The sequence below is a fragment of the Arthrobacter globiformis genome, from assembly GCF_030815865.1.
GTDB classification, from domain to species: Bacteria; Actinomycetota; Actinomycetes; order Actinomycetales; family Micrococcaceae; genus Arthrobacter; species Arthrobacter globiformis_B.
In genome coordinates, this window is the sequence record NZ_JAUSXI010000001.1 from 3,646,167 (window position 1) to 3,759,372 (window position 113,206).

The 113,206-nt window shown below is 66.5% G+C and carries 103 protein-coding genes, 1 tRNA gene and 1 riboswitch (2 of these 105 only partly in view); of the genes, 40 read left to right on the forward strand and 64 right to left on the reverse strand.

The window, feature by feature from the left end:
* The 6 genes from QFZ33_RS16940 to QFZ33_RS16965 all read left to right on the forward strand — a co-directional run.
* Positions 1-921, forward strand: the 3' portion of a protein-coding gene (locus tag QFZ33_RS16940; protein WP_307031868.1) for a malate:quinone oxidoreductase. The gene continues 585 nt to the left of window position 1, outside the view; the window shows 921 of its 1,506 coding nt (coding positions 586-1,506); its start codon lies off the left edge, out of view; its stop codon occupies positions 919-921.
* Between the two features lie 77 nt (positions 922-998).
* Complete coding sequence (locus QFZ33_RS16945; protein ID WP_307029338.1) at positions 999-4,217, forward strand: efflux RND transporter permease subunit; 3,219 nt, start codon at positions 999-1,001, stop codon at positions 4,215-4,217.
* A gap of 157 nt (positions 4,218-4,374) precedes the next feature.
* Positions 4,375-5,325, forward strand: a complete 951-nt coding sequence (locus QFZ33_RS16950; RefSeq protein WP_307029340.1) for an endonuclease domain-containing protein — start codon at positions 4,375-4,377, stop codon at positions 5,323-5,325.
* A gap of 133 nt (positions 5,326-5,458) precedes the next feature.
* Positions 5,459-6,739 (forward strand): DDE-type integrase/transposase/recombinase, encoded by a 1,281-nt coding sequence (locus tag QFZ33_RS16955; protein WP_307029342.1) that lies wholly within the window; start codon positions 5,459-5,461, stop codon positions 6,737-6,739.
* 217 nt (positions 6,740-6,956) lie between these two features.
* Complete coding sequence (locus tag QFZ33_RS16960; RefSeq protein WP_307029344.1) at positions 6,957-8,123, forward strand: LLM class flavin-dependent oxidoreductase; 1,167 nt, start codon at positions 6,957-6,959, stop codon at positions 8,121-8,123.
* Positions 8,120-8,587 (forward strand): MarR family winged helix-turn-helix transcriptional regulator, encoded by a 468-nt coding sequence (locus QFZ33_RS16965; RefSeq protein WP_307029346.1) that lies wholly within the window; start codon positions 8,120-8,122, stop codon positions 8,585-8,587. The genes QFZ33_RS16960 and QFZ33_RS16965 overlap by 4 nt, the downstream gene beginning before the upstream one ends.
* Before the next feature lie 81 nt (positions 8,588-8,668).
* Here the strand turns inward: QFZ33_RS16965 and QFZ33_RS16970 are convergent, their stop codons facing one another.
* Positions 8,669-9,475, reverse strand: coding sequence for a transglutaminase-like domain-containing protein (locus QFZ33_RS16970; RefSeq protein ID WP_307029348.1), 807 nt, complete (start codon positions 9,473-9,475; stop codon positions 8,669-8,671).
* Positions 9,476-9,548: 73 nt separating this feature from the next.
* Complete coding sequence (locus QFZ33_RS16975) at positions 9,549-10,337, reverse strand: hypothetical protein (protein WP_307029350.1); 789 nt, start codon at positions 10,335-10,337, stop codon at positions 9,549-9,551.
* Between the two features lie 84 nt (positions 10,338-10,421).
* Here QFZ33_RS16975 and QFZ33_RS16980 point away from each other — a divergent pair, with 84 nt between their 5' ends.
* The gene (locus tag QFZ33_RS16980) at positions 10,422-11,084 is read left to right on the forward strand and encodes a DUF1684 domain-containing protein (RefSeq protein WP_307029352.1); all 663 of its coding nucleotides are present in this window, start codon (positions 10,422-10,424) and stop codon (positions 11,082-11,084) included.
* Between the two features lie 45 nt (positions 11,085-11,129).
* Positions 11,130-12,008, forward strand: a complete 879-nt coding sequence (locus QFZ33_RS16985) for a fumarylacetoacetate hydrolase family protein (protein WP_307029354.1) — start codon at positions 11,130-11,132, stop codon at positions 12,006-12,008.
* Here the strand turns inward: QFZ33_RS16985 and QFZ33_RS16990 are convergent.
* Genes QFZ33_RS16990 through QFZ33_RS17010 form a run of 5 tightly spaced genes read right to left on the reverse strand, consistent with a single transcriptional unit; the run spans position 12,001 to position 17,954 of the window.
* Positions 12,001-13,167 carry a cysteine desulfurase family protein gene (locus tag QFZ33_RS16990; protein ID WP_307029355.1) on the reverse strand — a complete coding sequence of 389 codons (1,167 nt, stop codon included), beginning with the start codon at positions 13,165-13,167 and terminating at the stop codon, positions 12,001-12,003. The two genes, QFZ33_RS16985 and QFZ33_RS16990, sit on opposite strands and share 8 nt — an antisense overlap.
* Before the next feature lie 7 nt (positions 13,168-13,174).
* Positions 13,175-14,047, reverse strand: coding sequence for a carboxylating nicotinate-nucleotide diphosphorylase (gene nadC, locus QFZ33_RS16995; RefSeq protein ID WP_307029357.1), 873 nt, complete (start codon positions 14,045-14,047; stop codon positions 13,175-13,177).
* The gene (gene nadB, locus QFZ33_RS17000; protein ID WP_307029360.1) at positions 14,040-15,926 is read right to left on the reverse strand and encodes an L-aspartate oxidase; all 1,887 of its coding nucleotides are present in this window, start codon (positions 15,924-15,926) and stop codon (positions 14,040-14,042) included. Before nadB ends, nadC begins: the two co-directional genes overlap by 8 nt.
* Before the next feature lie 10 nt (positions 15,927-15,936).
* A complete protein-coding gene (gene nadA, locus QFZ33_RS17005; protein WP_307029361.1) occupies positions 15,937-17,247 on the reverse strand; it encodes a quinolinate synthase NadA in 1,311 nt (436 codons plus the stop codon).
* Positions 17,244-17,954: an NUDIX hydrolase gene (locus tag QFZ33_RS17010; RefSeq protein ID WP_307031870.1), complete on the reverse strand. Its 711-nt coding sequence runs from the start codon at positions 17,952-17,954 to the stop codon at positions 17,244-17,246. Before QFZ33_RS17010 ends, nadA begins: the two co-directional genes overlap by 4 nt.
* Positions 17,955-18,140: 186 nt before the next feature.
* Here QFZ33_RS17010 and QFZ33_RS17015 point away from each other — a divergent pair, with 186 nt between their 5' ends.
* The 3 genes from QFZ33_RS17015 to QFZ33_RS17025 all read left to right on the forward strand — a co-directional run bounded on the left by QFZ33_RS17015 (position 18,141) and on the right by QFZ33_RS17025 (position 21,444).
* On the forward strand, positions 18,141-19,532 hold the full coding sequence (locus QFZ33_RS17015) for an amino acid permease (protein WP_307029363.1): 1,392 nt from the start codon (positions 18,141-18,143) through the stop codon (positions 19,530-19,532).
* A 228-nt stretch (positions 19,533-19,760) separates the two neighbouring features.
* On the forward strand, positions 19,761-20,588 hold the full coding sequence (locus QFZ33_RS17020) for an alpha/beta fold hydrolase (protein WP_307029365.1): 828 nt from the start codon (positions 19,761-19,763) through the stop codon (positions 20,586-20,588).
* Between the two features lie 202 nt (positions 20,589-20,790).
* Entirely contained in the window at positions 20,791-21,444 is a 654-nt protein-coding gene (locus QFZ33_RS17025; protein WP_307029367.1) for a phosphoribosyltransferase, read from the forward strand.
* On the opposite strand, the gene QFZ33_RS17030 is transcribed toward QFZ33_RS17025, so the two are convergent.
* Positions 21,441-22,772, reverse strand: a complete 1,332-nt coding sequence (locus tag QFZ33_RS17030; protein ID WP_307029369.1) for an MFS transporter — start codon at positions 22,770-22,772, stop codon at positions 21,441-21,443. The genes QFZ33_RS17025 and QFZ33_RS17030 overlap by 4 nt on opposite strands.
* Positions 22,773-23,164: 392 nt before the next feature.
* On the opposite strand from QFZ33_RS17030, the gene QFZ33_RS17035 reads away from it, so the two are divergent.
* Positions 23,165-23,896, forward strand: a complete 732-nt coding sequence (locus QFZ33_RS17035; RefSeq protein ID WP_307029371.1) for an IclR family transcriptional regulator — start codon at positions 23,165-23,167, stop codon at positions 23,894-23,896.
* Here the strand turns inward: QFZ33_RS17035 and QFZ33_RS17040 are convergent.
* From QFZ33_RS17040 to QFZ33_RS17055, 4 genes are all read right to left on the reverse strand, one after another.
* Positions 23,884-25,263, reverse strand: coding sequence for an MFS transporter (locus tag QFZ33_RS17040; RefSeq protein WP_307029373.1), 1,380 nt, complete (start codon positions 25,261-25,263; stop codon positions 23,884-23,886). The two genes, QFZ33_RS17035 and QFZ33_RS17040, sit on opposite strands and share 13 nt — an antisense overlap.
* A gap of 185 nt (positions 25,264-25,448) precedes the next feature.
* Positions 25,449-28,541, reverse strand: a complete 3,093-nt coding sequence (locus QFZ33_RS17045; RefSeq protein ID WP_307029374.1) for an AAA family ATPase — start codon at positions 28,539-28,541, stop codon at positions 25,449-25,451.
* The gene (locus tag QFZ33_RS17050) at positions 28,538-29,710 is read right to left on the reverse strand and encodes an exonuclease SbcCD subunit D (RefSeq protein WP_307029376.1); all 1,173 of its coding nucleotides are present in this window, start codon (positions 29,708-29,710) and stop codon (positions 28,538-28,540) included. Before QFZ33_RS17050 ends, QFZ33_RS17045 begins: the two co-directional genes overlap by 4 nt.
* 55 nt (positions 29,711-29,765) lie before the next feature.
* Positions 29,766-30,785: an MIP/aquaporin family protein gene (locus tag QFZ33_RS17055; RefSeq protein ID WP_307029379.1), complete on the reverse strand. Its 1,020-nt coding sequence runs from the start codon at positions 30,783-30,785 to the stop codon at positions 29,766-29,768.
* 234 nt (positions 30,786-31,019) lie between these two features.
* Here QFZ33_RS17055 and QFZ33_RS17060 point away from each other — a divergent pair, with 234 nt between their 5' ends.
* Positions 31,020-32,138 carry an ADP-ribosylglycohydrolase family protein gene (locus QFZ33_RS17060; RefSeq protein ID WP_307029381.1) on the forward strand — a complete coding sequence of 373 codons (1,119 nt, stop codon included), beginning with the start codon at positions 31,020-31,022 and terminating at the stop codon, positions 32,136-32,138.
* Here the strand turns inward: QFZ33_RS17060 and QFZ33_RS17065 are convergent.
* On the reverse strand, positions 32,125-32,604 hold the full coding sequence (locus QFZ33_RS17065; RefSeq protein WP_307031872.1) for a DUF4395 domain-containing protein: 480 nt from the start codon (positions 32,602-32,604) through the stop codon (positions 32,125-32,127). The two genes, QFZ33_RS17060 and QFZ33_RS17065, sit on opposite strands and share 14 nt — an antisense overlap.
* Before the next feature lie 119 nt (positions 32,605-32,723).
* On the reverse strand, positions 32,724-33,737 hold the full coding sequence (locus QFZ33_RS17070) for an exonuclease domain-containing protein (RefSeq protein ID WP_307029383.1): 1,014 nt from the start codon (positions 33,735-33,737) through the stop codon (positions 32,724-32,726).
* 68 nt (positions 33,738-33,805) lie between these two features.
* Here QFZ33_RS17070 and QFZ33_RS17075 point away from each other — a divergent pair, with 68 nt between their 5' ends.
* Complete coding sequence (locus QFZ33_RS17075) at positions 33,806-34,579, forward strand: VTT domain-containing protein (protein WP_307031874.1); 774 nt, start codon at positions 33,806-33,808, stop codon at positions 34,577-34,579.
* 103 nt (positions 34,580-34,682) lie between these two features.
* Here QFZ33_RS17075 and rdgB read toward each other — a convergent pair whose 3' ends face one another.
* The 6 genes from rdgB to clpS all read right to left on the reverse strand — a co-directional run bounded on the left by rdgB (position 34,683) and on the right by clpS (position 39,056).
* Positions 34,683-35,348, reverse strand: a complete 666-nt coding sequence (rdgB, locus tag QFZ33_RS17080; protein ID WP_307029385.1) for an RdgB/HAM1 family non-canonical purine NTP pyrophosphatase — start codon at positions 35,346-35,348, stop codon at positions 34,683-34,685.
* The gene (rph, locus tag QFZ33_RS17085; RefSeq protein ID WP_078026682.1) at positions 35,345-36,103 is read right to left on the reverse strand and encodes a ribonuclease PH; all 759 of its coding nucleotides are present in this window, start codon (positions 36,101-36,103) and stop codon (positions 35,345-35,347) included. Before rph ends, rdgB begins: the two co-directional genes overlap by 4 nt.
* 52 nt (positions 36,104-36,155) lie before the next feature.
* Positions 36,156-36,953: an MBL fold metallo-hydrolase gene (locus QFZ33_RS17090; RefSeq protein ID WP_307029387.1), complete on the reverse strand. Its 798-nt coding sequence runs from the start codon at positions 36,951-36,953 to the stop codon at positions 36,156-36,158.
* The gene (gene murI / locus QFZ33_RS17095) at positions 36,950-37,975 is read right to left on the reverse strand and encodes a glutamate racemase (RefSeq protein ID WP_373427290.1); all 1,026 of its coding nucleotides are present in this window, start codon (positions 37,973-37,975) and stop codon (positions 36,950-36,952) included. Before murI ends, QFZ33_RS17090 begins: the two co-directional genes overlap by 4 nt.
* 141 nt (positions 37,976-38,116) lie before the next feature.
* On the reverse strand, positions 38,117-38,683 hold the full coding sequence (locus QFZ33_RS17100; RefSeq protein ID WP_307029389.1) for a DUF2017 domain-containing protein: 567 nt from the start codon (positions 38,681-38,683) through the stop codon (positions 38,117-38,119).
* Entirely contained in the window at positions 38,676-39,056 is a 381-nt protein-coding gene (clpS, locus tag QFZ33_RS17105) for an ATP-dependent Clp protease adapter ClpS (RefSeq protein WP_214848029.1), read from the reverse strand. Before clpS ends, QFZ33_RS17100 begins: the two co-directional genes overlap by 8 nt.
* Positions 39,057-39,152: 96 nt before the next feature.
* Between clpS and QFZ33_RS17110 the strand changes: the two genes are divergently transcribed.
* Positions 39,153-40,481 carry a nicotinate phosphoribosyltransferase gene (locus QFZ33_RS17110; protein ID WP_307029391.1) on the forward strand — a complete coding sequence of 443 codons (1,329 nt, stop codon included), beginning with the start codon at positions 39,153-39,155 and terminating at the stop codon, positions 40,479-40,481.
* Between the two features lie 19 nt (positions 40,482-40,500).
* Positions 40,501-41,136, forward strand: a complete 636-nt coding sequence (locus QFZ33_RS17115) for an isochorismatase family protein (protein ID WP_307029393.1) — start codon at positions 40,501-40,503, stop codon at positions 41,134-41,136.
* 23 nt (positions 41,137-41,159) lie between these two features.
* Here QFZ33_RS17115 and QFZ33_RS17120 read toward each other — a convergent pair whose 3' ends face one another.
* From QFZ33_RS17120 to QFZ33_RS17155, 8 genes are all read right to left on the reverse strand, one after another.
* A complete protein-coding gene (locus tag QFZ33_RS17120) occupies positions 41,160-42,938 on the reverse strand; it encodes a DEAD/DEAH box helicase (RefSeq protein ID WP_307029395.1) in 1,779 nt (592 codons plus the stop codon).
* On the reverse strand, positions 42,938-43,279 hold the full coding sequence (locus QFZ33_RS17125; RefSeq protein ID WP_102972082.1) for a DUF3039 domain-containing protein: 342 nt from the start codon (positions 43,277-43,279) through the stop codon (positions 42,938-42,940). The genes QFZ33_RS17120 and QFZ33_RS17125 overlap by 1 nt, the downstream gene beginning before the upstream one ends.
* 51 nt (positions 43,280-43,330) lie before the next feature.
* A complete protein-coding gene (gene nagB, locus QFZ33_RS17130) occupies positions 43,331-44,113 on the reverse strand; it encodes a glucosamine-6-phosphate deaminase (protein ID WP_307029397.1) in 783 nt (260 codons plus the stop codon).
* A gap of 97 nt (positions 44,114-44,210) precedes the next feature.
* Positions 44,211-45,782 carry a transporter gene (locus QFZ33_RS17135; RefSeq protein WP_307029399.1) on the reverse strand — a complete coding sequence of 524 codons (1,572 nt, stop codon included), beginning with the start codon at positions 45,780-45,782 and terminating at the stop codon, positions 44,211-44,213.
* Positions 45,764-46,528: an ABC transporter ATP-binding protein gene (locus tag QFZ33_RS17140; protein WP_307029401.1), complete on the reverse strand. Its 765-nt coding sequence runs from the start codon at positions 46,526-46,528 to the stop codon at positions 45,764-45,766. The genes QFZ33_RS17135 and QFZ33_RS17140 overlap by 19 nt, the downstream gene beginning before the upstream one ends.
* Before the next feature lie 100 nt (positions 46,529-46,628).
* Complete coding sequence (locus QFZ33_RS17145; RefSeq protein ID WP_307031879.1) at positions 46,629-47,726, reverse strand: NADH:flavin oxidoreductase/NADH oxidase; 1,098 nt, start codon at positions 47,724-47,726, stop codon at positions 46,629-46,631.
* 5 nt (positions 47,727-47,731) lie between these two features.
* Positions 47,732-48,721 (reverse strand): tetratricopeptide repeat protein, encoded by a 990-nt coding sequence (locus tag QFZ33_RS17150; protein WP_307029403.1) that lies wholly within the window; start codon positions 48,719-48,721, stop codon positions 47,732-47,734.
* Positions 48,722-48,802: 81 nt separating this feature from the next.
* Positions 48,803-50,575, reverse strand: a complete 1,773-nt coding sequence (locus QFZ33_RS17155) for a hypothetical protein (RefSeq protein WP_307029404.1) — start codon at positions 50,573-50,575, stop codon at positions 48,803-48,805.
* 192 nt (positions 50,576-50,767) lie between these two features.
* Here QFZ33_RS17155 and QFZ33_RS17160 point away from each other — a divergent pair, with 192 nt between their 5' ends.
* A complete protein-coding gene (locus QFZ33_RS17160) occupies positions 50,768-52,135 on the forward strand; it encodes an AI-2E family transporter (RefSeq protein WP_307029406.1) in 1,368 nt (455 codons plus the stop codon).
* A gap of 13 nt (positions 52,136-52,148) precedes the next feature.
* On the opposite strand, the gene QFZ33_RS17165 is transcribed toward QFZ33_RS17160, so the two are convergent.
* Positions 52,149-52,949 (reverse strand): alpha/beta hydrolase, encoded by an 801-nt coding sequence (locus QFZ33_RS17165; RefSeq protein WP_307029408.1) that lies wholly within the window; start codon positions 52,947-52,949, stop codon positions 52,149-52,151.
* 54 nt (positions 52,950-53,003) lie between these two features.
* A complete protein-coding gene (locus QFZ33_RS17170) occupies positions 53,004-53,360 on the reverse strand; it encodes an ATP/GTP-binding protein (RefSeq protein WP_307029410.1) in 357 nt (118 codons plus the stop codon).
* 143 nt (positions 53,361-53,503) lie between these two features.
* Between QFZ33_RS17170 and nucS the strand changes: the two genes are divergently transcribed.
* Entirely contained in the window at positions 53,504-54,199 is a 696-nt protein-coding gene (gene nucS, locus QFZ33_RS17175) for an endonuclease NucS (RefSeq protein WP_307029412.1), read from the forward strand.
* Positions 54,200-54,482: 283 nt separating this feature from the next.
* Positions 54,483-54,686 carry a cold-shock protein gene (locus QFZ33_RS17180; RefSeq protein ID WP_003804766.1) on the forward strand — a complete coding sequence of 68 codons (204 nt, stop codon included), beginning with the start codon at positions 54,483-54,485 and terminating at the stop codon, positions 54,684-54,686.
* 132 nt (positions 54,687-54,818) lie between these two features.
* Here QFZ33_RS17180 and QFZ33_RS17185 read toward each other — a convergent pair whose 3' ends face one another.
* From QFZ33_RS17185 to QFZ33_RS17240, 12 genes are all read right to left on the reverse strand, one after another.
* On the reverse strand, positions 54,819-55,250 hold the full coding sequence (locus QFZ33_RS17185; protein ID WP_076801988.1) for a DUF2550 domain-containing protein: 432 nt from the start codon (positions 55,248-55,250) through the stop codon (positions 54,819-54,821).
* 10 nt (positions 55,251-55,260) lie between these two features.
* Entirely contained in the window at positions 55,261-55,545 is a 285-nt protein-coding gene (locus tag QFZ33_RS17190; protein ID WP_111905897.1) for a F0F1 ATP synthase subunit epsilon, read from the reverse strand.
* A 1-nt stretch (position 55,546) separates the two neighbouring features.
* Complete coding sequence (atpD, locus tag QFZ33_RS17195; protein WP_111905896.1) at positions 55,547-57,001, reverse strand: F0F1 ATP synthase subunit beta; 1,455 nt, start codon at positions 56,999-57,001, stop codon at positions 55,547-55,549.
* A gap of 72 nt (positions 57,002-57,073) precedes the next feature.
* Positions 57,074-57,964, reverse strand: a complete 891-nt coding sequence (locus tag QFZ33_RS17200; RefSeq protein WP_307029414.1) for a F0F1 ATP synthase subunit gamma — start codon at positions 57,962-57,964, stop codon at positions 57,074-57,076.
* Positions 57,965-58,040: 76 nt separating this feature from the next.
* Positions 58,041-59,678, reverse strand: a complete 1,638-nt coding sequence (gene atpA, locus QFZ33_RS17205; protein WP_307031881.1) for a F0F1 ATP synthase subunit alpha — start codon at positions 59,676-59,678, stop codon at positions 58,041-58,043.
* 83 nt (positions 59,679-59,761) lie between these two features.
* Positions 59,762-60,589 carry a F0F1 ATP synthase subunit delta gene (locus tag QFZ33_RS17210; protein WP_307029416.1) on the reverse strand — a complete coding sequence of 276 codons (828 nt, stop codon included), beginning with the start codon at positions 60,587-60,589 and terminating at the stop codon, positions 59,762-59,764.
* The gene (locus QFZ33_RS17215; protein ID WP_190602100.1) at positions 60,589-61,146 is read right to left on the reverse strand and encodes a F0F1 ATP synthase subunit B; all 558 of its coding nucleotides are present in this window, start codon (positions 61,144-61,146) and stop codon (positions 60,589-60,591) included. Before QFZ33_RS17215 ends, QFZ33_RS17210 begins: the two co-directional genes overlap by 1 nt.
* A gap of 53 nt (positions 61,147-61,199) precedes the next feature.
* Positions 61,200-61,418, reverse strand: coding sequence for an ATP synthase F0 subunit C (gene atpE / locus QFZ33_RS17220; RefSeq protein WP_003804776.1), 219 nt, complete (start codon positions 61,416-61,418; stop codon positions 61,200-61,202).
* Between the two features lie 78 nt (positions 61,419-61,496).
* Complete coding sequence (atpB, locus tag QFZ33_RS17225; RefSeq protein WP_102972065.1) at positions 61,497-62,297, reverse strand: F0F1 ATP synthase subunit A; 801 nt, start codon at positions 62,295-62,297, stop codon at positions 61,497-61,499.
* Between the two features lie 81 nt (positions 62,298-62,378).
* A complete protein-coding gene (locus QFZ33_RS17230) occupies positions 62,379-62,717 on the reverse strand; it encodes an AtpZ/AtpI family protein (protein ID WP_214847992.1) in 339 nt (112 codons plus the stop codon).
* Positions 62,717-63,214, reverse strand: coding sequence for a hypothetical protein (locus tag QFZ33_RS17235; protein WP_307029420.1), 498 nt, complete (start codon positions 63,212-63,214; stop codon positions 62,717-62,719). The genes QFZ33_RS17230 and QFZ33_RS17235 overlap by 1 nt, the downstream gene beginning before the upstream one ends.
* Before the next feature lie 90 nt (positions 63,215-63,304).
* Positions 63,305-64,432, reverse strand: coding sequence for an MraY family glycosyltransferase (locus QFZ33_RS17240; protein ID WP_307029422.1), 1,128 nt, complete (start codon positions 64,430-64,432; stop codon positions 63,305-63,307).
* A 327-nt stretch (positions 64,433-64,759) separates the two neighbouring features.
* On the opposite strand from QFZ33_RS17240, the gene QFZ33_RS17245 reads away from it, so the two are divergent.
* Positions 64,760-65,656, forward strand: coding sequence for a glycosyltransferase (locus QFZ33_RS17245; RefSeq protein WP_307029424.1), 897 nt, complete (start codon positions 64,760-64,762; stop codon positions 65,654-65,656).
* Between the two features lie 56 nt (positions 65,657-65,712).
* On the opposite strand, the gene QFZ33_RS17250 is transcribed toward QFZ33_RS17245, so the two are convergent.
* The 10 genes from QFZ33_RS17250 to argS form a co-directional block, all read right to left on the reverse strand.
* A complete protein-coding gene (locus QFZ33_RS17250; RefSeq protein WP_307029426.1) occupies positions 65,713-66,477 on the reverse strand; it encodes a WecB/TagA/CpsF family glycosyltransferase in 765 nt (254 codons plus the stop codon).
* Positions 66,474-67,262 (reverse strand): L-threonylcarbamoyladenylate synthase, encoded by a 789-nt coding sequence (locus QFZ33_RS17255; RefSeq protein ID WP_307029428.1) that lies wholly within the window; start codon positions 67,260-67,262, stop codon positions 66,474-66,476. Before QFZ33_RS17255 ends, QFZ33_RS17250 begins: the two co-directional genes overlap by 4 nt.
* Before the next feature lie 15 nt (positions 67,263-67,277).
* Positions 67,278-68,192 carry a peptide chain release factor N(5)-glutamine methyltransferase gene (gene prmC / locus QFZ33_RS17260; protein WP_307029430.1) on the reverse strand — a complete coding sequence of 305 codons (915 nt, stop codon included), beginning with the start codon at positions 68,190-68,192 and terminating at the stop codon, positions 67,278-67,280.
* A gap of 15 nt (positions 68,193-68,207) precedes the next feature.
* The gene (gene prfA / locus QFZ33_RS17265; RefSeq protein WP_307029432.1) at positions 68,208-69,281 is read right to left on the reverse strand and encodes a peptide chain release factor 1; all 1,074 of its coding nucleotides are present in this window, start codon (positions 69,279-69,281) and stop codon (positions 68,208-68,210) included.
* 230 nt (positions 69,282-69,511) lie between these two features.
* Positions 69,512-71,689, reverse strand: a complete 2,178-nt coding sequence (rho, locus tag QFZ33_RS17270) for a transcription termination factor Rho (protein ID WP_307029434.1) — start codon at positions 71,687-71,689, stop codon at positions 69,512-69,514.
* 448 nt (positions 71,690-72,137) lie between these two features.
* The gene (gene thrB / locus QFZ33_RS17275; RefSeq protein ID WP_307029436.1) at positions 72,138-73,103 is read right to left on the reverse strand and encodes a homoserine kinase; all 966 of its coding nucleotides are present in this window, start codon (positions 73,101-73,103) and stop codon (positions 72,138-72,140) included.
* Positions 73,104-73,114: 11 nt separating this feature from the next.
* On the reverse strand, positions 73,115-74,221 hold the full coding sequence (gene thrC / locus QFZ33_RS17280; protein ID WP_307029438.1) for a threonine synthase: 1,107 nt from the start codon (positions 74,219-74,221) through the stop codon (positions 73,115-73,117).
* Positions 74,222-75,538, reverse strand: coding sequence for a homoserine dehydrogenase (locus QFZ33_RS17285; RefSeq protein ID WP_307029440.1), 1,317 nt, complete (start codon positions 75,536-75,538; stop codon positions 74,222-74,224).
* A complete protein-coding gene (lysA, locus tag QFZ33_RS17290) occupies positions 75,539-77,050 on the reverse strand; it encodes a diaminopimelate decarboxylase (protein ID WP_307029442.1) in 1,512 nt (503 codons plus the stop codon).
* Complete coding sequence (argS, locus tag QFZ33_RS17295; protein WP_307029444.1) at positions 77,050-78,699, reverse strand: arginine--tRNA ligase; 1,650 nt, start codon at positions 78,697-78,699, stop codon at positions 77,050-77,052. The genes lysA and argS overlap by 1 nt, the downstream gene beginning before the upstream one ends.
* A 207-nt stretch (positions 78,700-78,906) precedes the next feature.
* Here argS and QFZ33_RS17300 point away from each other — a divergent pair, with 207 nt between their 5' ends.
* From QFZ33_RS17300 to QFZ33_RS17325, 6 genes are all read left to right on the forward strand, one after another.
* Entirely contained in the window at positions 78,907-79,374 is a 468-nt protein-coding gene (locus QFZ33_RS17300) for an FMN-binding protein (RefSeq protein ID WP_307029446.1), read from the forward strand.
* Between the two features lie 9 nt (positions 79,375-79,383).
* On the forward strand, positions 79,384-80,256 hold the full coding sequence (locus tag QFZ33_RS17305) for an FAD:protein FMN transferase (protein WP_307029448.1): 873 nt from the start codon (positions 79,384-79,386) through the stop codon (positions 80,254-80,256).
* Positions 80,253-81,809: a ferredoxin--NADP reductase gene (locus QFZ33_RS17310; protein WP_307029450.1), complete on the forward strand. Its 1,557-nt coding sequence runs from the start codon at positions 80,253-80,255 to the stop codon at positions 81,807-81,809. Before QFZ33_RS17305 ends, QFZ33_RS17310 begins: the two co-directional genes overlap by 4 nt.
* Before the next feature lie 92 nt (positions 81,810-81,901).
* Positions 81,902-81,974, forward strand: a tRNA-Arg gene (locus QFZ33_RS17315).
* Between the two features lie 99 nt (positions 81,975-82,073).
* Positions 82,074-83,114, forward strand: coding sequence for a M4 family metallopeptidase (locus tag QFZ33_RS17320; RefSeq protein ID WP_307029452.1), 1,041 nt, complete (start codon positions 82,074-82,076; stop codon positions 83,112-83,114).
* Positions 83,115-83,174: 60 nt separating this feature from the next.
* Positions 83,175-83,459 carry a protealysin inhibitor emfourin gene (locus QFZ33_RS17325; protein WP_111905874.1) on the forward strand — a complete coding sequence of 95 codons (285 nt, stop codon included), beginning with the start codon at positions 83,175-83,177 and terminating at the stop codon, positions 83,457-83,459.
* On the opposite strand, the gene QFZ33_RS17330 is transcribed toward QFZ33_RS17325, so the two are convergent.
* Positions 83,456-84,424 (reverse strand): GlxA family transcriptional regulator, encoded by a 969-nt coding sequence (locus tag QFZ33_RS17330; RefSeq protein ID WP_307029454.1) that lies wholly within the window; start codon positions 84,422-84,424, stop codon positions 83,456-83,458. The genes QFZ33_RS17325 and QFZ33_RS17330 overlap by 4 nt on opposite strands.
* Positions 84,425-84,505: 81 nt before the next feature.
* Between QFZ33_RS17330 and QFZ33_RS17335 the strand changes: the two genes are divergently transcribed.
* Complete coding sequence (locus QFZ33_RS17335; protein ID WP_214857093.1) at positions 84,506-84,673, forward strand: hypothetical protein; 168 nt, start codon at positions 84,506-84,508, stop codon at positions 84,671-84,673.
* A 150-nt stretch (positions 84,674-84,823) separates the two neighbouring features.
* Complete coding sequence (gene hrpA / locus QFZ33_RS17340) at positions 84,824-88,807, forward strand: ATP-dependent RNA helicase HrpA (protein WP_307029457.1); 3,984 nt, start codon at positions 84,824-84,826, stop codon at positions 88,805-88,807.
* A gap of 520 nt (positions 88,808-89,327) precedes the next feature.
* On the opposite strand, the gene QFZ33_RS17345 is transcribed toward hrpA, so the two are convergent.
* The 3 genes from QFZ33_RS17345 to QFZ33_RS17355 all read right to left on the reverse strand — a co-directional run bounded on the left by QFZ33_RS17345 (position 89,328) and on the right by QFZ33_RS17355 (position 91,844).
* Positions 89,328-89,756: an HIT family protein gene (locus QFZ33_RS17345; protein ID WP_307029459.1), complete on the reverse strand. Its 429-nt coding sequence runs from the start codon at positions 89,754-89,756 to the stop codon at positions 89,328-89,330.
* A complete protein-coding gene (locus tag QFZ33_RS17350; RefSeq protein WP_307029461.1) occupies positions 89,753-90,907 on the reverse strand; it encodes an NAD(P)-dependent alcohol dehydrogenase in 1,155 nt (384 codons plus the stop codon). The genes QFZ33_RS17345 and QFZ33_RS17350 overlap by 4 nt, the downstream gene beginning before the upstream one ends.
* 97 nt (positions 90,908-91,004) lie before the next feature.
* Positions 91,005-91,844 carry a sulfurtransferase gene (locus QFZ33_RS17355; protein ID WP_307029463.1) on the reverse strand — a complete coding sequence of 280 codons (840 nt, stop codon included), beginning with the start codon at positions 91,842-91,844 and terminating at the stop codon, positions 91,005-91,007.
* A gap of 93 nt (positions 91,845-91,937) precedes the next feature.
* Here QFZ33_RS17355 and QFZ33_RS17360 point away from each other — a divergent pair, with 93 nt between their 5' ends.
* Entirely contained in the window at positions 91,938-93,020 is a 1,083-nt protein-coding gene (locus tag QFZ33_RS17360) for a PLP-dependent cysteine synthase family protein (protein ID WP_307029465.1), read from the forward strand.
* On the opposite strand, the gene QFZ33_RS17365 is transcribed toward QFZ33_RS17360, so the two are convergent.
* Positions 93,017-93,673 (reverse strand): MBL fold metallo-hydrolase, encoded by a 657-nt coding sequence (locus tag QFZ33_RS17365; protein ID WP_307029466.1) that lies wholly within the window; start codon positions 93,671-93,673, stop codon positions 93,017-93,019. The genes QFZ33_RS17360 and QFZ33_RS17365 overlap by 4 nt on opposite strands.
* A 95-nt stretch (positions 93,674-93,768) precedes the next feature.
* Here QFZ33_RS17365 and QFZ33_RS17370 point away from each other — a divergent pair, with 95 nt between their 5' ends.
* A complete protein-coding gene (locus QFZ33_RS17370; protein ID WP_102972039.1) occupies positions 93,769-94,233 on the forward strand; it encodes a Fur family transcriptional regulator in 465 nt (154 codons plus the stop codon).
* 60 nt (positions 94,234-94,293) lie between these two features.
* Here the strand turns inward: QFZ33_RS17370 and QFZ33_RS17375 are convergent, their stop codons facing one another.
* From QFZ33_RS17375 to QFZ33_RS17395, 5 genes are all read right to left on the reverse strand, one after another.
* A complete protein-coding gene (locus tag QFZ33_RS17375; RefSeq protein WP_307029468.1) occupies positions 94,294-95,169 on the reverse strand; it encodes a metal ABC transporter permease in 876 nt (291 codons plus the stop codon).
* A complete protein-coding gene (locus QFZ33_RS17380; protein WP_307029470.1) occupies positions 95,169-95,984 on the reverse strand; it encodes a metal ABC transporter ATP-binding protein in 816 nt (271 codons plus the stop codon). Before QFZ33_RS17380 ends, QFZ33_RS17375 begins: the two co-directional genes overlap by 1 nt.
* Positions 95,981-96,952 (reverse strand): metal ABC transporter solute-binding protein, Zn/Mn family, encoded by a 972-nt coding sequence (locus QFZ33_RS17385; RefSeq protein ID WP_307029472.1) that lies wholly within the window; start codon positions 96,950-96,952, stop codon positions 95,981-95,983. Before QFZ33_RS17385 ends, QFZ33_RS17380 begins: the two co-directional genes overlap by 4 nt.
* Before the next feature lie 128 nt (positions 96,953-97,080).
* Entirely contained in the window at positions 97,081-98,151 is a 1,071-nt protein-coding gene (locus QFZ33_RS17390) for a hemolysin family protein (RefSeq protein WP_307029474.1), read from the reverse strand.
* Entirely contained in the window at positions 98,148-99,569 is a 1,422-nt protein-coding gene (locus tag QFZ33_RS17395) for a hemolysin family protein (protein WP_307031882.1), read from the reverse strand. Before QFZ33_RS17395 ends, QFZ33_RS17390 begins: the two co-directional genes overlap by 4 nt.
* A 453-nt stretch (positions 99,570-100,022) precedes the next feature.
* Here QFZ33_RS17395 and QFZ33_RS17400 point away from each other — a divergent pair, with 453 nt between their 5' ends.
* The 5 genes from QFZ33_RS17400 (at position 100,023) to QFZ33_RS24020 (ending at position 106,320) form a co-directional block, all read left to right on the forward strand.
* The gene (locus tag QFZ33_RS17400; RefSeq protein WP_307029476.1) at positions 100,023-103,910 is read left to right on the forward strand and encodes a multifunctional oxoglutarate decarboxylase/oxoglutarate dehydrogenase thiamine pyrophosphate-binding subunit/dihydrolipoyllysine-residue succinyltransferase subunit; all 3,888 of its coding nucleotides are present in this window, start codon (positions 100,023-100,025) and stop codon (positions 103,908-103,910) included.
* Between the two features lie 83 nt (positions 103,911-103,993).
* A complete protein-coding gene (locus QFZ33_RS17405) occupies positions 103,994-104,593 on the forward strand; it encodes a GDSL-type esterase/lipase family protein (RefSeq protein ID WP_307029478.1) in 600 nt (199 codons plus the stop codon).
* 90 nt (positions 104,594-104,683) lie between these two features.
* Positions 104,684-105,511 carry a DUF4097 family beta strand repeat-containing protein gene (locus tag QFZ33_RS17410; RefSeq protein ID WP_307029479.1) on the forward strand — a complete coding sequence of 276 codons (828 nt, stop codon included), beginning with the start codon at positions 104,684-104,686 and terminating at the stop codon, positions 105,509-105,511.
* Positions 105,511-106,116 carry a PadR family transcriptional regulator gene (locus QFZ33_RS17415; RefSeq protein ID WP_307029481.1) on the forward strand — a complete coding sequence of 202 codons (606 nt, stop codon included), beginning with the start codon at positions 105,511-105,513 and terminating at the stop codon, positions 106,114-106,116. Before QFZ33_RS17410 ends, QFZ33_RS17415 begins: the two co-directional genes overlap by 1 nt.
* A gap of 129 nt (positions 106,117-106,245) precedes the next feature.
* Entirely contained in the window at positions 106,246-106,320 is a 75-nt protein-coding gene (locus QFZ33_RS24020; RefSeq protein ID WP_369299106.1) for a 50S ribosomal protein bL37, read from the forward strand.
* Between the two features lie 84 nt (positions 106,321-106,404).
* Here QFZ33_RS24020 and rsrA read toward each other — a convergent pair whose 3' ends face one another.
* Together rsrA and QFZ33_RS17425 are read right to left on the reverse strand one after the other, a co-directional pair.
* Positions 106,405-106,665, reverse strand: a complete 261-nt coding sequence (gene rsrA, locus QFZ33_RS17420; protein ID WP_307029483.1) for a mycothiol system anti-sigma-R factor — start codon at positions 106,663-106,665, stop codon at positions 106,405-106,407.
* Positions 106,662-107,390: a sigma-70 family RNA polymerase sigma factor gene (locus tag QFZ33_RS17425; protein WP_251024420.1), complete on the reverse strand. Its 729-nt coding sequence runs from the start codon at positions 107,388-107,390 to the stop codon at positions 106,662-106,664. The genes rsrA and QFZ33_RS17425 overlap by 4 nt, the downstream gene beginning before the upstream one ends.
* A 418-nt stretch (positions 107,391-107,808) precedes the next feature.
* On the opposite strand from QFZ33_RS17425, the gene QFZ33_RS17430 reads away from it, so the two are divergent.
* The 5 genes from QFZ33_RS17430 to QFZ33_RS17450 form a co-directional block, all read left to right on the forward strand.
* The gene (locus QFZ33_RS17430; protein WP_214853413.1) at positions 107,809-108,357 is read left to right on the forward strand and encodes a DoxX family protein; all 549 of its coding nucleotides are present in this window, start codon (positions 107,809-107,811) and stop codon (positions 108,355-108,357) included.
* Positions 108,358-108,378: 21 nt separating this feature from the next.
* On the forward strand, positions 108,379-109,755 hold the full coding sequence (gene aroA, locus QFZ33_RS17435; protein ID WP_373427359.1) for a 3-phosphoshikimate 1-carboxyvinyltransferase: 1,377 nt from the start codon (positions 108,379-108,381) through the stop codon (positions 109,753-109,755).
* A complete protein-coding gene (rsgA, locus tag QFZ33_RS17440) occupies positions 109,739-110,854 on the forward strand; it encodes a ribosome small subunit-dependent GTPase A (protein ID WP_307029486.1) in 1,116 nt (371 codons plus the stop codon). The genes aroA and rsgA overlap by 17 nt, the downstream gene beginning before the upstream one ends.
* Positions 110,855-110,920: 66 nt before the next feature.
* Positions 110,921-111,733, forward strand: coding sequence for a histidinol-phosphatase (gene hisN / locus QFZ33_RS17445; RefSeq protein ID WP_102972027.1), 813 nt, complete (start codon positions 110,921-110,923; stop codon positions 111,731-111,733).
* A gap of 181 nt (positions 111,734-111,914) precedes the next feature.
* A riboswitch (SAM riboswitch) is annotated at positions 111,915-112,028 on the forward strand.
* Positions 112,029-112,062: 34 nt separating this feature from the next.
* Positions 112,063-113,206, forward strand: partial view of an aminotransferase class V-fold PLP-dependent enzyme gene (locus tag QFZ33_RS17450; protein WP_307029489.1) — the 5' portion only. 263 nt of this gene lie beyond the right edge of the window; only the first 1,144 of its 1,407 coding nucleotides appear in the window; it begins with the start codon at positions 112,063-112,065; the stop codon falls past the right edge of the window.

A 113,206-nucleotide genomic window follows, 5' to 3' on the forward strand; every position in this document is an offset into this window, starting at 1 on the left:
TACCTTGCCAACAACGGCGTCGAAATCAACTACGGCCACAACGTCACCGATCTCCGCAGGGCGTCCGACGGCGGCTGGGACCTTTCGCTCAAGCACCCCGCTTCCGGTGAGCGCGGAAGCATCCGGGCCAAGTTCGTCTTCGTCGGCGCGGGCGGCGGAGCGCTGCACCTGCTGCAGGCTTCCGGCATCCCGGAAAGCAAGGGCTTTGGCGGGTTCCCGGTCTCCGGCCAGTTCTTCCGCTGCACGGACCCGTCCCTCGCGTCCCAGCACAACGCCAAGGTCTACGGCCAGGCTTCCGTCGGCGCGCCGCCCATGTCCGTGCCGCACCTGGATACGCGCTACGTCAACGGCAAGCGCTCCCTCCTGTTCGGCCCGTACGCCGGCTTCTCTACGAACTTCCTGAAGAACGGCAGCTACCTCGATCTCCCGCTGTCCATCCGGCCGAGCAACATCATCCCGATGCTCGCCGTGGCCAAGGACAACATGGACCTGACCGCCTACCTGGTCAAAGAGGTGGCCAAGCGCCACGGTGACAAAGTGGAGGCGCTGCGCGAGTACTACCCGGAGGCCCAGGACGGCGACTGGGAACTCATCACCGCCGGCCAGCGCGTGCAGATCATCAAGAAGGATCCGAAGAAGGGCGGTGTGCTGCAGTTCGGCACCGAGGTGATTGCCGCCCGCGACGGTTCCGTCGGCGCCCTCCTCGGCGCTTCACCTGGAGCCTCCACGGCCGTGCCCATCATGATCGAGCTCCTGCAGAAGTCCTTCCCCAAGAACTTCAAGGGCTGGCAGTCCAAGCTCAAGGAAATGATGCCGGGCTACGGCGTCAAGCTCGACGAAAACCCGGAGCTGGCGGCGGAGCTCGAGAAGGCCACCGCCAAGAGCCTCCAGCTGGAAGCATCGCCCGCAGTCCAGCGGTGACCGTCCAGCGCTGACCGGCGCGGGTTGCGGCAGGCACCACCGAAGGCAAACAGTCCGTCGACTCAGGAGATCATGCGATGTTCCGGCTGGCCCAACTATCCCTCGGGAACCGCGCACTCATCGCGCTGATCACCATCTTCGCCTCGGTGTTCGGCGTGATCACCATGTCCTCGCTGAAGCAGGAACTCATTCCCTCGGTGGAGTTCCCGCGGATCACGGTGATCACGTCGATGCCCGGGGCGTCGCCTGAGGTGGTGGACAAGCAGATCAGCCGGCCGCTGGAGACGGCGCTGAACGGCGTCGAAGGCCTGGAGTCGACGTCGTCCACCTCCCGCAAAGGCGTCTCGCAGATCAGCCTGGTGTTCACCTACGGTTCCAACCTGGACCGGGCCCGGAACCAGATCGACCGGGCAATTTCCAACGCGAAGCGCACGCTGCCGGACGACGTCCAGCCCCAGGCCATCGCCGGCAGCATCAGCGACTTCCCCATCGTCTTCCTCGCCGTCTCCTCCGACAAGCCGCTGAGCGAGCTGAATACGGACCTTCAGCGGCTGTCGGTACCGAGGCTGCAGAAGCTCGACGGCGTCCGAGGCGCCGACGTGACGGGCGGCGCCAACCGGCACATCCTGATCCAGCCGAACGCGGCCAGCATGGCCGCCGGCGGTGCCAGCATCCAGTCGGTCCGGAATGCCCTGACCAACAACGGCGATCTTGTTCCGGCAGGCACGATTGAGGAGAAGGGCCAAAGCCTCTCCCTGCAGATCGGCAGCCCGGTCGACTCGGTGGCCGCGGTGAAGTCCCTGCCGCTCAGCGGGGCCAAAGCCGGCACCACCATCGGTTCTGTGGCCGACGTCAGCATCAAGGATGACCCGCGCACATCCATCACCCGGACGAATGGCCTCGAGACGCTGGCCATTTCCGTGACGAAGAAACCCGAGGGCGACACCGTGGCGCTCTCGCACGCGGTGAAGGATTTGCTGCCACAGCTCGAGGCGGAGCTTGGCTCGAACGCCAAGTTCACCCCCGTCTTCGACCAGGCACCTTTTATCGAGAAGTCCATCAAGGACCTCACCACGGAGGGCCTCCTGGGCCTCGGTTTCGCGGTGGCCGTCATCCTCGTCTTCCTCATGTCCGTCCGCTCCACCCTGGTCACCGCCGTCTCCATTCCGCTGTCCCTGCTGATCACCTTCATCGGCCTGTCCGGCACGGGGTATTCGCTGAACATCCTCACGCTCGGCGCGCTGACCATCGCCATCGGCCGGGTCGTGGATGACTCGATCGTGGTGATCGAGAACATCAAGCGGCACCTGAGCTACGGCGAAGCCAAGCTCACCGCGATCCTCACCTCCATCCGTGAGGTGGCCGGCGCCATCACCGCCTCCACGTTGACGACAGTGGCCGTCTTCCTCCCGATCGCCTTTGTCGGCGAACTCACGGGCGAACTGTTCCGTCCGTTCGCCCTGACGGTCACCATTGCGCTGCTCTCCTCGCTCCTGGTGTCCCTGACCATCGTTCCCGTGCTCGCGTACTGGTTCCTGAAGAGTCCCGCCAACGGAGACGCCGGCTACGCCCCCCGCTCCGCCCGGGAAGTCCAGGCGCAGGCAAACGAGGCCGAGCAGCGCAGCCTCCTGCAGCGCGGATACCTTCCCGTCCTGAACAAGACCCAGAAGCACCCCGTGCTCACCCTGATCGCCGCGGTCCTGGTCCTCGGCGGGACCGCTGCCATGACGCCGCTGCTCGCCACCGACCTGCTGGGACGCTCAGGGGAGAACAGCATGACGGTCAAGCAGGAACTGCCCGCCGGCACGAGCCTCGAAGACACCAGCGCCGCGGCCCGGAAGATCGAGGACGTGATCCTGGCCATCGACGGCGTCAAGGACGTCCAGGTGACCTCCGGCAATTCGCAGGCGGGCTTCACCGCGCTGACGTCCTCGGGCGCCTCCAACTCCTCATTCACCGTTGTCACCGACGAAAAAGCGAACCAGGGCAGGCTGCAGGACGCAGTCCGCAGCCAGCTTGCGGCTGCCGGTGCTGCCGGCAAGATCTCCGTCGGTTCCCAGCAGGGAGGCTTCGGAACGTCCTCCACCGTGGACATCACCCTGAAGGCGGCCACCTCCGAAGACCTGGGGAAGGCCAGCGACGCGATGGTCAAGGCGATGACCGGAGTTCCCGGAAGCAGTGAGGTGACCACCAACCTGGCTGCCAGCCAGCCCGTGGTGCAGGTGAAGGTAGACCGGGCCAAGGCCGTTGCCGCCGGCCTGACCGAAGAGCAGGTTGCGGGCGTCCTCGCCTCCACCATCAGCCCCGTCCCAGCAGGCACCGTGCGCATCGACACGGACGACTTCCCCGTCCAGATCGGCGAAGGAAAACGCTTCACCAGCATCGGCGCCGTCCGCAGCATCCCGCTCCCGACAGCGTCCGGCGCCATCCCGCTCAGCCGGATTGCCGCCGTCGAACAGGTGGAGGTCCCCGTCTCCATCACCTCCAGCAACGGCCAGCGGACAGCGCGGGTGTCCGTCACGCCGTCGGGATCCAACCTGGGCGCCGTTAGCGCGGAGGTGCAGCAGCGCCTCAAGGCCGTGGACCTTCCCGCCGGTGTGACCGCGGAGATCGGCGGCGCCACCACCCAGCAGGCAGAATCCTTCCGGCAGCTCGGCCTCGCGCTGCTGGCCGCCATCGCCATCGTCTACGTGATCATGGTGGCAACGTTCAAGTCGCTGGTGCAGCCGCTGATCCTCCTCGTTTCGGTGCCTTTCGCCGCCACCGGAGCGGTTGCCCTGCTCCTCGTCACGCGGGTGCCGCTGGGGCTGCCGTCGTTGATCGGCATGCTGATGCTCGTGGGCATCGTGGTGACGAACGCGATTGTGTTGATCGACCTGATCAACCAGTACCGGAACCCGCGTGGCGGCAATCCGGGGATGAGTGTTGCCGACGCCATCACCCACGGCGCCCGGCAGCGGCTCCGGCCCATCCTGATGACCGCGCTGGCCACAGTCTTCGCGCTGACCCCCATGGCCCTGGGCATGACGGGCGGCGGCGGGTTCATTTCGCAGCCGCTGGCCATCGTGGTGATCGGCGGCCTGGTGTCCTCCACCGCGCTGACGCTGGTGCTCGTCCCTGTGCTGTACCGGCTGGTGGAGGGGCGGAGGGAGAAAAAGGAGCTCAAGCGCCAGCTCAAGCAGCGTCCCGGCTTCTCCTCCGCCGATGACGACGTCGATGCCGAGTTCGCGGACTGGACCACCGGCATGGTGCCCAAGCTCAGCGGACGACGTGCCGCCCCCGACTCCCCCGAATGACCCCGCCGCGTCACCACTTCTCCTCCCCACCCAACTAGGTCGCAGTTCAGGGCGTTCCCAGCGCTGGGAACGCCCTGAGCTGCTACCTACATGGGTGTCCGTCAGGGAACCTGTGGATAACCCAATTCCGGGCTCCGGTTTTTGGAACGATGGGGCCATGAAGTATCCGAGCCCATTGCCCGACCATCTGTCGGACGTTCCCTTCACCGTGGATGAAGCGCTCAACGCCGGGGTTGCCCGGGACCGGTTGAAGATCGGCCTCGTGACTCCCAGCCGGGGCATCCGGACACCTTACGACGCCGGAACCCGCCCGGAGTGCACGCAGCAGCTTGCGCAGCTGGCCAGGCCCCACACACACGTCACCGGCCTTTCGGCGGCGTCGCACGCCACCGCATTCCTGCTGTGGGAGTTTCCCGGCTTTCTGCCTGGCGCTGACGTCCCGGCCATCCACGTTTCCCGCCCGGATGCGGTTGCCATCGCCCGGCGGCGGGGTGTGGTGGGGCACCGCGGGCAGTTCTTTCCTGACGAGATCGTGGAGCTTGATGGGGTGTTCGTTACCAGCAGGACCCGGACCTGGCTGGACATCGCCCGGCGAATGAGCGTCGATGAGCTGACGGTGGTGGCTGACCATCTCCTGCGTCATCCCCGCCCCGAGTTCGAGGGGAGGTCCGCAGCCCATGCCACCCGGGACGAACTCGCCGACATGCTGGACCGGCACAAGGGAACGCCCGGAATCCGGAAGGCGCGCCTGGCTCTTGAACAGGCGCGCGTCGGCGCGGATTCTGCCCCAGAAACACGGCTCCGGCTTGCCCTCACCCGCCGCGGCCTTCCCGATGCCGACGTCAACGTGCCGGTGGCGTTGGGCGGCGGCGCCGTGCGCCAACCCGATCTTTCCTATCCGGAGTTCCGTGTGGCCGTGGAATACGACGGCGAGGGCCATTCGGATCCGGCACAGGTACTGAGGGACATCCGCCGCGATGAGGATTTTGCCGCCGGGGATTGGATCCTGCTGCGGATCGGCAAGTCGCATATGGAGAACGACGCGCGGGCGGCCGTCCGCAAGGTCCGCTTGGCGCTTCTGGCGCGTGGCTGGTCCCCATCTGAGTAGCAGCACAGGGCGTTCCCAGCGCTGGGAACGCCTGTGGAGTCTCATGACTTAATGGACAGTTCTGTCTCATGACTTCGTAGACACTCTGTCTCAGGACCTCGTGGACACTTGGGCTGCGGGTTTGCTGCTGTTCATGAGTAAATCCCAGCCGGACATCAGGATTCGGCATGCTGTTGCGACATGGTCCGAGGATTCGCCCAGGGGTGCGGTGAGCGCATTCTGCAGGAAGCACAATGTTTCCCGGGCCTGGTTCTACCGGGTCCGGGCGGCGGCCGCTGAGGTCGGGCCGGTGAAAGCGCTGGAGAAGAGGCCCACGCTTCCCTCGACGACGCCGACCGCGACTGCACCGGGCATGGTGGATCTGCTGCTCGGTGCCCGGGCGGAGCTCAAGAAACTGGGCTTGGACCACGGCCCGCTCTCTGTCATCGCAAAGCTCTCCAGGCAGGGCTTTAGGCCGCCGTCCCGGGCCACGGTCGCCAGAATCTTTGCCCGGGCCGGGGTCGTGGTGCCGGAGCCGAGAAAGAAGCCGCGAAGCGCTTACAAAAGGTTCGTCTATCCCCAGCCCAATGCGTGCTGGCAGATCGACTCGACCGAGTGGCAGCTCGCCGACGGGAGGAAGGTGGCGATCTTCCAGCTCATTGATGACCATTCACGTCTGGCACTGGCGTCCCTGGTGGCCACCGGGGAAACCAGGGACGCCGCGATCGCGGTCGTCACGCTGGCCATCGAATGCCACGGTGCACCGCAGAAATTCCTCTCCGACAACGGCTCGGCCCTGAACCCCACCCGCCGCGGACGCACCGGCGCGCTGGTCGAATTCCTCAAAGCCAGGGGCATCGAGCCGATCACGGGCAAACCCTATAAGCCCACCACCCAGGGCAAGAACGAACGCTTCCATCAGACCCTGCACAGATACCTGCACCGGCAGCCGCCGGCGCCATCAATGCCCGTCCTGCAATTACAGGTCGATGCCTTCGATCTCTACTACAACAACGAACGTGAACATCAGGGCCTGCCTCCCGGCCTGACTCCCCGGGAAGCCTGGGACGCCACCCCGAAGACACCCCCGCCCGCCCCGCCGGAACCGGCCGTGGCCGGACCGGGCCGGCGAAGCGCGCAACGGACAGTGGACCGGAACGGGTGCGCGACGATCCTGGGAACCCATTTCAAACTGGGCAATGAACACATCGGAACGACTGTCCATATCCTCTACGACGATGCCGTCATCATGTTCTTCGGAGCGCAAGGGACCGAAATCATCAGCCACCGCCGGCCGGCCCAAGGCACTCCCTACGTCGGCAACGGCAAACCCTCAGGGGTCGCAGCCAACCCCCGGGGAGCCCGCAAGAAACGGAGCATCTACCCGACGCTCAAAGCCCGCCAGCCAACGCCAGAGAACGAAGTGTCCACATAGCCATGAGACATCAAATGTCTACGAAGTCCTGAGACAGGAAGTGTCCACGAGGTCCTGAGACATGACAAGCGCTGGGAACACCCTGAAGTGCTACTCAGTTGGGAGGGGCGGGAATAACCTGGGGCTGACGACGTTGAGGGCAGTACATGCAAACGCATGTAAATCGGGTATACTGGTCGCACAGGCCCGAACAACTTCGGCGAACGGAAGGCTCATCATGCAGATCGGCGTATTCAGCGTCAGCGACATCACCCAGGACCCCACAACGGGCCGGACCCCTACCGAGCACGAGCGCATCAAGGCGTCAGTGGCGATCGCCAAAAAGGTCGAAGAAATCGGCATGGACGTCTACGCCATCGGTGAGCACCACAACCGGCCGTTCTTCTCCTCCTCTCCCACCACCACGCTCGCGTACATCGCCGCCCAGACCGAGCGGATTACACTGTCCACGGCCACCACGCTGATCACCACGAACGATCCGGTCAAGATCGCCGAGGACTTCGCCATGCTGCAGCACCTCGCCGACGGCCGGGTGGACCTGGTGCTGGGCCGCGGCAACACGGCCCCGGTCTACCCCTGGTTCGGCAAGAACATCCAGGACGGGATCGAGCTCGCCATCGAGAACTACAGCCTGCTGCGCAAGCTGTGGGACGAGGACACCGTCAACTGGTCCGGAAAGTTCCGCACACCGCTGCAGAACTTCACCTCCACCCCGCGCCCGCTCGACGGCGTGTCCCCCTTTGTGTGGCACGGCTCCATCCGCAGCCCGCAGATCGCGGAGGTGGCGGCGTACTACGGCGACGGCTTCTTCGCCAACAACATTTTCTGGCCCAAGGAGCACTACCAGCAGCTGATCAGCCTCTACCGCGAGCGCTACGAGCACTACGGCCACGGCAAGGCTGACCAGGCCATCGTGGGGCTGGGCGGGCAGTTCTTCATGCGGAAGAACTCCCAGGACGCCGTCAGGGAATTCCGGCCGTACTTCGACAACGCCCCCGTCTACGGCCACGGCCCGTCCCTGGAGGACTTCACGTCCCAGACCCCGCTGACCGTCGGCAGCCCGCAGGAAGTCATCGAGAAGACCCTCACCTTCCGCGAGTTCTTCGGTGACTACCAGCGCCAGCTGTTCCTGATCGACCACGCAGGCCTGCCGCTGAAGACCGTCCTGGAGCAGCTGGACCTTTTCGGCGAGGAAGTCCTGCCGGTCCTGCGCAAGGAGTACGCCGAGCGCACGCCCGCTCACATCCCGGCTCCCCCCACGCACGCCGGACGCGTTGCCGCACGGATCGCAGCTGAGGGCGCTACAGGCGAGGGCGCTGCCCCGGGCACAGGGATCGGCCAGGACACGGCTGCCGCCGCTGCCTCCCCAACGGAGTCACGATGACACCCCGGGCAGTTTCGGGGACGTCCGCCGTCCGGCTGGCCTCAGAAACCTGGGAGTCGCTGTTCCGCGCGCAGGTGGCCGTGATGCGCCGGCTGCAGTCGGGCCCCGCTTTCCGGGACCTGGCGGTGAACGAGTACGACGTGCTGTTCACACTGTCGCGGTGCCCGTCGGGCTGGCTGCGCCTGAACGAACTTAACGACAACGTGCTCCTGAGCCAGTCCAGCCTGAGCAGGCTGGTGGACCGGCTGGAGAAACGCGGCTTGGTGGAGCGCCAGCCGGCCCCGAACGACGGCCGGGGCGTGCTGCTGAAGCTGACGGAGGAGGGCGCGGCGCTGCAGAAGGAAATTGGCCGGGAGCACGTGCGGGACATCGCCGAGCTCGTTGCCCCGGCGCTGACGGCGGCGGAGCAACGGGAGCTGCTCCGCCTCACGGAGAAGCTGCGCGCGTCACTGCCGTCCCGTTAGCTGGACAGCCAGTGGCCCCGTTAGCAGACGGCCGACGGCGGGACGCCAGGCCCGCCGTCGGCCGCCTCCGGCGCGCTGCCGTCAGCTGATGATGACGAGTTTGTCCGGATCCTCCGCCGGCAGCTCGCCGTTCACCGTGGCCAAGACGCGGATCTCCCGGAGGGAGAGGCTTCCGCCTACGGTGGACAGGAAGGCCGTGTCCGAGGAGTCGCGTCCCGCGGAGATGCGCAGCATGGCCTCCCTGGGAGCGAGCCCGGTGGGGTCGAGCACGTGCCAGGCCCCGTTGACGTGGGCCTCGGCCACGGCATGGAAGTCCATCGGGGAAAGGCCCGGCGCATACACGGCCGCCAACCGGGCAGGCACGTTCTTGGCGCGCAGCAGCGAGATGGCCAGGTGCGCATAGTCCCGGCAGACGCCCCGCCGGTTCAGAAGGGTCTCCACAGCTCCGTCGGTTCCCCGGGAGGAGCCGCTGACGTAGCGCAGTTCGTTGAACACCCAGTTGCGGACGGCGTGCAGGAGTTCCTCGCCCTGGAGTCCGCCGAACTCCGCGTACGACGTGGGGAGCAGCCGGTCGGACTCCGCGTAACGGCTGGGCCGGACGTAGCGGATCAGATCCATCAGCGCCGCCTCCTCAGGTTCGGCACGGCCCCCGACGGTCGCCGAGTAATCCACGGTGACCTCCGTGGGGTCGGCGAACTCCATGTAGTGGAACCTGCCGCCATGGTGGTCCGAAAGCTCAGTCAGCGGAACCTGTTCCCCGCCCGCCGTCACGCTGAGGTTCTCCTCAAAGGACGTGTAGCCGGCGTTCCTCGCCACGGAGAGGGCCATCGCCACCTTGGTGTCGGCCACGGTCTTGAATACCAGGTGGGCAGCAACAGTTCGTTCCATGGGTCTCCGGGGTGTGAGGCGGCGTCAGCCAGTCGCGGCTGCGGACGGGGGATGTGCCGGAGGCGCAGCGGGACTAGTTTTTGATCTTCAGAGACATTAGCATCCGCTGGACATTGGCGAATTCGGAGCCCTCATTGACGTAGCCAGCGGCCTGGTCAAGCGTGTCGAAGGCCTTGGCCGGGGCCACCTTTTCGTCCGGTGCAAACGCCTTAAGGGAGCGCACGTCGCTGAACGAGTAGTTCCCCTTGCCTGCCAGGCCCTGCACCACGTTCTGCAGCTGGCAGGCCTTGGAATCGGCGCCGCCCACCAGGTTGGTGATGCCGAAGGAGCCGAAGTAGCGGTAGCCCTGGATCACCCTGAACACCACGTGCGGGTCGATGGTCCCCTGCCCGCCGCTGTGCGGCAACTCGACGGGGACACTGCTGACCACGACGTAGGATTTGCGGGCGGAGACGGCACACTTGACTGCCGCTGTATCCGGAAGGCCCGTCTGCAGGGTGGCCAGATAGCTGCCTTCCGCGTCCTTGACCTCGATCTTCACAGCGCCGGGAAGGGTTCCCTTGTCAGGTTCAACCGACTGGGCAATCCAGTCCTGCGGAAGCTCAAAGCTCGCGGTCTTGGCAGGGTCTGTGAAGACCTTCCACGCCGCTGCCGTGGCCCCGGCTGTCGCAGAGGCACCGGCCGACGCGCTTGCGGAGGGACTCGCGGACCCCGAGGCCGCACTGGTCCCCGGGCTGGTGCCCGGCTCCGCCGTCCAGGCGGGCGCGCCCTTGCCGTCGCTGCTGCAGCCGGCCATCAGTCCCGCCGTCAACAGCACGACGGCGGCGATCCCGATACGTCCAGAGGCCGTGATCCCTGTCATGGCTCCAGCCTAGCCGGGACGCCGGGTCCGTCGGGGCGTTGCCGGGCAGCGTTTCGACCATGAATTAGCAACTAGGCTGAGGTCATGGACGAACACGACCTGGACGAAGCAGAGCAGACCCTGGCGAACATGTCCGACCTCGACATTGCCGACTGGCGGCTGCGGACCTTCGCCCTCTACGACACCGTGCGCAAGATCGCGGCGGACAGCCCCGAGGAAGCCCACGCCTACTGGCGCCAGGAGCGCGACCGCATGTTCGGCACTCATGCTGCCTCGGCCCTGACGGCCGAGGCCAAGGCGTCCTTCTACGGGCTCAGGACCGCCGACTACGACCCCATCTACCGTTTCTACGTGCCCCTGACCAAGGAGGGCGCCGGGCGGGAAATGACCGTCGAAACAGGGACGGACGGGCTGGTCAGGTTTGTCCGGCTGGGAACGTTCGACCTTCCGGAGATGGGACAGTTGGCCGTGTGGAAGCTGATGGGCTACGGCGGCGGGATCTTCGTTCCGTTCCGCGACGCCACCGCCGGAAAGCCCGGCGGAAGCTACGGTGCCGGCCGCTACCTCCTGGACACCATCAAGGGCGCGTTCCATGGCGTCCGCGGCTCCGGATCCGACGCCCAGTACGTGCTGGACTTCAACTTCGCCTACAACCCCTCGTGCGCCTACAACGAGGCCTGGGCCTGCCCGCTCGCCGGCCCCGCCAACCGGCTGGCCGTGGAGATCCCCGTTGGCGAGCTGTACTGACGTCACGCAGTTCGGGCCGCTCCGCCCCGCACTTACGATGGCTGAATGACCCCAGCTCCCCCGCGGCGGATCGCCCGCGTCCGCCCCCTCGCCCCTGCCCCGTCGTCGTCCCCGTCCCCAGGCCCCTCCCCAGACTCGGACAAAGCACAGCTTCCCGAACAGTTCTTCGTGGCCAACGACGCCGCAGACTTCGCGGGCACTGCGGGACGGATATGGACGGTGGTGGAGTCCCCGTTCCCCGGTTCGCGCGCCAACGCCGGCAGCGCCCACCGCAAGGGGTGGGAGCCCGGGGCTGAGGTCCTCGAGGACAGCTTCACGTTCCTGGCACCGAGCGTGCCGGCCAACGTCCTCGGGATGGCCCACAACACCGGGCAGGCCGGCCGGGACGTTCCCGCACAGGCCTTCCACAAGGCAGCCACCAGCGTGATCGGCCCGGGCGAGGCGATTGAACTGCCGGCGGGAATTGGACTGGTGGAGCCGGAGGCGGAACTGGCCGTCGTCGTCGGCCGGACAGCGAAAAACCTGACCCTCGGCAACGCGCGGACGGCGGTTCTGGGCTACACCATCGGCAACGACGTCACCGCACGCAAGCTGCAAAAGTCCGATGAACTCTGGCTGAGCGCCAAAAGCCAGGACACGTTCACACCGGCAGGTCCCTGGGTCGTCACCGGGCTGGACCATGCGGACCTGCCTGTCGGCGTCGTCCACAATGGCACCGAACTGCCCACGGCAAGCACCGCCGACCTGGGCTGGAAGGTGGACGAGATCCTCGTTTACCTGACGTCCTTCATGACCCTGCACCCCGGCGACCTGGTGCTCACCGGCTTTCCGGCGGCCAGCACCGGCATCCAGCCGGGCGACACCGTGACCTGCCGGGTGGGCGGGATCGGGGAGCTCTCCAACCCCGTCACGGCCGCTAGCTGACCGATACGCCGCCCAGGTTCCGGACGCTTCCGACGGCGGCTGTCACCGCCGCCGCTGCTGCCTCCAGGTCGGCGGCGGCCACCGACGAATCACAGCTGAACCTCACGGCGGTCTGCGCCACCTCCGCTTCGATACCGAGTGCCACCAGCACCGGTGACGGCGCGTCCGATCCGGCCGCGCACGCCGAGCCGCTGGAGCAGACCACGCCCTGGCGCTCGAGTTCCAGGAGCACGGACTCGCCGCTGGTGCCCGGGAAGCAGAACGACGCCACGGAGGGCAGCCGTTCGGACGGATGGCCGGTCAGCAGCGCACCGGGAACACTGCCCAACACGGCGGCGATAAAATGATCACGCAGGCCCGAGACGCGGGCCGCGAGCGCGGGCTGGTCGGCGTGCGCCAGGGTGAGGGCGGTGGCCAAGGCCACGGCGCCCGCAACATTTTCGGTGCCGGAGCGCCGGCCGCGTTCCTGCCCGCCGCCATGCACCAGGGGCTCGATCCGGGTCCGGCCCCGAACGAACAGGACCCCGTTGCCCTTGGGCGCCCCGAGCTTGTGCCCGGAGATGCTCAGGGCGTCCACGCCGAGCGCCCTCGCATCCAGCGGCAGCCAGCCGGCGGCCTGCACGGCGTCGGTGTGGAAGGGGATTCCTCGCCCCCGCGCCAGGTCCGCCAACTTAGCGACCGGCTGGACGGTCCCCACCTCGTTGTTGGCGTACATGATGCTGACCAGCGCGGTTTCATCCCGCAGCACCGCGGCGAGTGCCTCCGGGGTCACGGTTCCGTTCCGGTCGACAGGCACGACGTCCACGGTGAAGCCGTGGAAGCGTTCCAGGTACCATGCGGACTCCTCCACGGCAGGATGCTCGACGGCGCTGATCACCACCCGGTTCAGCACCGGGTCCGCGGCCTGCCGCGCCAGGGCAATCCCCTTGACCGCGAGGTTGTCCGCCTCCGTGCCGCCCGAGGTGAAGGTGATCTCCCCGGGCCTGCAGCCCAGCACCGCGGCCACGGTCTTGCGGGCGTCCGCGAGCGCCCGCGCGGCGGAGTCACCGAGCGAGTGGTGGCTTGACGGGTTGCCGAATTCGCCGGTCAGGTAGGGCCACATGGCCTCCAGCACCTCCCGGCGGACGGGTGTTGTGGCTGCTGCGTCCAGGAAGATCATGGTGTGCTCATTCCACTGTCAGTTCGACGTCCAGGCCGAGGTCCAGTGCCGTGACGCTGTGCGTCAGGGCGCCGACGGAGATGACGTCCACTCCGGCGGCGGCGATGTCCGCCACGGTGCGGAGGTTGACGTTGCCGCTGGCCTCCACCACGGCCCGCCCGGCGATCTGGCGGACACCGGCACGGAGTTCCTCAAGGCTGAAGTTGTCCAGCATGATGGTGTCCACCCCCGCGGCCAGGACGGGTTCGATCTGGTCGGCGCTGTCCACCTCCACCTCGAAATGCGTCGTATGGCCCAGCTGGGCTTTGGCGTCGGCGAGGAGGGCGGTCAGCCGCGCCGGGTCTCCCCCGGTCATGACGGCTAGGTGGTTGTCCTTGGCCAGCACGGCGTCGGAAAGACTGTAGCGGTGGTTGGCGCCACCGCCGCAGCGGACGGCGTACCGTTCCAGGACCCGCAGGCCGGGCGTGGTCTTGCGGGTGTCGGTGATGCGGGCCCTGGTGCCGGCGGCCAGTGCCACGAATTCGGCGGTCTTGGTGGCGATGGCGCTCATCCGCTGTGCCAGGTTCAGGCCGACCCGCTCGGCTAGCAGCACGCTGCGCGCCCGGCCGGTGACCCGTGCGAGCTTTGTTCCGGCGGCGAAGGCCTCGCCGTCGGCCACGAGCAGCTCCACCTGCGTGTCTGGATCGACCATCAGCATGGCGTCGCGGAACACGCTGCCGCCGCTGAAGACGCCCGGGACGCGGGCGTTGAGCACCGCGGTGGCGCTGGCCTCGGCCGGGATCAGCAGCTGCGAGGTGATGTCGCCGCTGGGCGCATCCTCCGCGAAGGCCCGCTCCAGGATCTCACGGACGGGTGCTGCGGGGAGGGTCAGGCTAGTCATGGACAAGGCTCGCTTTCGGGCTCATTCTGAATTCTTCGTCTAGGTCGTGCGCCTGGTCGTTCAGGCTGATGACCGGCTCCGGCGGGCCGTCGTCGCGGTAGTGCGCGCCGAGCGACGCCCGCCGCTCTTCCGCCGCGTGGACCAGCAGCTGCGCGGCGAGGAGCAGGTTGGCGTCCTCATGGGTCCGCGGGTCCGCCGACTGCGGCACGGCTTCAGGACGGACGACGGCGGCCCACTCGGCCAGCGCAGCCCCCGCCTCCCGCAGCAGCCCCCCACTGCGCAACACCCCGGCATTAGCAGTCATCAGCCGCCGCAAAGCCCCCCGAGAAAACTCCCGGGGTTCGGCGCGGGCCTCATCGGAAGGTTCGGTTCGGGGCAGCCGGTCGAGCTCGCGTGCCCGGAGTTCAGGAACAGCGGCCAATATCTCCTCGGGGTAAGGCACAGCGGTTTGGGCATCCGTCCCCAAGTCGCGAGAGAGGGCCACGGAAGCGTCGGCTGACGGTGCCCCGGAAGCGTGCGTAAAAGGGAGGCCGCTAGCGGCCGAGCTAGCACGCGGAGGGGTGCCGTTAGTCGACGCCCCCAGCGGAGTAGTGCTGTCTTGCGACGTCCCAGACGAGAAATCGCCAAGGAACGCTTCGACAGCCCGCCGCCCGAAAACCAAGCCTTCGAGGAGGGAATTGCTTGCAAGCCGGTTGGCGCCCTGGACTCCGGTGCAGGCGACTTCACCGGCCGCGAAGAGTCCGGGGACGGTGGTGCGGCCGTGCAGGTCTGTGGAGACGCCGCCCATCCAGTAGTGCGCGGCTGGCGCGACGGGGACGAGTTCCCGGGTCCAGTCAATGCCGGCTTCGCGGGTACGCCGCGTGATGGTTGGGAAGCGTTTCGCCAGGAACCCCGCGCCCCTGGCGTCCTCGATGACCCGGGCGTCGAGATAGACGTGGCCGTTGGGGTCGCCGAGCGCGGCCAGGTGCAGGGCAATGCTGCGGGAGACGACGTCGCGCGGGGCGAGTTCGGCGTCGGGGTGGTAGCCGCGCAGGAAGCGGCGGCCCTGGGCGTCAACGAGGATGGCACCCTCGCCGCGGACAGCCTCGGAGATCAGCAGCGGGTCCTGGCCGTCGTCGGGCTTCGCTCCCCCGTCCGGCCTGACCAGGCAGCTGGGGTGGAACTGGAAGAACTCCAGGTCCGCGACGGCAGCACCGGCTCGCCAGGCGAGGGCCAGGCCGTCCGCGGTGGCAACGGAAGGGTTGGTGGTCTTTTCGAACAGCTGCCCTGCCCCGCCGGTGGCCAGCAGCACAGCGTCGGTCTGGATGCTTCCTGGCCGGCCGTCCTGCAGGAACTCAACGCCCGTGACCGGCCGGCCCTGCTGGAGGAGTGCAGTGACACTGGCATGGCCCAGCAGCCGGATCCTGCCCGTGGCCTGCCCGGCCAGCACCGCGCAGATCAGGGCGTTGGCGATGCCAGCGCCGGTGGCGTCGCCGCCGGCGTGCAGGATCCGCGGCGCGGAGTGGGCGGCTTCGAGACCCAAGGCGGGGTCGCCGCCGTCGTCAAGGTCAAAACGGACGCCAAAACGGCCGAGCCCGGCGATGTCCCGCCGCGCCTCGGTGCAGAGCACCCGGACAGCCGCCGGGTTGCAGTGCCCGGCGCCGGCCTTCAGGGTGTCGGCGATGTGGGCGGCCACGGTGTCTCCGGGCGACGGCTCGTCCAGGACGGCGGAAATGCCGCCCTGGGCGAAGTACGTGTTGCTGTCCGCGAGCGCGCCCTTGGTCAGCAGCACCACGTCGGCGCCTGATTCCGCCGCGAGCAGCGCGGCGTAGAGGCCGGCGATGCCGCTGCCTACGACGGCGAGCCGCCGGTGTCCGGCAGTTCCGTTTTCGCTGGTCATTGCGGGCTCTCTATTGGGGCTTGGCGGCGAGCATGCGCTCGAGTGCTGTCCTGGCGTCCTGCTGCACGTCGTCGTCCACGGTGATGCGGTTTACCACCCGGCCGGCGACGAGTTCTTCGAGCACCCAGGCCAGGTAGCCGGGGTGGATCCGGTACATGGTGCTGCAGGGGCAGATGACCGGGTCCAGGCAGAAGATGGTGTGCTGCGGGTACTGGGCCGCCAGCCGGTTCACCATGTTGATTTCGGTGCCGATCGCGAAGACGGTGGGCTCGGTGGCGGCCGCGATGGCTTTCTGGATGAAATCCGTCGACCCGGCGGAGTCGGCTGCGTCCACCACTTCCATGGGGCACTCGGGGTGCACAATGACGTTGACGCCCGGGAAGTCTGCGCGTGCCTTCTCGATCTGGGCCACGCTGAAGCGCTTGTGGACCGAGCAGAATCCGTGCCAGAGGATCACGCGGGAGGCCAGCAGGGCCTGTTCGTCGTTGCCGCCAAGTTCCTTGTGCGGGTTCCACATGGGCATCTGCTCGAGCGGGACACCCAGCGCCTTGGCCGTGTTCCGGCCGAGGTGCTGGTCCGGGAAGAAGAGGACGCGCTGGCCGCGCTCGAAGGCCCATTCAAGGACCGTCTTGGCGTTGGAGGACGTGCAGACGATGCCGCCGTTCCGGCCGCAGAACGCTTTCAACGCCGCGGAGGAATTCATGTAGGTGACCGGGATGACCGGAACGCGGCCTTCGGCGTCGGGCTCAGTGCCGAAAATCTCCTCAAGCTGCTCCCAGCAGTCCTCCACGGAATCGGCGTCGGCCATGTCCGCCATCGAGCATCCGGCAGCGAGGTTGGGCAGGATGACAGCCTGCTCCGGCATGGAGAGGGTGTCCGCGGTTTCGGCCATGAAGTGGACGCCACAGAACACGATCGCTTCGGCGTCGGGCCGGGTCAGCGCGGCGTTGGCCAGCTGGAATGAATCGCCAACAAAGTCGGCGTACTGGACAACCTCGTCGCGCTGGTAGAAGTGGCCCAGGATGACGGCGCGGTCACCCAGTGCCGCCTTGGCAGCACGGATCCGGGCGTCGAGTTCAGCTTCGCCTGCAAGCTTGTACTCCTCGGGAAGTTGCCCCTGGCGCGGCGTGGAGGCAGGAGCGACGTCCGCGCTGGAGGCGCCGGGACCGTAGGCGGGAACGCCGGCGAGCGTTTCCGCGAGGTCGTATTCCCAGGGGCCCTTGGCGAGCGCCGGGCTGCAGGTGCCGCCGGTGCCGGCTGCAGTGGCCAGCTCGGCCTGTTCACGCGTGATCAGCTGGATGGCAGTATTGACGCTGCTCATGGGGTGCTCCTGTTATCTGGGTCGAGGCCGGGGCGGCCTGTAAATCGGTAAAGACGCGGCGGGCGGTGCTTGCCGCCCTGGAGGTATTCACCGGTTTCTTCGATTTCCGGCGTCGACTTTATCTGCCGGCGGAAGTTGGCGGGGTCCAGCTGCGTGTCCAAAACGGCTTCGTAGACCTCGCGGACCTGGGCGAGGGTGAAGTATTCCCCCAGGAAGTGGTAGGCGATGGAGCCGTAGGCCAGCTTGTTCCGCAGGCGCCAGAGGGCGTAGTCCACAATCCCGTTGTGGTCGAAGGCCAGGCTGCCGAGCTTGTCGGCGCGGAACCACCGGACGTTCTCGGATTCGTCCGCGAGGGCAGCTTCGGTGGGCTGGACCAGCGCCCAGTAGACGATGGACACCACGCGCTGCGTGGGCGAGCGGTGCATGCCGCCGAAGGCGTAGAGCTGCTCAAGGTAGCTGGGTGCCAGCCCTGTTGTTTCCCTCAGGTTCCGCGAGGCAGCGTCCTGCAGGGATTCAGCGTGGGTCAGCGGACCGCCGGGCAGGGCCCAGAGCCCCTTGAACGGCTCCCGGATCCGGCGGACCAACGGCAGCCAGAGCGTGGGCCGGCCAGAGGACTCGCTGGGGCGGAGCGCGAAAATCACCGTGGAAATGGCGAGCGACGGCGGCGCGGACTGCCGCTCGGCCACGTTGGCTGAGGTGGTGTACACGGTAATCACCCGCTCCGCTGCGATCGGCCGGCCCGGCTGGGGGCCGCCTCGGTTAGTTATAGTCAATTTGACTCAAACTGATTCTACGGCCGGTTGCCCGGGATGCAAAATGTTTCGCCGGAAGTTGGGTGTAAATTCGAAAGGTCCCAAAAGGACCTGTTCCCCAACCCCAAGAAGGTACGCAGCATGACGATGAAGTCCACGGCAGAGCGACCCGCAGTACAGCTCCGCCACAGCATGAAACCCCGCCAACTCACCATGATGGGTCTGGGCAGCGCCATAGGCGCCGGGCTCTTCCTGGGTTCCGGCGCCGGTGTCCAGGCGGCCGGCCCGGCAGTTTTGGTTTCCTACCTTGTGGCCGGCACGCTCATCATCCTGGTCATGTGGGCGCTGGGCGAAATGGCGGCAGCCAACCCCAACAGCGGCGCCTTCTCCGTTTACGCCGAACGCGCCATGGGCAGGACCGCCGGGGCAACCGTGGGCTGGCTCTGGTGGCTGCAGTTGGTGGTGGTCATTGCCGCCGAGGCGCTCGGCGCCGCGGGGCTGCTGTTTTCGGTCTGGCCGGTGGTTCCGGTGTGGGCGCTCTCCCTGGTGTTCATGGTGCTGTTCACCGGCATCAACCTCGCCGGCGTGAAGAACTTCGGTGAGTTCGAGTTCTGGTTTGCCATCCTCAAGGTGACCGCCATAGTCCTGTTCCTCGCCATTGGCGCCGCACTGCTCCTGGGGCTCCTGCCGGACGCGGCATCCCCCGGCGTGGCCAACATCACCGGAGACTTCGCGCCCTCGGGCCTTGCCGGCATTGCCACCGCACTGTTTGTGGTGATCTTCGCGTTCGGCGGCACGGAAATCGTCAGCGTCGCAGCGGCTGAGACCGAAAACCCCGAGCACAGCGTCACCAAGGCCATCCGGACGGTCGTGTGGCGGATCCTCGTCTTCTACATCGGCTCCGTCTTCGTAATCGCAGCCGTCCTTCCCGCCACCTCGGAGGCCCTGTCCTCGCCCTTCGCGGGCGTCCTGGATGCCGCCCGCATCCCGGGTGCCGCCACCGCCATCACCCTGGTGGCCGTCGTCGCCCTGCTGTCCGCCCTGAACGCCAACCTGTACGGCGCCTCGCGCATGGTGTTCTCGCTGGCAGAGCGCGGCGAGGCTCCCGGCTTCCTGTCCCGGCTCAGCGGCGCGGGCGTGCCGATGGTCGCCGTCGGAGTCTCCGTCGCATTCGGCTTCATCGCCACTGTCCTGGAACTGCTGTTCCCCGAGCGCATCCTGCCGGCCCTGTTCCAACTGGTCGGGTCCACTTGCCTCGTGGTCTGGGGTTCGGCACTGGTCTCTCAGCTCATCCTGCGCCGGCGCGCAGACCGCGACGGCACTCCCCTGCCGCTGCGGATGAAGGGTTTCCCCGGGCTCACAGTGTTCGGCCTGGTTCTGCTGGGGCTGGTGTTTGCTGTGGGCTTCAGCGCCGAGAGCAGCCGCATCCAGCTGATCAGCACGCTGCTGCTGATTGCCGGCATTGCCGCCGCCTGCTGGGCAGGCGCGCGGTTCGCGGCAGCCCGGCGCGCCCGCGCCCGGTCACACAGGTAGCCGGCACCTGCCGAGCCCCGGGATTCCGGCCCCCCACCGCCCAACCAGGTAGCAGCACAGGGGGTTCCCAAGGCTGGGAACCCCCTGTGCTGCCACCCAGTTGGGAAGCCGTGGATTTCCCCGGTCGGCCGACAGGTAGAGTGGTGCCCATCCACGGCGGACCGGCGACGAAGCAGTCCGGGCGAGCCTGTACATGAAGAGGACTGAGACTTGACGAGGACTGAGGCGATGAGCGGCAGACACACCGGTGAACAGCACTCCCACACGGTCGAGGGCACCGACCCGCAGCTATACGTCGGGGTGCACGACCCCAAGAACGACGCCGGACTCCGCCCCATCCTCCTCATCCACGGCTTCTCCGCGTCCAGCAAGCTGAACTGGGAGGACACCGGCTGGATCCCGGCTCTCCTGGAGGCCGGCCGCCGCGTCATCGCCGTCGATCTTCCCGGCCACGGCCGCAGCGGCGCGCCGGAGGACATGGACTCCTACTCGCCCAGCCGGATCAGGGCGGACCTGCTGCAGATCGCGTTCGACGCCGGCGCCCGGCCTTTGCGCGACGGTGACCCCGCCAGCGGGCTGGACGTGATCGGCTATTCCCTCGGTTCCCGGCTCGGCTGGGAGTTCGGCGCCACCCAGCCGGAGCTGGTCCACCGGCTGGTCCTGGGCGGCCCGAACATGGCCGACCCGCTGGCGGCCTTCGACCTCGTGGCCGCCCAGCGCTACCTGGCCGACGGCACGCCCATCGCGGACGCGTCCACGGCCAGGCTCCTCAGCATGGCGCAGGCGCTGCCGAGCAACAACATCTTCGCCCTGCTGTCCCTGGTGGAGGCCATCAAGGGTGAACCGTACGACCCGGCCGAGGCCGTGCCGCACATGCCCATGCTGCTGGTGGCCGGCGAAAACGATGAACGCGCCACGTCCATGCCGCAGCTTGCCGAACTGGCAGTGAAGGCCGGTTCCGCGGCCGAGCAGCTGGTGCTGCCCGGCCGCACGCACACCAACGCCATCACCAGCCGCGCCTTCAAGCAGGCGGCCATCGCGTTCCTCGGCAACTAGGGGACCTCGGCAGTCAGGGGACCTGCCAGCTGGGGGTCCGGCAGCTGTCGCGTCGGTCGGCTGTCGCGTCCCTCAGCCCGCGGATCGGCCGGGGGTTTCCCTGCCCTGAATCCCCCGCCGGAACGCCGTCGAATACCCCGGCTCCCGCCGGAGCCGGCGGGCGTAGGCTGGACTTTGGGGGGAGACACCGGAAGAGGAACCCATGGGCATGGTTTTTGAGGACCGGGAAGACGCAGGACGGCAGCTTGCGGCCGCCCTTCCGCAATTCCGCGAGCGCCCGGACACCCTGGTGCTTGGCCTGGCCCGGGGCGGCATCCCGGTGGCCGCCGCCGCGGCCGGGGTCCTGCACCTGCCCTTCGGTGCCCTGCTGGTCCGCAAGCTTGGCATCCCGGGCCATGACGAGACTGCATACGGCGCGCTCGCATACTCAGGCGGAAGGATCGTCCGCCTTCTCAACAGGCCCCTCGTGGAGCGGATTTTGGACGACGGCGTGCGGCAGGAGTGGCTCGACCAGGTGGAGCACCGGGAGCGGACCGAACTGATGCGCCGCGCCGACAGCTATCCGGCTGTGCACCCCGACGTGAACGGCAAGACGGCCCTGCTCGTGGACGACGGCCTGGCGACAGGGGCCACCATGCGGGCGGCCGTCGAGGCGGTACGGATGGCCGGCGCTGCATCGGTAGTGGCCGCCGCGCCCGTCGGTTCAATCGAGGCGGAAAAGTCGTTGTCCCGGGTCTGCAATGTCCTGTGTCTCCACCTGCCCGGAAGATTCCGGGCAGTGGGAGCCTTTTACCGGCACTTTGAGCAACTGAGGGACGAGGACGCCATTGCCCTGCTGCACGGCGCCCGCATCTAGTGCCGGCTCACACCGAGGGGCCGGCCCCTCGTTTCCTTCGCCAGTATCACGCCGATGGCTGAGATGACGCACAGAACCATGATGTAAATGCCGATGGAGCCAGTCCACTTGGTGCTCTGCAGGAGCGACTCGGCGATGGTGGCGGCAAACGCGCCGCCCAGGATGGCGCCGAATGCGTAGCCGATCGAGATCCCCGAGTACCGCACGTTGGCGGGGAACATCTCCGCGTACATGGCCGACATGGGGCCATAGGACAGGCCAAGGCCCACCGTAAGGACAAACAGCGCCACGCCGTAGAGCACGATGTCCTTCGTGTCGATGAGGGCGAACATCGGGATCATCCAGGCGAAGACGATCGCGTAGCCGGTCAGGAAGGTCTTGACCCGGCCGATCCTGTCCGAGAGCCAGCCGCCCACCAGGGTGAAGATCAGCCAGCCGAAGGATGCCAGCGTGGTGGCCAGCAGAATCTGCGGCGTGGGCATTTTCAGTGTCCTGGTGGCGTAGGCGATGAAGAAGGCAATCAGGAGGTAGCCTGCCGCGTTGTTGCCGATGAAGATCAGGGTGGAGTGCAGTACCGCCTTCTTGTGATGGCGGATGAGCTCGCCGAGGGGCGCCTTGCTTTCGGCCTTGCGCGCGGCCATTTCCTTGAAGACCGGGCTTTCGCCTACTGCACGGCGGATCAGGTAGCCCACCACGATCAGCACAATGGAGAGCAGGAAGGGAACGCGCCAGCCCCAGGAGGCGAAGTCTTCCCTCGACATTCCGGTGTTCAGGAAGAACAGCAGCCCCGTGGCCAGAATCATGCCGACGGGAACACCGATCTGCGGGTAGGCGCCGAACAGCCCCCTCTTGTGCAGCGGCGCGTGCTCCACAGCCATGAGGGCGGCCCCGCCCCATTCTCCGCCGGCGGAGAAGCCCTGCAGCACACGGAGGAAGATCAGCAGGATTGGAGCCCAGGCGCCGATTTGGGCGTACGTCGGCAGCATGCCAATCAGTGCCGTTGCGGCACCCATCATGATGAGGGTGAACACCAGCATTGCCTTGCGGCCCAGGCGGTCGCCCAGGTGTCCGGCAACGATAGCGCCGAGCGGGCGGAACAGGAAGCTAATGCCGATCAGGGCGAAGGAAAGGATTTGCGCCAGTCCCGGGTTGGATTCGTTGAGCGGGGCGAGGAACAGCGGGGACAGCAGCGTTGCCGTCAGCTGGGCGAAGATGAAGAAGTCGTACCACTCGATTGTGGTGCCCACCAGCGTGCCGGCGAGGACTTTGCGTTCCTCACGCTTGCTGCTGGGGCCAACCTCTGAATCTACGGGTGAAGTTGCGGTCATTGAAACTCCGTGGCCGGGGGCAGTGCTACTGCCAAAGTTGATGTGAAGCTATTCGATTTACTGATCGAACGGTCAGTTAGTGTGAGGATACTACGAAGTGTGATCTGGCGCACCCCTCAGCCGGTCCGGCCAGAAACTAGCGCAGTCGCGCCCTGGCTGGTCCGCCAGCAGCTCGTCGGCGGGGCCCGCTGCTGGATTGACCATCATCATTGATCCCCAAAAGCGCATCCTTTTTGTCTCTGGCGCACCGTGCCGCAGTCACTCTAAAACTGTCTGCAGCCAAGCTGTTCTATAGTTGAACCGGCAATTCCTATGTAGAACGGTTGCTAAGGTGACAGGCTGCATTAGCTCCCTTGGCTAGCCGCCCCGCTTACATGCCTAGGATGGACAGCATGACTCCCAACGCCGGTGCCGCAGCGCAGGTTGCGCCCGCCCAGACCTCCCCATCGCAGACCCTCTCCCGGGGCATCCGCGCATTGGAGATCCTTGCCGAAGCCGACCGCCCGCTGACCATCGCCGAGCTTGCGGAGGCCATGGGCGTACACCGCTCCGTGGCCTACCGGATTCTGCGGACCCTTGAGGACCACTCCCTGCTGGTGCGCGACGACGCCGGCCGGGTCCAGCCGGGCCCCGGCCTCGCGGTGCTGGCCCGCGGGGTTTCGCGGAACCTCCAGACCGCCGCCCTGCCGGAACTGACCCAGCTGGCCAATACGCTCAACATGACGGCCTTCGTGGCGGTGTGGGACCACCAGGACTGTGTGACGCTTGTGACGGTGGAACCCCGACATTCAGCGGCTACGGTGCTCCTCCCGGGATCGCGCCATCCAATCAGTACGGGCGCGCCCGGCATCGCCATCCAGTCTGCGCTGTCCGAACACGAGTGGAACCGCCTCGCTCCCGGGACGCCCTACCGCCCCGAGGCTGCCGAAGCGCGCCGCCGCGGTTACTCGGCCAGCCATGACGAAGTCATCGCCGGGGTTTCCTCGCTTGCTGCGCCGGTCCGTGTGCCCGGCGGACGCCCGGCGGCTGTCGCCGTCGTCTACATCCGCTCATCGCAGGATCCGGCCGAGGTGGCCGCTGCCCTGACCGCCAGCGCGGCCCGAATCGAAGGTCAGCTCGCCTGAGCTGACCGCTTCCGGGAACGGACGACGACGGCGGCCGCCGCCCCGAGAGCGAACAGCGCCGCCGCGGCGGCTGCCGAGACGAGGAAGGCGGCGTGGTGGCCCCCGTCCTGTGCCAACTGGCCGCCGATGGACGAACCTAGCGCGGTGCCGGCGACGATGCCGCTGGCGAGCGCCGTCATCACAGTGGCCAGCCGGCCCGCCGGCGCCACGAGCCCGCCAATGGCAAACACTGTAACCATGACCGGACCCACCGGCAGGCCCAGTGCAAGCAGTACCAGCACCATGCCCCAGCCGTCGGCTGGAAGGAACAACAGGGCAGACAGCCCGGCCATGGCTGCCGCCCCGGTCACCCAGCGGGCAGTCACGGGGAATCCGGCCGGCCAGTATGCCACCGAGATCGCGGCCGCGGCCGAGCTGATCCCCATGACGGCGTACAGGAGCCCGGCCGCCTCTGACGTTGCGAAACCGGCGGCAAACGCGCTCAAGGCTGCCTGCGTGGAGCCGAAAAACGTGCCCATACAGACCATGGCCAGGACGGGAAGTGCCACGGCGGCCAGACCGGCAAGACGGGCGCCGGACCGGGTTTCGGCATTTCCCCTCGCGGCATTTCCCCTAACTGGGCGGCTGCCGGCGTGGGTACTGACGGCAGCCCGCCGCGGAACGGCCGTATGGGTACGGTGGACGGCGAAGGCCGGAACGAGCGTGAGGGTGAGCGCGGCGGCCAGGGCCAGCGGCAGCCACGGTGCTACCAGGCTGGCGAGGACGCCCACGAGGGCCGGACCCAGCACGAACGTCAGTTCGTCGGCTGTGCTCTCATAGGACAGCGCGACGTCCAGATCGGTGCTGTCCCCCGCCCGCCGGGTTTCGGCTGTGAGCGCCATCCACCGGACGCGGGCCAGCGGGCCGACCTGGGGGCAGCTGAGGCCTGCCGCCAACGCGGCCGCGATGACGCCCCGCGCGGCGCCGACGTCGTGCATCCCGGGAATCAGATACGCGGTGGCAATGACGGCAAGTACGGCCACGACGTTCAGGATGGCCGAGATCAGCAGTACCGGGCGCTGGCCGAGCCGGTCGGCCAGCCAGCCGAGGATCGGCGCGCCCACGGCCGAGCCGATACCGACGGCGCCGGCAGCGGTTCCGCCCACCGCGTACGAGCCGGTGACCGATGTGGCAAGGGTGAGGGTTCCCAGGGTCAGCATCGCGAGGGGCAGGCGGGCAAACAGGCCCACGGGCAGGAATCCCCTGCCCGCCAGAGCCGGCAGGCGCGCAAAACGGCCGCCGAACTGCGGGGCGGGCGCCTTGGTGTTGGCGGTCGGGGCGATGGGACGGGGGTCGGCGGGTGGTTGGGGCGCCGTTGAAGTGCTCATGTATGCGGGCTCGTTCAGTCGTGCGCATCGTCCCTCCTCCCGTGCGCTGAACCCGGTAACAGTCCTATGGTACTGGACACGTAATACGGCACGCGGAGGTCCCACGGCGGGACGCCCGGTGGGCGGAAACCCGGCCCGAAGTGATACCGCCCGTGATGCCCGTCTGGCGGCGTGCATCGCCGGGTTCAGGCCGTTACGAGCGCATCAACGATGTGCACCGTGGAGCCGTTGCGCTGCTTCACCACCTGGAGCTGGCTGCCGATGCGCTGCTTCATCTCCCCCACGTGGCTCACCAGGCCGACCACGCGGCCGCCGTCACGCAGGCCCTCCAGTGCATCCATAACCTGCTCCAGTGCCTGCTCGTCGAGGCTGCCGAAGCCCTCGTCAACGAACAGGGTTTCAATGTCGACACCGCCGGCCTCCTGCTGCACCACGTCCGCTAGGCCCAGGGCAAGCGACAGCGAGGCCATGAAGGATTCCCCGCCGGAGAGCGTCGAGGTGTCGCGGCGGCGGCCGGTCCATTCGTCCACCACTTCCAGCCCCAGCCCGGATTTGGCGTTCCGGGCCGCCCTCGCGTCCGAGTGCTGCAGCGTGTAGCGGCCGTCGCTCATGGCGACAAGCCTTTCCGATGCGGCAATGGCAACCTGCTCGAGCCGTGCCGCCAGGACATACGCGTTCAGGCTCATGCGGTAGCTGTTGTCGCCGGAACCGCGGGCCGCTTCGGCGAGGCCTTTCAGGACTTCGGCGCGTTCCCGGGGCTCCCGGCCGGATTCAGCGAGTTCCCCATACTCCGCACGGAGGCGTCCCAGGGTCTTGGCGCCCTGCCGCGCCATGCCCGCCGCCAATTCGATGTCCCTTGCTGCTTGGGCGGCCTGTTCGGCTTCGGTGCGCAGCAGGTCCAGGTCCGCTGGCGTGGTCGCGGACCCACTTTCGTGTTCCCTGGCTGTTTGTTCCTTTGCTGCGACAACGAGCTCTTCACTGGCGAACAGTTCCTCCAGCCGCGCTTCCTCGTCCCGCCCGGCCTGGACGGCCGACTCCAGCCTCGCCGCCTCCGGGGCCGGCAGGAGAGCCAGGCGTGCGTCAGCGGCGGACTCAAATCCGGCCTCGGGAAGTGCGTGGTCCAGCTGGGTCCGCGCCTCAGCAAGGCGGGCCGCGGCGTGATCCAGCTGCGCGCGGGCAGCATCAGCCTGTTCCAGGATGTCGACAACCTGCCCGATGGCGTCGCTGCGGAGGCCGAGGCTGGCGTGGCCGGCACGAAGCGCTTCGAGCGACGATTCCAGGGCGGCGGACTGCCGTTCGATTTCGGTCAGGGCGGATTCTGTTTGCGCCAACTGCGACAGCATGTCCACCCGCACCTGCTCCGTGGTGTCGATGCGCTCAGCAAGTTCCTCCTGCCGGCTCCTGCTGGCTGCCAGTTCCGCTACGGCCGCTGCCGCCTCGGCAGCAGCTTCCCGGGCGGCCTGGGCGGCTTCCTCCGCTTCGGCGGGATCGGTGTCACCGCCTTGGCCGGCGAGAACGGCGACCAGCTGCCTGGCCTCGGAGAGCTCCGCGTCCAGTGCAGACAGCGCCCTCTCGGCCGCCTCGCTGCGCTCCTTGGCTCGTTCCTCTTTCTCGGCAAGCCCCAGGACGGAGTCCCCGGCGGGAACCGGCTCGGGGTGCTCCGGGCTGCCGCAGACGGGACAGGGCGCGCCGCGTTCCAGGTGCGAAGCCAATTCGGCCGCCGCATTGGACAGGCGTTCCTCGCGGACGTCCAGCCATTGCCGGCGCAGTTCCTGGTGGTGTTCCCGGCCTTTGAGGTGCCGCTCGGTGACGGCAGCGCACCCGGCCGCAGCAATTCCGTAACGCCTGACAACGTCCACCAGCTCGTCGGCGGCGGCCGCTTCCTTGGTGCGCAGCACGGATTCCCCTGCCAGCTGTTCAAGCGGCTGAAGGGCTGCACGCAGGGCCTCCATCTCGGTGCGGAGGGAAAGCAGCCGGACGGCGTGGTCATCTCCGGCACGGGTGAGTTCCTGCCGCCGCTTCGCAAGCCCGGCGGCCCGTGCGTGCAGGCCACCCAGCCGGTCCTCATCGGCAAGGCGTTCGCCGATCACAGCGGCCAGCGCCCGCAGCCGCGAAAGCTCCCTGGCCACGTCGACGGCGCTGTGTTCAATTACGGCGCCGTGTTCTGCAGTGCCGTGTTCTGCAGTGCTGTGTTCCATAACTGCCAGTTCGGAGCTGGAGCTCGCTGCCTCCCGCACGCCGGCAGAGGCGAGGTCGAAGGCTCTTTCCGCCCGGGCAAACAAGGACTCGGCGGCGGTCACGGCCTTCAGCTGGCCGCCTAGGAGCTCGGCCTTCCGGTGCAGGTCAAGCGCGGCTCCGGCGCTGGTCAGTCCAGGGGCGGCGGCCTCTGCATCTGCCCTCCGGCGCAGGGCAGCAGCAAGCTTCAGGCGCCTTCCCTCCCTTGCCAGCTCCGCTTCGAGCCGCTCCGTGCACCCGCGGCGCTGCTCCTCGGCGGATTCTGCCTCCCCGGCCAGGGCCGAGGCACGCTCCGAGGCTGCAGACTCCAGCCATGACAGGAGTTCGCGACCGCCGGCAGATTCCGGCGACGCATCGGGGTCGACTTCGAGAGCCGTGGCCTCCGCCCTGGCCCTCGCCACCAGCAGGCCCAGCCTGCCCTCAAGATCGGCTACTTCACTTACGGCCCCGGCGGCCTGTAACGCAAGCTCCCGCTCCACTGCCTCGAACCGTTCGGTCCCGAAGAGCTTCTGCAGCAGTTCGAGGCGGTCAGAAGCCTTGGACCGGAGGAACGCGGCGAAGTCCCCCTGGGGGAGCAAAACCACGCGGGTAAACTGCTCCCGGTCCATGCCGAGGAGCGCGGTGATCTCCGCCCCGGCTTCGTCGTTCCGGCCGGACTTTTCCACCCACGCACCTGCCACCCGTTCGCGCAGCAGCGTCTTGGCCTGCTGGGTGGTGAACCCGTTCCGTCCGCGGGCGCTGGGCTTGTCCCAGGCCGGCGAGCGGGAAACCTCAAAACGCCTGCCCCGGGCCGTGAATTCGCAGGTCACGCGGGGTTCGGCAGCCGAGTCCGCGTGGTCGCTGCGCAGCCTCTTGCCGTCCTGCCGCGCGCCCGGCACGGACCCGTAGAGGGCGTAGCAAATGGCATCCAGCACGCTGGTCTTGCCGGCGCCGGTGGGCCCGTTAAGCAGGAACAGCCCGTGGGCGCTCAGCCGGTCAAAATCGATTTCCTCGGTTCCGGCAAACGGCCCGAACGCAGTGATTTCCAGACGGTGGATCCTCACAGTGATGCCTCCTGCAGACGCACGTTCTCCAAAGCTTCGGTGAGGGCGGCCTGTTCCGCCGTCTCCGGCTCCCGGCCGCGGACGTGTTCGAGGAATCCGCAGCAGACTGCGAGGTCATCCTCCGCCTCCGCCAGCCGGCTGCTGTAGCTCGCCTGGGAGGCGGCGGGTGCCCCCTCCGGCTCGAAACCGAGGACGAGCGTGTCCGGGAACCTGGCCCGCAGCCGCTCCATGGCCTGGGCCGGCCGCTGGGCGTCCGTCAGGGTCACCTGGCAGTAGGCTTGCTCGGCCCAGGCGTGCCCAGGGGACTCCAGCAGCCCGTCGAGTGTCCCCCGGAGGACGGCAAGTTTCCGCGGCGCCTCCCAGAGGATCTCCTCCACGGCGGTGACCCCGGACTCGTCAACGTCAACGAGCCAGCCGCCCTTTTGGTGCTTCGCTTCGGAGAACGAGTAGGCCAGCGGAGAGCCCGAATACCGCACCTCGGCAGAGAGGGACTGCCGACCGTGCAGATGGCCAAGTGCTGTGTAGCTGAAGCCGCCAAACAGGTCCAGCGGCACGGCGCCCACTCCCCCGATGCTCAGGTCGCGTTCGCTGTCCGAGCTGATGCCCCCGCTGGCGAAGGTGTGTGCCAGCACCACGGAATGGACCGTCCGGGATTCGCTGCGGGTGGCGACGTCGGCCCTGATGCGTTCCGTGGCGGCGCGGGTGACTTCGAAGTGGCTGGCGGTGTCCACTCCAAGTTGCTCGGCGACCAGCCGGGGTTCGAGCCAAGGGATGCCGTAAATGGCCAGTACACAATCAGTCCCCGTGCCGCCGAGTGGCAGCAGGACGGGGACGTCCAGCTCCTGCAGGCGGGTGCGCAGATGAACGCCGCCCTTCTCCAGAAGCCGGGAGGCGAAGCCGAGCCGGATGGCGGAGTCGTGGTTTCCGCTGGTCAGCACCACCTGTGCGCCTGCCCCGGTCAACCGGACCAGGGCATCGTCCAAGAGGTTGACGACATCGACGCCGGGCAGTGCCCTGTCGTAGACGTCGCCGGCGATCAGCACGACGTCGACGGAGAGTTCCCTGACCCGGGCAACCAGCTGGTCGACGAAGGCGCGCTGGGCGTCCAGCATGCCGACGCCGTGGAAGGACCGGCCCAGATGCCAGTCGGAAGTGTGCAATAACCGCATATTCATAAGCTAGACGCGGGCACCGACAAAATAGCCGACCCCGCGCCTCGGCGCGTCAGGACTCCTTGCTGCGCGGCCCGTCGAAGAAGTCGCGCGCCTCGTCGCCGCCTGCACCGGGCGCTGCGGCCGTGCGGCCCGCATCGGTCCCGTGACCGTCAACCACATGCCGCTCTGCCGCCCGGCTTTCCGCGGCCGCCGCGGTTTTTTCGGCTGTTTCCTGGACTGAGGCGCCGTCGAAGTCGTCCCCGAGCTCAGACTCGGGATCCGCCTCGACGTCGGCGTGGTCAGCCCCGCCCGCGTCGGCGGCGCTGCGGTCCCGGGCGTCGGCGAACCCACGGAATACAAGGCCAGCGATGCCGGCACCGACGATCGGGGCCACCCAGAAAAGCCACAGCTGCTCCAGCGCCCAGCTGCTGCTGAACAGCGCCGAGGCGGTGGCCCGGGCCGGGTTGAAGGGCGCGTTGCCAAGGGCCTGGCCCAGCTGCAGCAGCACGGCAAATGCCAGCCCGACGGCGAAGGGGGCAGCGGCCGCGTGGTTGTTGCGGCGGGCCGTCATGCCAAGGAACACAGCGACCAGGAGGGCTGCTCCCAGCACTTCCACGAGCAGCACGCCGGCCATCGACGTCTGGATCACGGAGTGCTCACCGAAGCCGGCGGTGACGGTATCAAATGCCGTGCGGGCGTCGGAGATGTTGGGCACGGTGCGGAGGATGCCGAACAAAGCGAGCGCGCCCGCTACCGCGCCGACCAGCTGCGCACCGATGTACGCTGCTGCAGCGGCGATGCCGATCCTGCCCGCCACGAGGTTGCCCAGGGTGATCGCCGGGTTGAAATGCCCGCCGGAGATGTACGCGAAGGCCAGCATCGCCGCCGTCACGGCAAGGCCTCCGGCGAGGGCCCCGGGCAGCGGATTGGACTGCGGCAGGGTGAAGAGCGGCACACCCAGCCCGGCGACCACCAGAAAGAGCGTTCCGAACGCCTCCGCTCCGAGCCTGGACAGGAGCCCAGGCCGGAATTCGTTGTCACCGGCGGAATGCCGGTCATCGGTCGGGGGGACGGACACAGGGGTGCTCATGGGGGAATCCTTTTGTTTCTGTCTGCGGGGAATGCCGCTCGCTTCGGGAGCCGGCCCCAGCAGTCTGGCAGCAAAGTCTGGACGGTTGCTGAATCCGAGCTTATCGTCCGGCGCCCGCACCCCCGGCATTGGGAGTGCGACATCACAGCACGGTCCGGGGTCACAGCGGTCAGCACCACAGGATCCAGAATCACAGAGTCGGGACAGCTCCGGCGGGCAGGTAAATTTGCCTGCATGAGCAACGTTCCCCGCACCGTTCCGTCCCCCGAGTCCCGCATCCATGGCTGCCTGCTCGGCGGCGCCCTCGGCGACTCGCTCGGCTACGCCGTCGAGTTCGATCCCATAGACGAGATCCGGCGCCGTTTCGGCGCCGCCGGACTCCGGGATTTTTCCGCGCTCGACGGCGGGACCCACTTCTCGGACGACACCCAGATGACGCTGTACACAGTCGACGGGATCGTCGAAGCCCTGGAGTGGGCCAACTCGGGTGTTGGTGCTGACGCCAATGCCTGCGTGTGGCTTGCGTACCTGCGCTGGCTGGACACGCAGGGAGTGGCCGTTCCCGAATCCGCGCCGCGGCCGCAGTCGCGTTGGATTGACGGCCAGGAGGTGCTGCGGCACCGGCGGGCACCCGGCAACGCCTGCCTGAGCGGGCTGGCCACCGGCGAAATGGGGACCATTGTCCGGCCGGTCAATCCCGATTCGAAGGGCTGCGGAACCGTCATGCGATCCGCGCCGTTCGGCCTGGTGCCGCACATTCCGGCGGAGTCCGTGTACAAGTTGAGCTCGGACGCAGCATCGCTCACCCATGGGCATCCCTCCGCCCGGCAGAGCGCCGGCGCTTTCAGCCTGCTCATCCATTCCCTGGTCCAGGGCAGCAACCTGGCCGAGGCATCACAGGCCGCACTCGCCCGTGTGCTCGCCGATGACGGGGCAGCGCCCGAACTCCGCGAGCGGCTGGATGCCGCAATCCGCCTCGCCGGCCAGGCCGGCGCGGACCCGGTGTCCAGTTCGGTGCCCGGTTCGGTGCTCAGCCCCGAGGAATTGGTCCGTGCACTCGGTGAGGGCTGGGTGGCGGAGGAGGCCCTCGCCGTCGGACTTTATGCGGTCCTGGCGACTGCCACCCAATCAGAGGTAAATGGCGAGCCCGACCCGGTGGCCCACTTCAAGGCCGCCATCGCCCTGGCCATCAACCACAGCGGCGACAGCGATTCCACCGGCTCCATCGCGGGCAACATCCTGGGTGCGTACTACGGCACGGACTGCCTGCCCGCGGACTGGCTGGAAGCGCTGGAGGCCCCCGAGGTGATCCGCGGCATGGCCGGGCAGTTGGTTGCCGTTACGTCTGCCTAAGCGAAATGTTGTTGCAGGCCTCGCAGATGTCCTCCGGTATGAGGCCGCGGCGCTGCAGCAGGCTGAAGATGGCACAGCCGAGGCAGAACCCGGCGAAGGCCTCCAGTGAGGCGGCAACAATCAGCACAGCCAGCAAAATCCACGCGGCAGGCGCCAAGCCGGCGGCCAGCAGGACGGCGGCGGCAGTGGACATGGCGGCGCCGATGCCCTGGGCGAAACGTTTGGGTGGGCCCGGCACGAGTTTGACCCGTCCCAGCCGCGGAGCGAGGACCCTCACAGAAAGCAGGGCGAGCGGGGAGATCCTCGGGCCGAACAGCACGCGCAGCCAAAAACCGGCGGCAATAACCGCCAGGCCCCAGCCGAAACCGGTGAGCAGCGTCGCGGCGGCCAGCAGGACCACCAGCCCGGCGGTGATGCGGGCCGCGTATTCGTTGACCGGATTGGGAAAGGCGAAGACGGAACCCAGCCCGCCCTGACTGCGCAGTTTGCCCCGACTGCCCAGCTTGCCCAGTTCGCCCAGTGTGCCCAATTTGCGTAGTTTGCCCATGAGGCAAGGCTAGGAGAGGGGCCGTGGCGGAGGAAGCTTTATTGCGCCATGTGTACGGGCGCCCCGCCCACCATCTGCAGGAACTCCCCTTCGGAGATCACCTCGATGGCCTGGCCGCGGTCGTGCAGCTCCAGCACTCGTTTGGCCTTGCCGGTGAGCCGGCCGGAGCGCAGGTCGCCGGCCACGAAGCCGTCGCCCACCACCAGGACGCTGGTCCGCGCCGTGACCCGGCTTTCCGGGCGCGCCCCCAGTTCCGCGGACCGGGTCTTCGCTTCGGGCCGCGGCATCGCGAGCTGGCCGGTGAACACGACGGTCTGGCCGAACAGCGGGTTCCCGGGTTCAGCGTCGGAATTGGGCTCGGGATTGGGCCCTTCCTCGGGCCACCCGCTGCGGAACGGCCGGACCGCCCGGCCGGCACTGGCGCCGCCAGTGACGGCGAGGGCTGAGACGGTCGCCTTGGAAAGCTCGCCGCTGGACGGATCGAACGCGGGCTGCTGAGGTAGGGACAGCCCCAGCGAAAGGTAAAGCTCGGCGATGCTGTTGGCCCGGTTTCGCCCCGCGATGTCGATGAGGATGCCGGCGCACGCCCGGGCATCCTCGGCGGCGTCGTGGTGGTTCACGAGCGGCACGCCTGCCTCCTCGGCGGCAAAGGGCAGGGAATTGGACACCAGGGAGTAGCAGCGCCGGGACAGCATCACAGTGCATACGTAGTCGTAGGCGGGACCGGGAAGCCCCGAGACCTCAAGCCCGGAGCGGATCACGCCGAGGTCGAAGGCGGCATTGTGGGCCGCGAGGATGTCACCGCCGATGAACGCGCCGATCTCCGGGAACAGCTCCCCGAAGCGGGGCCGGCCGGCCACCTGTTCGGGCCTGATGCCGTGGACGCGGACGTTGTGGTAGTCGAACGAGTCGTGGTTTTCGGGCGGCCGCATCAGCCAAGAGGCCTCCTCGACGATGACGCCGCCGCGGACCTTGGTGAGGCCAACGGCGCACGGCGAACCGCGGAAGCCGTTGGCGGTCTCGAAGTCGATCGCCGTAAAGTCCAAACTCACGGGGACAACTGTAGCCCGGCGGGGGCGCGGAGCCCGTCAAGTACCCTTGAAACGTGAACTTTAATGCATTGAGCGACTTTGCCGTGCCCGCGCTGGGTGGCGCCGGCCCCGTCCAGCCGCATCTGGCATCATTCCTGCCCGATTGGCTCAACCCCCAGGTCTTCCTCGCCGACCCGGCCCTTGCCCCGTGGGTTGTTCTCCTGGTGTGCGGGATTATCTTCGCCGAAACCGGGCTGCTGATCGGATTCTTCCTGCCCGGGGATTCCATGCTGTTTACGGCGGGCCTGCTCGTGGCCACGGACACCATCAAATTCAACATCTGGCTCTTCGCCGCGCTGATCATTGTGTCCGCTATCATCGGCAACCAGACGGGCTACCTCATCGGGTCCAAGGCGGGTCCCGCCATCTTCAACAAGCCGGACTCCAGGCTGTTCAAGCGTGAGAACGTTGACAGTGCGCACAAGTTCTTCGAAAAGCACGGCGGCAAGGCCCTGATCCTGGCACGCTTTGTGCCCATTATCCGCACCTTTGTCCCGGTCATCGTGGGTGTTGCCCAGATGGACAAGCGGAAGTTCTTCCTCTTTAACGTCATCGGCGCCTTCCTCTGGGGCGGCGGCGTGACGCTTCTCGGCTACGTGCTGGGCGACAAGATTCCGTGGGTGCGGGAAAACCTGGACATCATCTTCATCGTCATTGTCCTGCTCTCGGTGATTCCTGTCGGCATTGAAGTTGTGCGCGGCATGACCGCCAAGCGCGAGGCCGCGCACTTCGGGACGGACCCGGTGGAAGAGTTCATCGAGGAGCACGAGCCCGAGGCCGAGCGCAAAACCAACCTGGACTGACGGGCGTTCCGGCACGCTTTCATGGCGAGCCGGAACCCTGAAACGCGGAAGGGCACCTCAGAACTGAGGTGCCCTTCTTTTCAAAAACCAACTGTTCGCGGAATTACCGCAGGGCCTCGACGATCGAGGGAAGCAGCGCACGGAACGCCATGCCACGGTGGCTGATGGCGTTTTTCTCCTCCGGGCTGAGCTCGGCGCAGCTCCGGTCCAGGCCCAGGGGTTCCAGGACGGGGTCGTAGCCGAACCCGCCTGCGCCGCGCGGTTCGCGCAGCAGCGTGCCGGCCAGCTGCCCGTACTCCACCACTTCGCGGGCCCCGTCCGCGGAGGCCGACTCCGGTACGGCGAGGGCCGCCGCGCACACGAAGGCGGCACCGCGGTGGCCGTCCGGCACGTCCGCCAGCTGGGCCAGCAGCAGGTGCAGGTTGGCGTCGTCGTCACCGTGCCGGCCGGCCCAGCGCGCGGAGAAGATCCCCGGCGCGCCGCCGAGGACATCCACTGACAGCCCGGAGTCGTCGGCGATGGCCACCAGCCCCGTAGCCTCGGCGACCGCCCGCGCCTTCAGCAGTGAATTTTCCGCAAAGGTCACCCCGGTTTCCGCCACGTCCGGGGCTCCGACGGCGGCCGCGTCCACCACCTGCGTGTCGACGTCGAGCCCTGGGATCTGCCCGCGCAGCAGCTCCCGCAGCTCCCGCAGTTTCCCGGCGTTGCGCGTGGCCAGCACCAGCCGGGGTGCCGCTCCCGTCGCGGGCACGCCGCTGTCGCCACTCACGGCGCCTCGGCCAGGGTTTCGCGCTGGATCGCGGCCAGCTGTTCCGTCCCCAGCAGTGCCAGGTCCAGCAGCTTGTTGAGCTCGTCCCGGTCAAAGGGGGCGCCCTCGGCCGTGCCCTGGACCTCCACGAACTTGCCGGAGCCGGTCACCACGACGTTCATGTCGGTTTCGGCCCGCACATCCTCAATGTACGGCAGGTCCAGCATCGGGATACCGTCGATGATCCCCACGGACACGGCGGCGATGGTGTCGACCAGCGGCTGGGCGTTGCGGGCGATCATCTTGTTCTCGCGGGCAAAGCGGATGGCCTCGGCGAGCGCCACGTAGGCGCCGGTGATGGCCGCCGTCCGCGTACCGCCGTCGGCCTGCAGGACATCACAGTCCAGGACGATGGTGTTCTCCCCCAGGGCTTTGGTGTCGATGATCGACCGCAGCGAGCGCCCGATCAGGCGGGAGATCTCGTGGGTGCGGCCGCCGATCTTGCCTTTGACGGACTCGCGGTCCGAGCGGGTGTTCGTGGCACGCGGGAGCATGGCGTACTCGGCGGTCACCCAGCCGCGGCCTTCGCCCTTGAGCCAGCGCGGAACACCTTCGGTGAGGGAAGCGGTGCACAGGACCCGGGTGTTGCCGAACTCGATGAGGGCCGATCCTTCGGCCTGCTTGGACCAGCCGCGGGTGATGCTGATGGGCCGGAGCTGGTCCGGGGTGCGGCCGTCGGCACGGATGACGGGGGCAGTGGTTGCTTCGGAAGTCATGCCTTTAGCTTATCGATTTATCGGGCTGCACCCGGCCGGCCCAGGAAGCTGCTCAGACCGTGTAGTGCACGCCCGCCACGGCCACGGCCACGTCACCGGCGAAGGCGGGACGCGCCTCGGCCATGACCTTGGTCTGCGACGTCCACACCGGAATGTGAGTAAGGAGAAGGCGGCGGGCGCCTGCGGCAGTAGCGGCTTCAGCGGCCCGTTTTCCGGTGAGATGGACGTCTTTGATGCCGTCGTCACGGCCCTCCTCGAAGGCCGCCTCGCAAAGGAAGAGGTCGGCGTCCTTGGCCGCCTCCTCCAGCCCGCGGCACGAATCCGTGTCGCCTGAATAGGTCAGCACGCGGGTCACGCCATTCCCGGCGGCGTCCGGCTCATTCACCTCCACGCGCAGCGCATAGGCCTCCTCCACCGGGTGGTTCACTGTGAAGGGCGTGACAGTGAAGGGGCCGACGGTGACGGACTGGCGCTCGGTCCAGTTCGTGAAGTCGAACTCCTCGTGCATCCCCGGATCCAGGTCCAGCCCGTAGGCAGTTGCCATCCTGTCGGCGGTGGCGGCGGGGCCCCAGACGGGGATCCTTCCCCGGTCCCAGCCGCCGGGCTTCCAGCGCACCGCCACGTGCAGGCCGCAGAGGTCCATGCAGTGATCGGGGTGCAGGTGAGTGAGGAAAATCGCGTCGATGTCCTCGAGGTCGGTGTACCGCTGGATGGCGCCCAGGGCCCCGCTGCCGAGGTCCATGACCACCTTCCACACCCGTTCGCCGTCATTGGCGGTCAGCAGGTAGCAGGAGGCGGGCGATCCGGGTCCGGGAAATGAGCCCGTGCAGCCGACGATGGTGAGCTTCACAGGAACGGCCCCCCGAGGGATGCTCCGCTGCCCGCAGCCTGCCCGACGAAGTTGGAGATGCGCGGGCGGGCGGCCGCGTTCCGCGCGGCGGCGATCATTTCGGGGGTGATCCGTGCCAGGCTGCCCGTGGGGTACTGCGCTGCGACATGGTCCACGTGCTTCACGCTGAGCACCTCCGGCCCCAGGAACCTGCGGGCCAGCGCTTCGAACTGACCGGGATCGCCGGTGGCGATGAAGCTGTGCTCCGGCGGGGCCGGGTCCGTCCGTTCGAGGCCGTTGCTGGCCAGCGCCCGGTAGACGTCCTTGGCGGTTTCCTCGGCGCTGGAGACCAGCGTGACGTCCTCGCCCATGACGTAGGAGATCACGCCGGTCAGGAGCGGATAGTGCGTGCAGCCCAGCACCACGGTGTCCACGCCCGCGGCTTTCAGCGGCTCAAGGTACTCGCGGGCGATGTCGAGCAGTTCCGGCCCCGTGGTGATGCCGGCCTCCACGTACGGCACGAATGCAGGGCAGGCCACGGAGGTGATAACCAGGTCAGGCGCCGCGGCGAACGTGTCCTCGTAGGCCCGGGAGCCCACGGTGGCGGAGGTGCCGATCACACCCACCCGGCCGGTGCGGGTGGCCGCGACGGCGCGGCGCACGGCCGGCTGGATCACCTCGATGACAGGAATTCCGTAACGCGCCGTGTAGCGCTCACGGGCGTCACGGAGCACCGCGGCCGACGCCGAGTTGCAGGCGATGGTAAGCAGCTTGACGCCGGAGTCCACGAGTTCGTCCATGACGCCGAGGGCGTTGGCGCGCACCTCCGCGATGGGCAGCGGCCCGTACGGGCCGTGGGCGGTGTCGCCGACGTAGAGGATGGATTCGTTCGGCAGCTGGTCGATGATCGACCGTGCCACCGTGAGGCCGCCGACCCCGGAGTCGAAGACGCCGATCGGCAGCGATCCCACATTTACGCCGTCGGCCGTTGCGGACTCCGCTGCAGCTCCCGCTGCCGGATCCATGCTCGATGCTGAAGTCATGATTATTTGAGGATAGGTCTTCCCGTGAGGTGCGGCCATCACTTGTGGCCAGCGACTCATGTCGAATTTGTCACATCCGGCGGCCGAAACGGCTCGCTACTGGAACCGCCCAGTGGCGGCACCGGTCACCGCCCGAACGGCTCAGGGCCGCGTGTCCAGTGACTGCAGCATCGCCTGCACGAGGGACTCCTGCAGCCACGTGGTGAAGTTGTAGACCAGGGCGAGGTAGCTTTCCACGTCCTCGGCCTGGGACCAGTCCTGCATCTGGTGGACGTGGTCCGCATCCGCCTCGTCCCGGATGTCGAGCCGCTCGGCGAGCACCAGCCGCACGTCGTTCAGCGCCGTGGACCAGTGCCGGGCATCAGACGGGGTCAGGACGAGCTCATCCTTGTCCAGGCCCAGCGCGGCGGCGCGCAGCGCGCCGATCTTGCTTTCCCGCAGTGAGCGTTCGGTGAGCTGGCGGAACTCAAGCGAGGCCCCGGCGTCGTCCTTCACTGCGTTGGGCAGCAGCCGGCGGAGGGCACGGTCCGACGGTTCCCGGACCTCCATGTCCAGTCCGATCATCGCGGCGAGCGGGTCCTCGGAGCCGCGATCCGCCGGCTCCAGCATGGAGATGACGTCGGCGAACAGGCTGCGCAGCAGTTCCCTCTCGGCCGGTTCCAGGAAACCGGTGATGCCTTTGAGTCCGTGTTTGAAAGCCTTAGCCACGTTTTCCCTTGCCCTTGCCCGGGCCGCCGCGTTTGCCGCCCCCGCTGTCTCCGCCGGTGGCCTTCTCCACAGTGGCCCACAGGCCGAACCCGTGCATCGCGACCGCGTGCTGCTCCACCTGTTCCTTGCTGCCGTGGGCAACGATGGACCGGCCCTTCCTGTGGACCTCAAGCATCAGCTTGTTGGCTTTTGTTTCCGAGTAACCGAAATAGCTCTGGAACACGTAGCTGACGTAGCTCATGAGATTAACGGGGTCATTCCAGATGACAAGGTTCCAAGGGACGTCCGGGGCGGTCAGGGTGTCGGTGGACACCGCCGTTCCGGTCTGGATGCTCTCCTGGGTGTCAGGGCCGAGCGCAACGCTTAAGGTCATCTGTCCATTCTATGGCGATGCTGGGCCCACGCCGGCGAGGGCCCCGCGGCGAAGCGAAGCGAGACGTGGGAGCCGGTGGGGACTAGAGTGATTTTTGTGAGTAACTCCGCTGGCTGGGAGCAGCCCCGCACGTCCCTGTTCACCGACCATTACGAGCTGACCATGCTGCAGGGGGCCCTCCATTCCGGCGCCGCGCACCGCAAGGCCGTGTTCGAGGCGTTCGCGCGCCGGCTCCCGGACGGGCGCCGCTACGGAATTGTGGGCGGCACGGGCAGGCTGCTGGAGGGCATCATGGCGTTCCGGTTCGGCGACGCGGAGCTCGAATTCCTGGCGCGCACCGGCGTGGTTAACAAGGAGACGCTGGACTACCTGGCCGACTTCCGCTTCACCGGCGACATCTGGGGTTATGCCGAGGGCGAGGCGTACTTCCCCAACTCCCCCATCCTGATCGTCGAATCGACGTTCGCGGAGGCGTGCGTCCTGGAGACGTACGTCCTGTCCGTCCTCAACCACGACAGCGCCATCGCCTCGGCCGCGTCGCGCATGGTGATGGCGGCCGGCCAGCGGCCCTGCATCGAGATGGGGTCCCGGCGGACCCAGGAGGAATCAGCCACGGCTGCCGCCCGCGCCGCCGTCATCGCCGGGTTCGACAGCACCTCAAACCTCGAGGCTGGGCTCCGGTACGGACTCAAGACGGTGGGCACCGCCGCCCACTCCTTCACGCTTCTCCATGACACCGAGCGTGACGCCTTTGAGGCGCAGGTCGCCTCCCTGGGGGCCGGCACCTCGCTGCTGGTGGACACGTACGACGTCGAGACCGCCGTCCGTACGGCCGTTGACATCGCCGGGGACAAGTTGGGCGCCGTGCGGCTGGACTCCGGCGACCTGGTGGAGCAGGCGCAGTGGGTCCGGCAGCTACTGGACGAGCTGGGCAACGAACGCACCCGCATCACCGTAACGTCGGACCTGGACGAGTACGCGATTGCAGCACTGCAGTCCGCCCCCGTCGACTCCTACGGGGTGGGCACCTCCCTCGTGACCGGCTCCGGGGCACCCACCGCCAGCATGGTCTACAAGCTGGTCAGCCGGACCGACGACGCCGGGGAGTTCGTTTCGGTGGCCAAGGCCGCCAAGAACAAGACGAGCAAGGGCGGGCGCAAGTACGCCCTCCGCCGGCTCAACGACAACGGCACGGCCACGCAGGAGCTCATTGGAGTGGGCCACCGGCCGGCGGACGACGGCAATGACCGTGCGCTGCTCCAGCAGTTCATCAAGAACGGCGAGCTCCTGCCCGGCTGGACCGGCCACGAAGGCGTCCTGCGCGCCCGGCAGCGCCACGCCGATTCCATGGCCGAGCTGCCCTCGGTAGTCCACCGTCTGCACCGCGGCGAGCCGGCTATCCCGACTCTCTATGAGGACAACTGATGAGAACTGAGGAGAACTGATGGCACGGGCACTCATCATCGTCGACGTCCAGAACGACTTCTGCGAGGGCGGCGCGCTGCCGGTAGAGGGCGGGGCCTCCGTGGCGGGGGCCATCAGCGAGTACGTCGAGAACCACCACGGCCAGTTCGACCACATCGTGGCCACGCAGGACTGGCACATCGATCCGGGCGCCCATTTCTCGGAAGCCCCGGACTTCAAGGACACCTGGCCCCCGCACTGCGTGGCCGGGACCCAGGGTGCCGAGCTTCACCCGGAACTCGACACCGAGCACATCCAGGCCTACTTCCACAAGGGCCTGTATACCGCGGCCTATTCCGGGTTCGAAGGCCTGCTGGCACCGGAGGACGCCGTCCCCACAGGAGAACGGCAGCCCGGTTCCCTGCCCGGAGCAGCCGACCCCGGTTACGCCCCTGAGGAAGACGCAATCGGCCTCGACGACTGGCTCCAGAGCCACGACGTGGAGGACGTCGTGGTGGTGGGCCTCGCCACCGACCACTGCGTCATGGCGACGTCACTGGATGCCGTCCAGGCCGGCTACGCCGTCACCGTGATTAAGAGGCTGACGGCCGGTATCGCCGATGACCTCGACGACACCTACGCCGAAATGGAGCTGGGCGGCGTGGACCTCGAGTAGGTTCCCGCCTACTTCCTGCCGGGCTATGTCCTGCCGATGAACCAGTCCTGGAGCTTCTTCAGCCTGGACTGGAGCTGCTCCTCGTTCGCCTGTGCCACCGGAGGGCCGCCGCAGACGGTCCGCAGCTTCGTGTGCACCACGCCATGCGGGGTGCCCGTCCGCGCAGACCAGGCCGCCACGTTCTTCGCCAGCTCGTTCCGCAGGTCCATCAGCATCCGGTGGTCGGGTACCGCGGGGGCGGCGGGCGCTGCCGCAGGGCCCTGGCGTTTCTTGCGGCCCTGCTGCTCGTGCTGGCGCTGGCGCAACAGCATGCCCACCTGCTCCGCGTCCAGCAGGCCCGGGATGCCAAGGAAGTCGAGTTCATCCTCGGAGCCGATGTCGCCTCCGGTGCCGAACTCGCCGCCGTCGAACAGCACGCGGTCGAACGACGCCTGCGAGTCCAGCGCCTCAAACTTGCCCTTGGTCAGGCTGTCCGACGCCTTCTCCTCGCGGTTCGCCTCGTCCATCAGCGACTCTTCGAGGTCCATCAGGCCGTCCGCATCATCGTTCTGCGGCCGGTCCAGGGCATGGTCACGTTCGGCTTCCATGCTGTTGGCCAGCGCCATCAGCTGGGGAACGGACGGCAGGAAGACCGAGGCCGTCTCGCCCCGCTTCCGGGAACGCACAAAGCGACCCACTGCCTGGGCGAAGAACAAGGGGGTTGACGTTGACGTGGCGTAGACGCCCACCGAAAGGCGCGGCACGTCAACGCCTTCGGACACCATGCGCACGGCAACCATCCAGCGCTGGTTGCCCGCGCTGAATTCCTCAATCTTGTTGGAGGCCTTCGCGTCATCGGACAGAATCACGGTCGGCGACTCGCCCGTGATCTTCTTGAGCTGGCCGGCGTACGCCCGGGCGTCCTCGTGGTCAGTGGCGATCACCAGGCCGCCGGCGTCGGGAACTGACCGCCGGACCTCGCTGAGCCGCTTGTCCGCTCCGGCCAAGACGGCGGGAATCCATTCCCCCGCAGGGTTCAGGGCGGTCCGCCAGGCCTGCGACGTGATGTCCTTGGTGACCGCGGCCTCGCCGAGGGAGGCGGCCATCTCGTCGCCGGCGCTGGTGCGCCAGCGCATCTGCCCGGAATAAGCCATGAAGATGACCGGCCGCACCACGTGGTCACGCAGCGCATTGCCGTAGCCGTAGGTGTAGTCCGACTTGGAGCGCCGGATGCCCTCGCGGTCCTCGGAGTACTCCACGAAGGGAATGGGCGAGGTGTCCGACCGGAATGGCGTACCGGTCAGGGACAGCCGCCGGGCGGCGGGGTCGAAGGCCTCGCGGAGACCGTCGCCCCAGGACAGCGCCTCGCCGCCGTGGTGGATTTCATCAAGGATCACCAGGGTGCGGGCGGCTTCGGTCTTGGCCCGGTGCAGCATGGGCTTGCTGGCCACCTGAGCATAGGTCACGGCCACACCGATGAACCCGCGGCCGTGCTGACCGTCCGAATTCTTGAAGTTCGGGTCAATGGCGATGCCGACGCGCGCCGCAGCGTCAGCCCACTGCCGCTTCAGGTGGTCTGTGGGCGCCACGATGGTCACACGGTTCACCGTGCCGGCCTCGATGAGCATGGAGGCCACCCTGAGCGCAAAGGTGGTTTTGCCGGCGCCGGGGGTGGCCACTGCCATGAAGTCGCGAGGAGCCTTGCTGAAGTAAAGGTCCAGGGCTTCCTGTTGCCAGGCACGGAGCTTCTGGGCGGTTCCCCAGGCTGCACGCTCCGGATAAGCCGGAGGCAGGGTGGGGCCGCCGAAGAGTGTCTCCGTCACTACTTGTTGTTGCCTGAGTCTCCGCCGGACCCCTTGCCGCCGTCGTTGCCCGGGCGGAGGCCGTCATAGACCTCTTTGCACTCCGGGCAGACCGGGAACTTCTGCGGATCCCGTCCGGGCGTCCAGACCTTGCCGCACAGCGCGATGACCGGTTCGCCCGTCAAAGCGGACTCCATGATCTTTTCCTTGCGCACGTAGTGCGAGAAGCGCTCACGGTCGCCGGGCTCCACTTCCTGGCGCAGTTCCTCGCGCTCAATGGTTGCGGTGGACGATCCGGCTCCGGAAAGCTCACGCATGGGGTCGTTGTCGAGAGGATCCGTCATGCTACTCATGGCATCCATCTTAGCCGTTCCGGACGTGCGGCCGCGGGAGGACCCGGGCGCAGGTTCCTGTCAGAGCCCCTGCCACGCCGGTTTGTGGTCAAAGGTGTGCCGGTAGTAGTCGGCGAGCTTCAGTGACGACGCGGCGGCCTCGTCCACCACGATGGAGGCATGGGGGTGCAACTGAAGGACAGAGGCAGGACAGATCGCGGCAAGGGGCCCCTCCACGAGGTCGTGGACGGCCTGCGCCTTCTGGGCTCCGGTGGCCAGCAGGATCGCGTGCCGCGACTCAAGGATGGTGCCCAGCCCCTGGGTCACCACGTGGTGCGGAACCTCTTCAAGGCTGTGGAAGAAGCGGGCGTTGTCGCGCCGGGTCTGCTCGATGAGCGACTTGATGCGGGTGCGGGATGCCAGCGACGAACCCGGCTCGTTGAAGCCGATGTGCCCGTCGGTGCCCAAGCCCAGAAGCTGCAGGTCGATGCCGCCGCGCTCCCTGATCCGGTCCTCGTAACCACGGCAGGCCGCCGGGATGTCCGCGGCACTTCCGTCCGGTCCGAGGACGTTCCCGGGGTCGATGTTGACCCGGTTCGCGAAGTCGCGGCGAATCACCTCCCGGTAGGACTCGGGGTGTCCGGGTTCCAGCCCCACGTACTCATCCAGCGTGAACCCGGAGGCGCGGCTGAAGTCCAGGCCGGCCTGTTCGTGGCGCCGGGCGAGTTCGTCGTAGACCGGCAGCGGCGATGATCCCGTGGCAAGCCCCAGCACGGCGTCGGGCTTGCCCTGCAGCAGGCTTTCCACCGCGTCCGCCACGAGGGAGGCAATCTGCTTGCCGCCCGGAAGTATGACGACTTCCATTTCCGGCCTTTCTCTCAGCTGTCCTGCTAGTCAACCACGGCGGCTCCCCGCCCGGCAGATGTATTCGCCGGTCAGGGCGCTCAGCGGTTGGGTGTTTTCAGCGGTTGACCGTGACCTGGGCCAGGAGCTCCGGGCCGCGGGCATCGAGCCAGCGCCCGCCCACCCGGACCCCCACAATGAACAGGGCCGCGCCGAGGACAGGGCCAAGCGCCAGGTTGATCCAGCCGAACAGCGGTTCACCGGTGAGCACCTGCGCCAGGACCAGGCCGGCCTCCGGGAGGACCAGCACCAGGAGGACACCCATCCCGCCAAACTGGACGGCAAGGGTCTGCCCCACGTTGCCCGGCGGCTTCTTGAACGGGCTGTCGCCCGGAAGAGGCACGGCAATCGTGTAGCGGGCGGACACCACGGAGGACAGGCCCAGCCCGGTCAGCAGCACCCCCACGGATAGCCCCAGGATGGAGGGCCACCACGCCCAGTCCCGCATTACGAAGAACGGCACAATGGCGAGGACCAGCACCGTTGGCAGCGCGAACGCCAAACAGGCCAGCGCGCGCCCGAGCCGGTCGTGGACACCCCGCACGCCGGCGGCCAGGTGCAGGGCAAATGCGGTGTTGTCGTACGACACATCCCCCGAGATGGACCACGCCAGGAGGAACGCGGTAAGCGGCCCGGTAATCATCAGGACGCCGTAGTCGTTGGCCTGGCTGCCCTGGAAAGCCAGGACGACCGGCAGCAGCGGGATGACCACCAGCGAGCCTGAATACCGGGGATCACGGAACCAGTAGGTCAGCGCCCGTGCCGTGATGGCACCGGCCGGCGTGCCGGGCAGGAGCGCGAAGAGCCCCAGGCGCCCGCCCTTCCGGCGGCTGCTTCCGGCATAGGGCGGCGTGACCAGCGCACGTTCGAGCAGCAGCTTCCAGCACCAGGAAAGCCCGGCGAGCGTGGCCACGGCGATGAGCAGTTTGAGTCCAGCCGGGCCCGCCTGTCCCCTTTCGAGGTCGCCGCCCAGTGACCAGGCGGCCCCCAGCGGCGTCCAGGAAATCCTGCCGGCCAGCTCGGACAGGAAGGCTCCTGAACCCGCCATCCCCTGGAAGATGCCGGCGGTGATGGGGCCGAGGAGGACCAACGGAACCATGAAGGCAATCCCGCTGATGTCTTTGAAGCGCCGTGAGGCAGCCAGGCTCGCGGTGGCCGTTGTGACGACGCGGGAGAACACCACACAGGTGAGCACGGCCAGGAGGGCTCCGACCAGCGCGCCCACGGCTGGCAGCACACCGCGGGACCAGGTGACCACGGTGCCCAGGGCGACGAGCAAAGTGGCCAGCCCGGGGAGCCCGATGAGGCCGCCGAGTGCCAGGCCGGCCAGCAGTTGCGGCATGGGCACGGCCGACGTCGTGAACCGGGCCGGGTCCAGCGTCATGTCCACGGCCGAGGCGATGACGGGCACAGTCCCCCAGCCCAGCAGGGCGGCCGAGCCGCCGAGCACCACCACGGTCTGGGCCAGGCCCGGATCCTCCTGCCGGAGGAGGACCAGCAGCACCACACACATGCCCACGATGCCCAGCGCATACAGTCCGCCGAAGGCCAGCCCCACCAGCTGCCACGGGCTGCGCTTCAGACCGTTTCGCAGCAGCGTGAGCTTCAGCCTCAGAAGGTGCGCAACCATTCGAGCCCCTCCGTCCGGCTCCTGCCGCCCACGAGCTGCACGAACCGCTCCTCCAGGCTTGCTCCGGCACGCACCTGGTCGACCGTTCCGGCGGCCAGGATCCGGCCACCGGCGATCACGGCGACGTGGTCGCACATCCGCTGCACGAGGTCCATCACGTGGCTGGACACGATCACGGTGCCGCCCGTGGCCACGTACCTGTCCAGGATGTCCCTGATGTTGGCGGCGGAGACGGGATCCACGGATTCGAAGGGCTCATCCAGCACGAGGACCTTCGGCGCATGGATCAGCGCGGAGGCCAGCGCGATCTTCTTGGTCATGCCGGCTGAGTAATCCACCACGAGCGTGCCCGCGTCCTGGCTGAGGTCCATGGCTGCGAGCAACTCCCCCACCCGGGCGGCCACCACCTCCCTTTCCATGCCACGGAGCAGCCCGGCGTAGGTGACCAGCTGCTCACCGCTGAGCCGGTCAAAGAGCCGCACCCCGTCGGGCAGGATGCCCATCAGCTTTTTGGCTTCCAGCGGCTGCGCCCAGACGTCCACCCCGTGGACCACCGCCGTTCCGAAGTCCGGGCGGAGAAGGCCCGTGGCCATGGACAGGGTAGTGGTCTTGCCGGCACCGTTGGGCCCGACAATGCCGAAGAACGAACCGGCGGGAACGTCAAGGCTGATGCCGTCCACGGCGATCTTGGTGCCGAAGCGCTTGGCAAGCCCCCTGATCGAGAGGGCTGTTAAGGGAGTGCTCATGCACTTACCCTAGCCGCGCACTTACCCTAGCCGCGGCCCGCAGCCAGGGGGATCCTCCGGAAGGAGTAGAAACTAACCGGCGCGGAACGCCCAAAAGCTGTCAGAACGTGCGGCGCGGCACGGCCCGTTCATACTGCGGCGCCCAGCGCAGGTCGTGGCCGAGTTCAAAGGCGGCCCGCAGCCACCAGTGCGGATCCCGCAGTGCCGCCCGGGCGATGAAGACGCCGTCGGCCTGTCCGGTGGCCACCACATGTTCGGCCTGCCCGGGGGACGTCAGCAGCCCGACGGCGCCGGTGGCGACTCCTGTTTCGCGGCGGATCCGGGCTGCAAATTCGGTCTGGTACCCCGGTCCCGGGTGGATCTGCTGGTGCGCCACGGCCCCGCCGCTGGACACGTCGATCAGGTCCACGCCCCGCTCGGCGGCCTGCGCGGCCAGCCGGACCGAGTCCTCGACTCCGATTCCGCCCTCCGCCCAGTCGGTTGCCGAAATGCGCAGCAGCAGCGGCATGGACTCCGGGATGACATTGCGGACAGCGTCGATGACAGCCAGCGTCAGCCGGTTCCGTCCCTCAGCATTGCCGCCCCAGGAGTCAGCGCGGTCGTTGATCAACGGGCTTTGGAACTGGTGCAGGAGATAGCCGTGGGCGCCGTGCAGCTCGATGGTGTCGAAGCCGATGTCGACGGCGCGGGTCGCTGCGGCGGCAAAATCCGCGATGACGCGCTGGATGTCATCCTCCGTCATGGCCGCGGGCGGCGCGTAGCCGTTGAACGCCTGGGCTCCCGGTCCCACTGTCTCCCAGCCGCCGTCGGACGCCGGAACCGATCCGCTCCGGCCGGAAAACGGCCAGTACGTGGAGGCTTTGCGTCCGGCATGGGCGAGCTGGGCACCGATCTTGGTCCCGGCGACTCCGTGGCGGTGCACGAAGTGGACGATCCGCTCCCAGCCTTCCGCCTGCTCGTCGTTGTACAGCCCCGCGTCGCGCGGGCTGATGCGCCCTTCGGCGTTGACTGCCGCAGCCTCGGTCAGGATGAGGGCCGCTCCCCCGGAGGCAAACGATCCGAGGTGCATGAGGTGCCAGTCGTTGGGCACTCCGGGGGCCTCGTCAGGTTCGCAGCTGTACTGGCACATCGGCGAAACCCAGCCGCGGTGCTGCAGTTCCAGGGAGCGCAGCGTCAGGGGCTGGAACAGCGCGGGCACGGCCACTAAAACAGCACCCGTGCCAGAGCCTGGCGGGCCTTGCCCACCCGTTCGTCCGTGGTTCCAACAACTTCGAACAGCTCGAGCAGGCGCACGCGGGCGGACTCGCGTTCCGGGCCGAAGTTCCTGCCGATGAACGCGACCACGCGGTTCAGGGCATCCTCCACGTGGCCGCCGGCGAGATCAAGGTCAGCAAGGCCCAGCTGGGCCGTGAGGTTGTCGGGTTCATCCGCGGCGAGCTGGCGCAGTGCCTCGCCCTCGGGTCCGGAAAGGCTCTGCAGGCGTTCCATGAGTTCCACCTGCGCCAGGCCAGCCTTGGCCTCCGCATCAGCCGGCATCTCGGCGAGCGCCTGCCGGTAGGCAGCGGCCGCAGCGGCATAGTCACCCTCTTCGATGGCGTCGAAGGCTTTCTGGTGAAGCGGCGGCAGAGCGGCAGGGGCGGGGTCTTCGGATGTACCTGCGCCGCCTCCAACGTTGCCGGTCACCCCGTTGGCGGCGGCAACCGTGAGAAGTTCGTCCAGCAGTGGGCGGATCTGCTCCTCGTCGGCGCCACCCTGGAAGAGCGGAACCGGCTGGCCTTTGAGCACGGCGACGGCAGTGGGAACGGCCTGCACTTGGAACGCCTGGGCCAGCTGCGGGAATGCTTCGATGTCTGCAGCGGCGAGGACCAGCCGGCCGCCGTAGCTCTGGATAATCCGGTCAAGGGCATCCAGCACGCCGGTGGATTCGGGCGAATAGGCGGCCCAGAGGGCAAATACCACGGGCACCTGGGCGGACAGCTCAATAAGGCTCTGGAAGTTCGCCTCGGTGACGTCCACCCGGAGGGCGGGTCCGCCGCCGGCCACACCGGCGGCCTGCTGGGAATCACCGGCGGCAGCGTTGCTCGGAGGCGCGGGCGGCGCCGGGCGCTGCTTGAGGGAGGAGAGATCGACGGCGCCGCGAAGGTTAAGCTGGCTCGCGGCTGAAGGGACAGGGCGGGAAGCTGGCGAACTCATAGCTCCCACTTTAGCCACAAGAACGGCCGCGGTAAGCACCGCGGCCGCTCCAGTGACGGCAGGTTTACGGAGAGCCGTTCCCTACTTGAAGCTGGCGCCAACCAGTCCGCGCGTGGCAGCGACGAGCTTCATCGGATCCTTCGAGGCGGCCGGCGGCACGTACACGGCCACGGATTCGGCGAACTTCAGCACCATGCCGGTGGTGGTCTCCTTGCCGCCGGCGAGGACGGCCGCATCGTTGCCGATGGACAGCTTGTCGCCTTCCGCCTTGGGGGTGCCGTCGAAGTTGAAGGTCAGGCGGCCAAGGACCAGGGCCCCGCCGTCCTCCGTCCGGAACACGACAGTGCTCTCCGGAACAACCTTGTGCGTGAACGCGAACTTGCCGTCGACGCCGTCCTTCACGATGTCAGCCTGGTAGGACAGCGTGTCCGCGATGTACGGGGAGGATTCCCCTTCGACCAGCTTGCTCTTGAACGTGGAGTTGGACGTGGTCAGCCGGTCGGCCAGGCCGGCGAGCGCTTCCTGCCCGCTGTAGAGCAGGCCGGACTTGTCGCCCGCGGCAAGCGACTCGGTGCCGCCGCGCACGATCGCGGGGAAGGTGGTGCCGGGCTGCAGCGGAGACGTGCCCACGAGCTTGTAGTTTTCCCGCGGGGAGTTCTGCACGAGCGTCAGCAACTGCGGCACTACGTTGCCTTCACCCTGCGTGACGGCCATGACGGAGCGCGGCCATTCGCGCTTGTCCGTGACCACCGTCGTCAGGAGCTTGGTGGAACGCACGGGCATGCGCGCGTCATAGGAGGCCACACGCGACCTGATCTTGTAGTTCTGGGTGCGGACCTCGAGTTCCGTTCCGGCAACGCGGGCGGCAAGCTTCTTGGCGTCCTTGGCGGCGTCGCCGGCGTCGGTGGCGCTGGCCACCTGCTCCAGGATGCGGCGGAACTGGGCGTCCAGGACCACCGGTGTTCCGCTCGCTGCAGCGGATGCTGACGCGCCCGTCGTGGGTGCTGCGGATTCGCTTGTAGTAGAGGCCGGGGCCGACGAGTTGCTGGCCTGCGCGGCAGCTGCTCCGCCGGCGAGGACAACGGCGGTGGTGGCCGCGACCACCACGCTGAGCCGCGCGGAAGAGGACCGTTCACCGGCCTTGGCCGCCGCCTTGGCGCGGGCACGCCGGGCAAACAGGCTGCCCTGCTTGTCGCTGGCCTTGCCAGCGGATCCGTTGTCGGGGGACCCGCCGTCGCGGGGCGCCCCGCCCCTGGGCTTGAGGACCAGCAGTGCCCCGCCGGCAAGAATCAGGAGTACGCCAAGGACCATGAGCGGCACGGCCCACGGCATGGAGGTGTCATTGGGGAACGTCATGGAAATGGACGACGGCGCGGGCTTCTTTCCGTCTGCTGCGAGCAGCAGGGACCAATCGCCGTCGGCCGGGGCGGACCACGTGTAGTCCATCTCGCCGCTGGCGTTCTCGGTACTGACCCAGAGGTCGGAGCCGGCGGGCGTCGGCGCGCTGGCTTCGCCGTCGGTGTGCTTTACCTGCAGCGTCTTTTTGTCGTCGGAGAGTCCGGTGACGGTGTTGTGGGCGGTCTTGCCCACCCAGGCGTCGACGTCATCCGGGCGTCCGGCCGCGAGCAGGAAGCTGCCCTCACCCTTGACCTTGATGGTGACCGTTCCGCCCTCGAGGGTGCGGAGCTTCTGGTCGATAACGGTCAGGGGCGCGGCTTCGCCGGCGGAAGCCGTTGCCGTGACCGTCTCGGCGGGGGCCCAGAAGGTCTTCTGCCCGATGCCGGCCAGCAGTGTCAGGAGGCCGAGCAGCACAAGTGCAACTGCAGTCTTGAAACGCAAAGGAATACCTATCATCAGCGGGGGTTTACCTCCAATAGTAACCGTTTTGTTACCAATAGGCCGGATCGGGGGCAACAGGGCCCCGGTTGCCGGCCCAGCGAAACGCCGCCCGCCCGGCTATTCACAAGGCTGCTGATAGTGTTTGCGATGATCATCACATCCGGCCCGCAGCCGCGGCGCCACGCACGGTAAAGGCATCAAAAAGCAGTGACTGAACACACGGATCCGTCCATGCGCGGCGCCGAAGATCTGCCCGACGCCGACTCCCCCCAGAGCCTGCCGGCACCACAGGACACTGCGGCACGCCGTGCGGCAGAACGCAGCGCAGCGCCACAGCCCACGCCGCCGCAGAAACCGGTCAGGACGAAGGGCCGTCCCGCAGCCCTGGGCGCCGTGTTGAGGCGCCTGCGCCAGCCGATCCCCGGCGCCCAGCCGCGGCTCCGGTTTGAATTCCCGCCGGAGCATCCCGACAACCTTGAGACAGAAGATGCGGGCGAACCCGGGGACACCGAGCGTTTCGGTTCCCCCGGGCCCCGCATCTCGGCCCAGCACCCGCTGTACCTGGGGTTCATGGGCACCGTGGGCGTGGGCCTGGCCCTCCTGGTTTACTGGATCGGCTCCCACACCACCCAGCTCCTGCTCTGGATCGTGGCTGCCCTGTTCATCGCCCTCGGCCTGGATCCGGTGGTGCGCTGGCTGGAGGGCCGGAAGATTCCCCGGCCCGCCGGCATCCTCGTGTCGGTGTCCGTGCTGATGCTCGCTGTCGTCGGCTTCTTTGCCACCCTCATCCCCACGATCGTGGAGCAGGTAACCGAGCTCGTGCAGCAGGCCCCGGTGTGGGTGCGCGACTTCATCAACTCGGATTTCTTCCGGACGGTGGACAACCAGTTCGGCGTGCGCGACCGCATCACGGAGGAGCTGGACAAGTTTGTCAAGAACCCGGAGGCCATAAGCGGCATCTTCGGCGGCGTCGTCGGCTTCGGTTCAACGGTGGCCAACGGCCTCTTCGGTACCCTGATCGTGCTGGTGCTCAGCCTTTACTTCCTCGCCGCCCTGCCCGCGATGAAAAAGTGGGGCTACCGGCTGGCACCGCGGTCCCGGCGGGGACGCGTCGAGGCGCTGTCCGAGGAAATCAGCCGCTCGGTGGGCAACTACGTCATCGGCCAGGCTGTCGTCGCCCTCCTGAACGCCACCTTCGCCTTCATCGTCATGTCCATCATCGGCGTGCCGTTCGCCGTGCTGCTGACGTTCGTCGTGGCGCTCCTGGCCTTCATCCCCCTGGTGGGCGGGATGATCGCCGGCGTGGTTGTCATCCTCATCACGCTCACATTGGGCTGGCAGTCCGCCGTGGCCTACGCCATCTGCTACTTCGCCTACCTGCAGTTCGAGGCATACTTCATCTCGCCGCGCATCATGCAGAAAGCCGTGGCGGTGCCCGGCGCCGTCGCTGTCATCTCGGTGATCGCTGGAGGCAGCCTGCTCGGCGTCCTGGGGGCACTCATTGCCATCCCGACGGCGGCCGCCACCCTGCTGCTCATCAAGGAGATTTACATCGTGCGCCAGGACAAGCACTAGGCGCAGGCAATCACTAAACGGCGGCGGTGGCCACCGGACCTTCCCATTCCTGCGGCAGGCCCTCGGCTCCCCCGCCGTCGCGAGTAACGTCGTCCACGATCTCATTCAGTACCCGGGCGGCCTGCTTCTCCCCCACCCAGAGGTGCTTGGCGCCGTCGACCCCCACCACCCTGGCCTGGGGCACAAGCCCAAACCGGGCCTCTGCGGCGGCGGGCCGGAGGTAATCGTCGTGCTCGGGCACCAGGACGGTCAGCGGCTTGCCGGCGGCCGCCCAGAGCAGCAGGTGCTCGTCGGTGGCGCGGTGCAGCGGCGGGGACAGCAGCACTGCGCCCTCCACCTGGGAGGCCACCGGTTCCACGGCGCCGTACATGAGGGCGAGTTCCGTCCCGAAGGACCAGCCCACGAGCCAGCGGTTGGGCAGACCCCGTTCGACGGCGAAGCGCACCGCCGCCTCCACGTCGTACCGCTCGCCGATGCCCTGTTCAAACGTTCCATCGCTGGTTCCGCGCGGCGAGGACGTACCCCGGGTGTTGAAGCGCAGTACGGCCACCCCGGCCAGCGCCGGCAGCCGATAGGAGGCCTTGCGGTACACGTGCGAATCCATGAAGCCGCCGTGCGTGGGCAGCGGGTGGAGCGTGATCAGCGTGGCCGTGACCGGACCCGATTCCGGCAGGGCGAGTTCGCCCACCAGCGTGTGGCCGTCCTCGGTACGGATTTCGATGTTTTCGCGCCGGGCGGGAAGCACCGTGGAGGCGCGGATCGCCGTGGCTGCTGATGGCTGGCTGAAAACGTACGACGCCGGGTCAAAAGTCATGCGCACCAGCTTATCTTCCGGCCGGGTTGCTCCCGACACGGGTCACCCCGCGCGTTACCTGTACCGGAAGTTACGGGAGGTCCAGCAGTTGGTGTGCCAGTGGCGCCGCTCGGCCAGTCCCGCGCCAGCTCCGAACAGGTGGTCATCCGCCCAGACCACAAGGTGGGCAATCCCGGGCAGCACCGCCGTGGAGCAGCCCGGGCAGATGTATGTCTTTTCGGCGTTGCGCGCCGTCATGGTGCGCACCATCCAGTCGCCGTCCGGCGCGCTTTCCCGGCGGGCGATTCCCGCGCGTGCCCGCTCCAGGTCAAGTTCCGGGGCGGGACCTGCGCCGTGCTTTCCTCCGCCCGGGGCGTTTCCGGCCGGACCGCGCGCGGCTTTGGGGCGGCGGGGACGGTTGGAGCGGGGCATGCCTCCATTCTGCCTTAGCGGATGCCCCTGCCCGGCCCTGCATGACACCGCGCTACTGCACTCCAGGGTTCCGTCTCCGCCTGGCGGCCACTGCAGAGAAGGGGCTGCAGGGAAGGCACCGCAGAGAAGGTATGGTGTAGGGCGTGCGTCTCGTCATAGCCCGTTGCTCCGTTGATTATGTTGGCCGGCTCAAAGCCCATCTCCCCCTCGCCACCCGGCTCCTGCTCGTGAAGGCTGACGGTTCGGTCCTGGTGCACTCCGACGGCGGCTCCTACAAGCCGCTTAACTGGATGAGCCCGCCCGCCGTTCTCCGCGTCACCTCCCCGAAGGACGCCGACGTCGAAGTTGGCGTCGTCGAGCAGTGGACCGTCCAGTCCGCCAAGACGGACGACAGGCTCATCATCAACATCCATGAACAGCTCCACGACAGCTCCCACGAACTGGGACAGGACCCCGGCCTGATAAAGGACGGCGTCGAGGCCGATCTGCAGCGGCTCCTCGCCGACCAGATCGAAACCCTCGGGGAGGGGTTTTCCCTGATCCGGCGGGAGTACTTCACCGCCATCGGGCCAGTGGACATCCTCGCCCGGGATGCCGGCGGCGCCACGGTGGCCATTGAACTGAAGCGCCGCGGGGACATCGATGGCGTGGAGCAGTTGACGCGGTACCTTGAACTGCTCAACCGGGATCCTCTGCTAGCACCGGTGCGCGGCATCTTCGCCGCCCAGCAAATCAAGCCGCAGGCCAGGGTGCTCGCCACGGACCGCGGCATTGACTGCGTGACCCTGGATTACGACGCGATGCGGGGCGTTGACGACGTCGAGTCCCGGCTTTTCTGACCGCGCGGGTCCGTAGCCAAACGGTGATCAGGCGTTTACTCCGGATTTGCCCAAAATTTGCCGCAATTCGCGTTTTGACCGTTGACCAGACGGTTTGCCCATGAAATTCTTATAGCAGTCTTTGTGTAGGTGTTTTTCATGCTCGCAAGACATGTTGCGAGCGCGAAGCTCCTGCAACGCAATTCCGGTCAACGGGGATGCAGGCCAGGATTCTTCTCGCGGAGTAACCAAGACCAGTACGAGGTGTGCTGGCCTTAAGAAGTTCCATACTGAGGAGAAATAAATGGCACAGGGAACCGTGAAGTGGTTCAACGCTGAAAAGGGCTTCGGCTTCATCACCCCGGATGACTCCGATGGCGATGTCTTCGTTCACTACTCCGAGATCCAGACCGGTGGCTTCAAGACCCTCGACGAGAACCAGCGCGTTCAGTTCGAAATCGGCCAGGGCGCCAAGGGCCCCCAGGCCACGGGCGTAACCGTCGTCTAATTTGTCTCAAAATAAATGATCCTCGGCATTCGTGCCGGGGATCATTTTTTGTGTCACTAATATTTTCAGATCTTGAAACATTGCCAGAGTCGTACTAGCGCGCCCTGCCGGGTCAAGCCAATGCCGGGAGCCTCAGCGCCAGGTCCCCACGCCGATGACCGGCCCGGCTTCAAGCCACGAGGACAAACCTGTATATGCGTCGAACTTCATGGCCAGGAAGACATCCTCCCCCTCGTACCGAAGTTCCACGATCACCACATCGGGTTGCACCTTGACCAGCTCCGCCTCCGTGGGCTGGCGCCGGCCCAGCAGCTCAAGGGAGCTCCGTTTGAAGCGGTGGCGGGGCCGGACGCTCAGCGACAGCAGTTTGAACCACTCAAGCTCATTGTCCTGATAACGACAAACCCCCATCCGCCAGCTCTTTCCAGCCGTACGAATGGAGGCGTCCACCGTGCCCAGGGCGCGCCGCAGGTTGAAGCGGCGCACCCCAAAAAGGCACAGCGTAAAAATCAGCACCGCAAACACGGTTGCTATGGCGATGAACGGAAAGGAAGTAACGTCCATCAGGGTTGTGCTATCGGATCCCCGCAGTGGCCGCGTCACCCAGTTGGGCGTTGTCAGCAACAATTACCACCCGGTCGTTGTCGACGGAGAAGAACCCGCCGTCAACATCGACGGCAATACGGTCGCCGGAAACCGGCTCGATTGCCAACTGACCCTCGGCCAAAATCGCCAGCACGGGCGAGTGGCCGGGCAAGATTCCGATCTCACCATCGCTGGTGCGGGCCTTGACCATCTTGGCCGCCCCGGACCACACGAAGTGGTCCGCTGCGACAATCTCAACCTCAAGCTCAGCCATATTACTTGGTCTGTTCCTGAATCTTGGCCCACTGGCGCTCAACGTCATCCAGGCCGCCGACGTTGAAGAACGCCTGCTCTGCAATGTGGTCGAGTTCGCCGTCGCAGATCGCGGAGAAGCCTTCAACAGTGTCCTTGATGGAAACCGTGGAGCCCTCAACGCCGGTGAACTGCTTGGCGGTGTAGGTGTTCTGCGACAGGAACTGCTGGATACGGCGCGCACGCGACACGACGATCTTGTCCTCTTCGGACAGTTCGTCAACACCGAGGATGGCGATGATGTCCTGGAGTTCCTTGTTCTTCTGCAGGATCTGCTTCACACGGACAGCCGTGTTGTAGTGGTCCTTGCCGATGTACTGCGGGTCCAGGATTCGGGACGTCGAAGTCAGCGGGTCGACTGCAGGGTACAGACCACGGGAGGCGATTTCACGGGAAAGTTCCGTGGTGGCGTCCAGGTGTGCGAACGTCGTGGCCGGTGCCGGGTCGGTGTAGTCATCTGCGGGGACGTAGATGGCCTGCATCGAGGTGATGGAGTGGCCCTTCGTGGACGTGATGCGCTCCTGGAGGAGGCCCATCTCGTCGGCAAGGTTCGGCTGGTAACCCACGGCGGAGGGCATGCGGCCCAGCAGCGTGGAAACCTCGGAACCTGCCTGCGTGAAGCGGAAGATGTTGTCGATGAAGAGCAGCACGTCCTGGTTCTGGACATCGCGGAAGTACTCCGCCATGGTCAGGGCGGACAGGGCCACGCGCAGACGCGTTCCCGGCGGCTCGTCCATCTGGCCGAACACAAGGGCGGTGTCCTTGAGAACGCCTGCCTCTTCCATTTCAACCCAGAGGTCGTTACCTTCACGGGTGCGCTCGCCGACACCGGCGAACACGGAAGTACCACCGAAGTTGCGGGCAACACGGGTGATCATTTCCTGGATCAGAACGGTCTTGCCCACACCGGCGCCGCCGAACAGGCCGATCTTTCCACCCTTGATGTACGGGGTGAGGAGGTCGATGACCTTGATGCCCGTTTCGAGCATTTCGGTGGAACCCTCGAGGGACGCGAAGGACGGGGCCTTGCGGTGGATCGGCCAGTAGTCCGAAGCCTGGATCTCGGACTCGTCGACGTCCAGCGGCTTGCCGAGGACGTTGAAGATGTGGCCCTTGACGCCGTCGCCAACAGGCACGGTGATCGGGGAACCGCTGTCGACTACGGACGTGCCACGGACCAGGCCGTCGGTTGCCTGCAGGGAGATAGCGCGGACGAGGTTGTCACCCAGGTGCTGGGAGGTCTCGAACGTGATGGTCTTGGTCTCACCGTTGAGAGTGATCTCGGTGGTGAGTGCGTTGTAAATCGAGGGGATTGCGTCAGCCGGGAATTCGACGTCGACAACCGGGCCAATGACACGTGCGATACGGCCGGTAGCACCGGCCGTTGCTGCTACGTGTTCGGTAGCGGTGGCAGTCATCTCTCTCACTTCACTCGTAGATGGCGTGGGGTTAAGTTTATCTTTTGTTGCAGGGGTCCGGGACCGGTCCGGCTACGACGCGAGTGCGTCGGCGCCGGCCACGATTTCGGAAAGTTCCTGCGTAATCTCTGCCTGGCGGGCGGTGTTGCGCAGACGCGTGTACTTCTTGATGAGGTCCGTGGCGTTGTCGCCGGCGGATTTCATCGCCCGCTGCCGTGCAGCAAGTTCAGAAGCCGCTGCCTGCAGCATGGCCGCGAAAATGCGGGATTCGATGTAGCGCGGCAGCAGTGCGTTGAGCACCTGTTCCGGCTCCGGTTCGAACTCGTAAAGCGGCAGCAGTTCCGATTCGGAGGACGCCTGCTCTTCCACAACTTCGAGGGGAAGAAGTCGGATGACGGTCGGCTCCTGCGTCACCATAGACTTGAAGCGGGTGTACACAACGTGGATCTCGTCCACGCCGCCCTCTTCGAAGTCTGTGGCGAAGTCTTCGAGCAGGGCCGCGCCGATTTCCTTCGCCGTGGCGAACTCAGGGGCATCGGTGTTGCCGGTCCAGACGCGCCCATAGGGACGGTTCCGGAACTCAAAGTAAGCCTGCGCCTTGCGGCCCAGCAGGAACGTCTTGACTTCCTTGCCTTCGGCACGGAGCAATTCATTCAGGCCTTCGGCCTGCTTGAGCACGCCGGCGGAATACGAACCTGCAAGGCCGCGGTCTGAGGTGATGACCAGGACGGCGGCCCGGCGGATGTTCTCCGGCTCGGTAGTCAGGGGGTGGTCGATTTCGCTCTGGCTTGCGACAGCAGAAACAGCGCGCGTGATCGCGTTCGCGTAAGGCAGTGAAGCTGCCACCCGGGCACGGGCCTTGCCAATGCGCGAGGTAGCGATCAGTTCCATCGCCTTGAAGATCTTGCGCATCGACGTCGTCGAGCTGATCTTCTGACGGTAGACCCGGATCTGGGCTCCCATACTTATCCTTTCCTAAGATCCCGATGGCCGGGACTGCCGGACCCCCAGAGGGTTCCGGCAGTCCCTGCCAGCGAAACTAGCGCTTCTGCCTGACGATTTTTTCCTGGTCGACCTGACCCTCCGAGATAGCTTCATGCTCCTCGTGGCCGGCGCCCACCAGCTGGTTGTCCCCCTCGCCGAAGAAGCCCTTCTTGAAGTCCACGATGGCGGTCTTCAGTGCTTCGACGGTGTCATCGCCCAGAACGTTGGTCTGAGCCAGCGTCGTGAGGATGGAGGACTTGTGCTTGAGGTGGTCCAGGAATTCGGACTCGAAGCGGCTGATGTCCTCAACCGGAACGTCGTCCAGGTAGCCCTGGGTACCGGCCCAGATGGACACAACCTGGTTCTCGATCGGGAACGGCGAGTACTGGCCCTGCTTGAGCAGTTCCATCAGGCGTGCACCGCGCGTCAGCTGCTGGCGGGATGCGGCATCGAGGTCCGATGCGAACATCGCGAAGGCCTGCATGTCGCGGTACTGGGCAAGATCCAGCTTCAAGGTACCGGAGACCTTCTTCATGGACTTGACCTGGGCGGCACCGCCAACGCGGGATACCGAGACACCAACGTCAACAGCGGGGCGCTGGTTGGCGTTGAAGAGGTCCGACTGCAGGAAGATCTGGCCATCGGTGATGGAGATCACGTTGGTTGGGATGTAGGCGGAAACGTCGTTTGCCTTGGTTTCGATGAGCGGCAGACCGGTCATCGAGCCTGCGCCGAGCTCGTCGGAGAGCTTGGCACAACGCTCCAGCAGGCGGGAGTGCAGGTAGAAGACGTCACCCGGGTAGGCTTCGCGTCCCGGCGGGCGGCGGAGCAGCAGTGACACCGCACGGTAGGCTTCGGCCTGCTTGGACAGGTCATCGAACACGATGAGGACGTGCTTGCCGCCGTACATCCAGTGCTGGCCGATGGCCGAACCGGCGTACGGTGCAAGGTACTTGAAGCCGGCCGGGTCAGAAGCCGGGGAGGCAACGATCGTGGTGTACTCGAGCGCTCCGTTGTCCTCCAGGGTCTGGCGGATTGCTGCGATCGTCGAAGCCTTCTGGCCGATCGCTACGTAAACGCAGCGAACCTGCTTAGTTACGTCACCGGAAGCCCAGTTGTCCTTCTGGTTGATGATGGTGTCGATGGCAATGGCGGACTTGCCCGTCTGACGGTCACCAATGATCAGCTGGCGCTGGCCGCGGCCGATCGGAATCATGGCGTCGATGGCCTTCAGGCCGGTCTGCATCGGCTCGTGCACAGACTTGCGCTGGGTAACGCCCGGTGCCTGGAGTTCCAGGGCACGGGTGGTCTCGGCCTTGATCTCGCCGAGGTCGTCGATGGGCACACCCAGGGGGTCAACCACGCGGCCGAGGAAGGCGTCGCCCACCGGCACGGACAGAACCTGTCCGGTGCGGTGAACTTCCTGGCCCTCTTCGATACCGGTGAAGTCACCGAGGACGATGACACCGATCTCGCGCACGTCAAGGTTCTGGGCGAGGCCCAGGGTGCCGTCTTCGAAGCGAAGCAGCTCGTTCGCCATGACCGAGGGAAGGCCCTCAACACGGGCGATGCCGTCACTTGCGGCGGTCACACGGCCGACCTCTACGCGCTCTGCGTTTCCGGGTTCGTAGGACGCCGCGAATTCGTTCAACGCATTACGGACGTCGTCGGCGTTGATGGTCAATTCGGCCATCTGCAGTCCCTGCTCTCCTGTATTCGTGATCATCGTTGCTCACGATGACCGGGGTTTCTATCAGTTGTGTTGTGCTTGTCCGGCTAGCCGGCCAGCTGGCGCTGAAGGTCGTTCAGGCGGGTGAGGACCGAAGCGTCGAGCACTTCGTCCCCCACCTGAACGCGGATGCCACCGATCAGCCTGGGATCAACGTTGAAGTTGACCTTCAGCTCGCGTCCGTAGAGGGAGTTCAGTCCCTGCTGCAGACGGTTCTCCTGCGTCCCCGTGAGGGGACGCGTGACGCTGACCGTCGCAATCCAGCGCTGCTGGCGCTTGGCGGCGAGCTCGGCGAAACGGCTCACGAGCTTGGTTGCCTTGATGCCACGGGGCTGCGCGACCGCCTGTCCGATGAGGACCTTGGCTTCCTCACTTGCGGAAGGAACGAGCCTTTCGGCCAGGGCGATCTTTGCAGCAGCGCTGGCTTGCGGTTCAGACAGGGCGCGCTGCACATCGTGGTTGGCAGCCACGGCCTGGTTGAAGGAGAAAAGATCGTTCTCCAGCTCTTCCAGACCGGTGATACCGGAGGCAGAAACGGCCGACTTGTTTTCAGCAACGGCGATGACCACCGTTGCGGCAAGCGTCTCGAGTGCATCGCCGATGTCTCGCGCCGATGCCCAGCGTGAGCTGGCCAGACCGGCTGCGATGTCCACGGCTTCGGCGGAAGCTTTTCCGCTGAAGAGCTGCTTGATCAACCCCGACTTTTCCTCACCGCTGCGGGAGGGGTCAGTCAGGGCGCGGCGCAAGCCAGCCGAGCTGTCTACCGCTCCCAGGATCCCGAAAAGTTCCTTTGCCAACTGCAGCGATGCAAACGGAAGCTTTGGCTCCAGCTCGGTCAGCGCCTTGGTCAGCGATTCGCTCGATACACCTGCCATTACTTAGCTACACCTGCGTTCTGGGTCTCCAGATCAGCCAGGAAGCGGTCAACGACGCGTGCTGCACGTGCGTCGTCCTCGAGGGTTTCCCCAACGATGCGGCCCGCAAGCGTGGTGGCAAGGGTGCCCACCTCCGAACGCAGCGACACAACGGCCGCTTGGCGCTCGGATTCGATCTGCGCGTGTGCCTGAGCGGTGATGCGTGCAGACTCTGCTGCAGCCTTCTCCTTCAGTTCCGCCAGGATCAGGGCGCCTTCGGCACGTGCTTCCTCACGGATACGGTTTGCCTCAGCACGGGCATCAGTGAGCTGCTGCTTGTACTCTTCGAGTGCAGCGGAAGCCTCAGCCTGAGCCTTCTCAGCCTTGGCTATGCCGCCCTCGATGGCCTCGGCACGCTCTGCAAACGTCTTCTCGAACATCGGGACAACGAACTTGACCACGATGAAAAAGAGGACAGCAAAGCCGGCGAGGACGACGCCCATTTCCCAAAGATTGGGAACGAGCGGGTTAGCCGCCTCGGCGCCTTCAGTGGCGGCTGAGATGATCAGCTGATTCATATTTCACCCGTCCTTATCTACTCGGTTCTGAATGTTCGCTTGGTTCTGAAGGTTTACTTGAGAACGAAAGCGAAGACCAGGCCCAGGATGGCGAGGGCTTCAGTCAGCGCAAGGCCGAGGAATGCGATCGGCTGCAGAACGCGCTGGGCTTCCGGCTGACGTGCCACACCGTTGATGTAGGCGGCGAACACGAGACCCACACCGATACCACCGCCGATGGCCGAGAGACCGTAGCCGATGAGGTTGAGGGAGCCGTTGATGGAGCCTTCCATTTTTCTTCCTTTCAAGATGCCATGTATATGGCAGGTTGTTTGGGTTGCTTCATCCCCACGAGGGGAAGTTTGAGGTGCCTAGTGGCTGTCGGCGTGGAGTGCGCCTTCAATATAGATCGCAGTCAGCAGTGTGAACACGTACGCCTGCAGCGCCATGATCAGCGCTTCCAGCATGTACATGGCAATCGCACCTGCGAGAACCAGCACAGAGGTGCCCTTGAGAAGGACGTTCTCCTGCATGACGAGGTATTCGATGCCCGAACCGGCAATCATGACAATCAGGTGACCGGCCAGCATGGTGGCGAAGAGACGCAGGCTGTGCGTGACCGGACGGACCAGGAAGTTGGAGATGATCTCGATCGGAATGACGATCGGGAGGATGTAGACCGGGACACCAGAGGGAACGGTAGCGAGCTTGAAGTAGCGCAGGCCGTTCTTCTTGATGCCGATGCCGATCCAGGTGACGTACACGATGGCTGCCAGCACGTAGGCGCCGCCGACGTGCGAGAAGCTCGGGAGCTGGATCACCGGGATTGCCCCGTAGATGTTGTTCACCAGGATGAAGAAGAACAGGCTAAACAGCAGCGGGACATACTTGATGAAGTCCCTGCCGCCGATGATGTCCTTGGCGATGCTGTTGCGGACGAAGCCGTAGGCGGCCTCCCCTGCGAACTGCAGCTTGCCGGGAACGAGCTGCTGCTTCCGCGCAGCGAGCACAAAGAATGTGGCGATGATGACGACGGACAGGATAACCAGCAGCATCTGCTTGGAGAATCCGTCTGCCGCACCCCACGGCAGGATTGCCGGCAGGTGCATTTCTTCAATTCCGGGAGGTGTGAACTCTCCTGAATTTTGGGCCGGGAGCGCAAGCGCGATCAACGCGTTTCCTCTCTGCAGTGTCCATCGTTGGGCGTTGGTAAGGTTCCGGCGCGCGTCATGCTTGCCCTCCCCCTCGTGAAATTATTTGGCATTACTGTTCCCGTCCTCGGACGGGCCGCTGGCTGCACCGCTCCCGCCAGTTGGTTTCCTTGAACTGGTGAGGCCGTGCATATGGGACAGATAGAACCCTCCCGCAGCTCCAAGCAGAGCGCCTACGAGCACAATCCAGCGGGTTCCCCACAGATAATCCAGTCCCCACCCTATCAAACTCCAGACGATGATTCCGCCAATTATGTAGCTAAAGACGGCCATTCCAGCGTTGTAACCGCCGTCGGAATTTACGCCTGGTACAGCGCCATGTCCGGGCGTCGGTTCGGGTGTTCCAGGCTCGTTTTTTCCGGGGTTGTTGTGCTTGGTCATCAGTGTTGCTCACCGTTCGACTTGGGGTCGCTGTCCGGTTCGGGGTCGTTGAAGATCTGCAGCCGGGCTTTGCTGAAACCGTAGATCTCGGCAGCCTGCCACGTGACCACGGCCACGACGGCACCTATGACGAACCAGCGGCCGTGCAGCCAGTCGGGAGCACCAACGGCGAACAGCACCACGGCGAAACCGATGACCTTGACGAAGTAAGTCGCCACGAACAGACCGACGGCGCCTGATGGGTTATTGCGCCCCACAAAGTGTCCGATCAGCAGGCTGATCGCGAAGAACACGACCACCAACAGGCCGCCGAGGCTGCTGGACACAACACCGGTCCAGCCGTTCAGCAGCACAGCCACCACACCGGTAAGGACCAGGGCGCCGCAGGAGACTGCCGAACTGAGTCCGAGCAGGCCGAGCCAAAGCGACCGTGTGGGCCCGGAGACGCCAACGGATCCCTTGCCGGACGCAGGTCCGGGCTCGGCGTTGGAGGTCATGCGAACCAATCTTCGGGGCAGGGTGGAGTGGTGCAGGAAAGACCTGCACCTGAATTCTACACGAGATAGAAATTTTCCGAAAAGCGCGTATTACTGCGGTGTTGGCCCTACTCCGGTGTCATCACCGCGGCGGCTCAGGTACGGCCAGGCCGTGACCAGGCCCATGACCAGGGTGGCGGCAACCATGAGGGCCAGCACCACCTGCCAGGGGTAGACGGCAAAGGCCAGACCACCGAAAGACAGCACCGCCGCCCACAGATACAGCAGCATGACCGCGGTGCGGTGCGAGTACCCGATGTCCATGAGCTTGTGGTGCAGGTGCCCGCGGTCGGCGGACCACGGTGAGCGCCCGACTGCGGTGCGCCGCACCACCGCAAGGCACAGGTCCAGGAGCGGCAGGAACAGCACGGCAAACGGCAGCAGGATGGGGATGATCGTGGGGATACCGTTGACACGATCATAAAGGCCCGAGGTGATCTGCCCGGTCGAGACCACACCGGCCGACGCCATGAGCAGGCCTATCAGCATCGCGCCGGAATCGCCCATGAAAATCTTCGAAGGAAACCAGTTGTGTGGCAGGAAGCCCAGGCAACTGCCCACTAGGACCGCCGTCAGCAGCGTGGCCAGGTCGGAACGGTCCAGGATCGGCGCGTTCCGGTGGACCCAGTAGGCGGTGAGGAAGAACGCGGATCCGCCGATGATGGCCACCCCGGCGGCCAGCCCGTCGAGCCCGTCGATGAAGTTGAACGCGTTCATCGTGACGACGATGAGGCCGGTGGTGAGGACGATGTTGATCGGGTCCGAGTCGAAGCGGATCGGTTCCGGAATGAACGGGATGATGGTCATCCGCACACCCCAGACGGCTACCACGAGCGCGGCGACAGCCTGCCCGATCAGCTTGACCCACCAGCGAAGATCCAGCAGGTCGTCCGCCACTCCCACCAGCACGATGACGGCGGCGCCCGCCAGCACACCCCACGGAGCACCGTTGTTCCGGAAGATGTCTTTGACGAAGAAGGATTGGCTTGCCACGGCCAGCGCCACCAGCACGCCGGCGAATATCCCCAGCCCGCCGAGCCGCGAGACCGGGCTTGAATGCATGTCCCGGCTGCGGATCGGGGCGAACAGCTCAAGCCGGTTACCGATCAGCCGTGCACCCCATGTGGCCCCGTAGGACACGAGCGCCGCCGTCACCATCATGGACAGGTACATGATCACGGCGCGGCCACCATTCCCAGAGGGCCGTACATGCTGCGGGTGCAGTGCATAGTGCTGGCGCAGTGGCCATGCTGCAGGCTATGCGGATGCGGATTCGGGGTCAGTCCGGGCGGACCATGCGGGCTCGATACGTGTGAATCTGACGTGCAATAAATGAAACTTCTCCGTCGCCATGCGCGCACAGACAGGCAGTGCATAGTGCCTGACGGGGCTGTATTACAGTGGACTCTAGTCAAGATACTAACGCCAACGGGTACATCGCTTCGCGTCACACGGCCATACGCCGGCGGGAAACTTGCCGACGGCTGTGCTGAAAGGATCCCCGTAATGCCAGTGTCGGTCGCAGTTGCCGCCGTGACGTTTGACCGTCCCCATGAGCTCGCCGTCCTGCTGAGGGCCATCAACGGGCAGACGGCCCGCGTGTCGACAATCTGCCTCGTTGACAGTGGCACGGTTCCCGCGAAGGACGTGGCCGCCCAGCATGCAAATGTGGACTACATCCGCTCGGAAGCCAATCTTGGTGGTGCCGGGGGCTTCTCCCTTGCGGCGCTCAAGGCCGTGGCCAGCGGCGCCGATTGGGTCTGGATGATGGACGACGACGCCGAGCCGGCGGACGCCGAGTGCCTGGCCACGCTGATCCGGGAAGCGGAGGCGCGGGACCTGGAAGCTGTTGTGCCCCTGGTGGTAGCTCCGGGGCATCCCGACCAACTCTCCTTCTTCTTCCGGCTGGACGGCAAGGTCTCCCACGACCGGGCCGCACTGGAGAAGGTGGGGTTCCTGCCGAACGACGGCCATTTCTTCAACGGCGCCCTCATCCGCTCCGATGTCTTCTTCAAGGTGGGCCTGCCGGACATGCGCCTCTTCATCCGCGGCGACGAGGTGGACTTCACCATCCGGCTGCGCAAGGCAGGCATCCGTTTCGGCACCGTTACCACGGCTGCGATCATGCACCCGCACGCTTTTTCCGAAACGAAGCACGTGTTTGGTGCCCGCTGGCACGTCATCGTCCCGGAGGGCGCGTTCAAGCGCTACTACTACTACCGCAACCGCGGCTACCTTATTCGCCGCCACTTCCGCGTGAAGTCCCTGGTGGCCGATGTTGGCGGCTACCTCGGCTATTTCCTCCGCCGGGGCGATCTCCGCGGGCTGGCGGACTGGTTCCGGGCGTTCTCCACGGGGCTGCGCGGCAAGGGATTTGGCCCGCTGAAGGACCAGAAGTTCTAACGTAGGCGGGCCGCGCAACCTGTTTTGCCCGGCGCGCCTGCCCTGTTCTGTCGGCCCTAACCGCGCAGCCGGCGCCGCAGCAGGAGTGCCAGCAGGACCCACGGCTCGCCAAACACCCGATACGCCACGCGGCGCGGATGCAGCAGCAGCCGCCACGCCCATTCCAGCCCGAGCCGGCCAAGCCAGCGGGGCGCCAGCTTCTGGATGCCGGCGATCTGCTCGATAGCTCCCCCGACGGCGCAGTAGACCGCGGGCGGCAGCGACGGAAGGCGGCGCCACAGCACCTCTTCCTGCAGCGGCATGCCAAGGCCGATCAGCACCAGCTGCGGCTGGAATTCCGCCAGCCACGCCGCAGCTTTCTCTTCCAGTTCCGGGTCCCAGTCCTCCCCCGGCATTCCGGCGACATTGGCCCCCGGCACCATGTCCTGCAGCCTCGCCACGGCCTTGGCGTTGGCAGTCGCCCCGGCTCCAAGGACGGCGATGCGGTGGAGGCCGTCCAGCCGGCCCAGCGCGGGAATCCAGTCTGTTGAACCAAGCCGGTAGTCCATGACGGGCCTTGTGGCCCGGGCCGTCTTTTCCCGGCTCCTCCCCCACAGCCAGAGGACGGGCGCGCCGTCGAGTAGGACAACGTCGCTGTTCTCGTAGAACTTCCTGAACTCCGGTTCGGAGTGGAAAAGGGTCACGCTGTGGAGATTGTGTCCCACCACGGTCCTGGTGGTGGCGTCAGCCACGAACCCGTTGAGGACTGCGGTGAGTCCGTCGACGTCCAAGGGCGTGGCGTCCACTCCGAGGACCGGTATAGGTTGCCTCTGCAGCGTCATTCGGCGCTTGCGGGCTTTTCGCCGGCGTCGGACTGCACAGGAGCGTCCGCAGCACTCTCGGGCGCAGCGTCCTCGGAGGCAGCACCCTCCGGGGCAGCGGTGACCTCAGCCTCGCCCGTGGCATTGCCGTTGATGTCGAGAACTCCGGGAACCACCTCGCGCAGCCGCTCGAGGCTGATGGCCCCGTCACGGACAACGCGCAGCGGCAACGAGGTCGCATCCACAATGGTGGACGGCCGGGCGTCGGTTCCCTCGATCGGGCGGAAACCGCCTTCAAGGTAGACCTCCACGGATTCCGCGAGCTGGGACCGTGCTTCAAAGGCTGTCTGCGCCGGAGCCTGGCCGGTCCGGTTTGCTGAGGACACCGCGAGGGGTCCGGTAACGGTCAGCAGGTCGATCGCCACCTCATCGTCCGGAATGCGAAGGGCGACGGTGCCCTTGGTCTCGCCCAGGTCCCAGTCCAGTGAGGGCTGCGCGTGGAAGATCAGGGTCAGCCCGCCGGGCCAGAAGGCCTCGGCCAGCTGGCGGGCATCCGGGTACACATCGGTGGCCAGCCCGTCGAGCGCATTCAGGCGGGGAATCAGGACGGGCGGCGGCATGTTCCGGCCACGGCCCTTGGAGACCAGCAGCATGGTGACGGCCTGCGGGGAAAAGGCATCGGCCGCGATTCCGTAGACGGTATCCGTGGGAAGGACGACGCACTTCTTCTCCAGGATCGCCCGGCGTGCGTGGGCGATCCCTTCTGTCCGCTCGTCGTCGGCCGTGCAGTTGTACGTAGTGGTCACTGCCTCATTCTTTCATTACTCCGCGGGCGGCGAGGCAAGCACAGCGCTGGTGGCGCGTTCCTTGCCGTTAAGGTCAAAATGCGTGGTGACGTCGGTCCAGTTCCCGGCCCGGTTCAGCATCGCCGATATCCAGCCTGCCTGGATTTCGGCGTGTTCCATCACGAAGTAGCCGCCGGGAACCAGGAGCCGCGCCGCCGAGGCGGCGGCCGCCGTCGGCAGTTCCATGCCGTCCGCTCCACCGCCGTAGAGCGCTTCCGGCGGGTCGTGAAGCGCCACTTCCGGTTCGTTGGGGACGGCTTCGGCGGGGATGTACGGCGGGTTGGAGACGACGACGTCGAACGTTCCGTTAAGTTCCGGCAGGGCGTCGCGCAGGTCTCCCAGCAGCAGGGTGACCCCCAGCGGCCGCAGATTCTTGGCCGCCCAGGCGTGCGCGAACTCGCTGAATTCCACCGCAAAAACCTCGGCCTCGGGCACCTCGTGCGCGATTGATCCGGCGATGGCCCCCGAGCCGGTGCCCAGGTCCACCACCTTGGGGCGGACCACGCCGGCACGTTCCAGTGCGCGCAGCCGGTCGATGACCAGCTGCACCACGGACTCGGTCTCCGGGCGCGGAATGAACACGCCGGGTCCCACTGCGAGCTGGAGGTAGCGGAAGTGCGCCACGCCGGTGATGTGCTGGAGCGGAATCCGGGTGGCGCGCTCGGCAACGAGTTCGGCATAGCCGGCAGGGGCCGGGGCATCGCCCAGCATCATGGCCCGCAGCCGCCCCAGGCCCACACCCAGCAAATGGTCGGCCAGGAGTTCGGCGTCCACCCGGGGGCTGGGAACGCCGGCCTCGGTGAGGAGCTCCGTTGCCTCCCGGACCGCGGCAGCCAGGGACTGGGCGGGCAGGGAGTGGGCAGGCGGCTCCGGAGTGTGCTCGGACGTCATGGAATCCCGGGGCTCCTAGTCGCCGATGGCGTCCAGCCGCGCCTGCTCGTCCATCTCGATGGCCGACTGGATGACCGGCTCGAGATCGCCGTTCATGACCTGGTCCAGGTTATAGGCCTTGTAACCGGTGCGGTGGTCCGCGATCCGGTTTTCCGGGTAGTTGTACGTGCGGATCCGCTCGGAACGGTCCATGGTGCGGATCTGCGACTTGCGCTGGGCGGAGTTCTCGGCGTCGATCTGCTCCTGCTGGTGCGCGAGGATGCGGGCGCGCAACACGCGCATGCCGGCTTCACGGTTCTGCAGCTGTGACTTCTCGTTCTGCATTGCCACCACAATTCCGGTGGGAAGGTGGGTGATCCGGACCGCGGAGTCAGTGGTGTTGACGGACTGACCGCCGGGCCCCGAGGACCGGTAGACGTCAATTTTGAGGTCGTTCTGGTTGATCTCGAGTTCCTCGGGCTCATCCACCTCGGGCAGGACCAGCACGCCGGCCGCCGAGGTGTGGATCCGTCCCTGGGATTCCGTCACGGGGACGCGCTGCACACGGTGCACGCCGCCTTCGAACTTGAGCCTGGCAAACACTCCTTCGGCGGGATCGTTGGAGCTGCCCTTGACGGCAACCTGCACGTCCTTGTAGCCGCCCAGGTCCGATTCGGTGGCCGAGATGATCTCGGTCTTCCAGCCGCGGGATTCGGCATAACGGGTGTACATGCGCAGCAGGTCGGCGGCGAACAGGGCCGCCTCGTCGCCGCCTTCGCCGCCCTTGACCTCAAGGATCACGTTGCGTGCATCGTCCGGGTCCCGGGGAATCAGCAGCCGCGTCAGCCGCGCCGCCGCAACCTCGACAGCTTCCTCCAGTTCAGGCACCTCGGCAGCAAAATCAGGGTCCTCGGCAGCCATCTCCCTGGCTGCCGAAAGGTCATCGTGCAGCGCATGCCACTTGTGGTAAGCCTCCACAATGCCGTTCAGCTGAGCAGACCGCCGCCCCAGCTTCCGCGCCAGCTTCTGGTCAGCATAAACAGCCGGATCCCCCAACTGCGCCTGGATAGAATCATGCTCATCCAACAGGCCCTGTACGGACTCAAACATTTTTCAAACCTTTCGTTCTGCACCTAGTTTAATCAGGCGCAAAATCGGCGCGCCACGGTGAGCGAGCCCCGTAACTGCCGCGCGGATGTTCCGCCCCGGGAGTGGCATCGGGCCTGTCGTAGCGTTGCAGCTGACGTACGCTGTACGTCAGCTGCAACGCGAAGGGGCGGGGGCGGAACATCCGCGCGGCACCCACCGCACGAACGCACCAGCGCCCGCCCCCAACTCAGCTACTTGTCGTTATCCGACTTCGCACCAAGCGTCGTCTTCTGAACCTGCATGAGGAACTCGACGTTGCTCTGGGTTTCGCGGATCTTGTTGGTCAAGAGTTCCAGGCTCTGCTGGGTCTCAAGGCCAGAGAGGACGCGGCGCAGCTTCCACATGATCTTGACCTCTTCGGCCGAGAGCAGGTTCTCTTCGCGGCGCGTACCGGAGGCGTTGACGTCCACGGCCGGGAAGATGCGCTTGTCCGCCAGCTGGCGGGACAGGCGGAGCTCCATGTTGCCGGTGCCCTTGAACTCTTCGAAGATGACCTCGTCCATCTTGGATCCGGTCTCCACGAGGGCCGTTGCCAGAATGGTCAGCGAGCCGCCGTTTTCGATGTTGCGGGCAGCACCGAAGAACCGCTTGGGCGGGTACAGCGCTGCGGAGTCCACACCACCGGACAGAATCCGGCCGGAGGCCGGGGCTGCCAGGTTGTACGCGCGGCCCAGACGGGTCATGGAGTCCAGGAGCACCACGACGTCCATGCCCATTTCCACGAGGCGCTTGGCGCGTTCGATGGAGAGTTCGGCCACGGTGGTGTGGTCGTCGGCGGGACGGTCGAAGGTGGAGGCAATGACCTCGCCCTTGACGGTGCGCTGCATGTCCGTGACTTCTTCGGGACGCTCGTCAACCAGCACCATCATGAGGTGGACCTCAGGGTTGTTGGTGGTGATCGCGTTGGCGATGGACTGCAGGATGAGCGTCTTGCCGGCCTTGGGCGGGGAGACGATCAGGCCACGCTGGCCCTTGCCGATCGGGGCCACCAGGTCGATGACGCGGGGGCCGATCTTCTTGGGGTCGGTCTCGAGGCGCAGGCGCTCGGACGGGTACAGCGGGACGAGCTTGGCGAACTCCACGCGGTCCTTGAGGTCCTCGGCGGTTTTGCCGTTCACCGAGGTGACGCGGACCAGCGCGTTGAACTTCTGGCGGGCGGACTGCTGGCCGCGGTCCTCGCCGTCGCGCGGCGCGCGGATGGCGCCAACAACGGCGTCGCCCTTGCGCAGGTTGTACTTCTTGACCTGGGCCAGGGAGACGTACACGTCGTTCGGGCCCGGCAGGTAACCGGACGTACGAATGAACGCGTAGTTTTCGAGGACATCGAGGATGCCGGCCACCGGCAGCAGCACGTCGTCATCGGTGACCTCGACGTCGTCGACGTCGGGCCCCTGGCTGCGTCCACGGCGGCGGTCGTTGCGGTCGCGGAACCGTTCGTTGCGGCTGCCGTCGCGGCTGTCCGAGCGCTCGTTGCGGTCGTTCCGGTCGCGGCGGTTCCGCCGGTTGCGGCGGCTGCCGCCGTCGTCGTCGGCGTCGCGGTTGTCGTCACGGCGGTTATCGTCGCGCCGGCTGTCATCACGGCGGGTGTCGCGTCCGCCAGCTTCGCCGGCGTCACGGCCTCCGCGGCCGCGGGCATCCCGGCGTTCGCGCTGTCCGGCTTCGCCCTCCGGTGCCTGCTCACGGGCCTCAGCACCGCGTGCTTCAGCGCCGCGGGCCTCAGTGCCGCGTGCTTCAACGCCGCGTGTTTCAGTGCCGCGCACTTCGGCGGCAGCTTCGGCGGGTGCAGCGGGTGTTTCGGCGGGAGCCGCTGCGGCTGCTTCGCCACGGCGGCGGTTGCGGGTGCGCGGCTGGCGGCGCTCTGCGCCTTCTGCCTCAGCGGAGGCTCCACCCTCGGCCGGAGCAGCAACGGGGGCCTCGGCAGCGGCCGGCGCTTCAGCGGCCGGAGCCTCGGCAGCGGTTTCAGCTGCGGGTGCGGCAACAATTCCGTCGCTCACTGCCCGGCGGCTGCGGCCGCGGCCACGTGCACGGCTTTCCTGGGCCGGAGCCTCGGCTGCTTCCGCGGCCGGGGCTGCTGCGACGGTTTCGGCAGCCGGGGCTGCCGCGCTGGCTGCAGCGGCCTTTGCGGCGGTCCGTGCCGGCGCCTTGGTGGCGGTGGCGGACGTGCCTGCACGGTGCGCGGAAATAGCCGCCACCAGGTCGCCCTTGCGCATGCGGGATCCGCCGGAGATACCGAGCTGGCTGGCGAGGGCCTGCAGCTGGGCGAGCTTCAGGCCGGCAAGGCCGCTGCTCTTGGCGGGAGCTTCCGTCAACGATCCGGAAGCAGAAGATGATATGTCCACAGCTGGCGACAGCTCAGTGGTTTCGGTCACGAAGGATCCTTCCCCCTCGACGGCGTCCAGACTGTGAGCTGGACGCGATGATTGGATCTGGGCTGCAGTTCAGATCTGCAGCCGCGATGTTCGGCCTTGCCGGTTGGAGTTCGGCCAGCAGGGCCGGATACTGATCACCTTCAAACGCTCCGCATAGCTGGCGGGGCGGCGGACTGGCGGTTCAGGGAACAGATACACATCTGTACGTTCCTGGCCAGGCCAAGCAGGTGGCACCGGAAAATATCGCGCAAGTAAGAGATCGAAGCAGCAGCAGCAGATCGAAGCAGATTCTGACCCGATGACCGTTTAAGGCCATTTTCGGAGTCGGTGACTGCACGGTCTCTTGGCTGCAGGGCCCTCTCGACTGCAGAGCCGCCGTCTGGCTGCATCAATGAATGCTGTGATGACTCAGTGAATACGGTGCTGACTGCGGAGACTGCATGCGGTGTTACCGCCGGTGCACTCCCACTTTAGCACCTTCGACGTCGACCGCCAGCTTCATCACACGCCAGTTGATGTCCGGTGTGTTTGCCTCGGAAAACGAGGCAATGAATTCCAGAACGGCGGCTGCCTCTGCCTCACCGTTGGCCAGGACCAGAACCGTGGGTCCAGCTCCGGAGACGACGGCAGCGTGGCCGGCCGCGCGCAGGGCCCGGATAAGGGCCGCACTGGGCCGCATGGCCTCCGCACGGTAGCTCTGGTGCAGGAAGTCCTCGGTGCCGGGGAGCAGGAATTCAGGCTTCTGCGTCAGGGCATGGATGAGAAGTGCTGCACGGCCGGAGTTCATCGCGGCCGCGTGATGGCCGATGGACGCGGGCAGCAAAGCGCGCGCGGCCTCGGTGGAGAGCTCGAAATCCGGAACTGCCACGATGGGGATGACGGCAGCGTCTACGGCGGCGCACGTACTGCTGTACTGGTCACTGTCCTGCCACGACAGCGCCAGTCCGCCGTAGATCGCCGGAGCGACGTTGTCCGGGTGGCCTTCCATCTCGCTGGTCAGCTGCAGGATCCAGTTCCGGTCCTGCTGCTCCCCCGCTGGAAGCAGCGCATTGGCCGCGGTCACGGCTGCCACGACTGCGGACGCCGACGAGCCCAAGCCACGGCCGTGCGGATTGACGTTTTCCGCCGTGATCTTCAGGCCCGTGTGGCGGTAGCCCAGCCGTCCGAAGGCGGCATTCATCGCCCGGACCACCAGGTGGCTCGCGTCCCGCGGAAGGGAATCCGCACCCTCACCGCTGAGCTCGAAGACCAGCTCGTCGCTGTCCAGGCTCTCCACGGTGAGGGTGTCGTGCAGGGTCAGTGCCAGCCCGAGGCTGTCATAGCCGGGACCGAGGTTGGCGCTGGTGGCCGGTACCCGGACCGTCACCTGCTGTCCGGCCTGGATGGCGGGCAGCTGGGCGGTCTGCGGCAGCATGGTTTCCACTGTTATTTGTCTTCCAGTCCCAGTTCTGCGGCAACGGTCACGACGTCGTTGGACACCTTGACAGGCTGGACATCGCTGCCGTCCTCAGTCCTGAGAGCCCACTGCGGGTCCTTGAGGCCGTGTCCGGTGACAGTGATGGCGATGGTCTTGCCGGAGGGCACCTCACCTGCGGCATGCTTCTTGAGCAGGCCCGCGACGCCGGCAGCCGAGCCGGGCTCCACGAAGACGCCCTCACGGGAGGACAGCCAGCGGTGGGCGGCGAGGATCTCGTCGTCAGTAACGGAATCGATAAATCCGCCGGACTCGTCGCGGGCGGCGATGGCGCCGTCCCAAGAGGCGGGGTTGCCGATCCGGATGGCGGTGGCAATGGTGTCCGGTTCCGTAATCGGGTGGCCGGCCACGAAGGGAGCTGCGCCCGCGGCCTGGAAGCCCCACATGGCGGGGGTCTTGGTGGCGACAGGTGCCAGCGTGCCGGCAGTTTCGGACTCGAACGGGGCGGAGTACTCCTTGTAGCCCTTCCAGTAGGCCGTGATGTTTCCTGCGTTGCCGACCGGGAGCACGTGGATGTCCGGGGCGTCGCCCAGGGCGTCGACGATCTCGAAGGCGCCGGTCTTCTGGCCCTGGATGCGGGCCGGGTTCACGGAGTTGACCAGGAAGACCGGGTAGGACTCGCCCAGCTTGCGGGCAATGTCCAGGCAGTTGTCGAAGTTGCCGTCAACCTGCAGGAGCGTGGCGCCGTGCGCGATGGCCTGGCTCAGCTTGCCCATGGAGATTTTGCCTTCTGGCACCAGCACGGCACACGTCAGGCCGGCGGCGGTGGCGTACGCCGCAGCGGAGGCCGACGTGTTTCCGGTGGAGGCGCACACAACGGCCTTGGCCCCGGCCTCCACGGCCGCTGTCATGGCCATGGTCATGCCGCGGTCCTTGAAGGAACCGGTGGGGTTCATGCCCTCGACCTTGAGGTAGACGTCAGAGCCCGTTAGCTCGGACAGCTTCTGGGCGTAGACCAGGGGCGTGCCGCCCTCGCCCAGGGTGATGACCCTGGTGGCCGCCGTTACGGGCAGACGGTCAGCGTATTCGCGGATGACACCGCGCCATTGGTGAGCCACTTAAGCTCCTTCTACCCGCAGTACGGATGTAACGGAATTAATCACGTCAAGGCCCTTCACGGCTTCGACGGTCGCTGCCAGTGCAGCTTCGCTTGCGCGGTGGGTGACGATCCGAAGCTCGGCCGATTCCACGTTGGAGTCGGCATCGCGGTGGATGGTCTGGCGCATGATTTCGATGGAGACGCCGTGCTCGGCGAACAGCTGGGCGATCTTTGCCAGCACGCCGGGCTGGTCCGCAACGTCCAGGCCGATGTAGTAGCTGGTGGTCGCGGCGTCAATGGGCAACGCCGGGACGTGGCCGGTGGTGGACTCGATGCGTCCGGGACCGCCCAGGACGATGCGGCGGGCGGCCGAGACGAGGTCGCCCAGCACGGCAGACGCCGTCGGGGTTCCGCCGGCACCCTGACCGTAGAACATCAGCTCGCCGGCGTTCTCCGCCTCGACAAAGACAGCGTTGAAGGCACCGCGGACGGCTGCCAGCGGGTGTTCGCGCGGCAGGAGCGTCGGGTGGACGCGCACGGAAACGCCCTCGCTGCCGTCGCCGTTACCGATCTTCTCGGCGATGGCCAGCAGCTTGATGACAAAGCCGGCTTCCTTGGCGGCGGCGATGTCGGCGGCGCTGACGCGGGTAATTCCCTCGCAGTAGACGTGCTCCAGGTCGAAGCGGGTGTGGAAGGACAGGGACGCCAGGATGGCGGCCTTGGCCGCGGCGTCGTGGCCCTCGATGTCGGCCGTCGGGTCAGCTTCGGCGTAGCCGAGCCGCTGGGCCTCGGCGAGTGCGTCGGCGAACTGCGCACCGGTGGAGTCCATCTGGTCCAGGATGAAGTTGGTGGTCCCGTTAACGATGCCCAGCACACGGGTGATGCGGTCACCGGAGAGGCTGTCGCGGATAGGGCGCAGGATGGGGATGGCACCTGCAACGGCGGCTTCGTAGGACAGCTCGACGCCGGCCTTGTCCGCCTCTTCGTAGAGTGCCGGACCATCGGCGGCAAGCAGGGCCTTGTTGCCCGTGACCACGCTGGCGCCGTTCTGGATGGCGGAGAGGATCAGCGAGCGGGCAGGCTCGATGCCGCCCATCAGCTCGATCACGAGGTCGGCGTCCTTGACCAGTGTTTCGCCGTCGGTGGTGAACAGGTCGCGCGGGAGGTCCACCTCGCGCTCGGCGTCGAGGTTCCGCACCGCGATGCCGGCCAGTTCCAGGCGGGCGCCGGTGCGCTGCGCCAGGGTGCCGGCGTCGTCAATCAGAATCCGCGCCACCTGAGCCCCGACGTTGCCACAGCCCAGCAGGGCCACTTTCAGGGTTCGCAATTCGGTCATTCAGGCTCCCATGTCGCGGTTCAGCAGATCTTCTTCGGTTTCCCCGCGGACAATCAGCCGGGGAGATCCGTCGCGCACAGCGACAACGCCCGGCCGGGCCAGATAGTTGTAGTTGCTTGACAGGGCCCAGCAGTAGGCGCCGGTCCCCGGTACAGCGAGCAGATCACCGGCTGCCACGTCCTCGGGCAGATATACATCTCTAACAACTATGTCGCCGCTCTCGCAATGTTTGCCCACCACGCGGGACAGCTGTGGGGCCGCTCCGGAGGTCCGCGAAGCGAGAATGGCCGAATAATCCGCGTCGTACAGCACCGGACGGGCGTTGTCACTCATACCGCCGTCCACTGACACATAGCGGCGCGGGTGCGTAACGTTTATATCGGCGGAGTCACCCTCGCCGACGGCCGGCGCGTCTACCCGGACGGTTTTCAGCGTGCCCACCTCGTACAGCGTGAAAGTGCTGCTGCCAACGATGGCACGGCCGGGCTCGATGGAAATCCGGGGTGCGGTGATGCCCAGTTCGGAGCACTTGGAACGTACGACGGCGGCCATCGCCTGCGCGATGTCGGCTGCCGGGCGGGGCGTGTCCACGGGCGTGTAGGCGATGCCGTAGCCGCCACCGAGGTCAAGCTCGGGAAGCGTGATGGAATATTTGGCCTGAACCGCGGCCAGGAAGGTCAGGAGCTTTTGGGCGGCCAGTGCAAAGCCGTCCGGCTCGAAGATCTGCGAACCGATGTGGCAGTGCAGGCCCAGCAGCTCCACGCTGGCGTAGGACGTTGCCGCGGCGACGGCTTCCTCAGCTGCGGACAGGCCTGCCTCATCGGTCGAATCCTCCGCCATGGAGAGGCCGAATTTCTGGTCCTCGTGGGCGGTGGCGATGAACTCGTGGGTGTGGGCGTGCACGCCGGGCGTCAGCCGCAGCATGACCTTGGCGGTGTCCCCGCGGCCGGAGGCGATTTTGGCCACGCGCTCCAGCTCGTCCAGGCTGTCCACCACGATGCGGCCGAGGTTCATGTCCAGCGCCCGGTTGATCTCGGCGTCGGACTTGTTGTTGCCGTGCAGCGAGAGGTTGGCGCCGTCGATGCCGGCCCGGGAGGCGACCGCAAGTTCGCCGCCGGAACACGTGTCCAGCCGCAGCCCCTCCTCGGCCACCCACGCCGCAACTGCGGTGCAGAGGAAGGACTTGCCGGCGTAGTAGACATCCACTCCCCCGCAGATGTCGGCAAAGGCTTCGTCGAACGCATCCTTGAAAGCACGGGCGCGGGCACGGAAGTCCGATTCGCTCATGACGAAAAGGGGCGTGCCGAACTGTTCCTTGAGGTTACTGACCGGGATGCCGTCAATGGCCAGTTCACCGCCGGCGTTCCGCTCCACACCGCCGGCCCACACCGGGGTGTGGAGGGCGTTGAGGTCGGCGGGGACGGCGAGCCACTCCGGAGCCAGCGGCGAGGCGGTGCTGCTGGAGGCCGTGTTGCTGGAGGCCGTGCTGCTCGTGGTTTCCTGCACGTCCATCACATCCGTTCCGGCGCCGAAACGCCCAGCAGTTCGAGTCCGTTGGCCAGCACCTGGCTGGTGGCGTCGTTGAGCCACAGCCTGGTGCGGTTGGTGTCCGTGACGGGTTCGTCGCCCATGGGCGCCACCCGGCAGGCGTCATACCAGCGGTGGTAGGCGCCGGCGATGACCTCAAGGTGGCGCGCCACCCGGTGCGGCTCGCGCAGTTCGGCTGCCTTGGCCACGATGGAGGGGTAGCTGCCCAGGTACGACAGCAGTTCGTTCTCCGTGGCGTGGTCCAGCAGGGAGGCGTCAAAGGCGCTCCGGTCCACTCCGGCAGCCACGGCGTTGCGCGCGGTGCCGCGGGAGCGGGCGTGCGCATACTGCACGTAGAACACGGGGTTCTCGTTGGAGTGCTTCTTGAGCAGCTCGGGGTCCAGCGTGAGCGGGGAGTCGGCCGGGAAGCGTGCCAGCGAATAGCGGACCGCGTCCGTTCCCAGCCAGGAGATCAGGTCCTTGAGCTCAATGATGTTGCCGGCGCGCTTGGAGAGCTTGGCGCCGTTGACGGAGACCAGCTGACCGATCAGGACCTCGATGTTGACCTCGGGGTCGTCGCCGGCCGCGGCGGCGATGGCCTTGAGCCGGTTGATGTAGCCGTGGTGGTCGGCTCCCAGGAGGTAGATTTTTTCCGTGTAGCCGCGGTCCTTCTTGGACAGGTAGTAAGCGGCGTCGGCGGCGAAGTAGGTCGGTTCGCCGTTCGCACGGATCATGACGCGGTCCTTATCATCACCGAAGTCGGTGGTGCGCAGCCAGACGGCACCGCCGTCGTCGAACACGTGGCCCTGCTCGCGAAGGCGGGCAACGGCACTTTCGATCGCGCCGGCGTCGTGAAGTTCCTGCTCGGAGAAGAACACGTCGAAGGCGACCCCAAAGTCGGCCAGGGTGTCCTTGATGTCCTTGAGCTGCGCCTCGTAGGCCGCGGCCCGGATCACGGGCAGCGCCGCAGCATCCGTCAGTTCGCGGATGTCCGGGTGCCGGGTCAGGACCTGATGGCCGAGGTCGCGGATGTATTCGCCAGGGTAGCCGCCCTCAGGCACGTCGCGGCCGTGCAGGCGCGACAGCACCGAGTTGGCGAAGACGTTCATCTGGGAGCCGGCGTCGTTGATGTAGTACTCGGCGGTGACGTCGGCACCCGAGGCGCGAAGCACCCTGGCGATCGAGTCACCCAGAGCAGCCCAGCGCGTGTGGCCGATGTGCAGTGGCCCGGTGGGGTTGGCGGAAACAAATTCCATATTGACGGTGTGTCCGGCGAGCGCGGCGTTGGTGCCGTACTCCCTGCCCGCTTCGACGATGTTCTTGGCCAGCGCTCCGGCCGTGGCCGCGTCAACTGTGATGTTGAGGAAGCCGGGACCGGCGATTTCCACACCATCGACGCCGTTGATGTCCTTGAGGCGGGCGCTGAGCAGCGTGGCGAATTCGCGCGGGTTGGTTCCGGCCTTCTTTGCCAGCTGCAGGGCGATGTTGGTGGCCCAGTCACCGTGCTCCCGGTTCTTCGGACGCTCCACCAGGACGGAGTCCGGTACAGCCGCCTCGGCAAGGGCAATGTCGCCGGCGGCAACGGCGTCTTTCAGGCAGGCGGATATTGCGAGGGAGAGTTCTTCGGGAGTCACACTCCTAGCCTACCGGGGAGCCCGTCGTGGCGCGGAATCCGTCAGGGTGCCCGGATGGCCCCTCGGCGTCACAGCAAGTAGTAGGCAAATTCACAGGAAATACCCTTAGCCTTTAGTCACCTGCAAATTGTTGAAACATCAACGCTGAATATCAGCACCGAACCTCAACGCTGTCCCTAGAGTGCCCGCACCACGAAAAGAGACCCCGTGAAGCCTTCAATCCGCAAGACTGTTTTCGCCGGCGTGGCCGGCCTGTCCCTCGCCGGAACGGTGGCTGGCTGCGCGCCTTCGGCCCAGCGGCCTGCCACGCAGGAGACCGAGCCCACGGCGGCGGCATCCGCTTCGGCGGCGGCAACCGGGTCCTCAGCGGGCTCCGCGGCGGGCTACAAGGACGGGACCTACAGCGCGGACGGCAACTACAGATCCCCCAACGGCACCGAGACAGTGGGCGTGCAGCTGACGCTGGCCAGTGGCGCTGTGTCGGCGGTGGAGATCACCGAGCACCCGTCCAATCCCAACACCCGGAAGTTCCAGGGCCAGTTCGCCGGAGGCATCGCTGACCAGGTGGTGGGCAAGAGCCTGGATGAGATTAACGTCTCCAAGGTGGCCGGTTCCTCCCTGACCAGCGGCGGCTTCAACCAGGCGGTCGAAGCGATCAAGGCACAGGCCCTGTAGGCGGCTGCCATGCCGCATGCGGGTTGGCAGAGCTTCCGTTTTGACGGCATCGGCACCAGCTGGGAAATCTCCACCCCTGCCCCGTTGCCGCCGGGGTTGCGCAGCTCAGTGCTGGCCGAGGTGGAGCGCTATGACTCCACGTGGTCCAGGTTCCGGGAAGACTCCCTGGTGGCCCGGATGTCCGTGGCGCCGGGGCAATACGAGCTGCCGCCCGAGGCCACGGTCCTGGCCGCGCTCTACCGGCAGCTCTACACGCTCAGCGGTGGCGCCATGACGCCCCTCATCGGTGAAAGCCTTGAGCGGCTGGGCTACGATCCGCACTATTCGCTGCAGCCCCGGGGGAAAGCTGCGGCGCCCCCGGCTTGGGACGCCGTCCTGGAATGGCACGGAACGTCGCTGCGCACCACTGCCCCGGTGGTGCTGGACATCGGCGCGGCTGGCAAGGGCCAGCTTGTGGACCTTCTGGCCGAACAGCTAAGGAGCCACGGTGTTCCAGACTTCTTCATTGACGCCAGCGGGGACCTGCTGAACGGCGGACAGGAGCCGGTGCAGGTGGCGCTGGAGCATTCGTATGACGCCACTAAGGCGATAGGAACTGTGCCGCTGGGATCCGGCGCTCTCTGTGCTTCGGCGTCGAACCGGCGGGCCTGGGGAGACGGACTCCATCATGTCCTGGACGGCACCACCGGGGCGCCGGTCAGGACGGTGGTTGCCACTTGGGCCCGGGCGGACACAGCCATGGAGGCTGACGCCCTCGCCACCGCACTGTTCCTGGTTCCGGCCGAGGACCTGGAACGGCATTTCCGTTTTTCCTGGCTCAAGGTATTTTCCAACGGCAGCGCGGAGTACTCCGCGGAATTCGACGGAAGGCTGTTCACATGAGTTCAACCACCTCCCGGCAGCAGGCCTCGCCCGGCACCGCCCTGGACACTTACCTGGGCCGGTTCACGATGTACAGGCTGGTGCTGTTGGTGCTTGCCGTGCTGGCTGCCTACAGCCTTCTGCTCGACGCCCTCGGCTGGCTGACCTTCGGCATTCCCAACATGCTGGCCCATCTGGCCCTCTGCCTCGGACTGACATACGTTTCCAATCGCGCCCTGGCCGCGCTGTTCCATGTTCAACCGCATTCGGAGTCATCGCTGATTACGGGCCTCCTGCTCTATTTCCTGTTCTGGCCCACACAGCTTGGCCCGGCGTTTACCCCGATGGACCTGGCCGGCGTGGCCCTGGCCTGCGTCCTGGCTTCAGCCTCGAAGTACGCCCTGGCCTGGCGCGGACGCCATGTGTTCAACCCCGCGGCCGCCGGGGCCTTCATCACCGGCCTAACAGGGCTCAACATCGCCACGTGGTGGGCCGGCACCCCGGCCATGCTGTGGCTACTGGTCCCGGGCGTCCTCCTGGTGCTCTACCGGACCCGTAAAACGCTCATGGCCGTAGTCTTTGTCCTGGTAGCAACCGCGGTGGTGGCCGCGGTGCAACTGCCCTCCGGCGTCGACCTGGGAAGTGCCGTGTGGCAAACCCTGGCGCAGAGCCCCGTGCTGTTTTTTGCCGGATTCATGCTCACCGAGCCGCTCACCCTGCCGCCCAGGCGCTGGCAGCAGCTGGCGATGGCCGCCGTCGTCGGAATCCTGCTGGCCATGCCCTTCAACCTCGGCTTCCTGGCCAACTCCCCCGAACTGGCACTGATGGCGGGAAACCTGCTGGCGTTCCTGGCAGGCCAGCGCGGAAGCGTCCGGCTGCTGTTCAGCCACTCCCGCAGGCTTACGCCGACGACGACGGAATTCGTCTTCCGCCCCCAGCGCACGCTCCGCCACTCATCCGGCCAGTACCTCGAACTGGATCTTCCGCACCCCAAGCCGGACGGACGGGGCAGGCGCCGCGTCTTCAGCCTGACCAGCCCGCCCGACGCGAAGCATGTGAAGATCGGCGTCGGCACTGCTGAGCCCGTCTCCGCAGCCAAGCGCAAGCTGCTGTCCCTCAAACCCGGCGAGGAGCTCACGGCCACCACCGTGGCGGGTGACTTCGTCCTGCCGAAGGGGTCGGCTCCGGTCCTGCTCATTGCCGCCGGCATTGGCATCACCCCGTATCTGTCACACTTGTCCGGCGGCATGGCCTGCGAGCGCGACACCGTGCTTCTCTACCTCGCCCGGAGCGCATCGGAACTCGCCTACGCGGCCGAACTGGAGGATTCCGGCGCCCGCGTCATTGCCCGGCTCGCCGATGGAGCGGCGCCGCCGGACTTCATCGAGGACGCCGGTGCGCTGCTTGCCCCGGGGGCGCGGCTGGACGGTCACGCGCTGAAACGGCTGGTGCCGGACATCGGCCAGCGAAGGGTTTTCATCTCGGGTTCCCCGGCCAGCGTCGGCTCGCTGCGGCGCGCCGCGCGGCATGCCGGCGCCCGCCGTATCCACGTGGATTCATTTGCGGGATACTGATGTACAGCAGGAACCGGGTTTCGTTTTCCATTCCGGCCCACCTACCTGCTAAGCTCTAGGACGTCCGGCCGGGAACGGCAGGATCCCTGGATGCCCTCGTAGCTCAGGGGATAGAGCGTCTGCCTCCGGAGCAGAAGGCCGTAGGTTCGAATCCTATCGAGGGCACAGAAGAAACCCCCGCCGCTTGCTGAAAGCGACGGGGGTTTCCTGCATCTTCAGTGCGCCTGACGCAGAATGTCAGAGGCCGTTCGTAGTGTGATGGGCATGTTCTGTTCAATCGTTCCGCCGTACATCCTGCGCCGCCTGGCTACCCAAAGGTCACCCCGGTTCTCGGCTGTTGCCCGCGCCGCCAGGGAAGCCCTGCTCCATGTCGGGTCCGTGCACGCGGCGCGCACGGCGGCGCCGTCCGCCCCTGCTGGCATCAGGCAACTAGAGCCCGCTCCGGTCAGCAGGTCCGTCTTCGACGCAAAGTTTGGCGAGTCGCTGCCCGGGCAGATTGCCCGGAAGGAAGGCGACGCTGCCACGGGCGATCCCGCTGTCGACGAGGCTTACGACGGTCTGGGCCACACCCACAGCCTCTACGCTGACGCCTTCGGCCGGAACTCCATCGACGGCCTGGGAATGCCCCTGAACGCCACCGTCCACTTCGGCAGGTTATATGACAACGCGTTCTGGGACGGCCAGCAGATGGTGTTTGGCGACGGTGATGGGGAGGTCTTCGAGCGATTCACTAGGTCGCTAAGCGTGATTGGCCACGAGCTGGCCCACGGTGTGACGCAGTTTTCGGCCGGGCTCGCCTACCGCAACCAGGCCGGGGCAATCAACGAATCCGTGTCCGACGTCTTCGGGGCACTCGTGGAGCAGTATTTCCGGAAGCAGACCACCGCCGAAGCCTCTTGGCTGATCGGCGAAGGGCTGTTTACACAGCAGGTCGAAGGGTCCGCCCTGCGCTCCATGAAGGCACCGGGAACCGCGTACGACGACGACGTCCTCGGCAAGGACCCGCAGCCGGATTCCATGGACTCCTATGTACGCACGAGGGCGGACAACGGCGGGGTCCACATCAACTCCGGCATCCCGAACCGGGCGTTCTGCGTCGTCGCCCAGACCCTGGGCGGGAACGCTTGGGAAGCGCCGGGCCAAATCTGGTACGAAACCTTGACAAGCGGCTCGCTGAGCCCGACCGGCACCTTCACAGCCTTTGCCAAAGCCACCGCCGCAACGGCGAAGGAACTGTTCGGCGAGGAGTCGGCAGAGCATGACGCTGTGCGCGGGGCGTGGGAGACTGTGAAGGTAAAGCTCTAACCGACGCCGGGACTGTGACATTCCGCTTCCCGGCCGCCGCGGAACCCGGGGAACCTCGCCATGAAAATCACAGTCGAGCGCAGCGGCGGGATAGCCGCACTCACCCGCGTCTGGACGGTGCTCGCCGTCACCACCAGCGACAAGAGCCGTTGGCAGCCCCTCGTCGAAGCGTGCCCATGGGACGCCGTCGACGATCCCCGGCAGGCGGCGGACGGGCAGCCGGACCGCTTCATGTATTCCATCCGCGCCGGCCAGCGCCGCGCCACCCTGCCGGAGACGGCCGTCACCGGTCCTTGGCGTGTGCTGGTGGAGTCGACCCGGGCAGCAGCTGAAGAATCGGCCTAGCCGGCCGAAGCCATCTGGCCGCGGAAAGCCCGGCGGTAGGACTGCGGACTTGTGTCCAGCACCTTGGCGAAGTGGTGCCGGAGCAGCACGGGATGGCCGAACCCTGACTGCCGCGCCACCTCGTCGATGTTCAGCTCCGTGGACTCCAGGAGCTCCTGGGCGCGCAGGACACGCTGGGAATTGAGCCACGCAGCCGGGGTCGCTCCTGTTTCAGCGCGGAACCGGCGGGCGAAGGTGCGCGGCGACATGTGCACGCGGGCGGCCAGCTCCTGGACGGGATGTTCCTCGTCCAGGTTCTCCACCATCCACCGGAGGAGTTCCTCCATGGGCTGGGAGCCGCACTCGGGCATGGGCCGGTCGATGAACTGCGCCTGGCCACCGTCGCGGTGCGGCGGAACCACCATGTCTCTGGCGATGGCGGCCGCCACGGCCGCCCCGAACTCAATCCTCACCAGATGCAGGCACGCGTCAATGCCCGCGGCCGTTCCGGCGCTGGAGATGATCCGTCCGTCCTGGACGTAGAGGACGTTCTCGTCGACCAGGACTTTGGGGTACTGGGCGGCGAGCTCTTCCGAGTAATGCCAGTGCGTGGTGCACCGGCGTCCGTCCAGGATCCCGGCCCGCGCCAGCGCAAACGCGCCAGAGCAGATCGACATTACCCAGGCGCCGCGGCTGTGCGCCGCCTGGAGGGCATCGAGGACGGATTCCGGAACATCCTCCTCCCGGCCGTAGGGCGCCATGATCACCAGGTCGGCATCGGCGGCGGCTTCCAGTCCGAGGCCGACGTTCATAGTGAGGCCGGATTTCAGCGGAACTTCGCCGGGCACCGGAGTGCACACCCGGAAGTCGAACTGCGGCACGCCTGTTCCACGTTCCGAACGGTCGATGCCGAAAACCTCAAAAGCGGTACCGAACTCGAAGATCGAGAAGTTGGGAACCGCAATGATTGCCACTGTTTTGAGCATGTTTCCAGTATGGCAGAAATTTGTACTTTCTAGGCATTTCTGCCACTTCTTTCTGCACCGGGCCGGGAGAACCATGGAGACATGGAAATCTTCGGAATCGCCCTTCTTGTCCTGGTCCTCGTTGCAGCAGCCGCCACGGTCGCCGCCGTCCTGCGGGATGGCCGGGGCCACACCCCTCCCGAACACTCGGTCCGGGACTGGTCCGCACTGGACCTGCCCAGCAGCAACTACACGATGCGCATCTTCTAGCGGCCCATGGCGCCCGCCAAACCCGTTCACTGTCCGCCCACAACCCTCCTTCCCGGAAACACTGCCCACCCAGAACCACAGTCCCCCCACCAACACCAAGGACCCGGCGCACGCCGGGTCCTTTTTCACGGCAGTAGACTTGTGGGAGCCATGACTTTTCACATCTCCTACCCCGCCGAGCTGCCGGTCTCCGAGCGCCGCGAGGACCTGATGGCCGCGATCGCCGCCAACCAGGTGACGATCATTGCCGGCGAGACCGGTTCCGGTAAGACCACCCAGATTCCCAAGATGTGCCTGGAGCTGGGCCTGGGGGAGAACGGCCTGATCGGCCATACCCAGCCGAGGCGTCTCGCGGCACGCACGGTGGCCGAGCGCATCGCCTCCGAACTCGGCGTCGACATCGGTCAGGAAGTGGGCTTCCAGGTCCGCTTCACGGGCGAGGTGAGCAAGTCCACCAAGGTCAAGCTGATGACCGACGGCATCCTGCTGGCCGAAATCCAGCGCGACAAACTGCTCCGCAAGTACAACGCGATCATCATCGATGAGGCGCACGAACGCAGCCTGAACATCGACTTCATCCTCGGCTACCTCAAGCGGATCCTGCCGCAGCGGCCGGACCTGAAGGTGATCATCACCTCCGCCACCATCGACCCCGAGCGCTTCGCCAAGCACTTCGGCCCGGAGGACGAACCGGCCCCGATCGTAGAGGTGTCCGGGCGAACGTTCCCCGTCGAGATCCGCTACCGGCCGCTCTCCCAGCCGGCGGGCGGCCCGTCGGGCGATGACGAGGACAACTCCTCCGACGACGAACTCGAGGAAGACCGGGACCCGCTGGACGCGGTGTGCGACGCCGTCGACGAACTCGCCCTGGAAGCGCCGGGCGACATCCTCATCTTCTTCTCCGGCGAGCGCGAGATCCGGGACGCCGCGGACGCCCTCCAGGCCAGGATCCAGACAAACCGGCGGCTGGCCGGCACCGAGGTCCTGCCGCTGTTCGCGCGGCTGAGCCTGCAGGAACAGCACCGGGTGTTCAACCCGGGCAGCAAGCGGAGGATTGTGCTGGCCACCAACGTGGCCGAAACCTCCCTCACCGTTCCAGGCATCAAGTACGTCGTCGACACCGGCACCGCGCGCATCTCGCGCTATTCGCACCGCACCAAAGTGCAGCGGCTGCCCATCGAGCGGGTTTCCCAGGCGTCGGCCAACCAGCGCTCCGGGCGCTGCGGCCGCGTCTCGGACGGCATCGCCATCCGGCTGTATTCCGAGGAGGACTTCGAATCCCGGCCTCTCTACACCGATCCGGAAATCCTGCGCACCAACCTTGCGGCGGTCATCCTGCAGATGACTGCCATGGGTGTCGCCCGCGGGCCCAAGGACATCGAGAACTTTCCGTTCGTGGAGCCGCCGGACTCCCGCGCCATTAACGACGGCGTCACCCTCCTTCGTGAGCTCGGCGCCTTGAGTGCGCCGCAGGCAGCCGCTGGCTCCCCCCAAACGGCAAATGCGGAGGGCAGGAATGCCGGCCGCAACGGCGGCGGCGGGTTGACCGCCGTCGGACATAAGCTTGCCCAGCTCCCGGTGGATCCGCGGCTTGGCCGCATGATTGTGGAGGCCGGCCAGCGCGGCTGCGTCCGCGAAGTCATGATCCTGGCGGCTGCCCTCACCATTCAGGACCCCCGCGAACGCCCGACGGACAAGCAGCAGCTGGCCGCAGAGAAGCATGCCCGTTTCCGCGACGAAAATTCAGACTTCACCGGGTACCTGAACCTCTGGAACTACATTCACGAGAAGCAGCAGGAGCTGTCCTCCACCCAGTTCCGCCGCCTGTGCCGCAACGAATTCATCAACTACCTGCGCGTCCGCGAGTGGCAGGACCTGTTCGCACAGCTCCGACAGCTGGCCCGTCCACTGGGCATCAGCCTGGACAACAAGCGTCAGGCAGATGTTGTGGGCAACCACGAGGGCATCCACATCAGCCTTCTCTCAGGCCTGCTGAGCCACATCGGCATCCTCGATGAACGCAAGCGGGAATATGCCGGCGCCCGGGGAACCCGCTTCGCCATCTTCCCGGGCTCGGCGCTGTTCAAGAAGTCGCCCACGTTCGTCATGGCCGCCGAGCTCGTGGAAACCAGCAGGCTGTGGGCGCGGGTGGCCTCCAAGTTCGAGCCGGCGTGGGCCGAGCAGGTGGCGCCGCACCTGATCAAGCGCAGCTACAGCGAACCCCACTGGTCCACCAAGATGGGCGCCGTGATGGCCTATGAAAAGGTCACCCTCTACGGTGTTCCCATCATCGCCCAGCGCCGCATCAACTACGGCAAGGTCGATCCTGTCCTGGCCCGTGAGCTGTTCATCAGGCATGCGTTGGTCCAGGGCGAATGGAAGACGCACCACAAGTTCTTCCACCGCAACCGGGCCCTGCTGCAGGAAGTGGAGGAACTCGAAGCGCGGTTGCGCCGCCGGGACCTCCTGGTGGACGACGAAACGCTTTTCGAGTTCTATGACGCGCGGGTGGGCAAGGACGTCGTCTCGGAACGGCACTTCGACAAGTGGTGGAAGGACGCCCGGCAGCAGAATCCCGCGCTTCTGGACTTCAATGAGGCCCTGCTTCTGAGCGAGGACGCCGAGGCGCTGGATGAGTCCGCGTACCCGAAGACGTGGCTGCACAAGGGGTTCGAACTGCCCCTGAGCTATGAGTTCCATCCGGTGGCGCCCGGCTCGACGCCCAACCCGTCCGACGGCGTTACGGCGGAAGTTCCGGTCCTCTTCCTGAACCAGCTCGAAGACGCACCCTTCCGCTGGCTGATCCCCGGCCAGCGCGTGGAACTTATAACTGCACTGATCAAATCGTTGCCGAAGCAGGTCCGCAAGAGCTTCGTTCCGGCCCCGGACGTCGCCCGGCAGGCGGTGGCGGCGCTGGAAGCGGATTTCGACCCTGCCGAGGACGAGCTTGAGAGCTCGCTTGAGCTTGTCCTGCGCCGTCTCAAGGGCCAGATCATCCCGGCCGGGTCCTGGAACTGGGATACGGTTCCGCCGCACCTGCGGGTGAGCTTCAAGGTGGTGGACAGCCGCGGCAAGGTCCTGGACGAGGGCAAGGACCTGGAAGCGCTGCAGGAGCGGCTGGCGCCGGCCACCCGCCGGGCCATCGCAGAGTCCCTGGGCGCCACTCCGGCCACAGCCGGCCCGCGGTCCCTGAAGAAGAGCCAGCAGCAGGGGGCCCCGCAGGACGGCCGGGCACAGGACGGCCGGCCGCAGGCGCACGCCGGGTTCACGGAACAGTCCGGCCTGACCGAGTGGCGGTTCGGCGCGATTCAGCGGGAAGCCAGCGTCACTGTTAAGGGCCATACCGTCACCGGATTTCCCGCGCTGGTGGACGAAGGAAAGTCCGTTGGCCTGCGCGTCTTCCAGACTGCCTCGGAGCAGCAGGAAGCCATGCGGGGCGGTGTCATCCGGCTCCTCGCACTGCGGGTGCCCGCGCCTGACCGCTATGTCCTCGAACACCTGAACAACACGGAGAAGCTGACGTTCAGCCAGAATCCCCACGGGTCCGTGTCGGCCCTGATCGCAGACTGCGTCCTGGCGGCGGTGGACAAGCTGACCCCCGCAGAACTCCCATGGGACCAGGCAGCGTTCGACGCCCTGTTTGAGCATGTCCGGGCGGAACTGATCGACACCGTCTTCAGCGTTACGGCTGTGGTAGAGCGAATACTCGCGAGCACGCGCCGGATCCAAAAACAGCTCAAGGGCACCACGAGCCTGGCGCTCATCAGCGCGCTCAACGATGTCCGCAGCCAGCTTGAACAGCTGGTCTTCCCCGGCTTCGTAGCCCGCACGGGCTACGCCCAGCTGAGCCAGCTCCCCCGTTACCTCACGGCCATCGAAAAACGTTTGGAGAAGCTGCCCGGAAACGTGCAGCGCGATGCGCTCAATATGGCGGCGGTCCAGCAGCTGGAGGATGATTACGACGACGCCGTGTCGGCCTTACTGCCCGGCCGCCGCGCCGGTGCCGAGCTGACGCAGGTGCGTTGGATGATCGAGGAGCTGAGGGTGAGCCTGTTCGCCGTCGAACTTGGCACAGCCTATTCCGTGTCCGAGAAGCGCATCCGGGCTGCACTGAACAAGGTGCTCGCGGCGTAGGCTTCCAGCTCACCACAGCACCCAACTAGGTAGCTTCAGGGCGTTCCCAGGGCTGGGAACGCCCTGAACTGCCACCTACTTTTCGTTTTCAGGTGGATCTAAAAAACTTCAAGATCCCAGCCATATCTGGTGTCCGATCGGCCCTAAAATGTCGCAGCCCCTTGGCAGACTGTGTTCATGGAAGGCCTGGGAAAATCAGCAGCGGCGCCGCACGACGGCGTTCTGCACGCTGCTGTGTTTCGCGACGCCGATTTTCACGGTGCCGGTTTCCCCTTCGATGCGTTCGCGGACGACGGGACGATGACCTCGACGCAGCGTATCCGGCACCGTTTCCGGAGGACCCGTTTCCTGAGCTGCTGTTCGCCGACGTCCTGTTCGTCGAGAGCGCTGCCTCCAGCGCTGGTTCGCCGTGGCGGGGTTTGCAGGGGCGGGCAGGCAGGCAGGCAGTGTCGCCTGAGTTCTGCGAGTACCAAGCCCGTTAATGGTTATTACGAATGGCCGACCCGACCTGGGACCTGGCTTAGGCCTCTGGCACGAACTCCCCATAGCCGGCGTCGCGCAGGCCTGCACGCAGCTTTTCCGCGTTGGAGTCCAGCCGCGCCGGATCCGGATTGTGCTCGGCGGTGGCGAAATTGAATTCCGCCATGCTGTTGGAAGGCCACACGTGCACGTGCATGTGGTTGATCTCGTAACCGGCCACGATGAGTCCTGCCCGGGCTGCCCCGAACGTGTCCACCTGCACGGCACCGATGCGCTGCGCCACTTCCATGACCCTCGCCAGGGTTGCGGGCGAGGCGTCCGTCCAGCGGTCCACTTCCTCGGTCGGCACCACCAGCGTGTGCCCGTCCGCAAGCGGACCCATGGTGAGGAACGCGGAGACGTCCGGTTCCCGCCAGACAAACCGGCCAGGGATCTCCCCGTTGAGAATCTTGGTGAACAGCGTGCTCATGCGTCAGCCCTTTCCGACGGTTCCTGCAGTGTGGATGCATCCAGGACAAAACGGTACTTCACATCACCTGCGACCATCCGGTCATAGGCGTCGTTAAGTTGCTCAGCACCAACCAGTTCGATGTCCGAGACGACTCCGTGCTCGGCGCAGAAGTCGAGCATCTCCTGCGTCTCGGCGATGCCCCCAATCAGGGAACCGGCATAGGAGATCCGCCTTCTGATCAGTGCCCCGGGATTGACCGGCGGCATGGCTTCGGAGGGCAGACCCAGCTGGAACAGGGCTCCGTCCCGGCGCAGGGTCCGGAAGAACGCGTTGAGGTCGTGCGGCGCTGCCACCGTATCGATGATGACGTCGATGCTCCGGTTCTCAGCGGCCATCGCTTCCTCATCCCGCGAGAGCACTACCGAGTCAGCGCCCAGTTCCAGTGCCGCCGACGCCTTGGATTCAGAGGTAGTGAAGACCTTGACCTCGGCTCCCATCGCTTTTGCCAGTTTGACGGCCATATGCCCAAGGCCGCCCAGTCCCACGACGCCGACCACGTGGCCCTTCCGGACACCGAAGTGGCGGAGCGGCGAGAACGTGGTGATGCCCGCACAAAGCAGCGGGGCAGCCGACGCAGGATCCAGGTATTCCGCCACCCGCAGGACGTACCGCCGGTCCACCACCACGGATGTGGAATAACCACCCTGGGTGACGGCGTCCCCGTTCCGGGCGTCCTTGGCACCGTACGTTCCGGTCAGGCCGCGTTCACAGTACTGCTCCAGCCCTTCCAGGCAGCTCTCGCATTCCCTGCAGGAGTCCACCATGCAGCCCACGCCCACGCGGTCTCCCGGCTGAAAGTCCAACACGTCAGAACCGACGCGGCTGACCCTGCCCACAATCTCGTGGCCCGGTACGAGCGGGTAGTTCTGGGAGCCCCACTCCCCCCGGGTGGCGTGAACGTCGGAGTGGCACAGCCCGCAGAACTCGATCGCAATTTCGACGTCGTCCGCTTTAGGTGCCCGGCGGGCAACTGTCAGCCCAACCAGTCCGCTTGTGGCGGATGACGCGCCGCGGGCGGCGGCATGGCGTCCTTCGAGGGGTCCGACGGCGGTCTCTTCCGGCGGGATCCGCAGGTTCAGCGGCGGGGGTACGGGGCGTCCAGGAGTCATATGGCGACGCTACCGCGGCACCCCGGCGAGTTCCAATTGCCGGTGAGGTTCTATGGGCCGGCCCGCCGTGCCGCCGGGGATCACTTCCCGGGGTCGGTCATTCGGGATCAGCGCCCGTGGCCACCTGACGGGAGTCGTCGTTGGACCATTCGGAGAAGGAGCCGGGGAACAGAGCGGCACTGAAACCGGCAATTTCCAGGGCCGCTATCTCATGCGAGGCCGTCACGCCGCTGCCGCAATAGACGGCGGTGGGCGTCGTTGCGTCGACCCCAAGTACGGCGAAGCGCTGCCGCAGCTTCTCCGCCGGCAGGAAGCGGCCGTCGTCGTCGAGGTTCCCGGTGGTGGGTGCGCTGACGGCGCCGGGAATGTGGCCGGCCCGGGGGTCAACCGGCTCGACTTCCCCGCGGTACCGTTCCCCGGCGCGTGCATCCAGCAGCACGCCTCCGGCGGCCCAGTCAGCGGCTCCGTCGGCGTCGGTCACCTGCATGCCGCCGCTGGCGAGCGTCACGTCGCCGGTGTCCGGCTCCACAGCGCCGCCCTCCAGGGGCAACGCCGCCTTGCGCCAGGCGGCCAGGCCGCCGTCGAGCAGGTAAACGGTGCGCACGCCCGCATTCCGGAGCATCCACCACACCCGGGCAGCGGAGGTGTTCCCGGCATCGTCGTAGGCGACCACGACGTCGCCGTCGTGGACGCCCCAGGACCGTGCCGCTTCCTGGAAGCGTGCCTGCGAAGGCAGCGGATGGCGCCCGCGGGCAGGATCTGCGGGGTCCGCCAGCTGGGTGGGCAGGTCGACATACACCGCGTCCGGGATGTGCTCTTTCAGGTAATGGCTGTGGCCGTCCGGGTCCGCAAGCGCCCAGCGGACATCGAGCAGCACGGTGCGCTGGCCGGAGGCAATCCGGGCGTTCAGCCCGGCCACGTCAATGAGGGTGTCCATCTGTCTCCTTGGGTTTGCGCTAACTCTAGCCCCGGCTGCCCGCGCCGGTAGGCTGATTCCGTGAGAAGCAGACTAAGTGAACGGGCAGATTGAATGAAGAGGGCGGTGACCCGGGACCGGGCATGGGAGGACGAGGCTGTCCGCAAGATCAACGCAGAAAACAACCGGTCGGCCGACACCCACCTGTATTCCGTGCCACTCCCGGAACACTGGGGCGTCCAGCTGTACCTCAAGGATGAATCCACGCACCGCTCCGGCAGCCTAAAGCACCGGCTGGCGCGATCCCTGTTCCTGTTCGGGCTGGTGAACGGGTGGATCCACGAGGGCACCACCATCGTGGAGGCATCCAGCGGCAGCACCGCGGTCTCCGAAGCCTACTTCGCACAACTCCTGGGCCTGCCGTTCATCGCCGTGATGACACGCACCACCAGCCCGGAAAAGATCGCCCTGATCGAACAGTTCGGCGGCGCCTGCCTCCTGGTGGACCACGCTTCAGAGGTATATGCGGCCGCCGCCGAGGTTGCCACCACGAGTGGCGGCCACTACATGGACCAGTTCACCTATGCCGAGCGCGCCACCGACTGGCGGGGCAACAACAACATTGCCGAATCCATCTTTGAGCAGCTGGCGCTGGAGGAGCATCCGGTCCCCCGCTGGATTGTGGTGGGAGCCGGAACAGGCGGGACCAGCGCCACGATCGGCCGCTACCTCCGCTATCACCGCCACGCCACGTCCCTGGCGGTTGTCGATCCGGAAAACTCCGCCTTCTATCCCGGCTGGCGGAGCGGCGCTGCGGACTTCAGCACCGGCATGCCCTCCCGGATCGAGGGGATCGGCCGGCCCCGCATGGAGCCAAGCTTCGTGCCCTCGGTCATCGACCACATGATCCAGGTGCCCGACGCCGCTTCGGTCGCCGCCATGCGGCACCTCCATACGCTGGCGGGGCTGCACCCAGGGCCGTCCACGGGTACCAACCTCTGGGGTGTCTGGCAGCTGGTGGCCCAGATGGTGGCGGACGGTGAACGGGGCAGCGTGGTGTCGCTGATGTGCGACGGCGGTGACCGGTACGCCGGCAGCCATTACAGCCCTGCGTGGCTGGCGGCCCAGGGACTGGATCCGCAGCCACACGAGGACACGCTGAAGGCATTCTTCGAGACGGGTGTCTGGCAGCGCTAAAGCTCCACGGATTCCCGGCTGGAGAGGTGGGTGTACTCTGTGCCGTACCTGGCGCCGATCCGCTTGACATGGCCCTCCACCAGGCCCAGGCCGGTGTCATTCAGGAGCCCGTCGTGGATGGCGAAGGCCCGCTCCGCGCGGACGCTGATCACAAAGTCCACCACCTCGCTGACCTTGTTCCACGGGGCATGGACCGGGACCAGGAGCGTACGCACGCTGATGCCGTCCGGAATGATGAACGAGTCGCCCGGGTGGTACACGTCCTCGTCAACCAGATACCCGATGTTGGCGACCACCGGAATCTGCGGGTGAATCAGCGCGTGTTGGCCGCCGAAGCTCCGGACCGCGAACCCTGCGGCGTCGAACGCGGTTCCCGGTTCCACGGCATGCACCCGGTCAGCGGCATCCGGCGCTTCCTTGCGCACGTTCTGCGCCACGCCCTCCGGTGCGAAGAGTTCCAGCCCGCCGTTGGCTCCGAGCGCAGCGGCCACGGCGGGAACATCGATGTGGTCGGCGTGCTCGTGGGTGATGAGGACGGCGTGTGCGCCGTCCAGCGCCTCGGCGGTTTCGGAGAAGGTCCCCGGATCCAGGACCAGCACCTGACCGTCCTTCTCGAGCCGGACACAGGCGTGCGTGAATTTAGTCAGCTTCATGAAGCCAGCCTAGGGACGGCCCCGATCAGTGTCCACGCGGCTCCGGCTGGTAACGTTAAAGCCTGCCATTACCCGAAAGAATAGCGAGTTCATCCATGCCACAACGCACCAGCGCTGACGGCAGACCACAGGCACCTTCGACGGCGGCCGGCGGGAAAGAGCAGCGCGTCACCAAGCAGCGGATCGCTGTCAGCGCCGCCCTGGACGAACTCAATGACTTCGTGAGCACCCAGGAGCTGTACCGGATCCTCCAGAACAAGGGTGTCTCGGTCTCCCTGGCCACCGCCTACCGGATCCTGCAGTCACTGGCCGACGAGGAACTCGTGGACGTGCTGCGCAACGGCGACGGCGAGGCCGTCTACCGCCGCTGCGCCGTGACGGTGCACCATCACCACCTCCTCTGCCGCAACTGCGGCAAGGCCGTGGAAGTGGAGGCACCCGCCGTCGAGACCTGGGCCGCGCGGACTGCGCAGGAGCACGGCTTCACGGAAGTGGCCCACACTGTTGAGATCTACGGCCTCTGCCCTGACTGCTCCGCACGCAAGGCCGCCGCGCAGTAGCAGCGCGCCGTAGTCAGCCTCTGCAGTAGTCAGCCTCCGTAGGCGCCACCGCCAGCCTATTTAGGCGGTCCGCATGACCCGGCCGTTGAGGCCGCGCTTGGCCCGGACACTGCCGATGACCCGGCATACCACGTAGATCAGGAACGACAGCGTGGTGACGTAGGGGCTGATGGGGATGCGGCCGCCGAGGGCGAGCAGTATTCCCCCCACTGTCGCCGAAACGGCGAACACCACACTCAGCAGCACCACGAGGCGCGGCGAGGACGTCACCCGCAGGGCCGCAGCTGCGGGCGTAATCAGCAGGGCAAGAACCAGCAGGGCGCCCACGATCTGGATGGACAGCGCCACACTGACGCCGAGGAGCACCATGAAAACCAGGGCCAGCGACCGCACGGGAACACCGCGGGCCTCGGCCAGCTCTGGATCAACACTGGCGAAGCTCAGCGGGCGCCAGATGACACACAGCGCCGCCATCACGGCCACCGCGGTCCCCGCCAGGACCTGGAGCTGGACGGTGTCCACGGACACAATCTGCCCGGTGAGGAGTCCGAACTTATTGGCTGCCCTGCCCTCGTAGAGCGACAGGAAGAGAATGCCGAGCCCGAGGCCAAAGGGCATGATCACGCCGATGATGGAGTTTTTGTCCCGCGCCCGAACGCCCATGAGCCCGAGCAGCAGCGCGGCCGCCACGGACCCCACCAGGGAGCCGAACACCACGTCGGTGCCGATCAGGAGCGCGAAGGCAGCGCCGGCGAACGACAGCTCGGAAATTCCGTGGACGGCAAACGCCAGGTCGCGCTTCATCACGAAGGTCCCCACGAGGCCGCCGAGGAGCCCAAGCACCGCGCCGGCCCACAGCGAGTTCTGCACCAGCACCAGCAATTCGCCGTAGTTCTCGAAGTTGAACACCGACTGCAGGATCGATTCCAGATCCATTAGGAACCCTCCCCCGCAGCGGCGTGCGCGTCGTCATGATGGTGGGTGGTGGCGTCGGGCAGACCGACGACGACGATCCGGCCGTTGGCATGGATCACTTCCACGTTGCTGTCGTAAAGGTCGGAGAGGACCTCGGTGGTCATGACCTCGTGGGGCGTTCCCACGCTGAACCGGCCACCGGCCAGGTACAGGATGCGGTCCACGTAGTCGATGATCGGATTGATCTCGTGGGTCACGAACACCACGGCGCTCTTCCGGTCATGGCACTGCTTGTTGATGAGTGCGCTGACGGCCTGCTGGTGGTGCAGGTCCAGCGACAGCAGCGGCTCGTCGCAGAGCAGCACCTTCGGGTCGGTGGCAAGGGCCTGGGCCACGCGGAGACGCTGCTGCTCACCGCCGGACAGCTGCCCGACGGGGACCTTGGCGTAGTCGCTTGCCCCGACGAGGTCCAGCAGTTCGTCAATCCTGCGGTTGGCTTTGGCGGTACCCAGCCGGATTCCCCAGTGGTGCCCGTCGACGCCCAGGCCCACCAGGTCGCGGGCCCGCATGGGCGTGTCGGGCGGGAAGGGCTTCTGCTGCGGGATGTAGCCGATCAGCCGGCTGCCCCGCTCCACCGGCTGGCCGCCGAGGCTCGCGTGACCGGAGTGCAGCTCCTGTAGCCCCAGCAGGACCTTGAGGAAGCTGGTCTTGCCGCTGCCGTTTGGCCCCAGCACCGCGAAGAACTCCCCCGGATTGATGTCCAGGTTCAGGTCTTCCCAGAGCGCGCGCCGCCCGAACTTCAGGGACGCCTGCTTCAGGCTGATGACTGGGTTCAACGCTGGCTCTTCAGTGCTTTGCTGACGTTTTCCACGTTGTCCGCCATCCATTCCAGGTAGGTCTTGCCGTCCGGAAGTGTTTCAGTGAAGTTCACCACCGGCGTGCCGGCGGCGCTGGCCGCGTTCTTGACGGCCTGGGTCTGCGGGCCTTCAGTCTGCTCGTTATAGGCGAGGAATCTCGTGTCCTTTGCCGCCACCGTCGAGGTGGCGGCCTTCAGGACTGCGGGCGGAACGTCGGCGCCTTCTTCCACGGCGGCCGTATACTCGGCAGGCGTGCGGTTCTCCAGTCCGGCCGCTTCCAGCAGGTAGAGGGGAACCGGTTCGGTCACCGCGACGCCGGCGCCGCCGTGCGAGGTCTTCATTGCGGAAATCTTACTCTCAAGCTTGGTGAGTCCGGACTTGAACGCGGCTGCATTGGCCGTGAACTGGGGGGCCGAGCCGGAATCGAGCGCGCCGAGCCGGGCCGCTACTGCATCGGCAAGGTGGGACATGGCGTCAAGGCTGTACCAGACGTGCTCGTTGAAGTCGCCGTGGTCATGGGAGTGCCCGTCCTTTGCGTGGGCGGAGGCTGTGCCCGCCGCTTCCGGGGCCAGTCCGGACACCTCCACGGCACTGATGATGTTCTCATGCGGCACATTGCTGTCGTCCGCCAGGGTGTGGATGAAGTCGTCGTAGCCGCCGCCGTTTTCCACCACCAGCTTGGCTTTGGACACGGTCAGCCGGTCCTGGGCGTTGGCCTCGTAGGAGTGCGGGTCCTGGCTCGGACGGGAGATGATGGCCGCGACGTTGACCTTTTCCCCGCCGATGGCCTCAACAATGTCCCCGTATACGTTCGTGGACGTGACAACGGCGATGCGGCCGCCGGCGTCTGCGCCTGGAGTCGAGGCCGCCGGCGAACCGCAGCCGGTGAGGAGCAGGCCGAAGCCGGCCAGGGCGGCGATCAGGAAAGTGCGGGCGTTGCTGGGCACGGAGATACCTCGGTTCTGGACAGGTCAGGTTGCGGGGAGGGGGCAACCCCTAATCGAGTGTATCGCTAAATAGGAATGATTCCTATTTAGAACTCGCCACGGCGGGCGCGGCCCGGGGCACCGGGCCGCTATTCGCCATGGGGCCTGCCCAGCCGCCGGATGCCCTTGGCTTGGTTAGCATCGCGGATCTCTCCCACAAGCTGTTCGATCACATCCTCCAGGAACAGCACGCCTTCGGTTTGCCCGCCCGGTCCCATGACGCGCGCCAGATGTGAGCCGGAGCGCTGCATCACGGACATCGCCATTTCTATCTCGTCGTCCCGCGAGAGGTTCGCCAGTGACCGGATGCGGCTCTCCGCAATGGGCACCTCGTAACCGGATTCCGGGATGGCAAGCACGTCCTTGATGTGGAGGTAGCCGGCCAGCAGGCCGTCGTCGTCCAGCATCGGGAAGCGGGAAAAGCCGGTGCGGCTGACAGCCTTTTCAAACTCCAGCGGGGAGGTCGAGGACCTCAGCATGACCAGCCGTTCCAGCGGAACCATGACATTGCCGGCGGTGTACTCCGAGAATTCGAGGGCTCCGGTGATCAGGCCGGCGTCGTCATCCACCAGGCCATGCCGCGTGGACTCCTGCACGATGGACTGAACTTCCTCCAGCGTGAAGGTGGAATTGACCTCGTCCTTGGGCTCGATGCGCATCAGCTTCAGGATGTGGTTAGCGGACCAGTTAAGCGCGGTGATTACCGGGTTCACGATCCGTGCAATGAACATCAGCGGCGGAGCCAGGAGCAGCGCTGCCTTGTCGGCAACGGAGACGGAAATGTTCTTGGGCACCATCTCCCCGAACGTCACATGCAGGAACGTCACCAGCATCAAGGCCACGGCGAACGCCGAGACGTCGGCGATTTCCGTCGGCACCCCCAGCGCGGCAAGAGGCACAGCCAGCAAGTGGTGGATCGCCGGCTCCGCCACCAGCAGGATCAGCAGCGAGCACACTGTTATGCCCAGTTGCGCGCATGCCAGCATCAGCGAGACGTTCTCCATGGCCCGCAGGGTGGTCTGCGCGCGCAGGACGCCCTCGTCTGCCAGGGGCTCAATCTGGCTCCGGCGCGCGGACATGACAGCGAATTCCGCGGCCACGAAGAAGGCGTTGCCCAGGAGCAGCACCACCAGCCAGAGCAGCCCTGCCCAGTCGCTCATGACCGGCCGCCGTTCCCGGGCTTGCCGTGGTTAGCGGACTTGCCGCCGTTCCCGGGCTTGCCGTGGTTAGCGGACTTGCCGCCGTTCCCGGGCTTGCCGTGATTGGCGGCGCTGTCCATGGATTCGCGGTGCGGCCTGAAGCAGATCCGGTCGATGCGCCGGCCGTCCATCCTGGTAACGCTGAGCGTTCCGCCGCCCGCTTCCACGGTGTCCCCAACCGCGGGTATCCGTCCGAGCTCGCTCATGACATACCCGCCCACCGTCTCGTAAGCAGCCTCGTCGGGAACGGCGAGGCCCGGAATCTGTTCCGAAAGCTCGTCCGGCCGCATCAGGCCCGGAAAGTACCAATCACCGGAGGCGCTTTGCAGCAGCCCCGGCCGGACCTTGTCGTGCTCGTCGGCTACTTCGCCCACGATTTCCTCGACCAGGTCCTCCAGCGTGGCGATCCCGGCAGTTCCGCCGTACTCATCCAGCACCACGGCAAGCTGCAGGTTGCCCTCCCGCAGTTCGGCAAGTAGGGCGTCCAGGTGGATGGTTTCGGGCACCCTGAGGACGTCCGTCATGATGGCGCCCGCCTCAAGCTTCCGCCGCCGGTTCGGAGGGACCGCAATGGCCTTCTTGACGTGCACTAGACCACGGATGTCGTCCGCCGACTCACCGATGACGGGGAAGCGCGAATATCCGCTGCGGCGGGCCGCGTCGATGATCTCCGAAACCGGCTGGTCGGCGTCGATGGTTTCAACGCGGATGCGCGGAGTCATCACGTCAGCGGCGCTGCGGCCCGAAAAGTTCAGCGTGCGGGCAATGAAGTTCGCGGTCCCCGGATCGAGTGTGCCCATGGCCGCGGACCTGCGCACCAGGGAGGCAAGCTCCGCCGGCGTGCGGGCCCCCGAGATCTCCTCCTTGGCCTCCAGCCCGAAGATGTTCAGGACCTTGTTCGAAAAACCGTTCAGGACCACGATGGCAGGCTTGAAAATGGCGGTGAAGATCAGCTGCGGCCGTGCCAGGGCACGGCCGATGCGGAACGCGAGGGCTATGGCCATGTTTTTGGGAACGAGCTCGCCCAGGAGCATGGACAGCCCCGTCGCGATCACCATCGCGACCACTAGGGAGACGGAACCGGCCACCGGCTCGGGGATGCCGACGGCGGCAAGGGGCGCCTCGAGCAGCGCCCCCACGGACGGCTCCATAACGTAACCCGTCAATAGCGTCGTCATGGTGATGCCGAGCTGGCAGCTGGACAGCTGCGTGGACAGGGATTTCAGGCACTTGAGCAGCGGCACTGCGGCGGTGTCGCCGTCATTAACGGCACGCTGCACTGTGGGCTGGTCCAGCGCAATGAGGGAAAATTCGACGGCGACGAAGAAGCCGGTTCCGAGGATGAGCAGCAGGCCGGCCGCGACAAGGAGCCACTCCATCATGGGCCAACCGGAAGTCGTCGGCGGCAGCGGCCCGGGCCAGTGGGTTTGCCGGCGCTGTGGTCGGGCTGTGCGGCGCTGACCGCGCTCCGCTGAGAGCCCCCAGGCCGGCACCTGGATTTACCGTCCATGGCACCTATATTTACTGTCCATAAGGATTGCAGTCTACAGGAGCAACGCACGGCCACAGAGGACTAAAGCGGCCCGTCCGGCCCGTCCGGAACCGGCTCCCGGGCATGGTGGATAGGACTCGGTTCGGGGCTCGCTTGGACCCCATTTCGCCATAATTCGGGCGGTACATGATTTGGGTCACCCTTATTGGCAGTTAACCCGGAACGGTCATTAGACTGGCAAAGGTCTGGGTTCATAGGACACAGAAACTGGTTCGATCGTTGTGCCGTGGCACCTTAGGCGACCAGAGGAAATCAAACTCATGGAAGAGGCGTATTTCAAGTGCCAGAGCAGCCTAGCCACCGTCTGCCAGAGGAATTTGGTGGAAACGAGTGGCTCGTTGACGAACTGTACGAGCGTTACCAGCAGGACAAGAACACGGTTGATGCCAAGTGGTGGCCCCTGTTCGAATCATTCGACAGCGGCAGCGGTCCATCTTCCAACGGCGTGCCGGCAGTGACGTCACCGGCGGCCAATCCGGCTACCCGCGAACTGCCTGTTGTCACTCCCCCGGCGCCCGCGAAGGCACCGGCATCTGCTAATCCCGCGGCCCAGGCGCCTGCGGCAGCTCCGGCACCGGCGCCGGCGGCAGCCCCCGCCCAGCCTGCACCTGCCAAGAAGGCTCCGGCAACGGTAGCCCGCGACGGCGCGAAGAAGACCGAGGCGGGCACCGGCGCCCAGCCCATCCCGGCCCAGCTGCCGAAGAACGTCAAGGCTCCCACCGCACCAGAGGAAGACGTCGTATCCGTCCTTCGCGGACCGGCCAAGGCCATTGCGACGAACATGGTCACCAGCCTCGAGGTGCCCACGGCCACCAGCGTCAGGGCGGTTCCGGCCAAGCTCCTGATCGACAACCGGGTTGTCATCAACTCCAACCTGGCCCGCGCCCGCGGCGGCAAGGTCTCCTTCACCCACCTCATCGGCTACGCCGTTGTCCGGGCACTGTCCCAGTTCCCGTCCATGAACGTGTACTACGACGAGGTTGACGGCAAGCCGGTGGCGGTCCAGCCGGCACACGTGAACTTCGGCATCGCCATCGACATGCCCAAGCCCGACGGCACCCGCCTTCTGATGGTTCCCAACATCAAGAAGGCCGAAACCATGAACTTTGCAGAGTTCTGGCACACCTACGAAGACCTCATCAAGCGTGCCCGCAACGGCAAGCTGACGGCAGACGACCACGCCGGCACCACCGTGTCGCTGACCAACCCGGGCGGCATCGGCACCGTGCACTCGGTGCCCCGCCTCTCGAAGGGCCAGGCCGCCATCATCGGCGTCGGTGCCCTCGACTACCCGGCCGAATGGCAGGGCGCCAGCGAGAAGATCATTGCCCAGAACGCCATCAGCAAGATCCTCACCCTGACCTCCACGTATGACCACCGCGTCATCCAGGGTGCAGGCAGCGGCGAATTCCTCAAGCTCGTCCACTCCCTGCTCCTCGGCGCGCAGGACTTCTACGACGAGATCTTCGAAGCGCTGCGCATCCCGTACGAGCCTGTGCGCTGGAGCCCTGACCTGCAGGTGGACCCGGCCGACCAGATCAACAAGGTCGCCCGGATCCAGCAGCTGATCCACTCCTACCGCGTACGCGGCCACCTCATGGCGGACACCGATCCCCTCGAGTACGTCCAGCGTAAGCACCCCGACCTCGACGTCCTCACCTACGGCCTGACCCTGTGGGACCTCGACCGCGAGTGGCCCACGGGCGGCTTCGGCGGCAAGCCGATGCTCAAGTTCCGCGACATCCTGGGGGTGCTCCGGGACGCTTACTGCCGCACCACGGGCATCGAGTACATGCACATCCAGGACCCGGCCGAACGCAAGTGGTTCCAGGACCAGCTGGAGCACCCGTACTCCAAGCCGAGCCGCGACGAGCAGCTGCGCATCGTCTCCAAGCTGAACGCCGCAGAGGCGTTCGAGACCTTCCTGCAGACCAAGTTCGTGGGCCAGAAGCGGTTCTCGCTTGAAGGCGGCGAGTCGCTGATTCCGCTGCTGGATGCAGTCATCTCCGATGCAGCCGACGACGGGCTGGACGAGGTTGCCATCGGCATGGCCCACCGCGGCCGCCTGAACGTGCTGACCAACATCGCCGGCAAAACCTACGCCCAGGTGTTCCGCGAGTTCGAAGGCACCCAGGACCCGCGCTCCGTGCAGGGCTCCGGCGACGTCAAGTACCACCTCGGCACCGAGGGCACGTTCACGTCGGACAACGGCAAGGAGACCAAGGTCTACCTCGCCGCCAACCCCTCCCACCTCGAGGCCGTCGATTCGGTCCTGGAGGGCATCGTCCGCGCCAAGCAGGACCGGCTGGACCAGGGACAGTCGTTCCCCGTGCTGCCTATCATGGTTCACGGTGACGCTGCCTTCGCCGGCCAGGGTGTTGTGGCGGAAACGCTCAACCTGTCCCAGCTGCGCGGCTACCGCACCGGCGGAACGATTCACATCGTGGTCAACAACCAGGTCGGCTTCACCACCGCTCCGTCCTCGTCGCGCTCGTCCACGTACTCCACGGACGTCGCCAAGATGATCCAGGCTCCGGTGTTCCACGTGAACGGCGACGACCCGGAGGCAGTTGTCCGCATCGGCCAGCTCGCCTACGAGTTCCGCCAGCGGTTCCACAAGGACGTTGTCATCGACATGGTCTGCTACCGCCGCCGCGGTCACAACGAGGGTGACGACCCCTCGATGACGCAGCCGCTGATGTACAACCTCATCGAGGCCAAGCGTTCTGTCCGCAAACTCTACACAGAATCGCTGATCGGCCGCGGTGACATCACCGAGGAAGAAGCCGAGCAGCTGCTCCGCGACTACCAGGAGCGCCTCGAGCGCGTCTTCGCCGAGACCCACGCCGCCCAGACCTCGCCCATTCCGATCATCACGGCCGATTCGGCTGCGGTATCGGACATCGAGCGCCCCCATGCACAGCAGTCCGACATCGGAACGAACGCGCCGGCGTCCACGGCGATTTCGGCCGACACCCTCGCCCGCATCGGCAAGGCCCACGTGGAGATCCCCGAGGGCTTCACTGTCCACGCGAAGCTCAAGCAGCTGCTGGAGAAGCGTGAGCAGATGTCCCGTGAGGGCGGCATCGACTGGGGCTTCGGCGAGATTGCCGCTTTCGGATCGCTGATCATGGAAGGCGTACCCGTTCGCCTTGCCGGCCAGGATTCACGCCGTGGCACGTTCGTCCAGCGCCACGCCGTGTTCCACGACCGCGCCAACGGCAACGAGTGGCTGCCACTGGGCAACCTGTCGGACAACCAGGCCAAGCTCTGGATTTACGACTCCCTGCTGTCCGAATACGCGGCCATGGGCTTCGAATACGGCTACTCCGTGGAGCGCCCCGACGCCCTGGTCCTGTGGGAGGCGCAGTTCGGTGACTTCGTCAACGGCGCGCAGACCATCATCGATGAGTTCATCTCGTCCGCCGAGCAGAAGTGGGGCCAGCGCTCGTCGCTCGTGCTGATGCTTCCGCACGGCTACGAAGGACAGGGTCCGGACCACTCGTCCGCACGGATCGAGCGTTTCCTGCAGATGTGCGCCGAAGAGAACATGATCGTGGCCAACCCCACGACGGCCGCCTCGCACTTCCACCTGCTGCGCCGCCAGGCCTACAGCCGGCCCCGCAAGCCGCTCATCATCTTCACGCCGAAGCAGCTGCTGCGCCTCAAGGCCGCTGCCTCGTCCGTGGAGGACTTCACCACCGGCGGCTTCCGCCCGGTGATAGGTGAGCACGAGCAGCTGCAGGGGGACGCCGTCGAACGTGTTCTCCTGGTCTCCGGACGCCTGTACTACGACCTGCTGTCCACGCGGCAGAAGACGGGCGACAAGACGACGGCGATCGTCCGCGTCGAGCAGCTGTACCCGCTGCCGCAGGCGGAGATCGAAGCCGAACTGGCCAAGTACCCGAACGCTGAAGTGGTCTGGGCGCAGGACGAACCCGCCAACCAGGGTCCGTGGCCGTTCATGGGCCTGCACCTGCCCACCGCCCTTGACCGGAAGGTGCGCCTGGTCTCACGCCCGGCTTCGGCGTCCACCGCGGCCGGCTCCATGAAGCGCCACGCTGCGGAGCAGGACACGCTCCTGAAGCAGGCATTCGCGCCCGTAAGTAGCAGAAAAGCTGCCCGGCCGGACGGTGACATACCGTTCCAGCCGGGCAGTTCTGTTTAATCGGCGTGAGTTAATGGACCTTTAGGCTGGCATGCAAAGGTCCGTATCCGGGACACGCCCTCCCAACAAGTGAAGAGGTAGTAGTGGAAGACAGGAAGCTGCGGATTGCGGCTGTTGGAGATGAACTGCTGGCTGGGCTCGGCGATCCCCGGGCGCTGGGATGGCTGGGCCGGGTGCTCGCCCGCACTCCGCAGGACGGCATGACGGTGGAAAGTTTTTCCCTCCCGTGCCCCCAGGAAGGCACCGAGGGGCTGGCCGCGCGCTGGCTCGAGGAGGCTGGCCGCAGGTTCAGCGACAACCACGAGAACCGCCTGGTCATCGGGCTTTCCGGCCGGGACATCGAGTTCGGGCTGTCCACGGCCCGGAGCCGGCTGAATCTCGCCAACATCCTGGATTCAGCTACCCAGAAGCGGCTGGAGGTCTTCGTCGTGGGGCCGCCTCCCACCCTGGATCCGGTGCAGAACCGCCGCCTCGGCGAGCTGAACACTGCCTTCGCCGACGTCACCACCCGGCGCAAGCACCTCTACGTAGACACATTCTCACCGCTGCTCAACCATGAGCAGTGGCGCCAGGACCTCGCAGCCAACAACGGCACGCCAGGGCAGGCAGGCTACGGGCTGATGGCATGGCTGGTGCTGCACCGCGGCTGGTTCCAGTGGTTGGGAATGGACACACCGGAGTAGGAAAAAGCTACTCGCGATATATCTTGATCTTCCGCGGCTGACGGGATAGCGTGGCTTGCACAGTCACGATATATCGCAACTGGAGGAATCGTGGAAGAAAATTCCTGGACCGTCACCGGCCCGCACACCATGGACGTCGACGGCGTCTCGCACCTTAAGGTGGGTATCGTCCGCGGCAGGTTCGACATTGTCACGCACGATGAGGCTGTTGTCCGGATCGAAGTGTCGGACGTGCACGGGGATCCGCTGGCCGTGTCCGTGACGGGCGGCCGCCTCGAAATCCGCCACCAGCTGCATGGGCCGCAGGGCTGGTTCAAGAACCTGATGGATTCGGTCAACAACAGCAGCGACAACTCCGTAGTCATCAGCATCGCTGTCCCTGCCGGCGTCGAGGTTGAGGCGGGCACCGTGAGCGGGGACGGACTGGTCTCGGGTGTCCACGGCCGGACCCGGCTGAGCACGGTGACCGGCTCCCTGCTGGCCGACGGGACCTCCGGTGACCTGCACGTCAACACCGTCAGCGGCGAGGTGATCGCCCGCAACCACAGCGGCGTCCTCACGGCCAAGAGCGTCTCGGGCGAGGTCACGGCGTCCGGCCAGTTCACCAACATCCGGGCCAACACGGTCAGCGGGGACATGAGCTTTGACCTGCACGGCTTCACCCACGACTTCGGCGCGAACTCAGTGTCCGGGGACCTGACTGTCCGTGTCCCGCACGACGTCGGCGTGGACATCGTGGCCCAGTCGGCCACCGGTCCGGTGGTCGTCGACGACCGGAAGTACGGCCACCCCGGCGGCAAGGTGCAGACCATCTCGGGCCCGGACGCCAAACTCATGCTGGTCCGGACCAACTCCGTGTCCGGGAAGACGTCCATCTTCCATGGCCAGGCACCGGCCACCACAGAACCAGCGCTCTGATGCCTCCCGTCTTTGCCCACGGCGCGCTCCGGCTCTATCTGCTGGCGCTCCTCGAGGCGGGCCCCAAGCACGGATATGAACTCATCAAGGCGCTCAGCGACCGGTTCGGCGGCACCTACTCCCCCAGCGCCGGCACCATCTATCCGCGCCTGGGCAAACTGGAGGAGGAAGGCCTGGTGGCCACGGAATCCCAGGGGCGCCGCACCAACTACCGCATCACCGCTGCGGGCCTGGCTGAGCTGAACAGCCGGCGCGAGGAGCTGGAGACCGTGGAGAACGACATTGCGGCCTCCGTACGCCGGCTCGCCGATGACCTTCGCGCCGACATCCGCAGCAACATGCGCGGGCTGCGCGCGGACCTGGCGGCCACAGCGGAAGCGGCGCGCACCGCGGCCAGGTCGGCGGCGCCGACGGGCCAGGGCCGCTTCACCGCGGAAGGGCAGCGCATGCTCAAGGAGGCAGAGATGCTGCTGCAGGCATTCCGGGACGACATGCGCGCCGAGCTGCGCCTGCAAACCAGCGCCCGGCCCATGACGCCGGTGGCCCTGGAGACCGTGCGGACCGTGCTGGACCAGGCCCGGGTCTCGATCCGCAACTCACTGTAGGCGCAGTCCGGGCATCGGGCACCGGGACACGGTTCCCTGCCCCCGCACCGCGGCCGGTTCGCAGCCTGTCCGCTGATATGGGAGACTAGAGGGCAACTCTTTTGGGTAACGAAATTAAGGAGGCCAGCTATGAGCAAGCGTGCACGTAAACGTCGTGACCGTAAGCGTGGCGGCGCGAACCACGGGAAGCGCCCCAACACCTAAGCCACGGCTTGAACCGAAGCTTAAACGCGATGCCCCCGCTACCAGCAAGGTAGCGGGGGCATCGCGTTTAAGCCAGGAACCCCGTCAGGCGTCCACCGGCCGGATTGTGTGGATCCGCTCCAGGATGGCGTTCTTCAGGTTTTCCGGAGCAGCCTCGGTACAGGAGCGCTTCACCACTTTTCGAATGACGCACTCCAGATCGTACTGCTGCGTGCATTCAGGGCACTCGTCCAGATGCTGCTTGATCTCCGTAAGGTCGCTGCGGGTCAAAGCACCGTCCAGATACTCGTAGATGCGCTGCATCCTGGTGTCATCGCAATCGCCCAATCCCTGGCAGTCGCTCATTTCCCGTTCTCCTGTTTGTTGCTTTCCGTTGCCGCCGTGGCGTCTGCAGCAGCTTTAAATCCCCGGTCGGCGGCGTAGTCCGCCAGCTCGTCCCGCAGCATCTTCCGGCCCCGGTGGAGCCGGGACATCACCGTACCGATGGGGGTGTTCATGATGTCCGAAATTTCCTTGTACGCGAAGCCCTCAACGTCTGCGAAGTACACGGCCAGCCGGAACTCCTCCGGGATGGCCTGCAAGGCGCGCTTGACGTCCGAATCAGGCAGGTGGTCCAGGGCCTCGGCCTCCGCGGACCGCAAACCGCTGGAGGTGTGGGACTCGGCACGGGCAAGCTGCCAGTCCTCGATGGTGTCCGAATTGGACTGCAGGGGTTCCCGCTGCCGCTTCCGGTACAGGTTGATATAGGTGTTCGTCAGGATGCGGTACAGCCAAGCCTTCAGGTTGGTCCCCGGCTTGTACTGATGGAACGCCGAGAACGCCTTGGTATACGCCTCCTGCACAAGGTCCTCGGCATCAGCCGGGTTCCGCGCCATGCGCATAGCCGCCGAATAGAGCTGGTCCACGTACTGCATGGCGTCGCGCTCAAACCGGGCCCGGCGCGCTTCGGCGCTCTCCGAGCCGACGTCGATATCCTCTGCCGCTTCAGCGGCGGGTGACGTGCCAATCTTCGGGATGCCGTTGGCGGCGTCCTCCTGTGTGCCCTGCAGGGCCGGATCCACGGTGCTCATTGCCCTCAAGTCTACTTTGATCGGCGCTGACCGCCCGTGACGGCGTGCCGTCCCGGAGTCCGGGCCTGAGAAGGCACTTCCTCCCTCGAGCGCGTCGGTCTCCGGCACCACAAACGGCCGCATCCTGGCGGGACTTCGCACCCCCACAGCTTCCTTCACCAAAGTCAATGCTCCATCTCCACTCCGCTTATTAAGACCAGCTTGGTAAGGCCCGCGCTTGTACGAAGGTCCGCGCTCCTGCCAGTTCCGGCCATGCCCCAGCCGCCGCTGAACACCGGGAACCGCACGGGACCCCGCCCGCAGCTGCTTCCGGTCTGAAGAGCACAACGGCGTGCGGTGGGCAAATATTCCGCAAAAGTGCAAGACTAGAACCGACTCCGCCGCGGCCACCGCGGCTCGGCCATCCAGGAGGAAATTCATGTCCTTTGTCCGCTTTATTGCCCGGCCGATGCTGGCCTCAAGTTTCATCCTCGCCGGAACGGACAAGCTCAGGAATGCGGACGACACCGCGCAGCAACTGTCGCCCCTCCTGCGCCGTGCCTCTGAAGCCCTGCCCTTCCAGGCGGACGAGAAGGTCCTGGCCCGGATCATCGGCGGAACACAGGTGGGCGCCGGCGTCCTCTTCGCACTCGGCAAGTCGGCGCGGCTGGCGGCCACGCTGCTGGCCGTCATCTCGGCACTGAACGCCTTTGTCGAATGGCGCAGCGCCGACATCAGCACCAAGGACGGCCGGCAAGCCCGCCGCAACCAGCTGCTCAAAAACATCACCCTCACGGGCGGTGTGCTGCTGGCCTCCGTGGACACAGCCGGCAAACCCAGCCTGGCGTGGCGCGCAGAGCACCTAGCCGCCGACGCCCGCAAGACCGCGAGCCACCTCGCCGCGGATGCCCGCAAGACCACCGGCAAGAAGCTGCACAGTGCCGACAAGGCGGTCCGCAAGGCTGTTGACCACGCGGTGGGGGCATAAGCGGGAATGACAGCATCACCCATGGGCGCGTCCGCTGAGACCTCCGGCGCTGCTCCGCACTGGCCCGCGCCGTTTGCGGAGCAGCCGGTTGACGCCACGGTCCGCGTGCCGGGCTCAAAGTCGCTGACCAACAGGTACCTGGTGCTCGCCGCGCTCGCTGACGGGCCGTCCCGGCTCCGGGCGCCGCTGCACTCGCGAGACTCAGCGCTGATGATCGAAGCCTTGCGCCAGCTGGGCGCGGACATCCGGGAAGTGCAGGGCGACGGCGCCTTCGGCCCGGACCTGGAGGTGACGCCGATTCCGGCCAACTCCGGCGGTGCCGACGTGGCCATCGACTGCGGCCTGGCCGGAACCGTCATGAGGTTTGTTCCTCCGCTGGCGGCACTCCGCAGCGGCGCCACCGTTTTCGACGGCGATCCCCACGCCCGGGCGCGTCCGATGGGAACCATCATCGACGCGCTTGCAGGCCTGGGCGTAACCGTCAGCGGCGACGACGGCGGACTGCCCGCTTCGCTGCCGTTCCGCGTTGAAGGCACCGGGCAGGTCCGCGGCGGGCACCTCGTCATTGACGCCAGCGCCTCCTCCCAGTTCGTCTCCGCCCTGCTGCTGGTGGGGGCACGCTTCGCGGACGGCCTGCATCTCGAGCACTCCGGCAGCACCGTACCGAGCTTGGACCACATCAACATGACCATTGCCGTGCTGCGCGGCGCGGGCGTGGTGGTGGATGACTCCACGCCCAACCACTGGGTCGTCAGCCCCGGCCCCATCCGCGCCTTCGACCAGCGCATCGAACAGGACCTGTCCAACGCCGGTCCGTTCCTGGCCGCGGCCCTGGCGACGGCCGGCACGGTGCGGATTCCGGACTGGCCGGAGCACACCACGCAGGTCGGCGACATGTGGCGCAGCATCCTCACCGACATGGGGGCTGCTGTGACCCTGCAGGACGGCACCCTGACGGTGACCGGCGGCAGTGACATCAAGGGCGCGGACTTCGCCGAAACCAGCGAACTCGCGCCCACCGTCGCCGCACTGTGCGCACTGGCCTCCGGCCCCTCCCGACTGAGCGGCATCGCCCACCTCCGCGGACACGAGACGGACCGGCTCGCCGCGCTCGTCACCGAGATCAACCGCCTCGGCGGCGATGCCGAGGAAACCGCCGACGGACTCATTATCCGGCCCGCGGCCCTGCACGCCGGCGTCGTGCACAGTTACGCCGACCACCGGATGGCCACTGCCGGAGCCATCCTCGGGCTGGCCGTCAGGGGTGTGGAAGTGCAGGACATCGCCACGACGTCCAAGACCATGCCGGACTTCCCCAAGCTGTGGGCGGACATGCTCGGACAGCAGGTCGGCGCAGTGACCAACACCGCAGGGACCCCCGGTGGCACGCAGCACTGATTCCTGGGATGAATCCGACGTCCGGATCCGGCCGAACAAGAAAGGTTCCCGGCCCCGGACGAAGGACCGCCCCAGCCACGAGGACGCCGTGACCGGACGGATCATTACCGTCGACCGGGGGCGTTACACAGCTGTCGTAGGCGAGGATTCCGGCAACGAGCGGACAGTCATCGCCGCCCGCGCCCGGGAGCTGCGCCGCTCCCCCGTGGTGGCAGGAGACTTCGTGTCCCTTGTGGGTGACGTCTCCGGCGAGCCGGACACCCTTGCCCGGCTCGTGAAAATACTGGACCGCAAGACCCTGCTGCGCCGCAGCGCCGATGACACCGACCCGGTGGAGCGGGCCGTCGTCGCCAACGCGGACCAGCTGGTGGTGGTTGTAGCCGCCGCCAACCCGGAACCCCGTACCGGGTTCATCGACCGGGCGCTGGTGGCCGCCTACGACGCCGGGATCGAGCCACTGCTGCTGGTCACCAAGGCGGACGTCAAGGATCCCACAGAGTTCCTGGACAACTACCGCCACCTCGACTTTCCGGTCATCATCAGCCGCACCGCCGATTCCGAGGCCTCCGGCATCGATGCCCGGTCCGACGACGGCCTCTCAGCCCGGCTCGACGTTGCCGCCGTCTCCGAGCTCCGCGCCCACCTGGACGGCAAAGTAACCGTGATGCTGGGCCATTCCGGCGTCGGAAAATCCACTATGGTCAACGCGCTGACGGGTGCCGAGCGTGCCACCGGCGGCGTCAACGCCGTGACGGGCCGCGGACGGCACACGTCGTCGTCGGCCCTTGCCCTCAAGCTCGCTGACGCCCCGGCGGGGAGCTGGATCATCGACACGCCGGGCATCCGCTCGTTCGGGCTGGCCCACGTCGACCCGGACCGCATCCTGCGCTCCTTCCCCGACCTCGAGCCGGGCACCGAGGCCTGCGAACGCGGCTGCAAGCACGACGCCAGCGCCGTCAACTGCGGTGTGGATGCATGGGTCGCGGCCGGGCACGCCGGCCCCACCGGAGTAGCAAGACTCGCGTCCCTGCGCCGCCTGCTCGGCACCGACCCCCGCATGGAGGCCCAGGAAACCAAGGAACTCGGCAGCGTCGGTTAGCCTTCCCGGGCGCAGCCCGGCGGCTGCCTCCCCGCCCAGCCGGACCTTTGAGGGTAGTTTGGAACCATGACCCAACCTGCTTCAACGTACAACGATGACCTGCGTCTGGCCCATGTGCTGGCCGATTCCGTGGACGACCAGACCATGAGCCGGTTCAAGGCGCTGGACCTCAAGATCGAGACGAAGCCAGATCTGACGCCGGTCACCGATGCGGACAAGGCCGCCGAGGAGTCCATCCGCGGCCAGCTGTCCCGTTCCCGTCCCCGTGACGCCGTGCTCGGTGAGGAGTTCGGAAGTTCCGGCCACGGCTCCCGCCGCTGGATCATCGACCCCATCGACGGCACCAAGAACTTTGTCCGCGGGGTGCCGGTGTGGGCCACGCTAATCGCCCTCGTCGATGAAGGCGAACCCGTGGTCGGCGTGGTCAGCGCCCCTGCGCTGGGCAAGCGCTGGTGGGCGGCCAAGGGCGCCGGTGCCTACTCGGGCCGTTCCCTGGCCGCCGCCACGCGGCTCAAGGTATCCAACGTGTCCAGCCTCGCCGACGCCTCGCTGTCCTACTCCAGCCTCGGTGGCTGGAAAGACCGCGGAAACCTCGATGAGTTCCTCCAGCTCACCGAGGAAGTTTGGCGCACCCGGGCCTTTGGCGATTTCTGGTCCTACTGCATGGTGGCCGAAGGAGCCGTGGACATCGCCTGCGAACCCGAACTGAACCTGTACGACATGGCGGCGCTGGTGCCGATCGTGACGGAGGCAGGCGGCCGTTTCACCTCCCTGGAAGGCACCGACGGCCCGTTCGGCGGCAATGCGCTGGCGACCAATTCGATCCTGCACTCGGAAGTCCTGAAGCGCCTGAACCCGCAGCTGGACGATTTGCTCTAGTTTTGCTCCCACCTTGCCCGGTGCCCTTTGCGCTGAATATTACGACGGCGGACGCCCCCTTTTGCGGGCGTTCGCCGTCGTTTCTTCGGCCTGAAGTCCGATAGCAGGGCTGCGTAATAATCCGCTTAACATTCCGAACCGGCTTTTTCATCGCCCGTCCGGATGTCCTAGTCTCGTAACAGGTCACGAGTGCCAGCGCTAAACCCCGGTTAGCTGGCCGGCAACCCTCCATTCGCGGTGGGGTGCCCCGGGTGACGACCAGGCCGATCCGGAACGGACCCGGCAAGCGCGGATCCCCGTCACACGGGGTCCTTTCTCAGTGAGGTCCCATGACGACTGCAACCATTTCTTCCACCACCGACTCAGGCGTGCTGGACGGCCGATTTGCCGCCGCGGGCCGTCCCTTGGCTGCCGTCACCGGCGCAGAAATCCAGGCTCCACTGATCCAGGGCGGCCACGTCCGCTACGCCAACCTCGATTACGGCGCCTCCGCGCCTGCGCTGTCGGTGGTTTCTGCGTACCTCAACGAGATCCTGCCGTACTACGCGAGCGTGCACCGCGGCGCCGGCTACGCCTCGCAGATCAGCACCTCCGTGTACGAGAACTCGCGGAACATCGTGCGGGAGTTCGTGGGCGGCCGCGTCGATGACGCCGTCATCTTCACCCGGAACACCACCGACTCCCTCAACCTCCTGGCCGGCTGCCTGCCGGTGGAGGACCACCACCACACCGGTGAAGTGCTGTACCTGGACATCGAGCACCACGCCAACCTGCTGCCTTGGCAGGGAGTGCCGCACCGCAGCGTGGTGGCCTCGGAAACGCTCGAGGCCACCATCAGCAGCCTGCGTGCCGAACTGGAGCAAGGCGATGTCAGCCTCCTTGCGGTGACCGGCGCCTCCAACGTCACCGGCGAAATCCTTCCGATCCGGCGCCTCGCTGCGCTGGCCCATGAATTCGGCGCCCGGATCGTGGTGGACGCCGCGCAGCTCGCGCCGCACCGCCGCGTCAACATCGCCGCGGACGACGTCGACTACCTCGCCTTCTCCGGCCACAAGCTTTACGCCCCCTTCGGCGCCGGCGTCCTAATCGGCCGCCCTGACTGGCTCGACGCCGGCACCCCCCACCTCGCCGGCGGCGGAGCCGTCAGCGAGGCCAGGCTCGACGGCGTCAGCTGGGCCACCGGCCCCGCCCGCCACGAGGGCGGCTCACCGAACGTGCTCGGCGCAGCCACCCTGGCCCGGGCAACCCAGGTCATCGCAGCCCTTGATCCGCAGGGCTGGCACGCCCATGAGGCCGCCATCCGGTCCTTCCTCGTCGAGGGGCTGGGCAAGATCGACGGCATCACCGTCCACCAGATCTTCGCGGACAGTAACCCGGACGACGCCATCGGTGTGGTCAACTTCTCGGTCGAGGGTTACGACGCCGGCCTGGTGGCCGCCTACCTGTCGGCCGAACACGGCGTGGGCCTGCGCG

Excerpts from the sequence above, each read along its gene's own strand:
- QFZ33_RS16945 (WP_307029338.1), top strand. The coding sequence starts at position 999 with ATGTTCCGGCTGGCCCAACTATCCCTCGGGAACCGCGCACTCATCGCG.
- QFZ33_RS16950 (WP_307029340.1), top strand. The coding sequence starts at position 4,375 with ATGAAGTATCCGAGCCCATTGCCCGACCATCTGTCGGACGTTCCCTTC.
- QFZ33_RS16955 (WP_307029342.1), top strand. The coding sequence starts at position 5,459 with ATGAGTAAATCCCAGCCGGACATCAGGATTCGGCATGCTGTTGCGACA.
- QFZ33_RS16960 (WP_307029344.1), top strand. The coding sequence starts at position 6,957 with ATGCAGATCGGCGTATTCAGCGTCAGCGACATCACCCAGGACCCCACA.
- QFZ33_RS16965 (WP_307029346.1), top strand. The coding sequence starts at position 8,120 with ATGACACCCCGGGCAGTTTCGGGGACGTCCGCCGTCCGGCTGGCCTCA.
- QFZ33_RS16970 (WP_307029348.1), bottom strand. The coding sequence starts at position 9,475 with ATGGAACGAACTGTTGCTGCCCACCTGGTATTCAAGACCGTGGCCGAC.
- QFZ33_RS16975 (WP_307029350.1), bottom strand. The coding sequence starts at position 10,337 with ATGACAGGGATCACGGCCTCTGGACGTATCGGGATCGCCGCCGTCGTG.
- QFZ33_RS16980 (WP_307029352.1), top strand. The coding sequence starts at position 10,422 with ATGGACGAACACGACCTGGACGAAGCAGAGCAGACCCTGGCGAACATG.
- QFZ33_RS16985 (WP_307029354.1), top strand. The coding sequence starts at position 11,130 with ATGACCCCAGCTCCCCCGCGGCGGATCGCCCGCGTCCGCCCCCTCGCC.
- QFZ33_RS16990 (WP_307029355.1), bottom strand. The coding sequence starts at position 13,167 with ATGATCTTCCTGGACGCAGCAGCCACAACACCCGTCCGCCGGGAGGTG.
- nadC (WP_307029357.1), bottom strand. The coding sequence starts at position 14,047 with ATGACTAGCCTGACCCTCCCCGCAGCACCCGTCCGTGAGATCCTGGAG.
- nadB (WP_307029360.1), bottom strand. The coding sequence starts at position 15,926 with ATGACCAGCGAAAACGGAACTGCCGGACACCGGCGGCTCGCCGTCGTA.
- nadA (WP_307029361.1), bottom strand. The coding sequence starts at position 17,247 with ATGAGCAGCGTCAATACTGCCATCCAGCTGATCACGCGTGAACAGGCC.
- QFZ33_RS17015 (WP_307029363.1), top strand. The coding sequence starts at position 18,141 with ATGACGATGAAGTCCACGGCAGAGCGACCCGCAGTACAGCTCCGCCAC.
- QFZ33_RS17020 (WP_307029365.1), top strand. The coding sequence starts at position 19,761 with ATGAGCGGCAGACACACCGGTGAACAGCACTCCCACACGGTCGAGGGC.
- QFZ33_RS17025 (WP_307029367.1), top strand. The coding sequence starts at position 20,791 with ATGGGCATGGTTTTTGAGGACCGGGAAGACGCAGGACGGCAGCTTGCG.
- QFZ33_RS17030 (WP_307029369.1), bottom strand. The coding sequence starts at position 22,772 with ATGACCGCAACTTCACCCGTAGATTCAGAGGTTGGCCCCAGCAGCAAG.
- QFZ33_RS17035 (WP_307029371.1), top strand. The coding sequence starts at position 23,165 with ATGACTCCCAACGCCGGTGCCGCAGCGCAGGTTGCGCCCGCCCAGACC.
- QFZ33_RS17040 (WP_307029373.1), bottom strand. The coding sequence starts at position 25,263 with ATGAGCACTTCAACGGCGCCCCAACCACCCGCCGACCCCCGTCCCATC.
- QFZ33_RS17050 (WP_307029376.1), bottom strand. The coding sequence starts at position 29,710 with ATGCGGTTATTGCACACTTCCGACTGGCATCTGGGCCGGTCCTTCCAC.
- QFZ33_RS17055 (WP_307029379.1), bottom strand. The coding sequence starts at position 30,785 with ATGAGCACCCCTGTGTCCGTCCCCCCGACCGATGACCGGCATTCCGCC.
- QFZ33_RS17060 (WP_307029381.1), top strand. The coding sequence starts at position 31,020 with ATGAGCAACGTTCCCCGCACCGTTCCGTCCCCCGAGTCCCGCATCCAT.
- rph (WP_078026682.1), bottom strand. The coding sequence starts at position 36,103 with ATGACTTCCGAAGCAACCACTGCCCCCGTCATCCGTGCCGACGGCCGC.
- murI (WP_373427290.1), bottom strand. The coding sequence starts at position 37,975 with ATGACTTCAGCATCGAGCATGGATCCGGCAGCGGGAGCTGCAGCGGAG.
- clpS (WP_214848029.1), bottom strand. The coding sequence starts at position 39,056 with ATGACCTTAAGCGTTGCGCTCGGCCCTGACACCCAGGAGAGCATCCAG.
- QFZ33_RS17115 (WP_307029393.1), top strand. The coding sequence starts at position 40,501 with ATGGCACGGGCACTCATCATCGTCGACGTCCAGAACGACTTCTGCGAG.
- QFZ33_RS17125 (WP_102972082.1), bottom strand. The coding sequence starts at position 43,279 with ATGGATGCCATGAGTAGCATGACGGATCCTCTCGACAACGACCCCATG.
- nagB (WP_307029397.1), bottom strand. The coding sequence starts at position 44,113 with ATGGAAGTCGTCATACTTCCGGGCGGCAAGCAGATTGCCTCCCTCGTG.
- QFZ33_RS17135 (WP_307029399.1), bottom strand. The coding sequence starts at position 45,782 with ATGGTTGCGCACCTTCTGAGGCTGAAGCTCACGCTGCTGCGAAACGGT.
- QFZ33_RS17140 (WP_307029401.1), bottom strand. The coding sequence starts at position 46,528 with ATGAGCACTCCCTTAACAGCCCTCTCGATCAGGGGGCTTGCCAAGCGC.
- QFZ33_RS17150 (WP_307029403.1), bottom strand. The coding sequence starts at position 48,721 with ATGAGTTCGCCAGCTTCCCGCCCTGTCCCTTCAGCCGCGAGCCAGCTT.
- QFZ33_RS17155 (WP_307029404.1), bottom strand. The coding sequence starts at position 50,575 with ATGATAGGTATTCCTTTGCGTTTCAAGACTGCAGTTGCACTTGTGCTG.
- QFZ33_RS17165 (WP_307029408.1), bottom strand. The coding sequence starts at position 52,949 with ATGACTTTTGACCCGGCGTCGTACGTTTTCAGCCAGCCATCAGCAGCC.
- QFZ33_RS17170 (WP_307029410.1), bottom strand. The coding sequence starts at position 53,360 with ATGCCCCGCTCCAACCGTCCCCGCCGCCCCAAAGCCGCGCGCGGTCCG.
- QFZ33_RS17180 (WP_003804766.1), top strand. The coding sequence starts at position 54,483 with ATGGCACAGGGAACCGTGAAGTGGTTCAACGCTGAAAAGGGCTTCGGC.
- QFZ33_RS17185 (WP_076801988.1), bottom strand. The coding sequence starts at position 55,250 with ATGGACGTTACTTCCTTTCCGTTCATCGCCATAGCAACCGTGTTTGCG.
- QFZ33_RS17190 (WP_111905897.1), bottom strand. The coding sequence starts at position 55,545 with ATGGCTGAGCTTGAGGTTGAGATTGTCGCAGCGGACCACTTCGTGTGG.
- atpD (WP_111905896.1), bottom strand. The coding sequence starts at position 57,001 with ATGACTGCCACCGCTACCGAACACGTAGCAGCAACGGCCGGTGCTACC.
- QFZ33_RS17200 (WP_307029414.1), bottom strand. The coding sequence starts at position 57,964 with ATGGGAGCCCAGATCCGGGTCTACCGTCAGAAGATCAGCTCGACGACG.
- atpA (WP_307031881.1), bottom strand. The coding sequence starts at position 59,678 with ATGGCCGAATTGACCATCAACGCCGACGACGTCCGTAATGCGTTGAAC.
- QFZ33_RS17210 (WP_307029416.1), bottom strand. The coding sequence starts at position 60,589 with ATGGCAGGTGTATCGAGCGAATCGCTGACCAAGGCGCTGACCGAGCTG.
- QFZ33_RS17215 (WP_190602100.1), bottom strand. The coding sequence starts at position 61,146 with ATGAATCAGCTGATCATCTCAGCCGCCACTGAAGGCGCCGAGGCGGCT.
- atpE (WP_003804776.1), bottom strand. The coding sequence starts at position 61,418 with ATGGAAGGCTCCATCAACGGCTCCCTCAACCTCATCGGCTACGGTCTC.
- QFZ33_RS17230 (WP_214847992.1), bottom strand. The coding sequence starts at position 62,717 with ATGACCAAGCACAACAACCCCGGAAAAAACGAGCCTGGAACACCCGAA.
- QFZ33_RS17235 (WP_307029420.1), bottom strand. The coding sequence starts at position 63,214 with ATGACCTCCAACGCCGAGCCCGGACCTGCGTCCGGCAAGGGATCCGTT.
- QFZ33_RS17245 (WP_307029424.1), top strand. The coding sequence starts at position 64,760 with ATGCCAGTGTCGGTCGCAGTTGCCGCCGTGACGTTTGACCGTCCCCAT.
- QFZ33_RS17250 (WP_307029426.1), bottom strand. The coding sequence starts at position 66,477 with ATGACGCTGCAGAGGCAACCTATACCGGTCCTCGGAGTGGACGCCACG.
- prmC (WP_307029430.1), bottom strand. The coding sequence starts at position 68,192 with ATGACGTCCGAGCACACTCCGGAGCCGCCTGCCCACTCCCTGCCCGCC.
- prfA (WP_307029432.1), bottom strand. The coding sequence starts at position 69,281 with ATGTTTGAGTCCGTACAGGGCCTGTTGGATGAGCATGATTCTATCCAG.
- thrB (WP_307029436.1), bottom strand. The coding sequence starts at position 73,103 with ATGCTGCCGCAGACCGCCCAGCTGCCCGCCATCCAGGCCGGACAGCAG.
- QFZ33_RS17285 (WP_307029440.1), bottom strand. The coding sequence starts at position 75,538 with ATGACCGAATTGCGAACCCTGAAAGTGGCCCTGCTGGGCTGTGGCAAC.
- lysA (WP_307029442.1), bottom strand. The coding sequence starts at position 77,050 with ATGGACGTGCAGGAAACCACGAGCAGCACGGCCTCCAGCAACACGGCC.
- QFZ33_RS17305 (WP_307029448.1), top strand. The coding sequence starts at position 79,384 with ATGCCGCATGCGGGTTGGCAGAGCTTCCGTTTTGACGGCATCGGCACC.
- QFZ33_RS17310 (WP_307029450.1), top strand. The coding sequence starts at position 80,253 with ATGAGTTCAACCACCTCCCGGCAGCAGGCCTCGCCCGGCACCGCCCTG.
- QFZ33_RS17320 (WP_307029452.1), top strand. The coding sequence starts at position 82,074 with ATGTTCTGTTCAATCGTTCCGCCGTACATCCTGCGCCGCCTGGCTACC.
- QFZ33_RS17325 (WP_111905874.1), top strand. The coding sequence starts at position 83,175 with ATGAAAATCACAGTCGAGCGCAGCGGCGGGATAGCCGCACTCACCCGC.
- QFZ33_RS17330 (WP_307029454.1), bottom strand. The coding sequence starts at position 84,424 with ATGCTCAAAACAGTGGCAATCATTGCGGTTCCCAACTTCTCGATCTTC.
- QFZ33_RS17335 (WP_214857093.1), top strand. The coding sequence starts at position 84,506 with ATGGAAATCTTCGGAATCGCCCTTCTTGTCCTGGTCCTCGTTGCAGCA.
- hrpA (WP_307029457.1), top strand. The coding sequence starts at position 84,824 with ATGACTTTTCACATCTCCTACCCCGCCGAGCTGCCGGTCTCCGAGCGC.
- QFZ33_RS17345 (WP_307029459.1), bottom strand. The coding sequence starts at position 89,756 with ATGAGCACGCTGTTCACCAAGATTCTCAACGGGGAGATCCCTGGCCGG.
- QFZ33_RS17350 (WP_307029461.1), bottom strand. The coding sequence starts at position 90,907 with ATGACTCCTGGACGCCCCGTACCCCCGCCGCTGAACCTGCGGATCCCG.
- QFZ33_RS17355 (WP_307029463.1), bottom strand. The coding sequence starts at position 91,844 with ATGGACACCCTCATTGACGTGGCCGGGCTGAACGCCCGGATTGCCTCC.
- QFZ33_RS17360 (WP_307029465.1), top strand. The coding sequence starts at position 91,938 with ATGAAGAGGGCGGTGACCCGGGACCGGGCATGGGAGGACGAGGCTGTC.
- QFZ33_RS17365 (WP_307029466.1), bottom strand. The coding sequence starts at position 93,673 with ATGAAGCTGACTAAATTCACGCACGCCTGTGTCCGGCTCGAGAAGGAC.
- QFZ33_RS17370 (WP_102972039.1), top strand. The coding sequence starts at position 93,769 with ATGCCACAACGCACCAGCGCTGACGGCAGACCACAGGCACCTTCGACG.
- QFZ33_RS17375 (WP_307029468.1), bottom strand. The coding sequence starts at position 95,169 with ATGGATCTGGAATCGATCCTGCAGTCGGTGTTCAACTTCGAGAACTAC.
- QFZ33_RS17390 (WP_307029474.1), bottom strand. The coding sequence starts at position 98,151 with ATGAGCGACTGGGCAGGGCTGCTCTGGCTGGTGGTGCTGCTCCTGGGC.
- QFZ33_RS17395 (WP_307031882.1), bottom strand. The coding sequence starts at position 99,569 with ATGGAGTGGCTCCTTGTCGCGGCCGGCCTGCTGCTCATCCTCGGAACC.
- QFZ33_RS17415 (WP_307029481.1), top strand. The coding sequence starts at position 105,511 with ATGCCTCCCGTCTTTGCCCACGGCGCGCTCCGGCTCTATCTGCTGGCG.
- rsrA (WP_307029483.1), bottom strand. The coding sequence starts at position 106,665 with ATGAGCGACTGCCAGGGATTGGGCGATTGCGATGACACCAGGATGCAG.
- QFZ33_RS17425 (WP_251024420.1), bottom strand. The coding sequence starts at position 107,390 with ATGAGCACCGTGGATCCGGCCCTGCAGGGCACACAGGAGGACGCCGCC.
- QFZ33_RS17430 (WP_214853413.1), top strand. The coding sequence starts at position 107,809 with ATGTCCTTTGTCCGCTTTATTGCCCGGCCGATGCTGGCCTCAAGTTTC.
- aroA (WP_373427359.1), top strand. The coding sequence starts at position 108,379 with ATGGGCGCGTCCGCTGAGACCTCCGGCGCTGCTCCGCACTGGCCCGCG.
- hisN (WP_102972027.1), top strand. The coding sequence starts at position 110,921 with ATGACCCAACCTGCTTCAACGTACAACGATGACCTGCGTCTGGCCCAT.